The sequence below is a fragment of the Pseudomonas sp. S3_E10 genome (assembly GCF_054667615.1).
This window is the reverse complement of the sequence record NZ_CP162743.1, coordinates 4221495-4336837: the sequence shown is the minus strand read 5'-3', so window position 1 is coordinate 4336837 and position 115343 is coordinate 4221495. Positions and strand designations below refer to the sequence as shown.

Below are 115343 nucleotides of genomic sequence, written 5' to 3'. Positions count from 1 at the left end.
CGGCGGTCATGGGTGTTCTCTCATAAAGCAAAAGAGCAGCCGAAGCTGCTCAAATGTTGGTGCGCTTAATTCTATCGACAACGCTGGAAACCAAACCTCAGCGTTTCTGTGTCAGGGCGCGACGCTCGAATTCGACGATGCGCTGACGGTAGTGTTCGATGGTCTGGGCGGTGAGGACGCTGCGTTGGTCGTCCTTGAGCTCGCCGTTGAGTTCCTGCGACAGCTTGCGGGCAGCGGCCACCATCACGTCGAACGCTTGCTTGGGGTGACGCGGGCCTGGCAAGCCAAGGAAGAAACTCACCGCGGGCGTGCTGAACAGGTCGATATCGTCCAGGTCGAAGGTACCCGGCTTGACCGCGTTGGCCATGGAGAACAGCACTTCACCGTTACCGGCCATGCTTTCATGACGGTGGAAGATGTCCATCTCGCCGAAACGCAGGCCACTTTCGAGGATGTTCTGCAGCAGTGCCGGGCCCTTGAAGCCGGCGGCGTCGCGGCAGATTACGCTGATCACCAATACTTCTTCGGCGGCCGGCTGATCGTTGACCGACTGACGTGGCGCGCTGGAGGTCTTGCCGGTGTTTTCATCCGGGAAATCATTATCGCGGCTGCTGAAGCTCGGGCCTTCGTCCACATCCAGGTTCAGGTCGCCCTGATGCGGCTCGGCGGCGCCGGTATTGCCACGCTTGCCACGTTTGGACGACGGCTCGCGGGCTTCGCGCAACGGCGCGCTCATCGACGGCAAGTCGTGCTCGTCCAGCTGCGGCTCTTTATGCGTATCCAGCACACGGGGCGGCCCCAGCAGCTCGGCGCTGCCGTCGTCGTCGGGCAAGTTGGACAGGTTGCGGTCCAGACGGAATTTGAGCTTGCCCTTGCCACCGCGCATGCGGCGCCAGCCATCAAAAAGAATACCGGCAATGACAATAATGCCGATGACGATCAGCCACTCGCGCAGACCGATTTCCATGTAATCCCGTGCCTCTAATAAAAAATGCTGAAAAATAAGGGGTTTAGCACCGTGCAAACCGCTTTAAAACGTGGCGCCAACTCTATGTTCTGAATGGCGTTTTGCCCACGCACACGAAAAATTGACATTAAACTAGCACGACCAAAGATAACTTTACACCGTCTGTCAAAATGCCTTGAACAAATATGTCCATTTGCCACTTTCGCCAAGCCGGTAAATCGCCCTACGCCGTGCTAAGAAAATTCTCAGTCAGCGTGGGTCAGGACTCCACCATCGCCATCGCCTCTTCGACATCCACCGCGACCAAACGCGAACAGCCCGGCTCGTGCATCGTCACCCCCATCAACTGATCGGCCATTTCCATGGCGATCTTGTTGTGGGTGATATAGATGAACTGCACGGTCTGGGACATCTCTTTGACCAGTCGCGCATAGCGTCCCACGTTCGCGTCATCCAACGGGGCATCCACTTCGTCGAGCATGCAAAACGGCGCCGGGTTCAACTTGAAGATGGCAAATACCAGGGCCAATGCAGTCAGGGCTTTCTCGCCGCCGGACAACAAATGGATGGTGCTGTTCTTCTTGCCCGGAGGCCGCGCCATGATCGTTACCCCTGTATCGAGTAGATCTTCGCCCGTCAGTTCCAAGTAGGCGCTGCCTCCACCGAAAACTTTTGGGAATAACGCCTGTAAACCGCCATTAATCTGATCAAAGGTATCTTTGAAGCGGTTGCGGGTTTCCTTGTCGATCTTGCGGATCACATTTTCCAGGGTGTCCAGCGCTTCGACCAAGTCGGCGTCCTGGGCATCCAGATAACGTTTGCGCTCGGACTGCTGCTGGTACTCGTCAATCGCGGCGAGGTTGATCGCGCCCAGGCGCTGGATACGCGCGGCAATCCGCTCAAGTTCTTCTTCGGCGTCTTTCTCATTGGCCTGGGCGGTCAGCGTGTTGAGCACGCCGTGCAAGTCGTAGCCGTCTTCGAGCAGTTGGTCTTGCAGGGTTTTGCGGCGCACGGTCAGGGCTTGCCATTCCATGCGCTGTTGTTCCAGCTGGCTGCGAATCAATTGGGATTGCTGCTCGGCCTGGGTCCGGCGTTTTTCCGCATCGCGCAGTTCGCGGTCGGCATCTTCCAGGGCGATTTGTGCAGTCTTGAGCTCTTCGTCGACGGTCATGCGCTTGTCGAGCAACTCTTCAAGCTTCAGGCGCAGTTCTTCCAGCGGCGCTTCGCCCTCCTCCAGGTTGAGGCTCAGTTGCTCGCGCTTTTCGGTGAGGCGCTCGGACTGCATCTCCAGGCGCTCAAGGGCCTGGGCGGTGGACGCGTGCTGGGCGCGCAGCGAGCCGAGGCGCACCGCCAGTTGATGCGCGTGGTCCTTGTGCTGGCGCGCTTCCTGGCGCACACGGTCGAGGCGTTCGCGCAGACTGTCGCGCTGGGCCAGCAGCAATTCGCGCTGCTCGGTGTCCAGCGCCATGCTGTCGAGGGCTTCCTGCAAGTGCAGGCGTGCTTCGCCGATCTGTTCGTGCTCCAGGGCGCGCTGCTCACCCATCTCAGCCACTTCTTCGTCGAGGCGGGTGCGGCGCAGGGTCAGTTGCTCGGCCTTGGCCTTGCTGGCCGACAGTTGTGCTTTCAATTCGCCCTGCTGGCGCGCTTCGTCCTGCAACAGGCGGCGCAGGTGTTCGCGGCCGGTCTCTTGCTGGCGCTGGGTGGCGCGCAGGGTTTGCAATTCGGTTTCCAGGCTGTGCAGGGTGGCTTCGCGCTCTTCACGCTCGGCGGTCAGGTTGACGATTTCCTGGCCTCGGGCCAATACGCCGCTCTCTGCCTCGCTGGCGCGACTCACCCGCAGAAAGTGCCGGCCCACCCAATAACCGTCGCGGCTGATCAAGCTTTCGCCGGCGGCCAGTTGACCGCGCCCGGCCAGGGCCTGCTCCAGGGAGTCCACCGGCTTGACCTGGCCCAACCACGGCGACAGGTCAATCGCGGCCTCGACCTTGTCCAGCAGGCTACCCGGCATCCGCGTGCCATCGGCGGCGGGGCTGAGCAAACGCAGATCGCCCTGGGCAAACCCGGCCAGGTCGAAGCCGCCAAAATCATCCACCAGCACCGCTTGCAGGTCAGCGCCCAGCACGGTTTCTACCGCCAGTTCCCAGCCGGCGTCCACCTTCAAACCTTCGGCCAGGCGCGGGCGCTCGGCCAAGTGTTGGTCGCGCAGCCATTCGGCGGTGCCGGTGCCAGGGTCCAGGGCGGCTTGCTGCAAGGCCTCAAGCGACGCCAGCCGGCCATTGAGGCGCTGCAAATCGCCTTGGGCCTGCTGTTGCGCCTGGGTCGCCTGTTGCAGTTGTTGACGCAATTGCTCCAGGCGCTCCACTTGCTGTTCTTCGCTGGCCTCCAGCTCTTCGAGGGTCATTTCGCTTTCGGCCAGTTGCTCGCTCAGCGCCATGATCGCCGCGTCTTCCGGGTCGGCGGCGAGCAATACGCGCTCTTCCTGCAAGCGACGCTGGCGCTCGGCCAGGCGCTCCATGCTGGTTTCCAGTTGCTGGATGCGCGACTGCTGCACCTCGGCCTGGCGACGCGGCTCGGCCGATTGCAGGTTGAAGGCGTCCCACTGCTCCTGCCAGCCGTGCATGGTGGTTTCGGCTTCTTCCAGGGCAGCGGCAGCCTCTTCGGCGGCGGCGCTGGTGACTTCCTGCTCGGGGGTGAGCAGGTCCAGCTCTTCGCCGAGGGTCAGCAGCAAGGTGCGGTCATGGCCCAGGTGAGATTCAGTCTCCAGGCGCGCGCGTTCGGCCTCCTTGAGATCGTCCTGTAACTGGCGCAGACGCTGCTGACCGTGCTGGATGCTCTGCTCCACGCGAGCAATATCGCCGCCCACCGAATAGAAGCGGCCCTGCACCAGATTGAAGCGCTCGGACAGGTCATGGTGGCCATCACGCAGGCGTTCGATGCTGGCGTCGGCATTGCGCTGCTCGGCCACCAGCGCTTCGAAGCTGATTTCCTGGGTGCCGATGATCGCTTCGCGCTGGCCCACTTGATCGTTCAAGGCCTGCCAGCGCAGGGCCGACAGTTGCGCCTTGAGCTGGCGTTCTTCGCCCTTGTATTCCTGGTATTTCTCGGCCGCCTGGGCCTGGCGATGCAGGCGCTCCAACTGGCGCTCCAACTCTTCGCGCAGGTCGGTCAGGCGAGCGAGGTTTTCGTGGGTACGGCGGATGCGGTTTTCGGTCTCGCGGCGGCGCTCCTTGTACTTGGAGATGCCGGCCGCTTCTTCGATAAAGTTACGCAAGTCTTCGGGCTTGGCTTCGATCAGCTTGGAGATCATGCCCTGCTCGATGATCGAGTAGCTGCGTGGCCCAAGCCCCGTGCCGAGGAAGATATCGGTGATGTCGCGTCGCCGGCACTTGGTGCCGTTGAGGAAGTAGCTGTTCTGGCTGTCGCGCGTGACTTTGCGGCGGATGGAGATTTCCGCGTAGGCCGCGTATTCGCCGATCAGAGTGCCGTCGGAGTTGTCGAACACCAGTTCGATACTGGCCTGGCTTACCGGTTTGCGGCTGGTGGAGCCGTTGAAGATGACGTCGGTCATCGACTCGCCGCGCAGGTTTTTCGCCGAGCTCTCGCCCATCACCCAACGTACGGCATCGATGATGTTCGACTTGCCGCAACCATTGGGCCCGACCACCGCCGCCATGTTACTGGGGAAGTTCACCGTGGTCGGGTCGACGAAGGATTTGAACCCCGCCAACTTGATGCACTTGAGCCGCACGCTTAGGCGTCCGCCAACGCTGCGATAACCAAGGAACTGCTGCGCTGGCAGTAGGCCGACAACACCAGGCGGATCTGCGGCAGGTCCCGGGCCAGCACGGCGGCGAGCAGTTGCTCGAACAACGCCAGGTACTCGCTCATGGACGCTTTGCGCTGATCCAGGGCCAGGTAATAAGCGCGGTTCATCGCCGGTTGCAGGTTCTCGACGGTTTCCTGCAGATACGGGTTGTTGGCGAAGGGGTACGCGGCGCGCATCACGTTGAAGCACTCTTCGACAAAGGCGCGGATGTCCTGGCGCTCGAAATTGCTTACCAGGCGCTGCTGGATCTGCACGAACGGCGCCATGTCGGCCTGAGTCTGCCAGCCCAGGGCAACCGCATTGCCGAGCAGGATATACAGCTCACTCATCAGCGTGCACAGGCTCTGCACCTTGTGCGCGGTGAGCTCGGTGACGTGCGCGCCCCGGCGCGGCAGGATCGCGATGAGGTGGCGCCGCTCGAGGATCAGCAAGGCTTCGCGCACGGAACCACGGCTGACATTGAGCGCCAGCGTGACTTTCTGTTCCTGGATCCGTTCCCCAGGCTTGAGATCGCCGCGAATGATGCGTTCGGCGAGGTGGTGAGCGATTTGCTCGGCGAGACTGTCCGGCGCCTTGAACGTCATGTTTTCCCTTCAAAATCTTCTATCGGTACAAGCGCGGCAGTGTAGCGCATTGGCCCGCTGATGGCGCTACGCCCACGGGGGCGAATTTGGCATGAAATAAGCAGACGTGAACCGCCACACACCGCCAAAAACAACGGTTGCAGAAGACTGAACCATAATTGAACAGGTTGTGATCGCAATTTCTTGACCCTTAGGTCAGAAAACCATTGACCGAAAAGTCAGACATGACTAGATTCGGCGCAAAGCGGTTAACAACAATAATGAGTCTGCGAGGCCTTCCGTGATCCAGTTTTTACTCAACCAGGAACTCCGTAGCGAGCACGCCCTGGACCCCAACCTGACCGTGCTCAACTATTTGCGTGAGCATGTGGGCAAGCCCGGCACCAAGGAAGGCTGCGCCAGCGGCGATTGCGGCGCGTGCACCGTGGTGGTCGGCGAGTTGCATACCGACGATCAAGGCGCCGAGCGGATCCGTTATCGCAGCCTCAATTCGTGCCTGACCTTTGTCTCGTCGCTGCACGGCAAGCAGCTGATCAGCGTCGAAGACCTCAAGCACCAGGGCCAACTGCATAGCGTGCAGCAGGCCATGGTCGAGTGCCACGGCTCACAGTGCGGCTTTTGCACACCGGGTTTTGTGATGTCGTTGTTTGCCCTGCAAAAGAACAGCGACACCCCCGACAGCGCCAAGGCCCACGAAGCCCTGGCCGGCAACCTGTGCCGCTGCACCGGTTACCGGCCGATCCTCGCCGCCGCCGAACAAGCTTGCTGCAACAAGCCGCAGGACCAGTTCGACAGCCGCCAGGCCGAGACCATTGCCCGCCTCAAGGCCATCGCCCCCACGCAAACCGGCGAACTCAACAGCGGCGACAAACGCTGCCTGGTGCCGCTCACCGTGGCCGACCTAGCCGATCTCTATGACGCCTACCCGCAAGCGCGCTTGCTGGCCGGCGGTACCGACCTGGCGCTGGAAGTCACGCAGTTTCACCGCGTGCTGCCGGTGATGATCTACGTGGGCAATATCGAAGAGATGAAGCGCATCGAGTCGTTCGACGACCGCCTGGAAATCGGCGCCGCCACACCGCTGTCCGATTGCTACGGCGCGCTGCACCACGAATACCCGGACTTCGGCGATTTGCTGCACCGCTTCGCCTCCCTGCAAATCCGCAACCAGGGCACCCTGGGCGGCAATATCGGCAACGCCTCGCCGATAGGTGACTCGCCGCCGCTGTTGATCGCCCTGGGCGCGCAGATCGTGCTGTGCAAGGGTGAAGCCCGACGTACGCTGGCGCTGGAAGACTACTTTATCGACTACCGCGTCACCGCCCGCCAGGACAGCGAATTTATCGAAAAAATCATCGTGCCCAAGGGCCATGCTCTGTTCCGTGCCTACAAGGTCTCCAAGCGTCTGGACGATGATATTTCAGCGGTGTGCGCAGCCTTCAACCTTAAGCTCGACAACGGCGTGGTCAGCGATGCACGCGTGGCGTTCGGCGGCATGGCGGCCACGCCAAAACGCGCCAAGCACTGCGAAAGCGTACTGATCGGCGCCACCTGGAACGCCGCCACCGTGGAAAAAGCCTGCGCCGCCCTCGCCGAGGATTTCACCCCGCTGTCGGACTTTCGCGCCAGCAAGGAATACCGCCTGCTCAGCGCCCAGAACCTGCTGCGCAAATACTTCATCGAACTGCAAACGCCGCACATCGAGACTCGGGTGACCGCTTATGTCTAACCATCACGCCGTGGAAAAAACCCAGGCCGAACTCGCCCAATTGTTCGCCCAGGACCTGACCACCGGGGTAGGTCGCAGCGTCAAGCATGACAGCGCCGCCAAGCACGTCAGCGGTGAAGCGCAGTACATTGATGACCGCCTGGAATTCCCCAACCAATTGCACCTGTATGCGCGCATGTCCGACCGCGCCCACGCGAAAATCCTCAGTATCGACACCGCGCCGTGCTACGCCTTTGACGGCGTGCGCATCGTCATCACCCACGAAGACGTACCGGGCCTCAAAGACATCGGCCCGCTGCTGCCCGGCGACCCGCTGCTGGCCATCGACACGGTGCAGTTCGTCGGCCAGGTGGTGCTGGCGGTGGCCGCCCGCGACCTGGACACCGCACGCAAGGCCGCGATGGCCGCCGTGATCGAATATGAAGACCTGGCGCCGGTGCTGGATGTGATCGAGGCCTATCGCAACAAGCACTTCGTGCTCGACAGCCACACCCACCAACGCGGTGATTCGGCGGGCGCACTGGCCACCGCGAAACACCGTATCCAGGGCACGCTGCATATCGGCGGCCAGGAACACTTCTACCTGGAAACCCAGATCTCTTCGGTAATGCCTACCGAAGACGGCGGCATGATCGTCTACTGCTCCACGCAAAACCCCACCGAAGTGCAAAAGCTGGTGGCCGAAGTACTCGACGTGTCGATGAACAAGATCGTCGTCGACATGCGCCGCATGGGCGGTGGTTTTGGCGGCAAGGAAACCCAAGCGGCCAGCCCGGCATGCCTGTGCGCGGTGGTCGCGCGCCTGACCGGCCAACCGACCAAAATGCGCCTGCCACGCGTGGAAGACATGCTGATGACCGGCAAGCGCCATCCCTTCTACATCGAATACGACGTGGGTTTTGACGACAACGGGCGCCTGCACGGCATCAACCTGGAGTTGGCGGGCAACTGCGGCTGCTCGCCGGACCTGTCCAACTCGATTGTCGACCGGGCCATGTTCCACGCCGATAATGCGTATTACCTGGGCGACGCCACCGTCAACGGCCACCGCTGCAAGACCAACACCGCGTCCAACACCGCCTACCGTGGCTTCGGTGGCCCGCAAGGCATGGTCGCCATCGAGGAAGTGATGGACGCCATCGCCCGGCATCTGGCGCTGGACCCGCTGGCAGTGCGCAAGGCCAACTACTACGGCAAGACCGAGCGTAACGTCACCCACTACTACCAGACCGTCGAGCACAACATGCTCGAAGAAATGACCGCCGAGCTTGAGGCCAGCAGCCAGTACGCCGAGCGCCGCGAAGCGGTTCGCCTGTACAACGCGCACAGCCCGATCCTCAAGAAAGGCCTGGCGCTGACCCCGGTGAAATTCGGGATCTCGTTCACCGCCAGCTTCCTCAACCAGGCCGGCGCGCTGATCCATATCTACACTGACGGCAGCATCCACCTGAACCACGGCGGCACCGAAATGGGCCAGGGCCTGAATACCAAGGTCGCCCAGGTGGTGGCCGAGGTGTTCCAGGTCGACATCGACCGCGTGCAGATCACCGCCACCAACACCGACAAGGTTCCCAACACCTCGCCGACCGCCGCCTCCAGCGGTGCAGACCTGAACGGCAAGGCCGCGCAGAACGCCGCCGAAACCATCAAGCAGCGCCTGGTGGAATTTGCCGCGCGCAAGTACGACGTGAGCGAAGCCGACGTGCAATTCCATAACGGGCATGTGCGCGTGCGCGAGCAGATCCTGACCTTCGAGACGTTGATCCAGCAGGCGTATTTCGCCCAGGTGTCGCTGTCGAGCACCGGTTTCTACAAGACCCCGAAAATCTTCTACGACCGCAGCCAGTCCCGTGGGCGTCCGTTCTATTACTACGCCTTTGGCGCGGCCTGCTGCGAAGTGATCGTCGACACCCTGACCGGTGAATACAAAATGCTGCGCACCGATATCCTCCACGACGTCGGCGCCTCGTTGAACCCGGCCATCGACATCGGCCAGGTGGAAGGCGGCTTCATCCAGGGCATGGGCTGGCTGACCATGGAAGAGTTGGTGTGGAACGACAAGGGCAAGCTGATGACGAATGGCCCCGCCAGCTACAAGATCCCGGCCGTGGCCGACATGCCGCTGGACCTGCGCGTGAAGCTGGTGGAAAACCGCAAGAACCCGGAAGACACGGTGTTCCATTCCAAGGCTGTGGGCGAACCGCCGTTCATGCTCGGGATTGCGTCGTGGTGCGCGATCAAGGATGCCGTGGCGAGCCTGGCTGACTATCGCCAGCAGCCCCAGATCGATGCGCCGGCGACGCCGGAGCGGGTGTTGTGGGGATGCGAGCAGATGCGGCGGTTGCAGGCGGTTGTGCCTGTAGAGACTGAAACCGAATCGGCTTCGCTTTAGGACCGAGGCGCTGCCCCCGATAGCGGCCTGGCAGACACCACAAGAGGTGACTATGAACAACTGGATCAGCGCCCTCGCCGACCTGCAACACCGTGGCGAACCCTGCGTACTCGTGACCATCATCGAAGAACTCGGCTCCACGCCGCGCAACGCCGGCTCCAAGATGGTGATCAGCGCCACGCAGACCTTCGACACCATCGGCGGCGGGCACCTGGAATACAAAGCCATGCAGCTCGCCCGCGATATGCTCGCGCACGGCCGGCAGACCACCCATCTGGAGCGCTTCAGCCTCGGCGCCAGCCTGGGCCAATGCTGCGGCGGCGCGACCGTGCTGCTGTTCGAACCCATGGGCCGGGTGCAGGCGCAGATCGCGGTGTTTGGCGCCGGCCATGTCGGCCGTGCGCTGGTGCCTTTGCTGGCAAGCCTGCCGTGCCGAGTGCGCTGGATCGACTCACGCGAGCAGGAGTTTCCGGAAAATATTCCTCCGGGCGTACGTAAAATCGTTAGCGACGAGCCGGTGGACGAAATTGCCGACTTGCCCATGGGCAGTTACTGCATCGTCATGACGCACAATCACGCGCTGGACCTGGAACTCACCGCCGCCCTGCTCAAACGCAATGACTTTGCCTACTTCGGCCTGATCGGTTCGAAGACCAAACGTGTGAAGTTCGAACACCGCCTGCGTGATCGCGGCTTCGACGCCGCGCAATTGCAACGCATGCATTGCCCCATGGGCCTCACCGAGGTGAAGGGCAAATTGCCGGTGGAGATTGCCATCTCCATCGCCGGGGAAATCATCGCCACCTACAACGCCCATTTCGGCCAGCACACCGCGAACGCCGAACCCATTGCCAAACTGCTGCCGGCTTCGCGTCGCAGCCAAGCTATCAATTGAGAACAGCATGCCTTTGACTCGCAAAGCCTACCGCGCCGCCATCCTGCACAGCCTCGCCGACCCCGCCGAAGTGGGCATCGAAGCGTCCTACGAATATTTCGAAGACGGCCTGCTGGTAATCGATAACGGCCAGATCAGCGCCATCGGCCACGCCAGCGACCTGCTGCCGACCCTGCCGGCCGATATCGACATCACCCATTACCAGGACGCACTGATCACCCCAGGCCTGATCGACACCCATATCCACCTGCCGCAAACCGGCATGGTCGGCGCCTATGGCGAACAGTTGCTGGATTGGCTCAACACCTACACGTTCCCGTGTGAAAGCCAGTTCGCCGACAAGGCCCATGCCGAAGAAGTGGCGGACATTTTTATCAAGGAACTGCTGCGCAACGGCACCACCACCGCGCTGGTATTCGGCAGCGTGCACCCGCAATCGGTGAATGCTTTTTTTGAAGCGGCCGAGAAGCTCGACCTGCGCATGATCGCCGGCAAGGTGATGATGGACCGCAACGCGCCGGACTACCTCACCGACACCGCCGAATCCGGCTACCAGCAAAGCAAGGCACTGATCGAGCGCTGGCACGGCAAGGGCCGCCTGCACTATGCGGTCACGCCGCGGTTCGCGCCGACCAGCACGCCGGAACAATTGGCATTGGCCGGGCAACTGCTGGGGGAATACCCGGATCTGTACATGCAGACCCACATCAGTGAGAACAAACAGGAAGTCGAATGGGTGAAAGCGTTGTTCCCCGAGCGCAGCGGCTATCTGGATGTGTATGACCACTACAACCTGCTGGGCGAGCGTTCGGTGTTTGCCCACGGCGTACACCTGTGCGATGACGAATGCGCGCGGCTGGCGGAGACCGGCTCGGCGGTGGCGTTCTGCCCGACGTCGAACTTCTTCCTCGGCAGTGGCTTGTTCAACCTGCCGATGGCAGAGAAACACAAATTGAATGTCGGCCTGGGCACGGACGTGGGCGGCGGCACCAGCTTTTCGCTGCTGCAAACTCTCAACGAAGCCTACAAGGTCATGCAGTTGCAGGGCGCGCGCTTGAGCCCGTTCAAATCGCTGTACCTGGCGACGCTGGGCGGCGCGCGGGCGCTGCGCCTGGAAGACAAGATCGGCACCTTGCAGCCGGGCACCGATGCGGATTTTCTGGTGCTGGATTATAACGCCACGCCGCTGCTGAGCTATCGCCTGAAGCAGGCCAACAACATCGCCGAGACGTTGTTTGTACTCATGACGCTGGGGGATGATCGGACGGTGTTGCAGACCTATGCCGCCGGCCAACTCGTGCATCAACGCTAGTTTCAGCCACAACACAAAACAAATGTGGGAGGGGGCTTGCTCCCGATAGCAGGGTGTCAGTCACTGAATGAGGTGACTGATACAGCACTATCGGGAGCAAGCCCTCTCCCACATTTCTGATCGGGTTTACAACTTTATAGAAGAGCGCCCCGGCTTCTTGGTCTGCAACAAATGCGAAAACACCGCATGCAAATCATCCGACGCGCTCTCTTCATCGAGGTTGAGCTTGCTGTCGATGTGATCCATGTGATGCATCATCAGGTTCACCGCCAGCGCCGCGTCGCGGGCTTCGATCGCATCGATCAATTGGGTGTGCTCATCGTAGGAACAGTGCGAGCGGTTGCCGCTTTCGTACTGGGCGATGATCAACGATGTCTGGGACACCAGGCTGCGCTGGAAGCTGATCAGCGGGGCGTTCTTGGCCGCCTCGGCCAGCTTGAGGTGGAACTCGCCGGAGAGGCGGATACCCGCACCACGGTCCCCACGGGAGAAACTGTCGCGTTCGTCATTGACCATCTGGCGCAACTCGGCCAACTGCTCGGCCGTGGCGTGTTGCACCGCCAATTCAGTGATCGCCCGCTCCACCAGCCGCCGCGCGAGGAACACCTGGCGCGCTTCTTCGACACTGGGGCTGGCAACCACCGCACCGCGATTGGGCCGCAGCAGCACCACGCCCTCATGGGCCAGGCGCGACAGGGCGCGGCGAATAATGGTGCGGCTCACGCCGAAGATTTCGCCCAGTGCCTCTTCGCTCAATTTGGTTCCGGGCGCCAGGCGTTGTTCGAGGATGGCCTCGAAGATATGTGCGTAGACGATATCGTCCTGGGTTCCGCTGCGTCCGGCCTTGCCGGCTCGCGGTTGTTTCTTGAGAGGTTGCAACTGTTCGTTCATGGGCACTCGGGTAGGGAGAACGGCGGCGAATTAACGGTAATACGGCAACTTTAGGGTAATACGGCAACAACGGGTCGCTGGCAAGTATCACCTAAAAACGTGGCACATTGTACACAACCCAATGCGCCAACACACTGTACGGCTGTTTGCGGCCTCGGCTGTATTGCAAGGGGCGGTCATGTTTGAGTTTAGGCTTGAATCTGTAATTTCTCCGGTAAAAGGAACACCTCACCATGACCGACGCCGCTCAAGCGCCCTTGCGCCCGCTGGCCGACACGTCCCCCTCGGCCATCGTCGCAGGCTTTATCGCCATGATGACCGGCTACACCAGCTCTCTGGTGCTGATGTTCCAGGCCGGCCAGGCCGCCGGCTTGACCACGGCGCAGATTTCGTCGTGGATCTGGGCGATTTCCATCGGTATGGCGGTGTGCAGCATCGGCCTGTCCCTGCGTTATCGCACGCCCATTACCATCGCCTGGTCCACGCCGGGTGCCGCGCTATTGATCACCAGCCTGGGCGGCGTGACTTATGGCGAAGCCATCGGTGCCTACATCACCTGTGCGGTGCTGGTAACCATCTGCGGGCTGACCGGCAGCTTTGAAAAACTGGTCAAGCGCATTCCGGCGTCGCTGGCGGCGGCCTTGCTCGCCGGCATTCTGTTCAAGATCGGCAGCGAGATTTTCGTCGCCGCGCAACATCGCACCGGCCTGGTGCTGGGAATGTTTTTCACTTACTTGATCATCAAGCGCCTGTCGCCGCGCTATGCGGTGCTGGCCGCGCTGGTGATCGGCACTGCACTGTCGGGTCTGATGGGGTTGCTGGATTTCAGCGGCTTTCACCTGGAAGTGGCAACGCCGGTATGGACCACGCCGCATTTTTCAGTGGCGGCGACCATCAGCATCGGCATTCCGCTGTTCGTGGTGGCGATGACCTCACAGAACATGCCGGGCGTCGCCGTGCTGCGGGCCGATGGCTACAACGTGCCGGCCTCGCCGCTGATCACCGCCACAGGCCTGGCCTCGTTGGTGCTGGCACCGTTCGGCTCCCATGGCATCAACCTGGCGGCCATCAGCGCGGCTATCTGCACCGGGCCCCATGCCCATGAAGACCGTAACAAGCGCTATACGGCAGCCGTGTGGTGCGGTGTGTTCTACGGGATTGCCGGGGTGTTCGGCGCGACGTTGGCGGCACTGTTCGCCGCGTTGCCCAAGGAACTGGTGCTGTCCATTGCGGCCTTGGCGTTGTTTGGCTCGATCATCAATGGCCTGAGCATCGCCATGAACGAGCCGAAGGAACGGGAAGCGGCGCTGATCACCTTTATGGTCACCGCGTCAGGCTTGACGTTGTTTTCCATCGGGTCGGCGTTCTGGGGAATTGTCGCGGGGGTGTTGACACTGCTGATTCTGAACTGGCGCAAGGCATAAAAAAACGGCGACCCTCAGGTCGCCGTTTTTTTCAGTATCACTTGGCCGCGTTGATCGGCTTTTCCGGATACCACACGTCCAGCAGCGGGCTGACTTCAGCCTTGGTCAGCTCGGAACGGGTTTTCAGCCAGGCTTCGACAGCAGCGCGCTGCTCTTCGGATACCGAGCCACGCTTCTGCAGGCAAACCAGACCGTAGTCATCGCCGCCGACGTAGCCCAGGCCATTGGCTTCCATGGCTTCTTTGATGAATGCTTCGAGGAAAGCGTCGATAGCTTCTTCACTCAGGCCTTCGTTGAAGTCCAGGTTCAGTTCGAAACCCAGCTCTTGAAATTCATCAACGCACAGTTTTTTGCGCAGACGCTGGGAACGGTTAGTCGCCATTGGAACAATCCTCTTAAGTAATAACGGGCGGCACTTTAGCAGTTTAAGGCGGCGATTGCCCGACTCTCTGGGACAGGCGGTGCGATGCGGGCAAAAAAACGCCGATTTCCAGCTATGGTTCAGCTACAAGTGCGCCTACCTTGGGGCATAATGCCGACACTTTCATGACCATTGAGGGATTTTCATCCATACCCCTCGCCTTTTTTCACCCTCCTCAGCAGTAGGGTTTTATTCTTTATGATCAAATCGTTGCGTTCCCCCTCGTTGCGTTCAGTTCTGTTTGCCGGTTTTCTTCTGCCACTGGCCTTCTGCGCCAAGGCCGCCCCAGTCAATAACACCCTGCCACCCAACGTTGCGCAGGCCCTTCAGAAGGCCAAGCTGCAAAATACCGCGCTGTCCCTGGTGATGATCCCCCTCAACGGGCCAGGCACCCCCACCGTCTTCAATGCCGACGTCTCGGTGAACCCCGCGTCCACCATGAAGTTGGTCACCACCTACGCGGCCCTGGAAATGCTCGGGCCCAACCATCAGTGGAAAACCGAGTTCTACACCGACGGCACCCTCAGCGGTGGCGTGTTGCAGGGCAACCTGTACCTCAAGGGCGGCGGCGATCCCAAGCTGAACATGGAAAAGCTCTGGCTGCTGATGCGCGACCTGCGCGCCAACGGCGTGCAGCAAGTCACCGGCGACCTGGTGCTGGACCGCGGCTTCTTTATCCAGCCGCAGTTGCCCGAGTTCAACGACGATGGCAATGACGAGAACAAACCGTTCCTGGTCAAGCCCGACGCGTTGCTGGTTAACCTCAAGGCCTTGCGCTTCGTGACCCGCAATGACTCCGGGCGCGTGATCGTGTCGGTCGAGCCGCCGATCGCCAGTATTCGCATCGACAATCAGGTCAAGGTTTCCAACGCCAAGCAATGCACCGGTGACGTGCGCTACAACCCGGTCACCGCCGCCGATGGCAGCGTGACGGTCACCGTCAGCGGCCAGTTGGCCGACGGCTGCAGTTCGCAGACCTACCTGTCACTGTTGGACCACGCCACCTACACCGCCGGCGCCGTGCGTGCGATCTGGAAGGAACTGGGCGGCAGCATCCAGGGCCGTGATATCCAGGCACCGGTCCCCAAGGATGCCAAGGTGCTGGCCCGTGCATTCTCGCCGGACCTGGCGGAAATCATCCGCGACATCAACAAATACAGTAACAACACCATGGCCCAGCAACTGTTCCTGAGCCTCGGCGCGCAGTTTCGCAACGATGCCGATGGTGACGATGCCAAGGCCGCGCAACGCGTGGTGCGCCAGTGGCTGGCGAAGAAAGGCATCACCGCGCCGCACCTGGTGATGGAGAACGGCTCCGGCCTGTCCCGTGCCGAACGGGTCAGCGCCCGCGAGATGGCCGCCATGCTGCAAGCCGCGTGGAAAAGTCCCTATGCCGCGGAATACATCAGCTCGATGCCGATTGCCGGCACTGACGGCACCATGCGCAAACGCCTGAAGACCACCGCCATGCGCGGCGAAGCCCACGTCAAGACCGGCACCTTGAACACCGTGCGCGCCATCGCCGGGTTCAGCCGTGATAACAACGGCAACACCTGGGCAGTGGTAGCGATTCTGAATGATCCGAAGCCATGGGGCGCTTCGTCGGTGTTGGATCAGGTGCTGCTGGACCTGTATCGCCAGCCTAAACTGGCGGCCGCGGCTCCCGTACTCTGACAGACACCGCACACCTGTTGCCCTGCGTCGGCCATCAGACCCGCAAGAGTTCGGTTTCCACCCGGTCCCTGCCCGTCTGCTTGGCCAAGTAAACCGCCGAGTCCGCGCGCAGCAACAAGCCATCGATGCCTTCGTCGACCCGCCAACTGGCCACACCAAAGCTGGCGGTGACGATACCCACCGGGGCCATCGGCTCGTTGCGCAGCGACTGCCACAGATCCATTGCCAGGTTATAGGCCTGCTCACCGTCAGTGTTGGGGCACAGCACCATGAACTCCTCGCCCCCCAAGCGGCAGAACACGTCGGTGCGCCGCAGGCGCTGGCTGATGCGTTTGCATAACTCCTGCAACACGCCATCGCCGACGGCATGCCCATGCTTGTCGTTGATCCGTTTGAAATGATCGATGTCCAGCATGATCACCGACAGCGCCCCGCAAGTCCGGTTGACCCGAACCATCTCGGCCTTCAGACGATCCTGGAAATAACGACGGTTATGAATACCGGTGAGAGAGTCGGTAATGGACAGCGCCCGCAGCTCTTCTTCCACCCGTTTGAGATCGGAAATGTCCGACACATAGCCGTGCCATAACGTACCGCCACCGGGTAACTCTTCGGGGGTAGCCTCGCCACGAATCCAGCGCAGGCCGCGTTGCGGCAGCATCACCCGGTACTCTTCGCGCCAGTGACTCAACTGCAACGCCGACAGCCGTATCGAGTCGCGCACACGTTCCACATCCAGCGGATGGATACGTTCGAAGGCCTTCTTCGCGTCCTGCTGCAACACCCCCGTTTCGATTTCATAAATGTCGCGCATGCCATCACTGGCATAGATAAAGCGCCAGTTCTCCTGGGGTTCCAGGGTGAACTGGAAAATCCCGCCGGGCACGTGGGCGCTGAGTTTCTTCAACAGGCGGTCGCGCGCCGCCAAGGCCTCGTAGGCGCGCTTCTGCTCGGTAACATCCAGGTAGATCGCCAAGTGCCCGATCCACAAACCATGATCATCGAGTAACACCGTGGCGAGCATGTTCACCGTCAACTGGCTGCCATCGCGGCGCACCAAGGTCCATTCGTGGGCTTCATGCAGGTTGTCGGTATTTTCTCCCAGCATCGCCTGGCTGGCGGGAATGCGCTTGCCCAGGGTCACGCTCAGGCTGGCGGAGCGCGTTTCCAGCTCTTGCGGCAGGTGCAGGCTCTCCAGGGTCAACTTGCCCACCACCTGCTCGGCCGTGAACCCGAGCATCTGTTCGGCACCGGCATTGAACGTATTGATGACGCCCCGCAGGTCAGTGGCGATGATCGCGACCTGGGTGGCGGCATTCAGCACACTGCGCAATTGGCCGTGGGCGTCGCGCAATTCCTGCTCGCGCAGGCGCAACTGTACGGTGCGTTGCTCCACCAGTTTCAAGGCGCGCTGGCGCTGGCTGACCAGCACATAGAGCAAGGCGCTGAGCAATAGGCTGAGCAACCCACCCATGGTCAGGATGGCGGTCAGCGAAGAATGGTTGGACTGGTAGAACACCCGGCTCGGGCGCAGGGTGAGCGCGTAAACATGGTCACCCAGGGTAAGACGGCGCGCGCCCACCAGCCCGCTGTCGCCCAACGTAGTGTCGGAGGCATACAGCACGCGGCTTTGCTGGTCGGAGGTATCGATGATCTGCATCACCAGGTTGTCCCGCTCCGGCTTGGGCAAACCGTCGGCCATCAGTTGGCGCATGCTGATGACGGCCATCACATAGCCACGAAACTCAGTCGCGGACTGCTCCGAAGCGACTGGCGCCACCAGCAATACCCCGGTGGCGTAGGCGGGCTCCACGCCCACCAATTGCATAGGTTGGGACACCGCCAACCGGCCGCTCTTTTGTGCGCGCTCAAGGGTTGAGCGCCGCAGGGGCTGGGCCAGCAGGTCAAAGCCCAGGGGCGACCCCAGCTGGCTTTGTGTCTGGATGTAGAGTACCGGCACGTACTCATTGCGCTCCGGCGCCGGGGCCAACTCACCGGCCGAGTTCAATTCACGGATCGTAAAAGGCTCACCGCGCAAGCGCGACGCTTCTTGCTCAAACTGGCTGCGCTGCTCATGAAATACCCGCGGCGCCCAGGCATAGGCACGGGCGCGCAGCAATAAAGGCTGGGCGAAACCATCGAACTCTTCGCGGGACACATCATTGGAGTTAACGAAGAACCTTCGCAGGCTGTTCAGGCGTTGTTCCTGATCATCGAAGCGTTCCTGCAAGCGGGTATACCGCTCGTTGACCAGCAACTGGAAGCGCTGGCGCACCTGTTGCTGATAGAGATCGGAGGCGGCCCAGGCGACGACGAGTGTCAGGGCACACCCTGACAGAAACACCACCAATGCCACCAGCCAAGCCGACGCCTGTTCACTGATAAAGCCTAGGATTTTCGGGCGGACAGCTTGCAACGGCATAGGCAACACTCACAACGCCAGCGTGCGGGGGTGTCACTTTGGCTAGGCCTTAGTTATAGCTACCGACCCAGGGTTTGACCAGCGCAAAAAAGCCGCAAGCGCGGAATAAACCAGGCGTGCGGCTGTTGGCTACGGCGATCAGCGAGCGGTGATTTTCCAGGCCCGGTGGATCTTGGCATTACGCGCAAAATCCGGGTCGATGGTTTTGTCGCTGATTTCCTCGACCGCATAGCGTGCGCTGAGGTTGTCCTCGAGCTGGAACTTGCGGAAGTTGTTCGAGAAGTACAGCACGCCGCCCGGTGCCAGGCGGGCCATGGCCAAGTCGAGCAACTGCACGTGGTCACGCTGCACGTCGAAGATGCCTTCCATGCGCTTGGAGTTGGAGAAGGTCGGCGGGTCGATGAAGATCATGTCGAACTCATCGCGGCTGGCCTCCAGCCACGCCATCACATCACCCTGCTCCAGACGGTTCTTGTCAGAGAAACCGTTGAGCGAGAAGTTGCGACGGGCCCAGTCCAGGTAGGTCTTGGACAGGTCGACGCTGGTGGTGCTGCGCGCGCCGCCCTTGGCCGCGTGCACACTGGCGGTGGCGGTGTAGCAATACAGGTTGAGGAAACGCTTGCCGGCCGCCTCTTTCTGAATGCGCATGCGCATCGGGCGGTGGTCCAGGAACAGGCCGGTGTCCAGGTAATCGGTGAGGTTGACCAGCAACTTCACGCCGCCTTCGCTGACCTCGGTGAACTTGCCCTGGGCGCTCTGGCGCTCGTACTGCTTGGTGCCGCTCTGGCGCTCGCGACGCTTGACCACGACGCGGCTCTTGTCGATGTTCAGTGCCTGGGGGATGGCGGCCAGGGCATCGAACATGCGCGCGGAGGCTTTTTCCGGGTCGATGGACTTGGGCGCGGCGTATTCCTGTACGTGGACCCAATCGTGGTACAGGTCGATGGCCATGGAGTATTCCGGCATATCGGCGTCGTACACACGGTAGCAGTCCACGCCTTCGCGCTTGGCCCACTTGCCCAGCAACTTAAGGTTCTTTTGCAGGCGATTGGCGAACATCTGCCCGCCTTCGCTCAAGCGCGCCTGCTCCACCACCGGGGCCGGGGCCGGCTTGATCGGGTTACCGTTCTTGTTGTACTGACGCTCTTGCGGCTCGACCGGGGCCTGATCGTAAGCGGCCTGCTCACGTTCGGCCTGGCGCTGCTCCGGGGTGCGGCGCTCGCCTGTGACGAACTGGTCCGGGTTGACGTTGATCAGCAGCAATTTGCACGGCAACGCGCCGTTCCAGAACGAGTACTGCTTGTGGCTGCGGATGCCCATGCGCTTGCCCAGGTCCGGCGCGCCGGTGAATACCGCCGCTTCCCAACCCATGCACGCCTGGCGCAGACGCTCGCCAAGGTTCTGGTAGAGGTACAACAGGCTGGCTTCGTCACCCAGGCGTTCGCCGTAGGGTGGGTTGCAGATCACCAGGCCTTTCTGGTTCTGGTCCGGGCGCGGCTCGAAGGTGCCCACTTCGCCCTGATACACCTTGATCCAGTGGCTCAGGCCGGCGCGCTCGATGTTGTTGCGCGCGGGCTGGATCAACCGCGGGTCCGCCTCGTAGCCACGTACCCACAGCGGGGTTTTGTTCATGCCGATGGCCGCGCGTTCAGTGGCCTCTGCGTGCAGTTTCTTCCACAGCGCCGGAACGTGACCCAGCCAGGTCGTAAAGCCCCACAGTTCGCGATTGAGGTTGGGCGCCATGTCGGCGGCAATCATCGCGCCTTCGACCAGGAACGTACCGACGCCGCACATCGGGTCGGTCAGCGCGCCGCCTTCAGCGGCAATACGCGGCCAGCCAGCGCGGATAAGGATCGCGGCCGCCAGGTTTTCCTTCAGCGGCGCCGCGCCTTGCTGCAAGCGATAACCGCGTTGGTGCAGGCTGTGGCCGGAGAGGTCGAGGGACAGGATGGCTTCACCACGGTCCAGGCGCAGGTGGATACGCAGGTCCGGGTTGATCTTGTCGATGGAGGGCCGTTCGCCGGTCGGGGTGCGCAATTTGTCGACGATTGCATCCTTGACCTTCAGCGCGCCGAAGTGGGTGTTGTCGATGCCCGAACCGTGACCGCTGAATTCCACCGCCAGGGTGCCGTCAGACACCATGTGATCGGCCCACTCGATATCCAGCACGCCGTGGTAGAGGTCTTCGGCGTCCTTCATCGGGAAGCGCTTGAGCACCAGCAGCACACGGTTGGCCAGGCGCGACCAGAGGCACAGGCGATAGGCGGTTTCCATGTCGGCCATGCCGCGCACGGCCGAGGTGTGCTCGCGCGCGTCCTCAAGGCCAAGCCCGACGGCTTCCTCGATCAGCAGGCCTTCGAGGCCTTTGGGGCAAGTGAGGAAGAGTTCAAAACGGTCCGACATGGGGCATTCCAGGCTTTTCAGCGATAAGTGAACGGGCGACGCATCGCCGGTTCGATTTTCAATCGAGCACTTTTCTTGAAGAGTGCTCGCGTGGCACGAATGTGCCGTTCCACCCCGTCTGCCGGGCCCTTGAGCCTTTAGTGACGGGGCAGGATGAATTTTTTAAGCAACAAAAAGAAATATTCCGACCCTTCGTCGAATAAAAACCGACTGCAACAGGAGGACATTCTCACTTAAGGACTCAACCCGTCCTCTATGCAGGCTGCATCATAGCTGGCTTTGCCACACAAATGGGGCGAAAAGCCAGCCCAGCTTATGGCTATAGCATCGTTATCGTTACGTGCTTATGACAAAACGATCATTGAATCCATGTGACCTATTGGTTAGAACTCAACACAGGTTGGCGCCGTAACGACGCCGACACTTGGCTCGCCACGCCGGCAGCGAGCCCACCAACGGCAGAAAAACTCTGCCCGGCCTCAGACGAGGCCGAAGGATATCAAGACAGTCAACAAGTGAGGGAAACACCCTATGAGAAGACTTAAGCGTGATCCGTTGGAAAGAGCTTTTTTACGCGGATATCAATATGGCGTTCATGGCAAATCCCGTGAGCTTTGCCCATTTACTCTACCGTCGGTACGCCAAGCCTGGATCAACGGCTGGCGAGAAGGACGCGGCGACAACTGGGACGGTATGACTGGCACTGCGGGAATCCACAGACTCAACGAACTTCACGCCGTCGGCTAATCAGGGCACTTAATTCCGACACACCACCTTTGAATATGTAACGACTTAACCACGCACGTCCTATCCGGGCGGCGGGCTTCGGCCCAGGGGGCTCCTTTATGGAGCCCTTTTTATGGGCTGTGGCTCAGGCTTTTTTGGGCAATGCCGCAATCGCATCCACCGACTGGCGGATCAGTTCAGGGCCCTTATAGATAAAACCGGAGTACAACTGCACCAGGCTGGCGCCCGCGGCGATCTTCTCGGCCGCATGCTTACCTTCGGTAATACCGCCTACCGCGATAATCGGCAAACGACCGGCCAGCTCGGCAGCCAGCACCTTGACGATATGGGTGCTCTTGTCCCGTACCGGCGCGCCCGACAGGCCACCGGCTTCATCGCCATGGGCCAGGCCTTCGACGCCGACCCGGCTCAGGGTAGTGTTGGTTGCAATCACCGCATCCATACCGGCATCCACCAGCGCCTGGGCTACCAGCACGGTTTCTTCATCGCTCATGTCCGGGGCAATCTTGATGGCCAGGGGCACGCGTTTGCCGTGGCGCACGGCCAGGTCTTCCTGGCGCTGGCGCAAGGCTTCGAGCAGTTGCTTGAGCGAGTCGCCAAATTGCAGGCTGCGCAGACCCGGGGTGTTGGGCGAGCTGACGTTGACGGTGACGTAGCTGGCGTGGGCGTAGACCTTGTCTAGGCAGATCAGGTAATCATCCACCGCACGCTCGACCGGGGTGTCAACGTTCTTGCCGATGTTGATGCCCAGGATGCCTTTGTACTTGGCGGCCTGAACCCGCGACAGCAGATGATCAACGCCCAAGTTGTTGAAGCCCATGCGGTTGATGATCGCCTGCGCTTCCGGCAGGCGGAAAATACGCGGCTTGGGGTTACCCGGTTGCGGTCTCGGCGTCACGGTGCCGATCTCGACAAAGCCAAAACCCAATTGCGCGAAGCCGTCGATGGCCGAGCCATTCTTGTCCAGGCCCGCAGCCAGCCCGACCGGATTGGGAAAATCGAGCCCCATCACCGACACCGGCATTTTTGCCGGTGCCTTGCATACCAGGCCATTGAGCCCCAGGCGGCCGCCCGCGCCGATCAGGTCCAGGGACAGATCGTGGGAGGTTTCCGGGGAGAGTTTGAACAACAGCTGGCGGGCCAGGGTATACATGGGCGGGCTAGACTCGGATGGCAGCGAAAGGTGGCGCCGATTATAGCCGGGGTCACACCATGCACGCGAGGCGTGCCGGCCAAACCTTACTAACGCTGCTGCATCAGCGCCTCATAACGCGACCAGATCTTTTCTGCATAGCGCATGCGCAGTGCCTCACGCTCGGGCCCGGTGCCCGCGTTGTAGGCCCCCACCGCCGTCCAGTTGTAGCCAAACCGCTGGATGAATTCGGCCAGAATCGAAGCCGCCACCTCCACCGACAGGCAGGGCTCACGCAATAGCCGCTCCTCGGTAATGCCCGACTGGAGCAGGCGGGGCAAATGGATGCTGTTGATTTGCATCAGGCCGATATCCCGGCTGCCGTTGCGGTTGGCAGGGTTGACCGCCTCTGGCCGATTATCCGACTCCACGGCAGCGATGGCCTGCAGCAATTCCGGCTCGATATCGTAGCGACGGGCCGTTTCCTCCCAGCAAAAGGCCAGCGCCTGCTCACTGCTCATCACCGCCATAAACAGGAAGGCCCTGCGCCAGAACCTACCCATGGCTGACTCGGCCGCAGGTCAAGCACACCTGCCCAGCCGCTCTCATGCGCGTCTCGGTCTCCACTGGGCATGTAAAGCGATACCCTCTGCCATAGATCGTCTTGATAAATGTCTTGTCGGCGCCAAGGTGTTTGCGCAGCGAATAGATACAACGTGTCAGCGACTCCTCGGCAACTTCCCCCTGGGGCCACGCCTGCTCCAACAGATGATCCTTGGTCATCAGCACCCCGCCAGACCCCAACAGCAACCGCAGAACCTGCAACTCCTTGGGCGGCAGTTGAACGTCCGTGGTCCTGCCGGTCAGGCGGCCATCGCCATGCAACGTCCAATGGGCAAAGACCAGTGAAGTCGTCGGCATACGTTCATCCACGACGGCCATAGCTACCTCGGCATCCAACTAATGACATTGAAATCCTTATTTTCCATACGGGCTCCAGCGCCCACGCCACGACTATAGAAACCTGCTTCGCAAGCCACGCTAGGAAAAAAGCCATAGATCCGGCGACTTCAAGAACTGCCCTGTCGGAATTTTCTTCAACCATCTGGCGCCCATTGTTGATAGACCTCGTACAGCTCAACCCCAAGTCGATCCTCCAACTGCACCAGCTCACCCAAGGCAAACAGCTGGCCGTTGACCCGCACCTCAACGCTATGGATGACCGTGGGCGCCAACGGCAACACCTTCCCAGGCGCAAAGGCGGCCAGGCGCCTGCGACTGATCAGTTGTTCCTGCAGAAGAATTTCCAGATGCATGGGTTAACGCCTTATTCACGGAGAGAGATCACTGCCCGGTCGTACAAACGCGCGTTGCACCCGCTCGTACTGCGCCGCAGTCAAGGGCGGAGGCCCCAAGCCTGCAGACATGCCCTGCCCTTCGCTGCTGACCACCCGGGCCTGAACCACAAACAGACGAACCTCGGCAGGATCGCTTCGCGCCACGCCGTACGCCGGCTCGCGCGCGTCACGCCGGAACGCTCCCAGCCACAGGCGCCGGCCCTGGGGCACGCGCACCACCGTGCTCACACTCACACGCCCAACGGCTGTGGGTTTACTACGCCGCCCCACCTCACTGACCTGGCGGCCATCCTGCACATTGAGCAACATCTCGATTTGATTCGCTTCAACAATGCGCGGCAGCACACTGACCTGAGAACCATAGGGCACAGGTTTCCAGTCAGCCGTGTCGTTTCCGGGAGCCGGCAGGTAAAAGGTATGGTTGTCTTCGAACACGGCCGGTACGTTCTCCTGGGTAAGCACCACCGGTAACGTCACCACCCTTGCACGGCGTCGACGTTCAAGCGCGGCGATCTGCTCCATCAACTGCCGGTCTTCCAGCGGCGCCGGAACGTGCGCGTTTGATGCGCTGGTTTGATTGTCCGGGACGAGGTTCAGCTTTTTCATGTCGTCACGGTTCATGTCCACCAGCCACAACGAGACTTCGACGGCTCGCCTGGGCGTGTCCAGTTCCGCCACCAGTTGCTCGATAAACTTCACCTGTGCAGGTTTACCCTTGATCAGCAGGCTGTTGGTATCGGCATAAGCGGTCACCCCAAGGCTCCGGTCAGCCAGCGGCCCCTTGTGCTCACTCGCCAGCAGGGCCTGGATCGTCGACGCCATGCCCGGCACGGTCACCTTCTGGTCGCCCATGGCGTACTCGCGGTCGGCCACAGGGGTATTCAGCACGTGAGCCACGCCAAAGGCCTGGCTACCCACGCGCAGCCCGGCGCGCTGGCGGTCCATCAATTGAGCCAGGCGCAACACCTGGTCGACGTAGTTGGGCGGCCCCGACACATAGAAGGTGCGCCCCTCGCTGACGCGCAAGGGGTAGCGCGTCTCATCGAGCCCCGAACGACGCATGAGGCTGCGAAACCGGTCGATGGAAAGATGCCGCAGCGCCACCACCGAGCTTTTCGCCTCACTGGCGTCATAGACAAAAATCGCTTGCCCATCGCCATACCAGATCAAGCCGTGCTGCAGCGCCAGGGACTCCAGCGTCTGTTGCGATGCGTCGAGCGCCAGCACCCCACTGAAACGTTGACGCGCCACTTCCCGGCTCACAACCACGGGCACGCCCAAGGGCACCGACAAAGCGCTGAAAACAGTGTGCAGGCTCTCGTCCCGCGCTTCATAGGTGGCGCCCCTGGCGAGCATGTTCCCCAGCATCAGCGCGGCAAACAGCAGCCCGCGACAACGCCGCAGGCGAGACATCAATGCAGTGAAATCAGCGTACACCGTGGGGTTCCTGGGGCGGCCTGGGTTTAAGAAGCGGCCATACTGAGAGCCAGCCCGATTTCAATCTTGATGGAAAGTTGACGAGCGATTGCCCCTGCCGGCCCGTGGCATGTGCCTTGCTATGCACTCCGTATCAAAGCGCGCACCAACGGCGGAGCGGGCTGATGGACAAAGGCGTCGTTACCCGCCATGGCGTGCACCGTCATCTGCGGGAACGGCGCTTTTTTTTGAAAGAAAAGGTAGGTGTTGATGAGCGATTCGGTTGGCAACAGCCCGATAAACGACCCGCTGGCATGGGTCAACGGCAGTGATGCCCCGGAAAAGAGCAGCCTCGACCTGGGCTTCATGGCCTTGAGCGATTGCGCGTCCCTGGTGGTGGCCGCGACCCAGGGTTTCGCCCAGCCCTATGGCCTGACCCTGAACCTCAAGCGCCAATCCTCATGGGCCAACCTGCGGGATAAACTGGTCAGCGGCGAACTGCACGCCGCCCACAGCCTGTACGGGTTGATCTATGCCGTGCACCTGGGTATCGGCGGCGTCGCGCCCACCGAGATGGCGGTATTGATGGGGCTCAATCAGAACGGCCAGAGCATCAACCTCTCCCACGGCCTGCAGCAGCAGGGGGTGGTCACTCCTGAGGCACTGGACCGCCACGTGCACCAAAGCCGAACAAAACTGACCTTTGCCCAGACCTTTCCCACAGGCACGCACGCCATGTGGTTGTATTACTGGCTCGCAAGCCAAGGCATTCATCCGTTGCAGGACGTGGACAGCGTCGTGGTCCCGCCCCCGCAAATGGTTGCACACCTGCAGGCCGGGCGTATCGACGGCTTTTGCGCCGGCGAACCCTGGAGCGCCAGCGCAGTCGCGCAAAGCCAGGGCTTTACCCTGGCGACCACCCAGGCGATCTGGCCCGATCATCCGGAAAAAGTGCTCGGCTGCACCCAGGCATTCGTCGACCAATACCCCAATACCGCCCGGGTATTGGTGATGGCCATCCTCGAAGCCAGCCGGTTTATAGAAGAGAGCACCGAAAACCGCCGTTCCACCGCGCAGTTGCTCAGCGGCCGTGACTATCTGGATGCCCCGCTCAATTGCATCGAACCGCGCCTGCTGGGCACTTATGACGACGGCCTGGGCAACCAGTGGCAAGACCCCCACTCGCTGCGCTTTTTTGCTGACGGCGAGGTAAACCTGCCGTACCTCTCCGACGGCATGTGGTTCATGACCCAGTTTCGCCGCTGGGGCCTGCTGCGCGACGACCCCGACTACCTGGGCGTTGCGCGCCAGGTGCAGCAACTGGCGCTGTATCGCCAGGCGGCCGAGGCGTTGGGCATCAGTGCAGCGCAACGCGACATGCGCAGCAGCCAGTTGATCGACGGCAAGGTGTGGGATGGCTCTGACCCGGCCGACTACGCCCGCAGCTTTCGCCTGCATGCGCTGGCCGATCACGCCAGCCGCCAAGCCTTGCGCTGACAGGAGTACTTCCATGCTACGAATCCTGTTGATCAATGACACCCCGCGCAAGGTCGGACGCCTCAGAACCGCACTGATCGAAGCCGGTTTTGAGGTGATCGATGAGTCGGGCCTGACCATCGACCTGCCGGCACGCGTCGAAACGGTGCGCCCGGACGTGATCCTGATCGATACCGAGTCACCGGGCCGCGATGTGATGGAACAGGTGGTGCTGGTCAGCCGCGACCAACCCCGGCCGATCGTGATGTTTACCGATGAACATGACCCGGATGTGATGCGCCAGGCAATCAAGTCTGGCGTCAGCGCCTACATCGTCGAAGGTATCCAGGCCCAGCGCCTGCAGCCGATTCTCGACGTGGCAATGGCCCGCTTCGAAAGCGACCAGGCCCTGCGCGCCCAGCTTCAGGCCCGGGACCAACAGTTGGCCGAGCGCAAACGCATCGAACTGGCCAAGGGCATGTTGATGAAAATGAAAGACTGCAATGAGGAAGAGGCCTACACCCTGATGCGCCGGCAGGCCATGAGCCGCCAGCAGAAACTGATCCAGGTGGCTGAGCAGATTATCGCCATGAGCGAGTTGCTCGGCTGATTTGGCTCATCTCTTGCTAAACAATCAACACAGGTAACCAACGGCGGTTGCCCCTCCACGACAAAGACGTCGCACATCCGGTTTGCCCACGCGAACCCGGTGGCGGCGTTTTTTCGTTTTTGGCCCCCGTCATGGGGGCCGGTGGGGTGGCCTCAGCCGGCGACTCCATCACCAGGCCTTCTTACAAGACTCCCAACCGTTGAGGTGCGTGATGAAATCAAGCTTCTGGAAATCCGGGCACACCCCGACCCTGTTTGCCGCGTTCCTGTATTTCGACCTGAGCTTCATGGTCTGGTATTTGTTGGGCCCGCTGGCGGTGCAGATTGCCGCCGACCTGCACCTGACCACCCAGCAACGCGGCCTGATGGTGGCCACTCCGATCCTGGCGGGTGCGGTGCTGCGCTTTTTAATGGGCATGCTGGCCGACAAGCTGTCGCCCAAGACCGCCGGGATGATGGGTCAGGTCATCGTGATCGTCGCGTTGTTCGGCGCCTGGAAACTGGGGATTCACACTTACGAGCAAGCGTTGCTGCTGGGACTGTTCCTCGGCATGGCCGGCGCTTCCTTCGCGGTGGCATTGCCCCTGGCCTCGCAGTGGTACCCGGCGGAACACCAGGGCAAGGCCATGGGCATTGCCGGTGCCGGTAACTCGGGCACCGTGTTCGCGGCCTTGCTGGCGCCCGTGCTGGCGGCGGCGTTTGGCTGGAGCAATGTATTCGGTTTCGCACTGATTCCGCTGATCCTGACCCTGATCGTGTTCGCCTGGCTGGCGCAAAATGCGCCTGAGCGCCCTAAAGCGAAATCCATGGCTGACTACTTCAAGGCCCTGGGTGACCGCGACAGTTGGTGGTTCATGTTTTTCTACAGCGTAACCTTCGGCGGCTTTATCGGCCTGGCCAGTGCCCTTCCCGGTTACTTCAACGACCAGTACGGCCTGAGCCCGGTGACCGCAGGCTACTACACCGCCGCCTGCGTGTTCGGTGGCAGCCTGATGCGCCCCCTGGGCGGTGCCCTGGCCGACCGCTTCGGCGGGATCCGTACCCTGCTCGGCATGTACAGCGTGGCGGCAATCTGCATTGCGGCGGTGGGTTTCAACCTGCCCAGTTCCTACGCGGCGCTGGCACTTTTCGTCTGCACGATGCTCGGCCTGGGCGCAGGCAACGGCGCGGTATTCCAATTGGTGCCACAGCGTTTCCGGCGTGAAATCGGCGTAATGACCGGCCTGATCGGCATGGCCGGCGGCATCGGCGGCTTCGCCCTCGCCGCCGGGATGGGCGCCATCAAGCAAAGCACCGGCAGCTATCAATTGGCCCTGTGGTTGTTCGCCAGCCTGGGCGTGCTGGCCTGGTTCGGCCTGCATGGCGTCAAGCGTCGCTGGAGAACCACCTGGGGCTCGGCGGCCGTGACTGCTGCGCGCGTCTGATGAGCCTGCAACTGAGCGTCGCCCAGGCCAGCGCCATCGGCCCCCGGGCAGAAAACCAGGACGCGCTGCGGGTGGTCACGCCCGTGGCGGAACTGGCCGCAAGCAAAGGTTACCTGTGCGCCATGGCCGACGGTGTCAGCCAATGCGCCGACGGTGGCCTGGCTGCCCGCTCGACCTTACAGGCCCTGGCCATGGACTACTACGCCACGCCGCAAACCTGGGGCGTGGCACAGGCACTGGAACGCTTGCTGCTGGCGCAAAACCGCTGGCTGCAGGCCAATGGCGGTGGCCAGCCGTTGCTGACCACGCTCAGCGCCCTGGTATTTCGCGGGCAACGTTTCACCCTGGCGCATGTGGGCGATTGTCGGGCGTATCGCTGGCTAGACGGCGAGTTGCAGCGCATCAGCGAAGATCACGTGTGGGAGCAGCCGGGCATGCAGCATGTGCTCAAGCGTGCGCTTGGCCTGGATCAACACCTGGTGCTGGATTTTCTCGACGGCCAATTGCGTGAGGGCGAATGCTTCCTGCTGCTCAGCGATGGCGTTTGGGCCACCCTGGGCGATCACAGCATCCGCGCGATCCTGCGCGAGCAGACTGACCTGGACCTGGCGGTAAACACGCTGGTCAACGCGGCGCACCTGGCCGGTAGCCAGGACAATGCAAGCGCCCTGCTGGTGCGCATCGATACCCTCGGCGAAGCCACGCTGGGCGATGCCCTGGTGCACTTGCAGCAGTGGCCCGTGCCGCCGACCTTGAAACCCGGCCAACACTTCGAGGGCTGGCAGGTAGACGCCCTGCTGGCGCAAAGCCGCCAGTCATTGTTATACCGAGTACGCGATGCCCAGCAGCAACCCTGGCTCCTGAAAACCCTGCCGCTGAACCGCGACAACGACAGCGACGCCGGCCAGGCCCTGCTCGCGGAAGAATGGTTCTTGCGACGCGTGGCCGGTCGGGCGTTTCCCGAAGTTCATGCGGCCAGCGCGCGTCAGCATTTGTATTACGTGATGCGCGAATATCGGGGACAGACCCTCGCCGAACTTTTCCAGCGCCAGGGCCCGTTACCCCTGGCGCAGTGGCAGTGCGTGGCAGAGCGCTTGCTGCGAGCGGTGGGCATGTTGCATCGCCGCCAGATCCTGCACCGCGACATCAAGCCGGAAAACCTGCTGCTGGGAGACGACGGTGAGTTGCGTGTGCTGGATTTTGGGCTGGCATATTGCCCGGGCCTTTCAGAGGATCAAGCCCATGCGCTGCCCGGGACCCCAAGCTTTATCGCACCCGAGGCCTTCAATGGCGAGCGTCCTACGCCTCAGCAGGATTTATACAGTGTTGGCGTCACGCTGTATTACCTGCTGACCGGGCACTACCCCTACGGCGAAATCGAAGCCTTCCAGCGGCCCAGGTTCACTCAGCCGTTCAGCGCCAGCCGCTATCGCCCCGACCTGCCGGACTGGCTACCGCTCAGCCTGGAGCGAGCCGTGGCGGCACAACCTGCACAACGCTACGAAACCGCCGAAGAATGGTTGCTGGTGCTGGAGCAAGCCGATCGACGCGAGCTGAGCATTCGCCCCAGGCCACTGCTGGAGCGCGAACCGTTGAAGGTCTGGCGAACCCTGGCGCTGCTGTCGCTGCTGATCAACCTGATACTGCTGTATTCACTCTTTCATAGCTGAATTCATCTACACGAGGGAACCCTCATGAATGCAAAAGTCTGGCTGGTGGGCGCTGGCCCCGGCGACCCGGAGTTGTTGACCCTCAAGGCGGTACGGGCAATGAACGAAGCCGATGTGGTGTTGATCGATGACCTGGTCAACCCAGTGGTACTGCAGCACTGCACCGGGGCGCGGGTAGTTACTGTGGGTAAACGTGGCGGCTGCCGCTCAACCCCGCAGGACTTTATCCACCGCCTGATACTCCGTTACGCACGCCAGGGCAAGTGTGTGGTGCGGCTTAAGGGCGGCGACCCGTGCATCTTCGGGCGCGGAGGCGAAGAAGCCATGTGGCTGCGCGAGCGCGGCGTCGAAGTGGAGCTGGTCAACGGGATTACCGCCGGGTTGGCGGGCGCGACCAACTGCGCCATTCCACTGACATTGCGTGGTGTCAGCCGCGGCGTGACCCTGGTGACGGCGCACACTCAGGACGACAGCCAACTCAATTGGCGTGCCTTGGCTGAAGGCGGCACAACGCTGGTGATTTATATGGGCGTGGCCAAGCTGGAAGAGATCCGTCAGCAGTTGCTGGAAGGCGGGATGGCCGCGGATATGCCTGTCGCGATGATAGAAAATGCGTCGCTGCCCCAGCAGCGCGAATGCCGCAGCGATCTATCGAGAATGCAGGAAGATGCACACGAATTTGCCTTGAAGAGCCCGGCCATCCTGGTGATAGGCCGTGTCGCCGCCGCCGAACAGGCGGCTTATGTCGCAACTGCGATAAGTGCCTGAGACAAATTTCACGCAAAAAAAACCCGGCCGGAGCCGGGTTTTTTTCTACATCTCAGTGATTACTGAGCGGTAGCTTCAACCGACGCTTCTACGCGACGGTTAACAGCACGACCAGCTTCAGTTGCGTTGTCGGCAACTGGGCGGGATTCGCCGTAACCTACAGCAGTTACACGGCTAGGAGCCACGCCGTCTTTAACCAGGACTTGCTTAACAGCGTCAGCACGACGCTGGGACAGCTTCTGGTTGTAAGCGTCTGGACCTACGGAGTCAGTGTGACCAGCAACTTCTACGTTGGTAGCTGGGTACTGAGCCATGAAGTCGGCCAGGTTTTTCACGTCGCCGTAGCTGTTAGGCTTAACAACGGCCTTGTCGAAGTCGAACTTAACGTCCAGCTCAACACGAACAACCTGAGCAACTGGAGCTTCTGGCTCTGGAGTTGGCTCTGGAGCTGGTGCTGGGGTAGGAGCTGGAGCAGCTGCGCCAGCGTTACCGCCGAAGTTCACGCCCAGGCCGACCAGTGCGGAGTAGTCCCACTTGCCGTTGTCCAGACCGTAGTCAGCTTCAACACCGGCACGAGCGTACAGGTTGTTGGTGAAGTAGTACTTCACACCGGTACCAACGGTAGCGAAAGTGGTCTGGTCGCGACCGCTGTGGCCGTCAGCCAGTACGTTGGTACGGCTCTGGTGACCGAAACCGCCTTCTACGTATGGACGCAGGCTGTCTACGCCAGCTTGACCGAAGTGATATTGGGCAACGAGGCTGCCGGTATCACCTTTGATCTTCTGGTTGCCAGTACCGTCGTTCGAACGGGTGTGGTTGGTCTTGTCGTAGGACAGGTTCAAGGACAGGTCGTCGGTCAGGAAGTAACCGATGCGAGCGCCAGGGTTGAAGCCGTCTTCGATGTGCTTGACGCTATCGTTGTACTGCTTCTTGTAGAACAGCTCGCCTTCAACTGCGCCTTGGCCTTGTGCCAGAACGCCGAAAGAAGTAGCGGCAATAAGAGAACCAATGGCCAAGCCCAAGGTGTTTTTCAGTTTCATCCGTTAAATCCCCATCTGGTGATTGTAAAGCAGTCCCACAAACCGGGGGACAACTCGGCGACAAGTCTAACAGAACTTGCCTACACGTAAGAGATATTTGCCACGCACTAAGTTTCAGTCTCGCCCGCAAATTTCTCACGTAATTTATCTAGAGCACGCTTGTAACGCATTTTTGTAGCACTCAAACCCATGTGCATGATGTCAGCGATTTCCTGGAATTCCAGCTCTGCGACAAAACGTAGCACCAGAATTTCCCGGTCAATCGGGTTCACATACACCAACCAGCGATCAAGTCCGCCCTTCTCCTCGGGTGCCGGCGCCTTTTCTTCAGACGCCTCCTCAAGGGGGTCAAGACTCAACGCGTCCATCAAGCGACGCTTTCGCCGTTCCTTGCGATACTGCGTGATGCACTCGTTGTACGTGATGCTGTATAGCCAGGTCTTGAACTTCGATTTGCCCTCGAAGTTCTTCAGGCCGTACAACACCTTGAGCATCACTTCCTGACAGACATCATCCGCATCTCTATCGTTCCCTAAATACCTTGAACAAACGTTGAACAGAGTGCGTTGATATCTGCGCATCAATTCTTCGTACGCGCGAGTTACGTGAAACAGCTCCGTGTGCGCGCGCGCGACCAACTCCTCATCAGAGAGCTCACGGGGGTCATAGCGCGTGGACAGCGTTTGGGCTTTATTCAAAACAAGTCGTGCCGACAGTCAGGTCAATGTCCGCTACAGCCCGGTCAGCCGGGTTTGCGGCGGCGTACATTAGCAGGGTTTGCCGGATTAGCGGCTATTGACCTGCTGCTCCAGGAGAATCCGATTGGACAGCGACACCAGGTCGCCGTCGTCGGTCAGCACCGTCGTCTTGACTGTACCGATCTCCTCGATTTGCCCTTCGACCTCGCCCACACGTACGTGTTGCCCCACCTGATACAACTCACGCACATAGATTCCAGCCAGGATCTGACCGGCAATTTCCCGACTTCCCAAGCCCATGGCTAGCGCAACAGCCAGACCAACGGTAATCAAAACGATCACGATCACGTGGTTCAGCAGGTCAGTCTTGACTTCCAATTGGCTGATCGCGACCGAAATACTGATGATGATCACCAGCCCTTGGGCGATTCGCCCCAGGCCGGCGGCATAGTCCAGCCCAACGCCTTCGGCGGCGCCGCGCACCAGCCCATTGGCCAGTTGCGCCAGCAGAACGCCTACCAGCAGCACCAGCGCGCCGCCGAAAACCTTCGGCAAATACAGCGCCAGCATGTCGAGCGTAGCTGAAACTCGCTCGAGTCCAAGGGATTGAGCGGCAGAAACCAGGAAAATCAGCAGCACAAACCAATAAACGATCTTGCCGATCAATGTGGAGATCGGCACTTGCAACCCGGCGCGCCCCAGCAGCTTGGTCAGGCCGGTACCCGCCATCAGGCGGTCAAGGCCTAGTTTCGCAAGCAACTTCGATAGCAGGGTGTCGAGCAGCTTGGCCACGACAAAGCCCAGCAATACCAGCACCAACGCACCAAACAGGTTGGGAATGAAGTTCGCCACCTTGGTCCACAATGCGGTCATCGCGGTGACCAGGCTCTGGGTCCAGAGATCAAGTTCCATATTCAATCAGCCTTATCAGCAGTGCGAGCAAGAGGTTTATGACGGGAAACCGGCGATACGTGGGCCGAACCGTTGTTCAGGGCCATCATCAACGCAGGCAGCCAGCGACCGAGCAGACCGAACAGATCACCCGCCCCCACCTGCCGGTTGGCGGTTTTCAACACGCGGCCAAGGCAAGCATCGTCGTCGCGGTTGGACGGCGAGGCATTGAGCATGTCACGCAAAGACTGTTCGAACGGATCGTGCATAAAAGACCTCTCGCAAGTGTTTTAAAAGACGAGGGTAAAATTCGTCGGGTCACATGAGACCCTTCCTACGTTCAGGTCATATTCAGCTCAAACCCAGCGTAATCGTCGAAATAGCCACCATTGTCCCAGGGCGACCGACACCATCAACAGGCAAGCAACCATGAATCCATAAGGACTCGTCGATAACGGTATGCCGCCCACATTGATCCCCAGCAAGCCGGTCAAAAAACTCATCGGCAGGAAAATTCCGGTGATGATCCCGAAGCGGTACATGGTGCGATTCATGCGCACGCTCAAGCGCCGGTCTTCGGCCTCAAGCACAAGCCCCACGCGCTCTCGGGTCAGTTCGAGCTCCTCGAGGTAACGCGTCAGGCTGTTGTTCAATTCGTTCCAGTAGTCGGCATCGTCGTCACAAAACCATGGCAACTTGATGCGTGTGAGCTGGGCAAAAATATCCCGTTGCGGCGCCAGGAAACGCTTGAGCCCGGCCGCGCGCCGACGGATCTGCAAAATGCTGCCGTGCTCCGGCGTATACCGTTCGTCGGTATCGAGTTTTTCTTCCTCGGTATCCACGACTTCCGACAGGTCCGTGACCAGATCCTGCACTTTATTGGTCAGGTACTGCGCCATATAAAGGATGAGTTCAGACGCGGTTTTGGGGCCTTTGCCGTCCGCCAGCTCCACCAGTAGCTCATCGGTGGCGCGCAGCGGGCGCAAGCGCAGGGAGATCACGCGGCTGGCGGCAGCGAAAATGCGCACTGAGACCATGTCTTCCGGCTCGGCCCCTGGGTTGAGGTTAACCCCGCGCAGAAACAACAGCAGTTCGGCCTCCGGCAACGGCAACAAGCGCGGGCGGGTGTTTTCCTCCAGCAAAAGGTCGCAGGCGAACTCGCTCAGCCCACTGGATTTGCGCAGCCAGGTCTGGGTTTGGGGGTGGCTGCGATCCCAGTGCAACCACAGGCTTTCCTGGGGCTGCAGTTGCAGGTCGTCGAGCTCAGTCCGGGCAATCGAACGCGCACCGCCTTTACCGTCCAGCACCAGGGCATGCACCAGCCCCCATTGCGCGTTTTCTTCCTCGAACATCCTCACCCCTGTCGGCTATTGCTGTTTATTCAGGCATTTTCAGCGGTCTTGGCGAGACGATCACACCGTTATTGTCGGCGTAGATGTACTCGCCCGGGCGGAACGTCACACCCGCAAAGGTGACCACCACGTTCAGGTCGCCAATACCGCGCTTGTCGGTCTTCATTGGATGGCTGGCCAGGGCCTGCACACCCAGATCGGTCTGGGCAATGACATCGACATCACGGATGCAACCGTAGATCACCAGGCCTTCCCAGCCATTTTTTGCGGCTTTTTCGGCGATCATGTCGCCCAGCAACGCGCGGCGCAGAGAACCACCACCGTCGACTACCAATACCTTGCCGGCACCCGGCTGGTCAGCTTGTTCCTTGACCAGCGAGTTATCTTCGAAGCACTTGATGGTGACAATTTCACCACCAAAGGAATCACGGCCGCCGAAATTGCTGAACATCGGCTCGACCACCTGCACCAGTTCCGGGTAGGCGTCGCACAGGTCTGGGGTCACGTAATGGTTCATTGAAAAATTCCTTTCTGCCAAAGAAGTGTCTTTCGAAAGAGGCGCCAGCGAGGCCGGCGCGCAACATCCCACCCGCTTCACCGCAACGCAATAGCGGCGAAGCGACTGAATATGACCAGAAGCGTTTAACGCGTCATATCTTAGCCGCAACCTTGCAGGAGCGAAACGCCCATGGCAGAGCCCTGCATCAGACCGGCGCCAAAGCCTCGGCCGGCGCCGCAAATAAAGGTGTGAGCGGGTCTTTCAACCAGCGCTCGACCAACGGCCACACTTCGACCTGGGCGGCTTTACTGACCAGCATCTCCACGTGGCCGAAATCTCCGCTAAAACCCTGCTGGCGCCCCAGGCACAGGTACTGCCGATGCTCGGCGCCGACCTGCTCGAACAGCTTGCGACAAGCCCAGTCCGGGTCCTGTTGGTCGCCCACGGCACTGACTGCCAGCAGCGGCACATCGACGTCCGCCAGGCCCTTCCACCAGTCACGCTCGCGGTCGCCGAACCGCCCGAACAGGCCGTTCCAGCGCATGGCCTCGATCATCACCCCGGCCGGTTCATCCTCGGGGCCCCGTTTGAATCGCGGGCCGGACAGTTGGGCAAGACGCTTGAGAATGAAACGGCCGCCCCACTCCACCGGTGGAATTTTCAACGGCCAGTGGGTACGGCTTACCTGACAGCCGAACAACGCCACCGACGCCACCGCCGGCGCCCCCAGAAACTGCCCACCAAGGGCGGCCGCCAGGGTAATACCGCCAAGGGAGTGGCCGATCCAGTGCGGAATTTGCGCGCTTTGCTCACGCACAAACGCACCGATGGCCGGTAAATCGTAACGCGCGTAATCGGCGATACGATTTTTGACGTAGTCGTGGTTGCGTTTGGACAGGCCATGACCGCGCATTTCCGGGATCCACACATCAAACCCCTGCCGCGCCAGGTAGGCGCCCAGGCCGATGCCCTTAGGCGAGTACCAGAAGCGCCGATTGGAAAAACTGCCATGCAACAAAATAACCGGGGTGCCGCGGGTTTGCGCGACATCGGCCAGGCCCAACCGGGTAACCGCCAGCTCGACGGTGCCGTCGGGGCTGTTACCGGGTTTGAGGCGGTACACGTCTTCACTCAAGTCGCCACGACGTTCAGCGCTGATCAAGGCGACAGGAAACAAATTGCTGCTGCTTTGCATAATGCTCTTGCACAAAAAAGGGCGGCGTCCGCAAGGATTCCCGCCCTGTACAGATAAGAATGCCGGTCACCCTCAACGAGTGACCGGCACTTTTGACGTAGCGACCTTAGGCGGACGCCTGGCCCTCGGCCAGGAAGAACCAGGTTTCCAGCACCGAATCGGGGTTCAGCGAGACGCTTTCGATGCCCTGTTCCATCAGCCACTTGGCCAGGTCAGGGTGATCGGACGGGCCTTGGCCGCAAATACCGATGTACTTGCCGGCCTTGTTACAGGCCTGAATGGCGTTGGCCAGCAGCTTCTTGACCGCGGGGTTACGCTCGTCGAACAAGTGGGCGATGATCCCCGAGTCGCGGTCCAGGCCCAGGGTCAATTGGGTCAGGTCGTTGGAGCCGATGGAGAAGCCGTCGAAGAACTCCAGGAACTCTTCGGCCAGGATGGCGTTGGACGGCAGTTCGCACATCATGATGACGCGCAGGCCGTTTTCGCCACGGGACAGGCCATTTTCAGCCAGCAGGTCCACCACCTGGCTCGCTTCGCCCAGGGTGCGCACGAACGGCACCATGATCTCGACGTTGGTCAGGCCCATCTCATTACGCACGCGCTTCAGTGCGCGACACTCAAGCTCGAAGCAGTCACGGAACGCTTCGCTGATGTAACGCGAGGCGCCACGGAAGCCCAGCATCGGGTTTTCTTCTTCCGGCTCGTAGAGCTTGCCGCCGATCAGGTTGGCGTACTCGTTGGACTTGAAGTCCGACAGGCGCACGATGACCTTTTTCGGGTAGAACGCCGCTGCCAGGGTGCTGATGCCTTCCACCAGCTTCTCGACGTAGAAGCCCACCGGGTCGTTGTAGCCGGCGATGCGCTTGTCGACGCTGTCTTTGATCTCTGGCGGCAGGCCGTCGTAATTGAGCAGTGCCTTGGGGTGCACGCCGATCATGCGGTTGATGATGAATTCCAGGCGGGCCAGGCCCACGCCGGCGTTCGGCAGTTGCGCGAAGTCGAAGGCGCGGTCCGGGTTACCGACGTTCATCATGATCTTGAACGGCAGGTCCGGCATGGCATCAATGGAGTTCTGCTTGATGTCGAAGCCCAGCTCACCTTCGAAGATGAAACCGGTATCGCCTTCGGCGCAGGAAACGGTTACGCCCTGGCCATCCTTGAGCAGTTGGGTTGCATTGCCACACCCGACCACGGCTGGAATCCCCAGCTCACGGGCAATAATCGCCGCGTGGCAGGTACGCCCGCCACGGTTGGTGACGATGGCGCTGGCGCGCTTCATGACCGGTTCCCAGTCCGGGTCGGTCATGTCCGAGACCAGTACGTCGCCTGGCTGGACCTTGTCCATTTCGGACACGTCCTTGATGATCCGCACCTTGCCGGCGCCGATACGCTGGCCGATGGCGCGGCCTTCAACCAGCACGGTGCCGGTCTCTTTGAGCAGGTAGCGTTCCATGACATTGGCCGAGGTACGGCTTTTCACGGTTTCCGGGCGAGCCTGCACGATGTAGAGCTTGCCGTCGTCGCCGTCCTTGGCCCACTCGATGTCCATCGGGCACTTGTAGTGCTTCTCGATGATCATCGCTTGCTTGGCCAATTCGCTGACTTCAGCGTCGGTCAGGCAGAAACGCGCGCGCTCGGCCTTGTCGACTTCAACGGTTTTCACCGAGCGACCGGCCTTGGCCTCGTCGCCGTAGATCATCTTGATGGCCTTGCTGCCCAGGTTGCGGCGCAGGATGGCCGGACGGCCGGCCTCGAGGGTTTGCTTGTGTACGTAGAATTCGTCCGGGTTCACCGCGCCTTGTACGACGGTTTCGCCCAGGCCGTAGGCGCCGGTGATAAACACCACGTCACGGAAACCGGATTCGGTATCGAGGGTGAACATCACGCCGGCGGTGCCGGTTTCCGAACGCACCATGCGCTGCACGCCGGCAGACAGGGCCACCAGCTTGTGGTCGAAGCCCTGGTGTACGCGGTAGGAAATAGCGCGGTCATTGAACAGCGAGGCAAATACTTCCTTGGCTGCGCGGATCACGTTTTCCACGCCGCGGATGTTCAGGAAGGTCTCTTGCTGGCCGGCGAAAGAGGCGTCCGGCAAGTCTTCGGCGGTGGCCGAGGAGCGCACTGCAACGGCCATGTCCGGGTTGCCCGCAGACAATGTGGCGAAGGCGGTGCGAATTTCTTCGTTGAGCTTTTCAGGGAACTCGGCTTCCATGATCCATTGGCGGATCTGGGCGCCGGTCTTGGCCAGGGCGTTGACGTCATCGACGTCCAGGGCATCCAGCGCGGCGTGGATCTGAGCGTTCAGGCCGCTCAGTTCGAGGAAATCGCGGTAAGCCTGGGCCGTGGTGGCGAAACCACCGGGCACCGACACACCTGCGCCTGCAAGATTACTGATCATCTCGCCGAGGGATGCGTTCTTGCCCCCTACGTGCTCTACATCATGGACGCCGAGCTTATCGAGGGAAACTACGTACTCTACCAAGGTGATCTCTCCACTTTCTGTGTTGGAAAAGCTCAGGACGCCGGCTGCTCAGTAGGAGCGTTCGCCAGCGCTTGTGGCCTGGACCTGGAAAATAAGTGAGAATGCGGCCCACTGCGGGACGGCAAAATCGCGCCTATCATATCCAAGATTCGCCATCAGCTTAAGGCCCAGGGCTCAAATGAAACGATCTGCTTTCTTTATTTCCGACGGCACCGGCATCACAGCCGAGACACTGGGTCAAAGCCTGCTCGCGCAGTTCGAAAACATTACCTTCGCCAAATTCACGCGCCCCTACATCGACAGCGTGGATAAAGCGCGGGCCATGGTACAACAAATCAATCTGGCGGCTGAAAAAGACGGCTTTCGGCCGATCATTTTCGACACCATCGTCAACCAGGACATTCGTGAGATTCTCGCAACGTCGAATGGTTTCATGATCGACATTTTCTCGACGTTCCTGGCGCCACTGGAGCAGGAGCTGAGTGAACATTCCTCATACTCTGTCGGAAAGTCCCATTCCATTGGGCATAACTCCAATTATATGGAGCGTATCGAGGCGGTTAACTTCGCGCTCGACAACGACGACGGTGCACGTACCCACTACTACGACAAGGCCGACCTGATCCTGGTCGGCGTGTCGCGCTGCGGCAAAACGCCCACCTGCCTGTACATGGCCATGCAATTCGGTATTCGCGCGGCCAACTACCCGCTCACCGAGGACGACATGGAGCACTTGACGCTCCCGGCCGCCCTGCGCGCGCACTCGCACAAGCTGTTCGGCCTGACCATCGACCCGGACCGCCTCACGGCCATCCGCAACGAGCGCAAGCCCAACAGCCGCTACTCCAGCTACGCCCAGTGCGAGTTCGAAGTGCGCGAAGTAGAAAATTTGTTCCGGCGCGAGAATATTGCGCACATCAATTCCACACATTTTTCGGTGGAAGAGATTTCGGCGAAGATTCTGGTGGAGAAAGGCGTGGAGCGGCGCTTCAAATAACCTGTGGGAGGGGCAGCAGCCCCTCCCAAAGGTGGGTCGGTGTACATTCGGATCTACAGATGAAACCTGCCCCCACCCTGCCCCAACGCCGTCGCCAACGCATCAAACCCTGCCCGCAACAACTGATCATTCCCTGACGTATTGCAGATACTCGCCCGTATAAACTGCGGCACCGCCGTCTGCCCCACGGCGAAGGCCTCGGCGGTGGCGATCAGGTAATTGTGCTGCTTGAGCTCCGCCTCGATTTCCGATGCACGCCACGGCTCCGGTACCTCAATCCAAAAGTGCGGGCTGTTGAGGTGGGTGCGGTACGCCAGGCCGGCCAACAGGTCACGCACCAGGGCTTTGCGCCGACTGATCTCAGTGATCTGCTGGCGCAGCAGGTATTCGGCCGTACCATTCTCGATCCACTGCGTGGCCAACTCCAGGGTCACCGGCGTGGCCATCCAGCAGGTTGAACGTAGCGCGGCCGAAATCCGGCTGACCAGCGCCGGCGGCGCATGCACGTAACCCACCCGCAAGCCCGCGGACACCGCCTTGCTCAGGCTGCTGATCAAAATCGTCCGTTCGGGCGCGAAATGGCTCAGGGGGGCGGCCGGTCTTCCACCAGCACGCCGTGGGCTTCGTCCTCAAGAATCAGCAGATTGTGTTCGCGGCATACCTTGACCAACGCTTCGCGGCGCGCCACCGAAAGCACCGCGGTGGTGGGGTTCTGGATCGTCGGCGTGCAGTACAACGCCGAAATCCGATGGTTACGACACACTTCATCCAGCGCGCTCGGCAACACGCCTTCTTCGTCCATTTCCAGGCCGATCAGGCGTATGCCGAGCATGCGCGCGGCAGTGATCAGCCCTGGGTACGTCAACTGTTCGGTGACCACCGTGTCGCCGGCACGCAACAGCGCCATCATCGAGCAGAGCAGACCATGCTGGCCGCCATTGACGCAGATAACCTGCTCGGGAATCGGATGAAAATCACGCTGCACCAGCCACTGCGCGCCGGCATCGCGATAACGCGGCAGCCCGGCATCGGGGGTGTAGGCGCTGATGTCCTGGAGGAATTTGGCATTAGTCGACAGGGTCTGGAAGCTCTGGGCCAGGAAGGTCGTTTCCTGCCCAGGGATGTGCATGTTGCGACTCATATCAAAATACTGGCGCGGCTCCTCGCTGACGTTGCGAAAGCCTTCATCGCGCTGGCGTTCCATCCCACGCTTGCGTACGAAAGTACCGTCACCGACTCGCGCCACCACCAACCCAAGGCGCTCCAGTTCGCCGTAGGCCCGGCTGATGGTGCCGATGGTCACCCCCAAATTGTCGGAAAGCACCCGATGGGGCGGCAGTTTTCGTCCGGGTTCAATCAAGCCTTCGAGGATGCCCCGCTCCATGACATCAGACAGGCGCTTGTACTTCACGCCCTGCCCGTTGGACAAGCCCTCACGCATAATTGACACCATGTCAATATTTGTTTTGACAGCCATCTTTCGCCCTAATAGTGTGCTTTTACGGGTTCAATCGCCGATTTTTACAACTCATTACAAGCTCAATATAGAGTTCAATTCCGGCTCAGGGAAGCAATAAACGATGCCAATGTCCGCCGTTATCGAAAACACCGCCAAAACCAAAACCCAAAAACAGTGGTTGGCCGGGCTGGTGACCAGTGTGATGTTTCTTATCGTTTGCCTGAGTTGGGGTACTACCTGGCTGGGGATCAAAATCGCCGTGGAGAGCGTGCCACCCCTCACCTCCGCCGGCCTGCGCTTTCTTATCGCGTTTCCGCTGTTCCTGTGTTTTGCCATGGTGCGCCGCGAGCCGATCCTGTTTCCCAGGGAAAGCCGATGGTTCTTCGTATTCGTGACCCTGTCCTACTTCAGCGTGCCCTACTACCTGCTCAACTATGGCGAGATGCATGTCTCGTCCGGCCTCACTGCCCTGCTGTTCAGTTGCATGCCCGTCTTCATCCTGATCTTCTCCGCGTTGTTCCTGCGCGAGCGCATCTACTTTTCCCAGGTGGTCGGTATCGGTATCGGCTTCGGCAGCCTGTACATGATCATCAAGAGCCAGGGCCTGCATTTGGACCACGCCGAGTTCCTAGGGGTACTGGCGATTCTCACTGCCGCGATCATGCATGCCTTGTGCTATGTCATCACCAAGCAAAAAGGCAGCGCGATCAGCGTGATCACCTACAACACCCTGCCCATCGGCATTGCCGGGCTGATGCTGTTCGTGGCCGGCCTGTGGTTTGAAACGCCCACCTTCGAAAACATCACCCTGCGCTCCTGGAGCGCGCTGTTCTACCTTGGGCTGGTGGCCTCGGTGGGCGGGTTCATCGTGTACTTCATGCTGCTCAAGCGCTTGAGCCCGATCATCCTGTCGTTCGTGTTCATCATCTTCCCGGTGTTCGCGGTGATCATCGGCGCCTGGTACGAAGGCGTGTCGATTTCCCGCGACCTGATGCTGTACTCGGCCATCCTGCTGGCCGGCTTCGCAATCACCAAGTTGCCCGTTGAAAAACTCCTGGCCAAGAAAAATTGACCCTCCCACAACTACGCGAGAGAAACATGGAAGTCCTCCGCCCCACCGCCCTGGAACAGATCTACGCCCACGCCAGCCGCAGCTATCCCGAGGAATGCTGTGGCTTCGTCTTCGCCGACGGCAGCGTGTACCTGGGCAGCAATATCCAGAATGAGCTGCACCGCAAGAACCCCGAGATGTACCCACGCAGCGCGGCCAACGGCTACACCTTTTCGGTCGCCGACACCCTGCTGATGAACAAGGCGTTTCGCAGCGACAACCCGGTGGTAGTGATCTATCACTCCCACCCGGACGTGGGCGCCTATTTCAGCGATGAAGACCAGGACAAGGCCCTGTTCATGGGCGAACCGATCTACCCCGTCAGCTACCTGGTGGTCGACGTTCGCCGGGGCCAGGCCCTGGGTTCCAAATTGTTTGCCTGGGATGGCAAACATTTCGCACTTAAACCTTTCAACGACCTGCACACGGAGTTGTCCATGAACGCTGTCTCTTTCCCCGACATTCTGGTTCGCGTGGCCAAGCTGCCGGAATCGACCCTCGTGGGCCCCGGATCGACATTGCGCGAAGTCATTGAAAACCTCTGCACCAACCACCCGCAGTTGCGCCAGCATCTGTTTCACGACAAGAACAACCAGCTCAAGGAACACTTCCTGTTTACCGCGGAGGAAGCGTTGATTGAAGCCGATGAACCCTTGCCGGAAAAAGCCCGGATCGAAGTGTTGCTCGCGACGTCCGGCGGCATCGACGTCGACACCCTGAGCAACGAAGAGGTACAGCGTTATGTGCGCCACATCACCCTGCCGGGCGTCGGCCGCGAAGGCCAACTGAACCTCAAGAAAGCCAAGGTACTGATCATCGGCACCGGCGGCCTGGGCTCGCCCATCAGCCTGTACCTGGCGGCAGCCGGTATCGGCACCCTGGGCCTGGTGGATTTCGACGTGGTGGAAAGCAGCAACCTGCAACGCCAGATCGTCCACGGCAACGGCACGCTGGGCATGCCCAAAGTCGAGTCCGCCAAGCAGCGCCTGCAGGACCTCAACCGCCATATCCAGATCAACGCCCACAACACCGCCCTGAATGCCGACAACGCCCTGGAGCTGGTGGGGGCCTATGACCTGGTGATCGACGGCACCGATAATTTCGACACGCGCTACTTGGTCAACGACGCCTGTGTGCAATTGGGCAAGCCGTTGGTGTATGGCGCCATCTATCGCTTCGACGGCCAGATCAGCGTGCTCAACTATAAAGGCGGGCCGTGCTATCGCTGCCTGTTCCCCCAGGCACCGCCGGCGGAACTGGCCCCCAATTGCAGCGCGGGCGGGGTGATCGGCGTGCTGCCTGGCGTGGTCGGGATGATCCAGGCCACCGAGGCGATCAAATTGCTGATCGGCATTGGCGAGCCTCTGTCCGGGCGCCTGATGCGCTTCGATGCGCTGGCGATGAAGTTCAGCGAGATCCGCTTCAAGCGCCGCGCCGACTGCCCGTGCTGTTCGCAGCTGCGCCACAGCGAATCGGTGGCGCCGGCCGTGTGCGCCGACGCCGTACCCAGCGCGCCGTCACTGGCCCAAGAGCGCTACATCAAACCACGGGTACTCAAGCAACTGCTCGAACACCCTCGCAGCGCCGACGTACTGCTGGATGTGCGTGACGCCAGCGAACTGGAGGTGTGCAAGTTGCCGGGCGTGGTGCATATCCCCCTGGCCGAGCTGGACGGGCAACTCGACCGCCTCAGCCGCGATAACACCCATTATCTGATCTGCTACGCCGGCACCCGCGCCGAGCAAGCCGCCAGCACACTGATTGCCGCCGGCTTCGCCAACACCAAAGTCCTGCAAGGCGGCATGAAACACTGGGTTCGCGACGTCGAACCCGACATGCCGTTGTACTGAGCAGGGGCTGAACGATGCTGCATAACTCAATTCTCGACGCCATCGGCCATACGCCGATCGTGCGCCTGGCGCAGTTTTCCGAAGACCTCGGTATCGAGGTCTACGCCAAACTGGAATCCCTGAACCCCGGCGGCAGCCACAAGGCGCGCATCGCCCTGGGCATGATCCTCGACGCCGAACGCCGCGGCGTGCTGATCCGTGATGCCGGGCAAACCATTATCGAGCCCAGCGGCGGCAATACCGGCATTGGTCTGGTAATGGCCGGCAATGTGCTGGGCTACAAGGTGGTGCTGGTGATTCCCGACAACTACAGCCCCGAAAAACAGAAGCTACTGCGCCTGTACGGGGCCAAGGTGGTGCTGTCGGACAGCCGTCTCGGTAACAACTCCCACGGTGAAAAGTGCATGGAACTGCAGCTGGAAAACCCCAGCTACGTGATGCTCAACCAGCAACGCAACGGCGCCAACCCGCAGACCCACCGCGACACCACCGCACCGGAAATCCTGCGCGCCTTTGGTGACCGTCACGTGGATTACTTCATCAGCGGCATCGGCACCGGCGGCCATATCACCGGCATCGGCGAAACCCTCAAAGCCGCCTGGCCCGGGCTTCGCGTAATGGGCGTGGAACCTGAGGAATGTGACCTGCTGAAAAACCAGCACGCGCCGCATCATATCCAAGGCCTGTCGATTGGCCTGATCCCGAGCATCCTCAACCTCGATGTCATCGACGGCATGCTCAAGGTCTCGCGCCAGGACTGCCTCGACATGATGAAACGCATCATGCGCACCGACGCCATCAGCCTGGGACTGTCCTCCGCCGCCAACATGGTGGCCATCGCCAGGCTCGCCCCCGAACTACCGCCCGAAACGGTGGTGTTGACCATGGTCTACGACAATGCCGACAGCTACCTGCCCAACTTCGAATAACCGGGTTTCCAACCATCCAGACTGCGGGGGTGCCTCCATGGGCGGCTTTATCGACATGCAACAACTGCACGATGAGTTGCTCACCCACCTCATCAGAACCCTCACGCCCATGCAGATGAAACAGCTCGAACCGCATCTGGCGCCGCTGGTGCAAAACGCTGCGCAGGCGGTGGCCGAAGACCTGATCGCCTATGCCTACCGCGACCCGGCGTCCCGTGGGCGCGGTGAACTGATCCTGGAGTCCTATGCTTCGTTCAAAGCCGTTCTGTATTACCGGCTTGCACACTTGGTGTGGAACTTCCCCGACCAGACCAACGGCGTGTTCTCACGCATCGCCCTCAAGCTGAGCAATCAGGGCAAGGTGTTGTCGGGGGCCGAGATTCACCCCGCAGCGCGCATCGGCAGGCGCTTTGTGCTGGACCACGGCTACGGCACGGTGATCGGTGAAACCTGTGAGATCGGCAACGACTGCTACATCCTCTGCGGCGTGACCCTGGGAGCTCGCGGTATCGCCAACAACCCCGACGGCAAGCGCCACCCGCGCCTGGGCAACAATGTCGAAGTCGGCTCCGGGGCTCGCGTGCTGGGCTATGTACTGATCGGCGATAACGTGTTTATCAGCCCTTCGTGCGTGATCACCCAGGACGTGCCCGCCGGAACCAAGGTCAAGGTGGTCAACCAGATCCAACTGCAAAAAAACGATGAATCGGACCACAGCAACTACCTCGGAGCCTTCGCCCTGGATGAGCGCCTGCACGTGGTCGGCGAGATCAATGCCAGCCACAAGGTCACGGTGCTCGACGCCGATTTCCACCCTTTGCCGGGGCTGATGCTCGAACCCACGGTCAAGGAACGCCACCACCTGCAATTTCGCCTGCACCGCGTGGCAACTGGCGACCACCTGCCGCGCCTGCCGCTGAACCTGAAAGTCTGCGGCCCCGAATTTGAAATCACCCTGCTCTCTCCCCCTGGCTTGAGCGCAATGGTGCGTCACCTGTTGCAAGCCAGCCCACTGATCGTCGGAGGTTGAACATGTCCGTGCACACCATGGAAACCCTGGCGCTGTTCGACAGCGCGCCCTACCAGAACGCCTTCAGCGCACGGGTGATTGCCGTCAGCGAACACGGCGTTGCCCTGGAGCACACGCTGTTTTACCCCACCGGTGGCGGCCAGCCGGGCGACACCGGGCATTTGAGCCTGCCCGATGGCACCCAGGTAGCCGTGACAGGCACGGTGCGCGATCCGGTATTGCGTTCGATCATCTGGCACCAGGTGGAACACTGCCCGCAGCAACTGGCCGCCGGCGTGCAGGTAGACGCCGGCCTGGATTGGGAGCGGCGCTACCAACACATGAAAATGCACACCTGCCTGCATCTGTTGTGCTCGATCATTGACGCCCCCGTGACCGGTTGCAGCATCAGCGCCGACAAGGGCCGCCTGGATTTCGATTTACCGGAAATGACCCTCGACAAAGACAGCATCACTCGCGACCTCAATACGCTGATAGAACAGGCCCACCCGGTTAAAACCCTGTCGATGGCCGCCACGGAATACGCCACCCTGCTGCAGATCACCCGCACCCAGGCGGTGGCGCCGCCGGTGATCCAGGGCTCGGTACGGGTGATTGAAATCGCCGGCATCGATATCCAGCCCTGCGGCGGCACCCACGTGCTCAACACCGAGGAAATCGGCCGGGTGTTCTGCGAAAAAATCGAGAAAAAGAGCAAGCACAACCGCAGGGTGATACTGCGATTTGAGTAAACGCGATCATGAATGTGGGAGGGGCACCGCCCCTCCCACAATTTAGTCCTGCACCGTTTTTCAGATCACGAACAGGTCCATGAAGCGGTTGACCGGCGTGGCCTCAAGCTGCGCCTGGTCCTTGCACAAGGCAAAAATTTCGGCACTGCGCTGGCCGGTAAACCGCGTGCACAGGTTGGCCTTGAACTTGTCTTCCAGCAACGAAATGCCCTGCGCACGACGGCGACGATGGCCAATCGGATACTCCACCGCCACCTGCTCGGTAAAGGTGCCATCGACGAAGAACACTTGCACCGCATTGGCGATGGAACGCTTGTCGGCTTCCAGGTACTCACGGCTGTAGCGCGGTTCCTCGACGATTTCCATCTTGTCGCGCAACACGTCGATGATCGGGTGCGCGGCGTGGAACGCATCCTCGTAGTGCTCGGCCACCAGCGTGCCGAACGCCAGGGGCACGGCGGTCATGTATTGCAGGCAGTGGTCGCGGTCGGCGGCATTGGCCAGTGGGCCGACCTTGGAGATGATGCGGATCGCCGACTCGTGGGTGGTGATCACGATACGCTCGATTTCATGCAGGCGATGTTTGACTTGCGGGTGCAAGGTCACCGCCGCTTCGCAAGCCGTTTGCGCGTGGAACTCGGCGGGGAAGCTGATCTTGAACAGCACGTTTTCCATCACGTAGGTGCCATAGGCTTGGGACAGGCTGAACGCACGTTTGTCTTCGGGCTTGAGGGCCAGATCCTTGTTGGTGTGGCTGAACAGCACGTCATAGAACCCCCACTGCGGCGCACTCAATACACCAGGGATGCCCATCTCGCCCCGCAGCGCGATATCCGCCAGGCGTACGCCACGACTCGACGCATCACCCGCCGCCCAGGATTTACGCGAACCGGCGTTCGGCGCATGTCGGTAAGTCCGCAGCGCCTGCCCGTCGACAAACGCGTGGGACAAGGCCGCCAGCAATTGCTCACGATTGGCCCCCATCAGTTTGGCGGTGACGGCGGTGGAGGCGACTTTCACCAACAGCACATGGTCGAGGCCGACGCGGTTGAACGAGTTTTCCAGAGCGATCACGCCCTGGATTTCGTGAGCCATGATCATCGCTTCCAGCACCACGCGCACGGTCAGCGGCGCGTCGCCATTGGCCAGGCGTTTTTGCGACAGGTGATCGGCCACGGCGAGGATGCCGCCGAGGTTGTCGGAAGGGTGGCCCCATTCGGCGGCGAGCCAGGTGTCGTTGTAGTCGAGCCAGCGCACGATGCAGCCGATGTCCCACGCCGCCTTGACCGGGTCCAGCCGAAATGACGTGCCCGGCACGCGTGCGCCGAACGGCACCACGCTGCCTTCGACGAGCGGCCCGAGGTGCTTGGTGCATTCGGGGAAACGCAGGGCCAGCAGGCCACAGCCGAGCGTGTCCATCAGGCAGTTGCGCGCGGTGTCCAGTGCGAGCGGCGAGTCGATTCGGTAACTGAGGACGTAGTCGGCGATGTCCTGCAGGACCTGGTCGTAGTCGGGGCGATTGTTCTGGTCGACGTTGGTGCTCATGGCAGTGCTCCAAAAGTTAGGGTTGTTCCATCCTCAGGGTCAGGGTTGATCGTGTCGCAGGTCTGTATGCCTGCTTATGTCCCTTGTGGGGGGAGGCTTGCTTCCTCCCACAGGGAATTGGTGTTGGGCTTTAGAAAGAGTCGCCGGGGACGCGCACGCAACCTTCCATCAACACCCGCGCACTGCGGCTCATGATGGCTTTTTTCACGACCCATTCGCCGTTCACCTGGGTGGCTTCAGCACCCACGCGCAAGGTGCCGGACGGATGCCCGAAGCGCACGGCGTTACGTTCAATGCCACCGGCCGCGAGGTTGACCAAGGTCCCGGAAATCGCCGCCGCCGTGCCAATTGCCACCGCCGCCGTGCCCATCATCGCGTGGTGCAGCTTGCCCATGGACAGCGCACGCACCAGCAAATCCACATCCCCGGCCTTGATCGCCTTGCCGCTGGAGGCCACGTAATCGGAAGGCTTGGCCACAAACGCGACCTTCGGCGTGTGCTGGCGCTGGGCCGCTTCGTCCAGGTGCTTGATCAAGCCCATGCGCAGCGCGCCGTGGGCACGCACGGTCTCGAACATGGCCAGGGCCTTGGGGTCGCCGTTGATCGCACCTTGCAGCTCGGTGCCGGTATAACCCAAGTCTTGGGCGTTGATGAAAATCGTCGGGATACCGGCGTTGATCAGCGTGGCCTTGAAGGTGCCGATACCAGGTACTTCCAGATCGTCGACCAGGTTGCCGGTGGGGAACATCGAGCCACCGCCGCCCTCTTCTTCCGCCGCCGGGTCCATGAATTCCAGCTGCACTTCGGCAGCCGGAAACGTCACGCCGTCCAGTTCGAAGTCGCCGGTTTCCTGTACCGCGCCGTCGGTGATCGGCACGCGGGCGATGATGGTCTTGCCGATATTGGCCTGCCAGACGCGCACCACGGCCACGCCGTTGTGTGGGATTCGAGCCGGCTCGACCAAACCCGCACTGATCGCGAACGAACCCACCGCCGCCGACAGGTTGCCGCAGTTGCCGCTCCAGTCGACAAAGGGCTTATCGATGGAGACCTGGCCAAACAGGTAGTCCACGTCGTGATCGGCACGGGTGCTCTTGGAAAGAATCACGGTCTTGCTGGTGCTGGACGTGGCGCCGCCCATGCCATCGATTTGCTTGTCGTAGGGATCGGGGCTGCCGATCACTCGCAGCAACAAGGCATCGCGGGCCTTCCCCGGGACCTGCGCCGAAGCGGGCAGGTCCTGGAGGCGGAAAAATACGCCCTTGCTGGTGCCGCCACGCATATAGGTGGCGGGGATCTTGATTTGCGCTACAGGTGCCATATGCATCCTCTTCTCAGGCGGTCGCCGCCGATTCCAGGAAGTCCTGGGCGAAACGTTGCAACACGCCGCCCGCCTCGTAGATCGACACTTCTTCGGCAGTGTCCAGGCGGCAGGTCACCGGCACCTCGACACGTTCGCCGTTCTTGCGGTTGATCACCAGGGTCAACTGCGCACGCGGTGTGCGTTCGCCGACCACGTCATAGGTTTCACTGCCGTCGATGTGCAAGGTGTGGCGGTCGGTGCCCGGCAGAAACTCCAGCGGCAACACGCCCATGCCCACCAGGTTGGTGCGGTGGATACGTTCGAACCCTTCGGCGGCAATCGCTTCCACACCGGCCAGGCGTACGCCCTTGGCGGCCCAGTCGCGGGAGGAGCCTTGGCCGTAGTCGGCACCGGCGATGATGATCAGCGGCTGCTTGCGTTCCATGTAGGTTTCGATGGCTTCCCACATGCGCGTAACCTTGCCTTCGGGCTCGATGCGCGCCAGGGAGCCCTGCTTGACCTTGCCGTTTTCCTGCACCATTTCGTTGAACAGTTTCGGGTTGGCGAAGGTGGCGCGTTGCGCGGTCAGGTGGTCGCCACGGTGGGTCGCGTAAGAGTTGAAGTCGACTTCCGGCAGGCCCATTTTCGCCAGGTATTCGCCGGCGGCGCTGTCGAGCATGATCGCGTTCGAAGGCGACAGGTGGTCGGTGGTGATGTTGTCCGGCAGCACCGCCAGCGGGCGCATGCCCTTGAGCGGGCGCGCACCGGCCAATGCGCCTTCCCAGTACGGCGGGCGGCGGATATAGGTGCTTTGCGGGCGCCAGTCGTACAGCGGCGTGACCTTGGGGCCGGTGTCTTCGTGGATCGCGAACATCGGAATGTACACCGCGCGGAACTGCTCGGGCTTGACCGAGGCCTTGACCACCGCGTCGATTTCTTCGTCGCTCGGCCAGATGTCCTGCAGGCGGATCTCCTTGCCGTCGGCATCCAGGCCAAGCACGTCCTTTTCGATGTCGAACCGGATGGTGCCGGCAATCGCATAGGCCACCACCAGCGGCGGCGACGCCAGGAACGCTTGCTTGGCGTACGGGTGAATCCGCCCGTCGAAGTTGCGGTTGCCCGAAAGCACGGCGGTGGCGTACAGGTCGCGGTCGATGATCTCTTGCTGGATCACCGGGTCCAGCGCGCCGGACATGCCATTGCAAGTGGTGCAGGCGAAGGCCACTACGCCAAAGCCGAGTTTTTCCAGCTCATGGCCCAGGCCGGCTTCTTCCAGGTACATCGCCACGGTTTTCGAGCCGGGCGCCAGGGACGATTTGACCCACGGCTTGCGCGTCAGCCCCAGCCGGTTGGCATTGCGCGCCAGCAGGCCGGCGGCGATCACGTTGCGCGGGTTGCTGGTGTTGGTGCAACTGGTGATGGCGGCGATGATCACCGCGCCGTCCGGCATCTGCCCCGGTACGTCGTCCCACTGGCCGCAAATGCCTTGAGCAGCCAGGTCACGCGTGGCGACGCGGGCGTGGGGGTTGCTCGGGCCGGCCATGTTGCGCACGACGCTGGACAGGTCGAAGCTCAGGCCACGCTCGTATTGCGCCCCCTTGAGGTCATCGGCCCACAGCCCGGTGTGGCGTGCGTACTGCTCGACCAGCGCGACTTGTTCGTCTTCGCGGCCGGTGAGCTTGAGGTAGGCAATGGTTTGCTGGTCGATGTAGAACATCGCCGCCGTGGCACCGTATTCCGGGGCCATGTTGGAGATGGTCGCGCGGTCGCCCAGGGTGAGCGCCGACGCACCTTCACCAAAGAACTCCAGCCACGCGCCGACGACTTTTTGCTTGCGCAGGAACTCGGTCAGCGCCAACACCATATCGGTGGCCGTGATGCCCGGCTGCAGCTTGCCGGTGAGCTCGACGCCCACGCTTTCGGGCAGGCGCATCCACGAGGCGCGGCCGAGCATCACGCTCTCGGCTTCCAGGCCACCGACGCCGATGGCGATCACGCCCAAGGCGTCCACATGCGGGGTGTGGCTGTCGGTGCCGACACAGGTGTCGGGGAAGGCCACGCCGTCGCGCACCTGGATCACCGGGGACATTTTCTCCAGGTTGATCTGGTGCATGATGCCGTTACCCGGCGGGATCACGTCGACGTTCTTGAAGGCTTTTTTGGTCCATTCGATAAAGTGAAAACGGTCTTCGTTGCGGCGGTCCTCGATGGCGCGGTTCTTCTGGAACGCATCCGGATCGAAACCACCGGCCTCGACGGCCAGGGAGTGGTCGACAATCAACTGGGTCGGCACCACCGGGTTGACCTGCGCCGGGTCACCGCCTTGCAGGGCGATGGCGTCGCGCAGGCCGGCGAGGTCGACCAGCGCGGTCTGGCCAAGGATGTCGTGGCACACCACGCGCGCCGGGAACCAGGGAAAGTCGAGGTCGCGTTTGCGTTCGATCAGTTGGCTCAGGGACGCCTCAAGGGTGGCCGGGTCGCAACGGCGCACCAGGTTTTCAGCGAGCACGCGGGAGGTATAGGGCAACGTGGCGTAGGCGCCGGGGGTGATGGCTTCGACTGCCGCGCGGGCGTCGAAGTAATCCAGGCGGCTGCCGGGCAGCGGTTTGCGAAATTCAGTGTTCATCGTCAGGACTCGGTCACGGTGGTTGCAAGAGGGACCCACTGATCCAGATTTGACATGCGATTTAAATGTGGAAGGGGGCAAGTCGAGTCGTCGCACCGCCCTCCCACATTTGATCTCATTCCACTTCAGGATCGCCGGTCTTCAGCGACGTTCGATTGGCACGAACTTGCGCTGTTCGACGCCGGTGTACTCGGCGCTTGGACGGATGATGCGGTTGTTGGCACGCTGCTCAAACACATGCGCGGCCCAGCCGGTCAGGCGCGAGCAGACAAAGATCGGCGTGAACAGCTTGGTCGGGATGCCCATGAAGTGGTACGCCGAGGCATGGTAGAAGTCGGCGTTGGGGAAGAGTTTTTTCTGCTCCCACATGGTTTTGTCGATGGCTTCGGAGACCGGGAACAACACGGTGTCGCCCACTTCGTCGGCGAGTTTTTTCGACCAGCCCTTGATCACTTCATTGCGCGGGTCGTTGTCTTTGTAGATCGCGTGGCCGAAGCCCATGATCTTGTCTTTGCGCGCCAGCATGCCGAGGGTGCCTTCCACCGCTTCTGCGGCAGAGCCGAAACGTTCGATCATCTCCATCGCCGCTTCGTTGGCGCCGCCATGCAGCGGGCCGCGCAGCGAGCCGATGGCAGCGGTGACGCAGGAATACAGGTCCGACAGGGTCGAAGCGCACACTCGTGCGGTGAAGGTCGACGCGTTGAACTCGTGCTCGGCGTAGAGGATCAGCGACACATTCATGACTTTCTCATGCAGCTCGCTCGGCTTCTTGCCGTGCAGCAGGTGCAGGAAGTGGCCGCCGATGCCTGGCTCGTCAGTCACGCAGTCGATGCGCTTGCCGTCATGGCTGAAGCGGTACCAGTAACACATGATCGCCGGAAACGCGGCGAGCAGGCGGTCGGTGACATCCCGTTGCACACTGAAGTCTTTCTCGGGTTCGATATTGCCCAGGAACGAACAACCGGTGCGCATCACGTCCATCGGATGGGCGTCGGCGGGGATGCGTTCCAGCACTTCTTTCAGTGCCTGGGGCAGGTCGCGCAGCTTGCTCAGCTTGTGGCGATAGTCGGTCAGTTGGGCCTGGGTCGGCAGTTCGCCGTACAACAGCAGGTAGGCGACTTCTTCAAACTGCGCGTCGGCGGCCAGTTCGCGTACGTCGTAGCCGCGATAGGTCAGGCCGGCACCGGCTTGGCCCACGGTGGACAGAGCGGTCTGCCCGGCGACCTGGCCACGCAGGCCGGCGCCACTCAATACTTTTGCTTCAGCCATGTTCGTTCTCCAATTTTGTAGTTATGGGAGGCGCGTTCGTTACTTTTTCGCGGCGAACAGCGCGTCGAGCTTCTGCTCGAAGGTGTGGTAGTCGATGCGGTCGTAAAGCTCCATGCGGGTTTGCATGGTGTCGATCACGTTCTGCTGGGTGCCGTCGCGACGGATCGCGGTGTAGACGTTTTCGGCGGCCTTGTTCATGGCGCGAAAGGCCGAGAGCGGGTACAGCACCAGGGAAACATCGGCAGATTTCAACTGTTCGGTGGTGTACAGCGGCGTCGCACCGAATTCGGTGATATTGGCCAGAATTGGCGCTTTCACCCGGGCAGCGAACAGTTTGTACATCTCCAGTTCAGTGATGGCTTCCGGGAAGACCATGTCGGCACCGGCCTCGATACAGGCGGCGGCACGCTCCAGGGCGGATTCCAGGCCTTCGACGGCCAGGGCATCGGTACGCGCCATGATCACAAAGCTGTCATCGGTGCGCGCATCCACGGCGGCCTTGATGCGGTCGACCATCTCCTGCTGGGAGACGATTTCTTTGTTCGGGCGATGCCCGCAGCGTTTGGCGCCGACCTGGTCTTCGATGTGGATGGCGGCCGCGCCGAACTTGATCATCGACTTGACGGTGCGCGCCACGTTGAACGCCGAGGAACCGAACCCGGTGTCCACGTCCACCAGCAGCGGCAGGTCGCATACATCGGTGATACGACGCACGTCGGTGAGCACGTCGTCCAGGCCGGTGATGCCCAGGTCCGGCACGCCCAGGGAGCCGGCAGCCACGCCGCCGCCTGACAGATAAATCGCCTTGAAGCCGGCGCGCTTGGCCAACAGGGCGTGGTTGGCGTTGATCGTGCCGACCACCTGCAACGGATGCTCGCTGGCGACCGCGTCACGGAAACGCTGGCCGGGTGTGCTTTTATTATTCGAACTCATGACTCACCTCTATCAGGGGCGCCGTCCGGAAAGTGACGGGCAATATTGCGTTTGGAAGCGCCGATATGCCGGCGCATCAACAATTCGGCCAATTCACCGTCGCGATCGGCAATCGCGTCCAGAATGCGGTGATGCTCGGCAAAAGCCTGGCGTGGACGATTCGGCGTGGCGGAGAACTGGATGCGGTACATGCGCACCAACTGGTACAGCTCGCCGCAGAGCATTTGAGTGAGGGTGCGGTTGCCCGCGCCTTGAATTATCCGGTAATGAAAGTCGAAGTCGCCTTCCTGCTGGTAGTAACCGACGCCGGCCTGGAATGCCGCATCCCGTTCATGGGTATGCAGCACTTGGCGCAGTTCTTCGATTTCGGCGTCGGTCATGCGCTCGGCGGCCAAGCGGCAGGCCATGCCTTCCAGGGACTCGCGGATCTCATAGAGCTCGACCAGCTCGGCATGGCTCAACGACACAACGCGGGCGCCCACATGGGGCACGCGCACCAGCAGGCGCTGGCCTTCCAGACGATGGATCGCTTCGCGCAGCGGGCCGCGGCTGATGCCGTAGGTGCGCGCCAGTTCCGGCTCGGAGATCTTGCTGCCGGGGGCGATCTCGCCCTTGACGATGGCGGCCTGGATACGCCGGAAGACGTTCTCCGACATTGTCTGGGACTCGTCGGAAGCAGCGACCGGAGATTCCGATTGAACCCACATATTGTCGACACCTTTAAAAGCAATGCCGCAAAAACTAGCCAATCAGCCTGCATTAGTCAAAGAATAAATCCACATTGTCGACAATCGTCTAATAACCCTCAACGTATTCACCGAGAGCATGGCCGCCTGCCAGCGCTGGCGCCAAAAAAGCATCATGTTAGAATGCCCGCCGCTTTTGCCTGACATCATTGGATGAAACGGCGCACGAGGGAGTTTGCGCAGCAATGCCAGTCGCCTTGAATTGAACATCGCACTGCACCGCCTCAGGATCTATGAGACTCAAGCCCTTCCCCCTGTTTTGCCTACTGTGCCTACCGAGCCTTGGCGTTGCCGCCGAGAAGACCGTGTATGGCCTCAACGAATATGCCCAATTGGCTGATATCGACCTGGAGGTCGCCGCCAAGCTGGACACCGGTGCCAAGACCGCGTCCCTCAGCGCCCGCGATATCAAGCGTTTCAAGCGCAACGGCGAATCCTGGGTGCGGTTCTACCTGGCCATCGACGCCGCCCATTCCCACCCCATCGAGCGCCCCCTGGCCCGCGTCAGCAAGATCAAGCGCCGCGCTGGCGACTACGACCCCGATGAAGACAAGAACTACACCGCCCGCCCGGTGATTTCCCTGGATATCTGCATGGGCAGCGCTTTACGCAGCATCGAAGTGAACTTGACTGACCGCAGCGCTTTCCAATACCCGCTGCTGATCGGCTCCGAAGCGTTGAAACGCTTTGATGCGCTGATCGACCCCAGTCTTAAATACGCAGCAGGCAAACCCGCCTGCGCCGCCGACGCTCATACCGCCGAGTAAACCGAATGCGCTCTCTTACCCTGCACCTGAAAATCCTGATCGCCATCCTGGTGGTGCTGGGTATTTCGGTCACCGCCTATCAGATTTTCGTGCTGGGCATTCCCGTCACCGAGGACGCCACCGACGACCTGTGGAACATCGACGCCAAAGTCGAGTTCGTCGCCAGCCCGAAAGACCCGGTGAAAATCCAGATGTTCGTGCCCCCCTTGAGCCGCGACTTCGTCAGCCTTAATGAGAGTTTCATTTCCAATAACTACGGGGTCAGCGTCAACCGCATCGACGGTAACCGCAAGGTCACCTGGTCGGCACGCCGGGCCAAGGGCAACCAGACCCTGTATTACCGCCTGGTGCTGACCAAGCGTTACAGCGGCGAAAAAGCCAAGATCAAAGGCCCGACCTTCCGCGACAGCATCGCCGTGGAAGGCCCGGAAAAAATCGCCGCCGAAGCCCTGCTGGCACCGATCCGCCAGCATTCGGCCGACGTCGAGACCTTCATTACCGAAGCGATCAAGCGCACCAACAACCTCAATGACGACAATGTGAAGTTGTTGCTGGCGGGCGACCCGTCGACGCCGCACAAGGCCAAGATCGTCGAGTTGCTGTTGTCCATCGCCCATGTGCCGGTGGAAAAGGTGCACACCATCCGCCTGGTCGCCGACCAACCGCAAACCCCGGAACTGTGGCTGCGCAGCTTCAATGGCAATGACTGGCTGTATTTCAACCCGGAAACCGGCGAACAGGGCCTGCCCGCCGACCGCCTGCTGTGGTGGACCGGCGATGAAAACCTGATCACCGTCGATGGCGGCAAGAAAGCCATGGTCACCTTCAGCCTCAACAACAGCGAAATGAACGCCATTCGCCTGGCCAAGCTGACCGACGAAAACACCGACGCCAATTTCCTCGAATACTCGCTGTATGGCTTGCCGCTGCAAACCCAGCAGACCTTCATGATCATGGTGATGATCCCGATCGGCGTGCTGGTGATTCTGATCCTGCGTAACCTGATCGGCCTGCAGACCCTGGGCACGTTCACCCCGGTGTTGATCGCCCTGGCGTTCCGCGAAACGCAGTTGGGCTTCGGGATCATGCTGTTTACGGTGATCACCGCGCTGGGGCTGTCGCTCAGGTCGTACCTTGAACATTTGAAGCTGCAGATGCTGCCGAGGCTGTCGGTGGTGCTGACGTTCGTGGTGGTACTGATCGCGGCCATCAGCCTGTTCAGCCATAAGCTGGGCCTGGAACGCGGCCTCTCCGTGGCACTGTTCCCGATGGTGATCCTGACCATGACCATCGAACGCCTGTCGATTACCTGGGAAGAACGCGGCGGTGGCCATGCGATGAAGGTGGCGATTGGTACGCTGTTCGCCGCGTCCCTGGCGCACATCATCATGAGCGTGCCGGAGTTGATCTACTTCGTGTTCACCTTCCCGGCGATCCTGCTGATCCTGGTGGGCTTCATGCTGGCCATGGGGCGTTATCGCGGCTATCGCCTGACCGAACTGGTGCGCTTCAAGGCCTTCCTCAAGGCTGACTCGTAATGTTCGGCTTCTGGAAGACCTGGAAAGCCCTCGAAGCGCGGGGGATTATGGGCATCAACCGGCGTAACGCCGACTACGTGCTCAAGTACAACAAGCGCAGCCTGTACCCGATCGTGGATGACAAAATCATCACCAAGGAACGCGCGATCGCCGCCGGCATCCATGTGCCGCAAATGTACGGGGTGATCTCCACCGAAAAGGAAATCGACAAGCTCGACGAAATTATCGCCGGGCGCAGCGACTTCGTGATCAAGCCGGCCCAGGGTGCCGGCGGGGATGGCATCCTCGTCGTGGCCGACCGCTTTGAAGGGCGCTATCGCACGGTGTCCGGCAAAATCATCAGCCATGAAGAGATCGAACATCAGATCTCCAGCATCCTCACCGGCCTGTACTCCCTGGGCGGCCACCGTGACCGTGCGCTGATCGAATACCGCGTGGTGCCCGACCAGATCTTCAAAAGCATCAGTTACGAAGGCGTACCGGATATCCGCATCATTGTGCTGATGGGCTACCCGGTGATGGCCATGCTGCGCTTGCCGACCCGCCAGTCCGGCGGCAAGGCCAACCTGCACCAGGGCGCGATCGGCGTGGGCGTGGACCTGGCCACCGGCCTGACCCTGCGTGGCACCTGGCTGAATAACATCATTACCAAGCACCCCGACACCACCAACGCGGTGGACGGCGTGCAGTTGCCCAACTGGGACGGTTTCATGAAGCTCGCCGCGGGCTGCTACGAGCTGTGCGGGTTGGGCTATATCGGCGTGGACATGGTGCTGGACCAGGAAAAAGGCCCGCTGATCCTGGAGCTGAATGCACGGCCGGGGCTGAATATCCAGATCGCCAACGACTGTGGGCTGACCCTGCGCACCCATGCGGTGGAGGCCCGATTGGAAGCGCTGAAAGCTGCCGGCGTGACGGAAACGGTGGAAGAACGAGTGAAGTTCGTACAGGAAATGTTTGGGCATATTCCGCCCGTCGAAGGTTGATCCGGCCTTCGAACTGTCTATCCCCGACATCCCCTCTAGGAGCAAATCCTACGGGGGACTACAATCCCCTCCCCCGCGCCTTGGCTGATCCACCCCGCATGTCGACCTGTTCCGTACACCCGCTGCCCTACCGGGCCAACCCCGCCGAGTATTTTGCGGCGATTCGCCATGCGCCCGGCGCGGTGCTACTCGACAGCGGCCGGCCGGTGGCCGAGCGCGGGCGTTATGACCTGCTCAGCGCCTGGCCCGAGGCGACCTTGGCGGTGGAGCCCGACGAAAGCGGCAGCGATTTCCTGCAGCGTTTGCGTAAAAACCTGACTCAGTTGGGTAACGCCAGCCTGCCCCACGGTTACACCTTGCCGTTTGTCGGTGGTTTGATCGGCTACCTGAGCTATGACTTTGGCCGACACCTGGAGCAAATGCCGCACCTGGCGGTGGATGACTTGCACCTGCCGGACGCGCGCTTCGGTTTGTATGCCTGGGCGCTGATCAGTGATCACCAGGTGCAAACCAGTCAACTGGTGTTCCACCCGGCGCTGGCTGACAGCGAGCGGCAACGCTTGATCGCGCTGTTCAGTCAACCGACGGCCGAGACCACGGCGCCGTTCGCGCTGAAGGGGCCAATGAAGTCGGACCTGACCCCTGAGGCTTACCACCAGGCCATCGTGCGCATTCAGGATTACATCCAGGCCGGTGACTGCTACCAGGTCAACTTTGCCCAGCGTTTTCGCGCGCCGTGCATCGGTGATCCATGGGCGGCTTATTGCGCCTTGCGCGCAGCCTGCCCAACGCCTTTTTCCGGTTTCCAGAGCCTGCCGGATGCCGGCGCGGTGCTGAGCTTGTCACCGGAACGCTTCGTCAGGGTCAGCGAGGGCCAGGTTGAAACCCGCCCGATCAAAGGCACGCGGCCACGCGGCGCAACGCCTGAACAAGACGCCGCCCACGCCGCCGAACTGCTGGCCAGCCCCAAGGATCGCGCCGAAAACCTGATGATTGTCGACCTGCTGCGCAACGACCTCGGCCGCACCTGTCGCACCGGCTCGGTGAGCGTGCCGGAGTTGTTCAGCCTGGAAAGCTACCCCAACGTGCATCACCTGGTCAGCAGCGTTATCGGCGAGTTGGCCGACAACAAAGACGCCCTCGACCTGATCGCCGGCAGCTTCCCCGGCGGGTCCATTACCGGTGCGCCGAAGATCCGCGCAATGCAGATCATCGACGAACTGGAGCCGACGCGACGCGGCTTGTATTGCGGCTCCCTGGTGTACCTGGACGTGCGCGGCGAGATGGACAGCTCCATCGCCATCCGCACTTTGCTGGTCAAGGATGGCCAGGTGTGCTGCTGGGGCGGAGGCGGGATCGTGGCGGATTCGCAGTGGGAGGCGGAGTATCAGGAGTCGCTGACCAAGGTACGGGTGCTGTTACAAACCTTGGAAAGTTTGTAACGCACGACCCTCGTGGCTTTGGGCATCAACTGAATGACTTACAGGCTCAACGTCCGATTCGAAGCCTTGATGAACTCCCGCTTCAAATCCTCAAACGTATGCACCGCTGGGAACTGCGGGAACTCGCGAATCACATTCTCCGGCGCGTGGAACAGAATCCCACGGTCGGCTTCGCCCAGCATGGTGGTGTCGTTGTAGGAATCGCCGGCGGCGATCACGCGGTAGTACAGGCTCTTGAACGCCAGCACCGACTGGCGCTTGGGGTCTTTCTGGCGCAGTTGGTAGCTGATCACCCGGTCATTTTCATCGGTGATCAGACGGTGGCAAAGCAAGGTCGGGAAGCCCAGTTGGCGCATCAGCGGCTGGGAGAACTCGTAGAACGTGTCGGACAGGATCACCACCTGGAAGCGCTCGCGCAGCCAATTGACGAACTCGATGGCGCCTTCCAGCGGCTTGAGCGTGGCGATCACGGCCTGTATGTCGGCAAGCTTGAGCCCGTGTTCGTCGAGGATGCGCAGACGTTGCTGCATCAGCACGTCGTAGTCGGGAATGTCGCGGGTGGTGGCCCGCAGGGATTGGATACCGGTTTTTTCGGCGAAGGCGATCCAGATTTCCGGAACCAGCACCCCTTCCAGGTCAAGACAGGCAATTTCCACAAGACACTCCATTGGATTTATTGGTTGAGCGGGCAAAACGACTGCCGAACTCTAGCGATTCAAGCTCGCCGCCGCAACGCAGAGCGGATTTTGTTACCATCGCCCACCTAGAGAGCGCTCAGCGCCACTGACCTGTAGGAACCGTCCTAATGAACCAAGCCTTCGACGTCGTTGAACTCGCCACGACCTATGCCAACAAATCCGCCCAGGACATTCTCAAGCTGGCGTTCAGCCAGTTCGGCGATGACCTGTGGATCTCTTTCAGCGGTGCCGAGGACGTGGTGCTGGTGGACATGGCCTGGAAGCTGAACAAGAACGTCAAGGTGTTCAGCCTCGACACCGGCCGCCTGCATCCGGAGACCTACCGATTTATCGAGCAGGTACGCGAGTTCTACAAAATCGACATCGAACTGATCTCGCCGGACCAGAGCAAGCTGGAGCCGTTCGTCAAGGAAAAGGGCCTGTTCAGCTTCTACAAGGATGGCCATGGCGAATGCTGCGGCGTGCGCAAGATCGAACCGCTGCGCCGCAAATTGTCCGGCGTGAGCGCCTGGGCCACCGGCCAACGCCGCGACCAGAGCCCCGGCACCCGCAGCCAGGTGGCGGTGCTGGAGATCGACACAGCCTTTTCCACCCCGGAACGCACCCTGTACAAGTTCAACCCGTTGGCGCAAATGACCAGCGAAGAGATCTGGGGTTATATCCGCATGCTGGAACTGCCCTACAACAGCCTGCATGAGCGCGGCTTTATCAGCATCGGCTGCGAGCCATGCACCCGGCCGGTGTTGCCCAACCAACATGAGCGCGAAGGCCGCTGGTGGTGGGAAGAGGCCACGCAGAAGGAATGCGGGCTGCACGCGGGGAACATCATCAGCAAGGCGTGAGGGTTGACGCGGTTGGAAAATGTGGGAGGGGGCTTGCCCCGATAGCGGTCTGTCAGTCAGCGTATGTTTGACTGAAACACCGCTATCGGAGGCAAGCCCCCTCCCACATTTGTTTTGTATTTAGGCTTGAAATGTACACACAAATGTAACCATTGGTGCCATTTATGTGTGCAATTCTTATTCAGACGCACCATAACGTAACACCTGCCCCCGACTATCGTCTGTCTCGTTGAACCCCACGCTTACACCTTAAAAATAAATAACTGTTCAATCGGTCAATTTATAAATCTTTAAATTCAGCCAGTTATTTAGATCCCCTATTAAAACGAAATTAGCCAGGGTTTTCATAGATCCAAAACTGGCACGCATGTGGCTTAAGGTGAAAAGTGCTTTGTATACAATAAATACAAAACCTACATACACTTTGCCATCCGCCGCTTTGCTGCAGATGTGCTGGAGCCTGCCGGAATGCGTACTAGCCTCTCGAATGACCTCGCACTGGATCTGCCCTCTTCAGCCTTGAACCCCGAGGCCGCCGGCCCGCTGGTACTCAGCCCACGCCTGCACAACAAGGACCTGGCGCCTACCAAGGTGGAAGGCCGGCGTTGGGGGCGCTATAGCATTTTTGCGCTGTGGACCAATGACGTGCACAACATCGCCAATTATTCGTTCGCCATCGGCCTGTATGCGCTGGGCCTGGGCGGTTGGCAAATCCTGCTGTCCCTGGGGATCGGCGCGGCGCTGGTGTACTTCTTCATGAACCTGTCGGGGTATATGGGCCAGAAGACCGGGGTGCCGTTCCCGGTGATCAGCCGTATCAGTTTCGGTATTCATGGCGCGCAGCTTCCGGCGCTGATCCGTGCGGTGATTGCGATTGCCTGGTTTGGTATCCAGACCTACCTGGCATCGGTGGTTTTCCGCGTGCTGCTGACGGCAATTCATCCAGGCTTTGCCGAGTATGACCACAACGCGATCCTGGGCTTATCCACCCTGGGTTGGGTGTGTTTTGTGGCGATCTGGTTCGTGCAACTGGTGATCCTGGCCTACGGCATGGAGATGGTGCGGCGCTACGAAGGCTTCGCCGGGCCGGTGATCCTGGCAACGATGGCTGCCTTGGCCGGCTGGATGTACTTCCAGGCGGGCGGCAATATTGCCTGGTCGATCCGCGAACCCCTGAGCGGCGGCGAGATGTGGCGCAATATCTTTGCCGGCGGCGCGCTGTGGTTGGCGATCTACGGCACGCTGATCCTCAACTTCTGTGATTTCGCCCGCTCTTCACCGTGCCGCAGAACCATACAGGTCGGTAATTTCTGGGGCCTGCCGGTGAACATCCTGGTGTTCGCCGCCATCACCGTGCTGCTGTGCGGCGGGCAATTTCAGCTCAATGGCCGAGTGATCGAAAGCCCCACCGAAATCATCGCCGCCATCCCCAACACCTTCTTTCTCGTGCTGGGTTGCCTGGCGTTCCTGATTGTCACCGTGGCGGTGAACATCATGGCCAATTTCGTCGCCCCGGCCTTTGTGCTGAGCAACCTGGCGCCCAAGTACCTGAACTTTCGGCGTGCCGGGTTGATCAGCGCTACCGTGGCGGTGTTGATCCTGCCGTGGAACCTCTACAACAGCCCCTTGGTGATTGTGTATTTCCTCTCCGGCCTGGGCGCGCTGCTGGGGCCGCTGTACGGGGTGATCATGGTTGATTACTGGCTGATCCGTAAAAGCCAGGTGGATGTACCGCAGTTGTACAGCGAAGATCCGAAAGGCGTTTATCACTACAGCCGTGGGGTCAATTTACGTGCCGTCGCGGCGTTTATTCCTGCGGCGGTGATCGCCATCCTGCTGGCGCTGTTGCCGGGTTTTGCCAGCGTCTCGCCGTTTTCCTGGCTGTTTGGCGCCAGTATTGCAGGGGTGCTGTACCTGCTGATCGCCAAGCGCGAACCGTTTTACGCCGATGTCAGCGGCGAAAGCATTGCAGTCGATAACGTCAGTCATTAATCAAGGACATTCCATGCGTATCCTCGTGGTCAACGTCAACACCACCGCCTCCATCACCGACACCATCGCCCAGCAAGCGCGGGCCGTGGCGGCGCCGGGCACCGAAATCGTCGGGCTCACCCCGTACTTTGGCGCCGAGTCGGTGGAGGGCAATTTCGAAAGCTACCTGGCGGCCATCGCCGTGATGGACCGGGTCATGGCTTACGACCAGCCATTCGACGCAGTGATCCAGGCCGGCTACGGCGAACATGGCCGCGAAGGCTTGCAGGAATTGTTGAACGTGCCGGTGGTGGATATCACCGAAGCCGCCGCCAGCACCGCCATGTTCCTGGGCCACGCTTATTCGGTGGTGACCACCCTGGACCGCACGGTGCCGCTGATTGAAGACCGCCTGAAGCTCGCCGGCCTGTACCAACGCTGCGCCTCGGTGCGGGCCAGCGGCATGGCTGTGCTGGAATTGGAAGAAAACCCGCTGGCCGCCATGGAAGCCATTGTGCGCCAGGCGGAGCTGGCCATTGGGGAAGACAAGGCCGAAGTGATCTGCCTGGGCTGCGGCGGCATGGCCGGGTTGGACGAACACATTCGCCAGCGCACCGGCGTGCCGGTGGTGGATGGGGTGACGGCGGCGGTGACGATTGCCGAATCGTTGGTGCGGTTGGGGCTGTCGACGTCCAAAATTCGGACTTATGCGACGCCAAGGCCTAAAAAGATCATGGGCTGGCCGGGCACGTTCGGCCGTTGAGATCGAATGTGGGGGCTTGCTCCCGATGCGAGGGTGTCAGCTGGCTGATGGATGACTGACCCACTGCTATCGGGGCACGCCCCCACACACGCTTTGAACTGAGCCTGGCCTTAGAGTGCGCTGAACCTCTGGCCCAAGTTCTGCTCGGCGAACTGCTCGATGATGAAATCCACAAACGCCCGGGTCTTGCCGGGCAGCAATTTATGCTCGGCGTAGTAGATGGAGATATTGCCGTCATCCACATACCAATCGGGCAACACCCGAACCACCGCGCCGCTGTCGAGGAACGGCACGGCCATCGGCATGCTGACCAGGGCGATGCCCAGGCCCTGGGCGCTGGCGCAGCAGGCGGCTTCGGAGTCGCTCATGGTCATGCCGGGCTTGAGCACCAACGGGCTGTGGTCGCGCTCGATGCTGGTCAATTGCCAGGAACGCACACGGCCGGTTTGCGGTGAACGGATGAGGATGCCGGTGCAACGTGCCAAATCCTCAGGCACCGACACCGGCGGGCGCTTCGCCAGGTAATCCGGCGAGGCCACCAGCACCCGGTGCGCCGGGGTCAACTTGCGCGCCACCACACCCTGGGGCAGTTCGAAACCACCGCCGATGGCGGCATCAAAGCCCTGGCCGATCAGGTCGACTTGGCGATTATCGAAATGCCAGTCCGGGCGGATATCCGGAAAACGTTGCATGAACGCGCCAAGCAAAGGCACCACATAGCGATTGCCGAACACCGTGCCCATGCTGACCTTGAGCGTGCCCACCGGCCGCCCCTCGGCGCTGGCCAGGTTGGCCACGGCATTCTGGATGGTGATGAGGCTGGCGCTGACCTCTTCGAGGAACAGCTTGCCGGCCTCGGTCAGCGCGAGACGGCGCGTGCTGCGCTGGAACAACCGCACACCCAGGCGCACTTCCAGCTTGGCCACGCTTTTGCCCACCGCCGCCGGCGTCAGGCTCAGGTGGCGCGCGGCTTCGGCAAAGCTGCCACCTTCGGCGCTGCGTACGAAGCATTCGATACTGCCAAAGCTCTCCATAAGACCATACTCTAAACTTTTGGTTTACACAGACTATAGCAATCACGGTCTACCGGTTGGGGTGGGCGGGGTCGATACTCGGATCCAACAACAAGGCATTGGGCCTTGCACAGCCAGGAGATCGACATGACCACCCCTAACCTCAGCGGCAAAGTCGCCTTGATTCAAGGCGGTTCTCGCGGCATCGGCGCCGCCATCGTCAAACGTCTTGCAGCACAAGGCGCAGCCGTCGCCTTTACTTACGTGAGCTCAGCCGCCAAGGCTGAAGAATTGCAGAACAGCGTGATCAACGAAGGCGGCAAAGCCCTGGCGATTCAGGCCGACAGCGCCGATGCCAGCGCGATTCGCAACGCCGTCAACGCCACCGTCGCCGCTTTTGGGCGCCTGGATATCCTGGTGAACAACGCCGGCGTGCTGGCCATCGCCCCGCTGGAAGATTTCAAACTGGAAGACTTCGACCAGACCCTGGCGATCAACGTACGCAGCGTGTTTATCGCCACCCAGGAAGCGGCCCGGCATATGGGCGAAGGTGGCCGGGTGATCAATATCGGCAGCACCAATGCCGAGCGCATGCCGTTTGGCGGTGGCGGGCCGTATGCCATGAGCAAGGCCGCGCTGGTGGGATTGACCAAGGGCTTGGCGCGGGATCTGGGGCCACGGGGTATTACCATCAATAACGTGCAGCCTGGGCCGGTGGACACCGATATGAACCCGGCGAACACTGAGTTCGCGGCAAGCTTGATGAATTTGATGGCGGTGGGGCGTTATGGCCACGTAGAGGAAATCGCCAGCTTTGTGGCTTACCTCGCAGGCCCGGAAGCCGGCTACATCACTGGCGCCAGCCTGACCATCGATGGCGGGTTCAGCGCATAGGTTTTCTGCAGAAATGCAAAACCCAATGTGGGGCGTACTGCCGATGGTGGTGGTTCAGTCAATAACGATACCAACTGTCACACCGCCATCGGGAGCCTGCCCCCACATTTTGACCGACAGGTTCAGGAGAGGGGCGGCAGGCCGTACGCAGCCAGGTCAAAGTCCGCGAGTTTGCGGATGATCTGGTCGGCATGCTGGTACTTGCTGTCGGCCATGGCTTCATCGGGCACGGCGATGGCGGTCATATGGGCCGCCTTGGCAGCGGTGACGCCAAACGGCGAGTCTTCGAACACCAGGCAATCTTCGGGCGCCACGCCCAGGCGGCGGGCAGCGGTGAGGAAGATATCCGGCGCAGGTTTGGCAGCACCGACTTCCGGGTCGTCAGCGGTCACGATCGTGTCGAACAAGCCAAACCACTCGCGGTGCAGCGTGGTCTTGTGGCCAAACGAATTGCGCGACGAACTGGTGCCCACGGCAATCGGAATATTGTGCGCCTTCAAGTGCCGCACCAGCGCCTCGGCACCGGGCATGCCCAGGGCCTTGGGGAAGCGCTCGCTCATCAGCGGCTCACGGATTTCCAGAAACTGCGCCGGGGTGATCGGTAGATTCAACGCCTTGACCACATAATCCGCCAGGTCCTGTGCCCCGCGCCCAATGATGTGCTGCTTGATCCCCCAGTCATAGGTACGACCATAACGCTCGGCAATGATCTGCGTGACTTCGGTGTAGATGCCTTCAGTATCCAGCAACAACCCGTCCATATCGAAAATCACAGCCTTGATCGGAGCAGCGGTACGCGGTGCATTCATCACAACAGATCCTGGGAGGAAGGACTAAATGGATTCAGCACAATAGCGGCCGCGCTTACCTGCGAGCAACCCTTTAGACTGTGCGCCTCGCCTTTCTGAAGTGCCCGCCATGCTCTACCGTCTCGCCGCCGACAGCCTTGTGCTGTCGAACACTACATCCTCACCTTGATCTACCCGGCCGGGCTGACGCCGCAAATCCAGTGGGTGCTTCAATATCGCGGTGTACACCCGGCTGATCCGACGTTATCGACAGGCTTGAGACAGCTGCGGTGGTGAAGAATCACAGTCCCTCAGCCCCTTCATAGCCGCCGCCATGTCCGAAGCCTTCGAAGTCCCCAGCCCCCACGAAAAACATCTCGAACACACCACCGAACATGCCCACGCCCGCGGGGACAATTTCGCCAGCCGCATTGCCGTGATGACCGCACTGATGGCCACCCTCGGCGCCATGCTCAGCTACCAGGCCGGCTCCACCGAAAGCGAAGCGGCGATGGATAAGAACAACGCCGCCATCTTCAAGACCGAAGCCGCCAACCAGTGGAATTACTACCAGGCCAAATCCAGCCGACAGAACCTGGCGGAACTGGCCATGCATATTCCCGGCGTGGACGCCGCGCATTACAAGGACGAGAGCGAACGCTACAAAAACCAGAAGGAAGACGTGCGCAAACAAGCGGAGAAACTTGAGGCCACGTCTCGGCAATGGGATGAAAAATCCGAACAGGCCCTGCACCAGCATCACCGCTGGGCCCAGGCAATGACCGCGATTCAGATCGCAATTTCGCTGGCGGCGATTACGTTGCTGACAAGAAAGGAGTGGTTGAAACGCTTGGCGTATACGGCGGCAGGGGTAGCCGTGGTGTTAGGAAGTTTGGCGTGGTTGCATCTTTAGCATGAGGCTGGACAGCTGCGTACCCAGCATGACGAGGCCAACCCTTCCCGGGTTTTGACCTCGGCTGCGAGGCCCCTTCAGGCCTGCTCCACCACGACCCGATTACGCCCTTCTTGCTTGGCTTGGTACAACAACCGGTCAGCCCTCTCAAGCACGGCAGAGATCGGTTCACTTGCGGGGTGCCAAAGCGCCACGCCAAGCGAGACGGTGATGTGCCCGACTGTGTCGATATCCGCTGCCGCAATCGAGCATCGTAGTCGCTCGGCGACGTCGGCTGCGGCCTGAAGCGAACTGTTGGGCAATAGCAGTACGAACTCCTCTCCCCCGACCCGGCAGGCCAAGTCGTTGGAGCGTGAATTCTGCTGCATGAGCGCCGCGATGGCCCGCAATGTGTGATCCCCCACAGCATGGCCAAACGTGTCGTTGACGCGCTTGAAGTGATCGATGTCCACGGAAACGACGGCGAACATTTTATCGGCGTCCTGCCAACGCGACAGAATGTCCTGCATCGCTCGACGATTGGCCAAGCCTGTCAATGCATCGGTTTGGGCTTGCTGGTTCAGCTTGCCGATTTTTTCCTGTAGCAGGCTGGCACCCAATAGCAGCGCCCTGCGAATCTGCCAGCTTTCGAAATAGTGCGCCGGGACTGCACTGATCCGCTCGTAGCTGTCAGGCGTATCCAACCGTTTGGCGCAGTCGGCGAGCTTGGACAGCGGCGCTGAGATCCTTGCCCCCAACCACCAGATCAGGAGGATTCCGAACAGCGCAAGGGGCGCTATCCCTTGTGCAACCTTGACCATGGTCTGGCGCAGGAGCGCGTGTATGTTGTCGAGTGGCTGCTGCGAAATCACTCCCCAACCGCTGCTGGCTACCTTGGCGAACCCCGCGAGCATTTCCACGCCATTTTCATCCGCTGCCTGCAACGTACCCGCGTCTTGACTGAGCGCGGCGTCGGCGATCGAACCCTTTGCGACAATGTTGCCGATTTGCTCGGGATCGTTGTGATAAAGCACCCGGCGTGAGCTATCGATCAAGTAAACATGCGCGCCATCCCGGCGCACATTGGTGTCCATCAATGCCTGGAGTGTATTCCTCTGCTCAAGTCGGACACTGCCCCCTATAACGCCCAGATACTGACCTTTCCCATCGAACACGGGCTGGGAGATAAACACCACCAGATTACCCGCGATGGACTCAAACGCATTGCTGATGATCGGCGCGCGAAGGCTGAGCGGTTCCTTGTGTTGCAGGGTACGGCCATTGAGCGCGAGGCTCTCGGGGGCTGACGCGATAATGGTTCCGGTGGCATCGGCGATAAGTACGGAGTTGAAACTGGCATCCTGCCCAAGCAGGCGCTGAGTTTCTTCTGTCAGATAGCGCTTGTCGTCAAACGTTTTGCCAATGGCGGCTGAAGCGTACTTCAACTTATCGAGGTCGGAGCGCAATACCTGCTCGACACTCGTGGCGATCCTATAGGCATAGGCTTTGTTGACCTCCAGCGCGTTCTCAATCAATTCCTGCTTACGAATCTTGAACATCACCCAGAAACTGTTGGCCAGGGTTGCGACCGCAGAGAGCAGGACAAAAATAAGGATCAGAGTGCGAAGGTTGAGCTTGGGCTTCGGTCGGGTGGTCATTTACGCAGTCCGGCTGGGGCGGGAGAGTTACCAAAGATTTCGAACAAGTATGCACTGTCCTGAGAGCCAGCCCGCAGGGGTCCTGCCTGTTTTTTACAAACGCCAGAAACCACAAACCCCCGGCTTTCGCTAGAAAACCGGGGGTTTGTGTTTACTTAATGTGGCGGTGAAGGAGAGATTCGAACTCTCGATACAATTTCTTGTATACACACTTTCCAGGCGTGCTCCTTAAGCCACTCGGACACTTCACCGTATCTCGTCAAACCAGTTCAGTCTGTCGAGGCGCGCTAATGTAGTCGAAAGCCTTGCTGATGGCAAAGGTTTTTTTCAGAATTTTCATGCGCTTAGGCGGGTATGCCGGATTCGCCCCGGTACGGGGTGGTGATTGTGCCAATCTCGGGCAGGTTAAAGAGGGTCTAGGCTGGGTACTACGCCCTGCGGCAGGCCTTTTGCGGGCGGGGTTGAGTGAAAAGCCTGACTGGCCAGTCAGTCACAGCGCTTTACCGGCGCGGGCGTGGTGGGTAACGTCTGCTGCATTCTTCTATAACAAGTCCTACAAGGAACCGCGTCATGAGTGAGTTGATTGCCTACCACCTCGAAGACGGTATCGCGACCCTGACCTTGAGCAACGGCAAGGTGAACGCCATTTCTCCGGCGGTGGTGAGTGCGTTTAATGAGGCGCTGGACCAGGCCGAGAAAGATCGGGCGGTGGTGGTGATCACCGGCACGCCGGGGATTTTGTCGGGTGGTTACGACCTGAAGGTAATGACGGCCGGCCCAAAAGAGGCGATCAGCCTGGTGACGTCGGGCTCGACGTTGGCGCGGCGCCTGCTGTCCCACCCGTTCCCGGTGATTGTGGCGTGCCCTGGGCATGCGGTGGCCAAGGGCGCTTTCCTGTTGCTGTCGGCGGATTATCGGATTGGGGTGGAAGGCCCGTTCAGCATTGGCCTGAATGAAGTGGCGATCGGCATGACCATGCACCACGCCGGGATCGAGTTGGCGCGGGATCGTCTACGCAAGTCGGCGTTCCATCGCTCGGTGATCAATGCCGAGATGTTTGATCCACAAGGCGCGTTGCACGCCGGTTTCCTCGATAAGGTGGTCGCACCGGAAGACTTGCACGCAGCAGCCCTGGAAGCTGCGCGGCAGTTGAAGAAGATCAATATGAACGCCCACAAGCACACCAAGTTGAAAGTGCGTAAGGCGCTGCTGGAAGCCTTGGACGACGCGATCATTCGGGACCAGAGCCACAGCCTGAGCTAAGTGCTTACAGTTGTTGTGCCAGAGCCCGACCTTCGTCGGGCTTTTTCTTACACGCAAATCCGAAACGCCATCCCCTACCTCTATAGGGGCAATTGCTGAATACAGTGCACAACCGTACACTGAGCCACCTTTTGCCCGCATAGGCCGTGTCGATGCTTTTCCTGTTGCGTATGTTGTTGATGGGCCTGCACTTTATCCTCGCCGGCGTGCTAGGCGTGTTGATTGGGCTCTGTCGCCCTTTCAACCCGGACAACAGTCGCCTGTGCGCTCGCCTGTATGCGTTGCCGGCCATGTGGATATTGCGTTTAAACGTGAAGGCCGATGTCGACTCGTTGCGCAACAAGCCTGGCACCTGCGTGGTGATCGCCAATCACCAGTCCAATTACGATCTGTTTGTCTGTGGCAACGTGGTGCCCTACCGTACGGTGTGTATCGCCAAGAAGAGCCTGAAATGGGTACCGCTGTTCGGCCAGTTGTTCTGGCTGGCAGGCAATGTGCTGATCGACCGGGGCAACGCGCACAAGGCGCGCCGCGCGATACTCACCACCACGCACACCTTGCAGCATGAAGACACCTCGATCTGGGTGTTTCCGGAAGGCACGCGCAACCTCGGCAAAGGCCTGCGGCCATTCAAGAAAGGCGCGTTTCATATGGCGATCGCGGCCGGCGTGCCCATCGTGCAGGTGTGTGTCAGCAATTACGTCACCCACATGCGGCTCAATCGCTGGAACAGCGGTGATGTGCTCATACGCTCGCTGACGCCGATTCCTACCGTCGGGCTGACGTCGGATGACGTCCCAGCATTGATGCAGGCTTGCCAGGCGCAGATGGATGAATGTATTGCCGCAATGGACCGCGAACTCAAAGCGCCGCAACAATAGAACTCCCTTCCAGCTAAGCTGCCCAACACCTGTCCCCTTTATAAGAAGTGACCAGCACCATGGGTAGAGTTGTTGCAGCCGCCGTCTACAGCGCCGGTAAGAAAGTCACGGATATCACCCTTGATGAAGGCGCGGCCTGGGCCGCCAAACCCGGGCACTTTGTGTGGATCGGCCTGGAAGAGCCCAATGCCCAGGAGCTGAGCAACCTGCAGCGCCAGTTCAACCTGCATGAACTGGCTATCGAAGACGCCCTGGAAAAACACAGCCGCCCCAAGCTGGAAACCTTCGGCGATGCGCTGTTTATCGTCACCTACTCACCGGTGCGCGAGAACGGCAAGCTGGAGTTTATCGAGACCCATATCTTCGCCGGCACCGGCTATATCATCACCGCGCGCAACGGTCACTCGGCGTCCTACGGCTTTGTGCGCCAGCGCTGTGAGGCGCGGCCGCTATTGTTGGAACATGGGGAAGATTTCGTACTGTATGCGTTGCTGGATTTCGTCACCGAAAATTACCAGCCGGTCAGCGAGGCCATCCACGCCGAGATCGATGAGCTGGAGCACAACGTGTTGTGCAGCTCGCTCAGCGAACGCGACATCCAGAAGATCCACGGCCTGCGCCGCGACGTGCTGCGGCTCAAGCGCTATGTAGCGCCGATGGTGGAGATCAGCCAGGAATTGCAGAAGCTGAGCTTCCCGTTTATCGATAAGAACATGCGCCCGTATTTCCGTGACGTGCAGATCCATGTGACACGGCAAATGGAAGACCTCACCACCCTACGCGATATTGCCAGCCAGACCATCGAGATCGGTGTGTTACTCGAGGCGTCGCGCCAGAGCGTGGTGCAACGCAAGTTTGCCGCGTGGGCGGCGATCCTCGCGTTCCCCACCGCAGTGGCGGGGATTTATGGGATGAACTTCCAGAACATGCCCGAACTGCAATGGCACTACGGCTATTTTGCGGTGCTCGGGCTTATTGCGACAGGTTGCACAGGCTTGTGGGCCAGCTTCAAGCGCTCTGGTTGGCTTTAAGCGCGCGCCTCAGGTTTGTGCGCCACAAAGCGCATCATCCATTCCGCCACCGTGGCGCCGTGGTGGTCACGCTTAAGGCTCGCTACGCCGTTCGTGTAGATCGTTTCACCCAGCGTTGTCTGAAGAATCTCCAACAGCTCGCGGGAATAGTCGTGGATGAACTCCGGGTGCCCTTGGAAGCACAGCACCTGGTCGCCAATGTGATACGCGGCGAACGGGCAGAAATCGCTGGAGGCAATGACCGTGGCATTGTCCGGCAAGGTGGTGACCTGGTCCTGATGGCTGATTAACAGCGTCAGTTCCGGTACCTCCGGGCTCATCCACGGCGCCTTGGTATCGAGTTTGTAATCATGGATGCCCATGCCCCAGCCTTTGCTGGCGCGTTCAGCCTTGCCGCCGAGCAGCAGCGCCAATAGCTGGTGACCGAAACAGATGCCCAGCAATTTGTCGCCACGCTCATAGCGCTGGAGCAGGTAGGTCTTGAGGGTCTGTATCCAGGGGTCGGTACCGAATGAATCGGCCTTGCTGCCGGTCACCAGATAGGCATCGAACACCTCATCGTCCGACGGGTATTCGCCTTGCACCACGTTGTAGACCACAAACTCGGCGGCAATCGGTTGCTTGGCGAACAGGCGCTTGAACATCTGCCCGTAACCTTGGTACTGATCGATCAAGCCTGGACGCAGGATATCGGTTTCCAGGATGCAGACGCGTAGCGACATAAAAAATACCTGACACGGCGATGGGAATATTGAACACCCAGAGCCTGCCTTGAAACACCCCTTCAAGGCAAGCCCCCTCCCACACGCCGATCACCGAAACACTTCATCTCGTGCGGCTTTGTCGAGCAACAACGCCGGCGGCGAAAACCGCTCGCCATACTGCTCAGCCAGATAACGGGCGCGGGCGATGAAGTCGTTCAAGCCGTACTGGTTGATAAACTGCAACGCTCCCCCACTCCACGCCGCAAAACCAATGCCGAAAATCGACCCCACGTTGGCGTCGGCAGTGGACATCAACACGCCCTCCTCCACGCAGCGCACGGTTTCGATGGCCTGGATAAACAGCAAACGGTCGCGCACATCCTGCGCAGAGATCTGTTGATCCGGCTGTTCAAAGCGCTTTTTCAGTTCGGGCCACAAGTACTTCTGCCCGCCACTGGGATATTCATAGAACCCGCCGCCTGCCGCCTTGCCTGAACGCTGGTATTCGTTCACCAGCAGATCGATGACCGCCGTCGCCGGATGCCCAGGTACATTCTTACCTTCAGCCAGCAGGTCTTTGGCCGCCTGCTGTCGGATATGGCTCATCAGGCTGAGGGAGACTTCATCGGAAACGGCCAGCGGCCCCACCGGCATACCCGCTTTGCGCGCTTCGGTTTCAATCATCGGCGCAGCCACACCCTCGCCGAGCATGGCGATGCCTTCGTTGGTGAAGGTGCCGAACACCCGCGAGGTAAAGAAGCCGCGACGGTCGTTGACCACGATCGGGGTTTTCTTGATTTGCAGGACAAAATCGAACCCACGGGCCAGGGTTTCGTCCGAGGTGTTGGCGCCCTTGATGATTTCCACCAAAGGCATTTTGTGTACCGGGCTGAAAAAATGCAGGCCGATGAATTTGCCGGCATCCGGCACCGCCTTGGCCAGGCCGCTGATGGGCAAGGTGGAGGTATTGGAAGCGATCACCGCATCGGCGCCGACCACGTTTCGCGCGGCAGCCGAGACCTTGGCCTTGAGCTCACGGTCTTCGAACACTGCTTCGATGATCAGGTCACAGCCGGCCAGGTCGGCATCCGAGGCCGTAGGATGGATCCGCGCCAAGGTGCTTTCCCGCTGCTCGGCGCTCAATTGCCCACGGCCGACTTTTTTGTCCAGCAACGCCGCCGAATGCGCCTTGCCCTTCTCGGCACCGGCCTGGGTGATGTCCTTGAGCACCACGTCGACCCCCGCGCAGGCGCTGGCATAGGCAATACCCGCGCCCATCATCCCTGCGCCAAGCACGCCGACCTTGCGCGTCACATAGGGGGCAAAGCCCTGGGGCCGCGAGCGGCCGGCCTTGATTTGATTAAGCTGGAACCAGAAGGTGCCGATCATGTTTTTCGCCACTTGCCCCACGACCAGCTCGGTGAAGTAGCGGGTTTCAATCAGGTGCGCGGTGTCGACATCCACCTGGGCACCCTCGACGGCGGCGCAGAGGATTTTCTCCGGAGCCGGGAAACAGCCGTTGGTTTTGCTGCGCAGGATCGACGGCGCAATCGCCAGCATCTGTGCCACCTTGGGGCTCGCTGGAGTGCCGCCGGGGAGCTGATAGGCCTTGTTGTCCCAGGGCTGCCTGGCGTCCGGGTTGGCCAGGATCCAGGCACGGGATTTGGCCAGCAACTCGTCGCGGTTCACCGCCAGCTCATTGATCAAACCGGCTTGCAGCGCCTGCTGCGGCCGAATTTTTTTACCCTCCAGCAAATACGGCAAGGCTTTTTCCAGGCCGAGCATGCGCACCATGCGCACCACGCCACCGCCGCCGGGCAACAGGCCCAGAGTGACTTCCGGCAGACCGAGCTGCACCGATTTATCGTCCAGCGCAACCCGGTAATGACACGCCAGGCAAATCTCCCAACCGCCCCCCAGGGCCGCGCCGTTGATCGCCGCCACCACCGGTTTGCCGAGGGTTTCCAGACGGCGCAGTTGCGCTTTTAACACCCGCACGCCGTCGTAGAAGTCCTTGGCGTGGGCCTTGTCGACCTGGATCAGTTCATTAAGGTCACCGCCGGCGAAGAAGGTCTTCTTCGCCGAGGTGATAATCACCCCAGCGATGTGGTCCTTTTCTGCTTCCAAACGTAGGACGGTGGCCGCCATGGCCTCGCGGTATGCGCCGTTCATGGTGTTGGCGCTCTGGCCGGGCATGTCGAGGATAAGCACCACGATCCGGTCCTGGCCTTTTTCGTAACGAATGGCATCGGTCATCAGAAATTCCTTGGATCAGAGGCGTTCGATAATGGTGGCGATCCCCATGCCACCGCCGACACACAGGGTGGCCAGGCCGTAGCGTTGCCGGCGCACTTCGAGTTCGTCGAGCAAGGTGCCCAGGATCGCGCAACCGGTGGCGCCCAGTGGGTGGCCCATGGCGATGGAACCACCATTGACGTTGACTCGCGCCGCATCAATGCGCATGTCCTTGATGAATTTGAGCACCACCGAGGCAAACGCTTCGTTGACTTCGAACAGGTCGATGTCTTCCACGCGCAAACCGGCCTTGGCCAAGGCTTTGCGGGTAGCCGGCGCGGGGCCGGTCAGCATGATGGTGGGGTCGGTGCTGGTCACCGCGGTAGCGACGATGCGCGCCCGTGGCTGCAGGCCCAGCTCGCGGCCCTTGGCCTCGGAGCCGATCAACATCAGCGCGGCGCCATCGACGATGCCGGAGCTGTTGCCCGGCGTGTGCACATGCCGGATGCGCTCCACATGGCTGTAGACCCGCAACGCGGTGGCATCGAAGCCCATTTGCCCGATCATTTCGAAGCTGGGCTTGAGCTTGCCCAGACCGTCGAGCGTGGAGTCGCCACGGATAAATTCGTCATGGTCGAGCAGCACGATGCCGTTCTGGTCCTGCACCGCAATCAGCGATTTGTTGAAGGAACCGTCGGCGCGCGCCCTGGCCGCTTTCTGCTGGGACTGTAGGGCAAAGGTGTCGACGTCTTCACGGGTAAAGCCTTCGAGGGTGGCGATCAGGTCGGCACCGATGCCCTGGGGCGTGAAGTGGCTGTGCATGTTGGTTTGCGGGTCGAGCACCCAGGCACCGCCATCACTGCCCATGGGCACGCGGGACATGGACTCGACGCCGCCTACCACCACCAGGTCTTCAAAGCCGGAACGCACTTTCATCGCGCCCAGGTTCACCGCTTCCAGGCCCGAGGCGCAGAAGCGGTTGACCTGTACACCGGCGACACTGATGGCCCAGTCCGCCACCAGAGCGGCGGTTTTGGCAATGTCGGCGCCCTGATCCCCCACCGGGGTCACGCAGCCCAGCACAATGTCATCCACTTGCTGGGTGTCGAGGTCGCTGCGTTGCGCCAGTGCGGTGAGCAGGCCTGCCACCAGGTTCACCGGCTTGATGCTGTGCAACGCACCGTCGGCCTTGCCCTTGCCACGGGGTGTGCGTATCGCATCAAAGATCAAAGCTTGGGTCATGACGTCCTCGGAGCATTGCGCAGTAGTGCCCTTACCTTAGGCCCGATTGACACGGTTTCAATGACGGATGCGCTCATTGCTTTTGACCCCCACGCTCGGACGAACGGTAGGGCCCTAAGGTAATTCGCGGGTTAATCGTTTTAGCTGTCTAGCCAAGGCATTGGCGCCAAGATGGCGTTATGCCTCATACGTTTTTAAGCTGATTTCCTGCTTAGCTGATATGAAATGGATCTAAGCGTTGAAGAACGGGGGCTCTAAGGTTCAATCAGTAGGAGGTTGCTGCCGGGTTTTGCTGGAGCAGCTGTAAGAAAAGCGACACGTCAACGCGCCATACTGAAATAAACCGGCACGTATTTGACGCTCAGGAATAACAACAAAAGGCAGTCAGCCATGTTCAAGCACACAAAAGTACGTCAGGCGGGACTTATTCTGTTCGCCACCACCCTGATTCTGATCTTGCCCAACTTGACCAAAGTTATTGGGTGATGCCGCGTGCGCAGCACTGCATGCATCAGGACTACCGATTTTTGGCAGCACCTGCCGGGCCTTCGTGTATAGCGATCCTGTTGCAGGGGCTGCCTTTTTACGCGTGTTTTTGCGCTATCGTGAGCCCCATCGCGACTTAACACGGGGCCTGCGCCTTGAAACCGATCTTTGCATTTATCGCCTTGCTGCTTGCCCTGCCCGCTCATGCGGCGCAATTGACCATTGAGCTGGACCACACCAGCAAAACCTGGCAAACCGCCGACCTGCTCAAGCACCCGGATGCGCAGACGGTGCAGATCGTCGATGACGTTTCCTACAAGCGCAACATGACCTATCGCGCATTGCCATTGGCTGTACTCCTACCAGGCCTTAAGCCTGAAAATCACCTGCAAGCCGTGGCCCTCGACGGCTTCGCCGCTGAACTTACCGCCGCCCCGCTGCTGCAGAACCACGGCGCCCGCGCTTGGCTGGCGGTGGAAGACCCCGCCAAACCATGGCCTGCCCTGGCCGATGGCAAGCCCAGCGCCGGGCCGTTCTACCTGGTGTGGACCGACCCGCAGGCCGGGCATATCAGCCCTGAGCAATGGCCGTTCCAAGTTTCCAGAATCAAGCAACTGCAAACGGTGGCCGAGCGTTTTCCGGCGCTGTTGCCTGACCCGGCACTGGCCGCAAATGACCCGATCAATAGAGGCTTTGCGCTGTTCCAGAAAAACTGCCTGGCCTGCCATCGCCTAAATGGCGCAGGCGATGCACAGGTGGGCCCGGACTTGAATACGCCTTACAGCCCCACCGAATATTTCGGCGCTGATTTCCTCAAGCGCTATATCCGCGACCCCCAAAGTCTGCGGCATTGGCCCCAGGCGAAGATGCCGGCATTCGCCGCCAGCGTGTTGCCTGACAGCGAGTTGGATTTGCTGGTGGGGTATTTGAAGCATATGGCGGGGCGTAAACAACAGCCTTGAGACCGCCCTACATTGATCTGCGGCGCCTTGAGATTATTGCTGCTGCACTGCGATCACCGGCGTGGGCGCCACGAACACCTTGGCATGCATCTGCTCATGCCCGCCGCCACGGCGCATGCCGCGCACCGGGCAGGCGTCAAGATAATCCAAGCCCACCGCGAGCTTGAGGTGCCGCTCCGGCCGTGCCAGTTGGTTGGTCACGTCAAAGCTGTACCAGGCGCCGTCCAACCAGGCTTCGGCCCAAGCGTGGCTGGCCAGGTGCGTGCTGTCTTCGGTGTACAAATACCCTGATACATAGCGTGCCGCGATCCCAAGGCTGCGCGCGCAGGCCAGGAACGCGTGAGTGTGGTCCTGACAAACACCCGCCCCGCCGGCAAAGGCCTGCGCGGCACTGGTGTCGACTTCGGTGGCGCCAGGGGTATAGACCATCACGTGGTTGAGCGCGTGCGTCAGGTCGATCAATGCCGTGCGGTCGCGACGTTGATGACAGTGCTGTTCGGCAAACTCACGCAACGCCTCGTCGGGCTCGGTCAGGCGCGTGCAGCGCAGGAACGGAAGCGGCGATTGGCTCTCGTGTTCGGCCTCGCGCAACTCGTCGATGTCCACTTGGCCACGGGCACCGATGATGATGGTGTCATGCGGCTCATCCAGGGTCAGCACGTGCAGGATATTGCCGAACGGGTCCACTTGGGCGCGCACCGGGCGCGGCAGGTCCAATTGCCAACTGAGTACGTGCTGGCGCTCGCTGTCGTGGGGGGTCACACGCAAGTACTGGATGCTGGCGCGCACTTGGTCTTCGTAGTGGTAGGTAGTTTCGTGGCTGATGGAGAGTCTCATGCCGCCTCCAGGTAGGAACTGTAGATGGCGTCGCCCAACTGGCGAACCAAAGGGATAAAGTCGGTCAGCCAGGCGTGCAGGCCTTCTTCGAGGATTTCATCAATGGCGGTAAAGCGCAGGCGCGCGTCCATCTCGGCGGCCAGGCGTTGCGCCGGTCGCCCGTTGAGGCCTGGCAGGCTGGCGAGGATCTGGTCGATCTCTTCGCTGCAGGCCCTGAGCGAGCGCGGCACGTCTGCGCGCAACAGCAACAGTTGCGCAACGTGTCGGGCGCCTGGGGCGTCGCGATAAATCTCGGTATAGGCCTCGAACGACGACAGCGCGCGCAACAAGGCGCTCCATTGGTAGTAGGCGTGAGCCGTGCCGTCGGTGACGGCTTCGGCGCGGTCGCCGGCCATTTCATAGCGTGCGTCCAGCAAACGCAGGGTGTTGTCGGCGCGCTCGATAAATGTGCCCAGACGAATGAAACGGAACGCGTCGTTGCGCATGATGGTGCCGTAGGTGGCGCCGCGAAACAGATGTGAGCGCTCCTTGACCCACTCGCAGAAACGGCTCATGCCGTAGCGGCCCAGGCCTTGTTGGGCGATATCGCGGATATCCAGCCAGGTGGCGTTGATGTTTTCCCACATGTCGGCGGTAATTCGCCCACGCACCGCATGGGCACTGGCCCGCGCGGCGCCGAGACAACTGTAGATACTGGCCGGGTTGGCCGCGTCCAGAGCGAAGAAGTGCAGCAGGTTTTCGGCATGCAATTCACCGTGGCGCTCGCGGTAATCCTCCAGGGTGCCGGTGATCAATAACGGCATGGCCAGTTCATGCAGGCCATCGCCGCGCCCGTCCTGGGGCATCAGCGACAACGAATAACTGACATCGAGCATGCGCGCGAGGTTTTCGGCGCGCTCAAGGTAGCGCGACATCCAATATAAATCCGAGGCAGTTCTGCTCAACATGGCATCAATCCTCCACCACCCAGGTGTCTTTGGTGCCGCCGCCCTGGGACGAGTTGACCACCAGCGAACCTTCGCGCAGCGCCACACGGGTCAAGCCGCCGGGGACTACACGGGTTTCCTTGCCGGACAACACAAACGGGCGCAGGTCGATGTGCCGTGGGGCGATACCGTTTTCGACAAAGGTCGGGCAGGTGGACAGGCATAGGGTCGGTTGGGCGATATAGGCGTGGGGCTTGGCCTTGATACGCGCACGGAAGGCTTCGATCTCGGCCGCGGTGGACGCGGGCCCCACCAGCATGCCGTAGCCGCCGGAGCCTTGGGTTTCCTTGACCACCAAGTCCGGCAGGTTGGCCAGCACGTGGGACAGTTCATCAGGTTTGCGGCACTGGAAGGTCGGCACGTTCTTCAGGATCGGTTCTTCATCCAGGTAAAAACGGATCATCTCGGTGACGAAGGGATACACCGACTTGTCATCCGCCACCCCGGTGCCGATGGCATTGGCCAGCACCACGTTGCCTGAACGATAGGCGGCGAGCAGGCCGGGTACGCCGAGCATGGAGTGCGGATTGAACGCCAGCGGGTCGAGAAACGCGTCGTCGAGGCGACGGTAGATCACGTCCACCGCCTTGGGGCCGTCGGTGGTGCGCATAAATACGCGGTCATCACGCACGAACAAGTCAGCCCCTTCCACCAGTTCCACACCCATTTCCCGAGCGAGGAACGCATGCTCAAAAAAGGCGCTGTTGAACCGCCCCGGCGTCAGTACCACCACGCTGGGGTTATCCAGGGGGCTGGAGCTTTTCAGGGTATCGAGCAGCAGGTTGGGGTAATGGTCGATGGGCGCGATGCGCTGGGCCGCGAACAGTTCGGGGAACAGGCGCATCATCATCTTGCGGTCTTCGAGCATGTAGCTGACACCGCTGGGTGTACGCAGGTTGTCCTCCAGCACGTAGTAAGTGCCATCGCCATCACGTACGAGATCGACCCCGGAGATGTGGGAATACAGATCACGGTGCAGATCCAGCCCCTGCATCGCCAATTGATATTGCTCGTTGGCCAGCACCTGTTCGGCGGGAATGATGCCGGCCTTGATGATGCGTTGCTCGTGGTACAGGTCGGCCAGAAACATGTTCAGCGCCTTGACCCGCTGGATGCAACCGCGCTCGACCACCCGCCATTCACTGGCCGGAATACTGCGCGGGATGGTGTCGAAGGGGATCAGGCGCTCGGTGCCTTGCTCGTCCCCGTACAGGGTGAAGGTGATCCCGGCGCGGTGAAACAGCAAATCGGCTTCGCGGCGACGCTGGGCCAAGAGTTCTGCCGGGGTGTCGGCCAACCAGCGGGCGAATTCGCGGTAGTGCGGGCGCACCTGCCCCGCCCCATCGTACATCTCATCGTAATAAGTGCGGATCATGCCGTACTCCTTGTCACTCGGACGCAAGAACCATCGCAAGGCCCGTGCCATCGGCATAAACACTTAAAAATCAGTGCGTTGAATTAATCCAGGCACCTTGTCGCACCTTCCTGGTGCACAGAATGCCCGGCGTGTTGTCCTGCGCTTCATCGCAATGCAGGCTTTGACTATCAACAGCATAGCCAGAGTTGATTTCACTGCCCGGCCAAGCCTGCGGATAATCGCGCCATCTGCTGAATAACCTTTGGCGCTCCGCTCTTCCCTTTAGGCCACCCTCGTTGGGTGGCTTTTTTTTAGGGTTCAAAAAGTACGGTAGGCGTCGCGCGGCGTTTCAGGTCATACAAACAAAATCGGCCGACCCTGAGGTCAGCCGATACACGGTGTTGCGCGTGACAACCCACTACATGGGTAACGGGCGAACCGGGTGCTTGACGCCCCACCCTTCTATGATGCCGCCAAGGGGCTCCACCACTGCTTCAAAGTCCTGCTCGAAGTCTCCTATGCCGTCGTAGGTTGCAAACATGACCTTGCTTAGCTCCAGGTACCAGGCGCCATCGTCGCGCGCACTGACCTGGGCGTTCAGCGACTCGCCGCGAAACTCACCCGCCGCCCTGCGCGCCCGTTCCTCATCCGGGAAAATGGCGTAGAACTCGATGGGGTGGAAACGTGAAAAATCGAAGCCGCCTTCTTTCATGCGGCGCAGAACGTGGGTACTGATGTCTTCTTGATAGGCTGTGCTCATGAAACGTCCTCCTCAAACCGATGGATAGACTTTCCGTGCTTCCCGAAGCCCGCACCTACCGGCGCGGGAACGGCCATGACATCACCGCTGGAAAACAAGCATGTAGCTGACAAGACCAGACCTTAGCGATTCATTCGCTGATCTCGCTTGCAGAGTAGCGCGAAGCTATCACCTCCACCAGAGGGGCTTGATGGGCGTAAAGGGAATATTCAGGCTGAGGGAGAAATGTCGAGGATCTGGATACTGTTCTGGTCTTTGAGAATCTTGACCGTCGGCTCGGATTGGCGACCTTCGAGGTCGTTGAGGTCGAGTTCAGCGGCGACGGGCACCAGCTTGTTGCGAATCATGTGCGCAGCGTCTTCGAGGCTGGGCTTTTGTTCGCAGGTGAACTGCTCCACGGACTGCTCGCCGTGATCATCAACGAAGGTAATTTGCCACGTTTGCATCGGTGCCTCCTCGATAAAGCCCGCGTATGGGCTCACAGGTATCTGGACCTTGAGGGCGCGCTAAACGTTCCGCTCAAGGCCTGAGGCACCGGATCAACCGCGCTTATTTTTCAGCGTGGTCTTTCAAGGCTTTCAACGTGTTGAACGGGGCATCCACCACGAATTTGTTCGCCAGCCACGACGGCACGCTGCCGCCTGGCTCGGTGTGGACCTGGTAAGTCACTTCGGTCTGGTTGTCGCCTTTGGGCACCAGCTTCCAGAAACCCTCGACCTGGGCGACACGCACATAACCTTTTTCGTCCGGCTTGTAGGTCGGCACGCCCTCAAGCTTGCGGGTTACGCTGCCATCGGCGTTTTTGATGGTGGTGACATGAATATAGGAATCACGATCGGTCACCGGGAATGGGGCGTTGAACTGCGTGTAGGTCCAGGCCTCGTCGCCTTTTTTATCTACCAGCTTCTGGGATTTGCATTCGTGGATCCAGGAACAGGCACCGGCGACATCTTCTTGCAGCGCAACGATCTTGGCCACGGGCGCCTTGATCACGGTTACACCGCGATAGGCCTTGTATTTGGAACCCGCCACTTCGCTCAGGGACACCTTGATCCCCTCTTCGTCCTTGGCGACCTGCCAGTCTTCAGCTTGTGCAGTGGCAGCACACAACAGCGTAAAACCGCACAGCACCGCCATTCGTTTCAGCGAACCCATTGTTGTATTCCTTATTGTTGACGTTCCGAGAGTAAAGCCCATCAAGCCGCCGTCATCTGCTCCCACCAGCCGATCAACCGGATCGCATCGGCCTGGTCGGTGCCGCACACATCGATATCCGCCTTGAAATCACTGCACACCGCCGGGCGCTCCGGCTGCCCGAACAGTTGGCACAGCTGTTCGACCGACAGGTGCAGGCAGCGTTCGCCCGCGGGCTTGCCATTAGGCATTCCGGGTAACGGCGAACTGATGGAGGGGGCAATGCAGCAGGCGCCACAGCCTTCACGGCAATTCATGACCAGCAGGTCCTCGACGACTCAATAGGGATGGCCGGGCTAGGGTACGCCCTTAAACAGCCGTTTTAAAATGGGCTAACACGGGTTTTTCGCATAAAACAAACATGACCGACCGGTCTGCGACAGATGGTCAATGACTCGCGTCACGCACGGGGGAAAGTTTACTGCTTGAACTCAAACTCCAACGCGGCGCCTTCCACCTCCCGGCGCTCCTCGTTGCGCAATTGCAGCTTCATTTCATTGCTGAGCAAACGGCCGTTGATCTGGAAGGCACTGTTGTCAGTGGGCTTCTCGCCGAACATCGGTGGCAGCAACGGCACGCTCTTGGGCTTGGGCATGGTGCCTAGCGGCTGCAGGTGCCGGACCATGTCCGAAGGCAGGGACAGGTCCAACTGCGCCGGTGGCAGCTGGGTCTGTGCCACTTCCTGGGCTGACTTGGACTTTTTCGCCGACGCCCGCTTTTTAGCGGCTGCGGCTTTTTTCTTCGCCGCAGGTGCTTGCTGGGTTGGCGTGGTTTTTTTTGCGGAGGGCTTCTGTTCGCTGCTGGCAGCAGGCTTGTTTTCAGTCACGGGTGATGCCGCCAGCACGGTGCTGACGTTACACAGGCTTAACAGGCCAATCACCATAGCAGTGCGAAAAATACAGGTCATATCGCCTACAGCATTAACGGCAGAGGGCCATATGCTCGCTTGTTGTGCGCGGCATGACAAGCGCGGTGACTCGCCAGCTATCGGAGTTGCCCTCTTTTTACGGCTCAAAAACCCGCTGCGGTTTCCTGGCATAACTGGCTGGCCAGCATCCCCAGGGTCATCAGCGCGCGCTCTGCCTCGCGGTTCCAGGGTGTGCCGCAGTTAAGCCGAATACAGTGGTTGAACTGCTCGGTATTGCTGAAGATCAACCCCGGCGCAATGCTGATGCCCTGTTGCAGGGCGCGCACATGCAGTTCCTGGGTATTGACCCGGCCCGGCAAACTGACCCACAAAATAAAACCGCCGGTCGGGCGAGTCATCTGGGTGCCCTCCGGGAAATATTGCTGCACCGCCAGTTGAAACGCGCTGAGGTTCTTGCGGTACTCCTGACGAATGTAGCGCAGGTGTCGATCGTAGCCACCGTTCTCCAGGTAGGCCGCGACCCCCATCTGGGTCACGCTGCACGCCGAATGGGTGCTGAACATCTGCAAACGCTGGATTTCCTGCTGGTACTTGCCGGCAATCATCCAGCCGATCCGCACGCCCGGCGACAATGTCTTGGAGAAGCTTGAGCAATAGATCACCCGATCCAGGCGGTCATAGGCTTTGAGGGCTTTGGTGCGGCCCAGCTCGAACATCAGTTCGCCGTAGATATCATCCTCGACGATCTGGATATCGAAATCCGATGCCAGGCGCAGCAGCTGTTTCTGCCGCTCCTCGGGCATGGTGCCACCCAACGGGTTACTCAGGCGCGTGGTCAGTACCAACGCTTTGATCGACCATTGATTGGCCGCCAACTGCAAGGCTTCAAGGCTCATGCCGGTGGACGGATCGCTGGGGATCTCGATGACCTTGAGGCCTAGCAGATCGGCCAGTTGCAGCAAACCATAATAGGTCGGTGATTCCGCTGCGATCAGATCGCCGGGACGGGTCAGCACCCGCAGCGACATCTGCAACGCATCGACACAGCCGTGGGTGATCACGACTTCGGAAGGGTCCACCACTACGCCGGCATCGCGCATGCGGATCGCCACTTGGCGTCGCAGCGGCTCGAAACCGGGGCTGAACATGTAGCTGAATGCCCGCGGGCTCTGGAACCGTGTGACCTTGGCCAGTTGCTGGTGCAACGCGCGGACCGGCAAGTAGTCGACACTCGGCACGGCGGCGCCCAACGGGAATACCCCTTCACGGCGCGACTCGCCCAATACCTGTTGAATGATGCTGCTGCGGGTGACCAACCCGGGGCGTTCGACCCGTGCGATATCCGGTGTCGGCGCAGTGAGCGCCGGCGTCTGATGCACGTAGTAGCCGGACTGCGGTCGCGCGCGGATCAGCCCCTGGTCTTCCAGGTTGGCATAGGCCTGCAATACCGTGGCATGACTCACATTGAGTTGGGAGCTCATCTTGCGCACCGAAGGCACGCGCTCGCCCGGCTGATAGACACCGCGCCGGATATCCTCAGCCAGTTGCTGGGCGATACGTTGATAAAGCAGCAGATTGGTCATGACGCAGCACTCGATTTCACGGGTATTTATTTTTGTGTGAAACATACCGGCACAGTTTAAAAGTGTACGGGGACAGTTGCCACAATAGTCGAGCGCGGGCGGGAGTGACAGTAAAAACTGTAAACGGGATACACGACGTTTCAGGTGTACATCGAACAAAAAGTGGGAGGGACGGTGCGACGATTCGACTTGCTCCCGATAGCGGTGAATCAGTCATAGATGTTCAACTGACCCACCGCTATCGGGAGCAAGCCCCCCTCCCACATTTAACGGGCGGCGCCGAGTTGGCCTTTTTCGTCCGAGAATACTATCTCCACCCGGCGATTTTGCGCCCTGCCCCGTTCGGACGCATTGGCCTCCACCGGATACTGGTCGCCATAGCCTTCGACCTGGATGCGTTTTTCGTCGATCCCCAGGTCCACCAGCACATCGGCCACCGACTGCGCGCGGTCACGCGACAGTCTGAGGTTTTCCTGTTGGCCGCCGGTGTTGTCGGCGTAGCCCTCGATGCGCACCACGCGCTTGGGGTTCAGTTGCAGGAACTGCACAATTTTCAACACGGTGCGGTTGGCCGAGTTTTTCAGCTCCGCTTCGCCCGTGTCGAACAGCACGTCGCCCAGGGTCATCACCAGGCCGCGGTCGGTCTGAGTGGTGGTCAGGCTGGCGATCTGTTCTTCAAGCCATTTGCCCTGCTGTTGCACGCTGATCAGCTTGTTTTCACGCAGGGCCAATTGCAGGCGCTGGCGTTCCAGTTCGAGCTTGGCGGCGCGTTCTTCGTTTAGCGCCTGCTCGGTGTGTTCGCGGGCTATGGCGCTGTAGCGCTGGCTCAGGTAGGCGTAATGCACCACGTCCGTGCCGCTGCCCCAATAGCTGGACAAACGATCGGCGCGCGCCAGGGATTCACCGGCGCGAATCACGTCCTTGGGCGCGATGCGCAGCACATTCGCGTCTTCCTTGACCTTCTGGAAATCATTGCCGGCCTGTTGCAAGGCTTGCTCGCCATTGGGATGGCTGGCACAACCGCCCAGTACCGCACTGCCCAGCAACACGGCACAGCTCATACCACGCATGATCGGGCTCATTGGGCTTCTCCCAGCTGCAATTGCTTGCGCAGGCGCGTGATGCGGGTGTTGAGCACGTTGAGTTGTTCCTGGCTTTTGCGGGTCAGCACTTGGGCTTCGGCAAGGCGTGCGTCCAGCTCGGCCTGTTCGGCCCGCATGCGCGCATCCTTGTAGGACTGGTCGGCCATGTCGGCCTTGGCCTGGGCGAATTTGTCTTCGGCCAGTTTCAGGTCAGGCGATTCATCGGCACTGGCACCGACGGCGTTGGCCTGTTCCAGGGCCTGCTGGGTGAGGCGAATCTGTTCATTCGGCGCAGGATCGGCTGCACATCCCGCCAGGGCTACAACAACGGCGAGGGCCGCGAAAAAAGGTCGAAGAGTCACTAAAAATCCCTACTGTGTTGGGGTGCCGACGGGTTGTTGCAATTGCGCCTTCCAGCGCTCGAGGTTGCGCTGCAGCGCGGCTTCCGTCACACCAGACCCGGGCAATTCTGTCATCTTTTTGGCAAGCTGTCCGCGCAACCACGGATCATTGCAGGCCGAGTTGTGGGAAATTGCCAGGTGCAGGCCGGCCTGATCGACAGGCGTATCGCGGGCAATCAAGTCATTGCTCATGCCCAGCGTCTGGGCCATGGCCATGCCGGAATAGCGCCCGGCGAGTACGTAGTCCACCTCGCCCAGCAGCAGTTTTTGGAAGGCGGGGGTCAAGCTCGGGAATCGTTGCAGGGTAAGGTGCTGGGCCAGGGTTTCGAATCCCTGGCTCAAGCGGGCACGCTCCGAGGCCGCCCCCTTGAAACCCTGCAGGTCGGTAGCGCTGGCATATACCAGTGCCGAATCCGTACGCGTCCAGACCCTATAGTCGGTCTGCACCAGGGCCGGGTGGATGTAGTCGAAGTTGCCCAGTTGCGCGTGGTTCAACGGCGCATCGGCAAAAATATCCATACGCCCGCTGCGTACTTCATCCAGCGCCATCGAACGATTGCCACCGTAGAGCAGGTCGATTTTCACACCCAGGTCTTTCGCTACCTGCTGCAACACATCGGCGGTGGCACCGATCAGGTGGGTGGGGTCCTGGGGATCACGCCAGAGCAAAGGGGGGTGTCCGGGCTGCCGGTGATCACCAGGCGCTCACATTTGCCGGCGGCCAGCGCCAGGCCCGGCAACAGCGACAGGCCCAGCAGTAAGGCCCAGGGGCGCAGTTCCATGGCGGTTTCTCCGAGGTTCACAAAAGACCGGGCAAAAAAAACCCGATCATAAGACCGGGCTCTTTATAAGTGAAGCGGCTGGATTAGACCAGCTTCTCCAACTCCGGTACGGCTTCGAACAAGTCCGCGACCAGGCCGTAATCGGCCACCTGGAAGATCGGTGCTTCTTCGTCCTTGTTGATCGCAACGATCACTTTGGAGTCTTTCATACCGGCCAAGTGCTGGATCGCGCCAGAGATACCGACCGCGATGTACAGCTGTGGCGCGACGATCTTGCCGGTCTGGCCGACCTGCATGTCGTTGGGTACGAAACCTGCGTCGACGGCCGCGCGGGAAGCGCCGACCGCAGCGCCGAGCTTGTCGGCCAGGGCGTACAGGTGCTTGAAGTTGTCACCGTTCTGCATGCCACGCCCGCCCGAAACGACGATCTTGGCAGCGGTCAGCTCAGGGCGATCCGACTTGGCCAGCTCTTCGCCAACAAAGCTGGAAGTACCGGCGTCATGGGCAGCGGCGACGGCCTCAACGGCAGCCGAACCACCTTCGGCGGCAACCGGGTCGAAACCGGTGGCGCGCACGGTGATGACTTTGATGGCAGCGCTCGATTGCACGGTGGCAATGGCGTTACCCGCGTAGATCGGGCGCTTGAAGGTGTCGGCGCTTTCGACCGAGATGATCTCGGAGATCTGGTCAACGTCCAGCTGCGCAGCAACGCGTGGCAGGATGTTTTTGCCGTTGGAAGTAGCGGCGGCCAGGATGTGGCTGTAGCCGGCGCCCAGCTCTGCAACCAGCGGGGCAACGTTTTCCGGCAACTGATGCGCGTAAGCAGCATTGTCAGCGTTCAGGACCTTGCTCACACCGGCGATTTTCGCAGCGGCTTCAGCCACGGCGCCAGCGCCTTGACCTGCTACCAGTACGTGGATGTCGCCACCAATTTTAGCGGCAGCGGCCACGGTGTTCAGGGTGGCCGGGGCCAGCACCTTGTTGTCGTGTTCGGCGATTACGAGGATAGCCATGATCAGATCACCTTCGCTTCGTTTTTCAGTTTCTCGACCAGTTCAGCCACCGACTTGACCTTGATGCCGGCGCTGCGTGCAGCCGGCGCTTCGACTTTGACGGTCTTGTTGGTGGAGGCGGTGGAAACGCCCAAAGCATCCGGAGTCAGCACTTCGAGAGGCTTCTTCTTGGCTTTCATGATGTTTGGCAGGGACGCGTAGCGCGGCTCGTTCAAACGCAGGTCGGTGGTGACGATGGCCGGCAGTTTCAGGGAAACCGTCTGCGCGCCGCCGTCGATTTCGCGGGTCACGGCAACCTTGTCGCCGCTCACTTCCACTTTGGATGCGAAAGTACCCTGGCCGTAACCGGTCAGTGCAGCCAGCATCTGGCCAGTCTGGTTGTTGTCGCTGTCGATGGCTTGTTTGCCCAGGATCACCAGCGAAGGCTGCTCCTTGTCGACAACCGCCTTGAGCAGCTTGGCCACGGCCAGGGAGGTCAGTTCTTCAGCGGATTCGACGAGGATGGCACGGTCGGCACCCAGCGCCAGGGCGGTACGCAGCTGCTCTTGAGCAGTGGCAGGACCGATGGAAACCACGACGATTTCAGTCGCAACGCCTTTCTCTTTCAGGCGTACGGCTTCTTCCACGGCGATTTCACAGAATGGGTTCATCGACATCTTGACGTTAGCAAGATCGACGCCGGAATTGTCCGCCTTGACGCGAACTTTCACGTTGTAATCGACAACGCGTTTGACAGCTACAAGAACCTTCATGGATTCCTCGTTACTCTCCGGTGAAAAGAAAATCGCCTAGGCGAACCTGGCGGTTGATGCTCATCGGCACACAAGGGCACCTCCAAAAACCCAGGCAAATGACCTTGCTCACGGGAAACGATGACCGTTCGTCAGTGGTGACTGAGAGGTCATTCTTTATCGCGGCGTGTAAACTGCGCCCCAGTGGGTAGGCGCGCGTCACCTGTTTCGCTTTTGGACGTGCTCTTGAAACCTGCTGTCTGCCTACGGTAAGCGCAAAACCGACCGTATATTGACCGGAACGCCTATTCTGGTCAATACAGCAAAATAGCCAGTCATAAGCCGCGTTGCTTTGATTTACCTAGCCTGCGGGCAATTCAAACAAACGTTTGTATTGGACGCTGACAGTGGTCTATATATAATGCGCCACCTAGAGAGAAAGGTGGGTCCCGCCGTTGCCGCAGGACCACACCGAACCTCCACCCATTAGAAAAAAAGCCTGTTGAGCCTTGAGTAGGAGATAGCCTGTGGAACGCGAATACATGGAATTCGACGTGGTCATCGTCGGCGCCGGCCCGGCGGGCCTGTCCGCCGCCTGCCGACTGAAGCAGAAGGCCGCCGAAGCCGGTAAGGAAATCAGCGTCTGCGTGGTCGAGAAAGGCTCCGAGGTCGGCGCACACATCCTCTCCGGTGCCGTGTTTGAACCTCGCGCCCTGAACGAACTGTTCCCGGACTGGAAAGCCCTCGGCGCCCCGCTCAATACCCCCGTGGTGCGCGATGACATCTATGTACTGCGCAGCAGCGAGGCCTCCACCAAGGTGCCTGACTTCTTCGTGCCCAAGACCATGCACAACGAAGGCAACTACATCATCTCCCTCGGCAACCTGTGCCGCTGGCTGGCCCAACAGGCCGAAAACCTGGGCGTTGAAGTCTACCCAGGCTTCGCCGCCCAGGAAGCGCTGTTCGACGAAAACGGCGTGGTCCGCGGGATCATCACCGGCGACCTCGGCGTCGACCGTGAAGGCCACCCGAAAGAAGGCGTCTACACCCCAGGCATGGAGCTGCGTGGCAAGTACACGCTGTTCGCCGAAGGTTGCCGTGGCCACATCGGCAAGCAACTGATCAAGCGCTTCAACCTGGACAGCGACGCCGACGCCCAGCACTACGGCATCGGCCTCAAGGAAATCTGGGAAATCGACCCGGCCAAGCACCAACCCGGCCTGGTGGTACACACCGCCGGTTGGCCGCTGGACATCATGAGCAACGAGAACACCGGCGGCTCGTTCCTCTACCACTTGGAAAACAACCAGGTGGTCGTCGGCCTGATCGTCGACCTGTCCTACAGCAACGCCTTCCTGTCGCCGTTCGATGAGTTCCAGCGCCTCAAGCATCACCCGGTGCTGGCCCAGTACCTCGAAGGCGGCAAGCGCATCAGCTATGGCGCCCGCGCCCTGGCCAAAGGCGGCATCAACTCGTTGCCGAAGATGGTCTTCAAGGGCGGCGCCCTGATCGGTTGCGACCTGGGCACCATGAACGTGGCCAAGATCAAGGGCAGCCATACCGCCATGAAGTCCGGCATGCTCGCCGCCGACGCCGTGGCCGAGCGCCTGTTCGCCGAATCCGAAGGCGGCGATGAACTGACCAACTACGTCGACGGTTTCAAAGCCAGCTGGCTCTACGAAGAACTGTTCGCCACCCGCAACTTCGGCCCGGCGATGCACAAGTTCGGCCCAATCCTCGGCGCCGGCTTCAACTGGTTCGACCAGAACATCCTCGGCGGCAAAATGCCGTTTACCCTGCACGACACCAAGCCGGACTACGCCTGCCTGAAGCTGGCCAAAGACAGCACGAAGATCGACTACCCCAAGCCCGACGGCAAGCTGAGCTTCGACAAGCTGAGTTCGGTGTTCATTTCCGGTACCAACCACGAAGAAGAACAGCCGTGCCACTTGAAGTTGAAAGACCCGAGCATCCCGATCGGCACCAACCTGCCGCTCTACGATGAACCGGCACAGCGTTACTGCCCGGCCGGCGTGTATGAAGTGATCACCCAGGAAGACGGCGAGAAGCGCTTCCAGATCAACGCCCAGAACTGCGTGCACTGCAAGACCTGTGACATCAAGGACCCTTCGCAGAACATCACCTGGGTTACACCGGAAGGCGCAGGTGGGCCGACTTACCCGAATATGTAACGCGGCTCCTCACAACGCATTTCGCCACACCTGAAAGCCAACGCCTCAAGCGTTGGCTTTTTTTGTACCCGCTCAAGCGCTCAACCCGTGCCTCATGGTCGGCTGCCCTCGGCGACAGCGGCGGCTTTGCTTTGCCGGGTGTAACTCAGCACACAGTGCGCGACGAGGCCGAAGATCAAGCCCCAGAACGCAGCGGCCAGCCCCAGGTAGCTCATGCCCGAAGCGGTGACCAGAAAGGTAATCAGCGCCGCTTCGCGTTGTTTCTCGTCGGCCATGGCGCCTGTCAACCCGGTGCTGATTGCGCCGAACAGTGCCAGGCCCGCCAGGGAGGCAATCAGCTCTTTGGGCAAGGCAGAAAATACCGAAGCCAGGGTCGCGCCAAAGATGCCCATCAGGATGTAGAACACCCCGCAGGCGATCCCGGCGATGTAGCGCTTGTCGCGGTCTTCATGGGCTTCGCGGCCGGTGCAGATGGCGGCGGTAATCGCTGCCAGATTCAAACCATGGGAGCCGAACGGTGCCATCAGGATCGAGCCGATCGCCGTCACCGAAATGATTGAGCGCGCCGGCGTGTGGTAGCCCGAAGTGCGCAATACCGCCATGCCCGGCACGTACTGACCGGTCAGGGTCACCAGCGCCAGCGGCAAGCCGATATTAATGATGGCGTGCCAGCTCCACTGCGGCGCGATAAACACCGGCTGGGCGACGGCGATAGTCATTGCCCCGCTGTTGAGTTCACCAAACGAGGCAGCGACCGCGCAGCCGATAATCAGCACGGACAGGATGGCGTAACGTGGCGAGAAACGCTTGAACACCAGGTAAGTCGCGATCATCGCCAGCACCAGCGCCGGTTGCAGCTTGATCGAGGTGAACAGCTCGGCACCGAAGCGGAACAGGATGCCGGCGAGCATGGCGGCGGCGATGGCTTTGGGCAGGCGACTCATCAGCTTGTCGAACGCGCCAGACAAACCCACCACGGCAATAATCACTGACGCAACCACGTACGCGCCGATGGCCTGGGGCAGAGTCACCGTGGGCAGCATCGAGACCAGCAACGCCGCTCCCGGCGTCGACCACGCGGTGATTACCGGCACCCGCAGGCGCCAGCTCAAAAACAGGCCGGTAATCCCGCTGCCAATGGAAATTGCCCAGATCCACGATGACACCTCGTCATTGGGCAGGTGCGCTTCCTTAGCCGCCTGAAACACGATGATCAAGGGACCGGCATACGAAATGATCACGGCGATAAAACCCGCAATCACGGCTGACAGGGATAGATCCTTTCTGAGTGTGTCCATGATGTCTCGACTTGGCGCGGCAGCGTCGCGCAGTGACCAGGGGGATGATCGATTCGATTGACTCGATTCGAGGCGAGTGTATTTGATTAAATTGAGTTGATTCAATAAGCAACTCAATTATCACTCGATATTTTTTGCGATCACCAGCGCATCTCCTCAACGACTTGAATACAACCCTTTGATTACTAAATAAAATACTAAAATACACCCTCTACAATAAAAGCAATCAGCCATAAAATTATCGAATCAATCGAATCAATAAAGCGATTAGCTCATCTGATCAGGCATCCAATATCCCTGTGATATGCTCAACGCTTCATCATTTCTACGAAGGGCAGTGATCATTCATGTGGGTTCCCCAGCTAAGCGAGTTCAACCAGCCGGTGTATTTGGCGATTGCCGACGCATTGGCACGCGATATCAGCAACGGCGTGTTGAACAAAGGCGATCGCCTGCCGACCCTGCGGGAGCTGGCCACGGCCCTGGATGTCACGCCGGGCACTATCAGCCGCGCGTACAGCGAAGCGCAGCGCCGGGGCCTGGTGCAGGGGGAAGTGGGCCGCGGTACGTTTGTGCTCACTCAGAACCCACCGGGGCCGGCGGCGAGCAACAGCCCGGCGGCGCTGAATCTGGGGCAGCCGGAACTGCTCGACCTGTCGATCATCAAGCCCGGCAGCGAAACCCTGGAACACTGGCTGCGCGACGCATTGGTGAGCCTGGCCAGGAGCACCGATTTCGCGGGCGCCCTGGACTACGCCCCGGACGGCGGTCACCCGGCGCATCGCGAGGCGGGAGCACAGTGGCTACGGCATTCATTGCCCGAGGCACAGTGGCAGCAGGTGATCATCACCGCCGGCGCGCAGCATGGCTTGATGGTGGCGATGAGCGCCCTGACCAACGCCGGCGACCTGGTGCTCTGCGAGGCACTGTGCTACCCCGGCATCATTTCCCTGGCCCATGGCCTTGAACGCCGCCTGCGTGGCGTGCCGATGGATGACGAAGGCATCATTCCCGAGGCGCTGCGCGAACTGTGCCTGCGGGAAAAACCGGCGATGCTGGTGTGCGTCGCGACCTGCCAGAACCCGACGGCGGCGATCATGTCGCAACAACGTCGGGCGCAAATCGCAGCGTTGGCCGAAGAGTTCGACTTCATCATCCTCGACGACGACATCTACGGCTTTCTTGCCACCGACCCGTCCATCAAACCCCTTTCGGCGTTTGCCCCGGACCGCTCGGTGTACCTCACCAGCCTGTCGAAGTCGGTGATGCCCGCATTGCGTATCGGCTACCTGCACAGCCCGCCAAAATTGCTGTCGCGGCTCAGCTCGATGGTGCGTAGCAGCGTCTGGATGCCATCACCCCTGACCGCGCAACTGGCCAGCAATGTGATCACCGAAGGCATGGACCAAAAACTGATCCGCATCCACCGCAACGAGGCGGCCGGCCGGCAAGCGATTGCCCGCGAGATCTTCGCCAGGTTCGAGCTCAAGACCCAGCCCTACGCCTACCATGTGTGGCTGACATTGCCGGAGCCATGGACCAGCGACGAGTTCACCATGCTGGCTCGGGCCAATGGCGTGCTGGTACTTAGTGGCACGCAGTTCCAGGCCGAACGCTCTGAAATGACACGCTGCGTGCGACTGGTGCTGATGTCGCCCACCAGCCGCAACGAATTGCGCTTTGCCCTGACCAAACTGGCCAGCCTGATCGAAACCGACCCGCGCCGTTACTACTAGGCCGCGCGCTCCTCGCCGGGGTTGCGCTCGAAGTAGCGCTTGTATTCGCGACTGAACTGCGACGTGCTCTGGTACCCCACGCTGTGCGCCGCCTGCGCCACACTCATGCCGTCCACCAGCAGCAACTGCTGGGCCTTGAGCAAGCGCAGGCGCTTCAGATATTGCACCGGCGACAGCAAGGTGCAGCGCTTGAAGTGCTCATGAAAGGTCGAAGCGCTCATATGCGCATACCCGGCCAATGTCTCGATGTTCAGCGGCTCGGCGAAATGCGCGTGCAGGTGGTTCAACGAGGTGGCGATTCGCGAAAATTGCCCCTGTTGCTCCACCAGCGCGCGCAACACATCGGCCTGGGGCCCGCGCAACGCCGTGAACAATAATTCGCGCACTCGCGACGGGCCGATGATCCGGCTTTCCAGCGGATCGTGCAGGCACTGCAGCAGCCGCTCGACGCAACCGCGCATCGCATCATCAAGCACCACGGAGCTCATCGACGCCAGCGTCTGCGCCGTCGGCGGTGGCCCGGCCTGCATGCCCATGGCCATGACCAACTCACCCAGCACCACGCGGTCGATACCCACCGTCACCCCCAACAATGGCGCACCCGGCGCCATGGCGAAGGTCTCGCACTCGAACGGCACCGGCATGGCCTGGATCAGGTAATGCCCGGCGCCATACTCCAGCGTCCGCGGGCCCAGGTACGCGACTTTGCTGCCCTGCGCCACGAACATCAGGCTCGGCTCATAGATCTGCGGCCCGCGCGCCACGTCGCAACTGGCGCGCAATACCTTTACGCCGGGCAGGTGGGTCGGGGAGAAACCGTCGCGGGACGTGAGCCCCTCGATCAAGGAAACCAGCGTGGCATTGGCGTCGAGATGGCGGGTCAACAACATGGCAAAAAACTTCGTGAAAAAGAGATGCGAGCATCATCGCAGGTCTGACGGTACATAAATCCAAACAGAGGGCACTGCCGGACGAATAGGCATGAGACTCGGAGCAATCGCCATGGCCGCCCACAAGGTCGGCACGGAGAATGGCCCACCTCACTTTCCAACGCTTTTGCGAGGTTTTCCATGTACACCGCCATCGGCTATGCCGCCCAATCGGCCACCACGCCCCTCGCCCCCATGTCGTTTGAACGCCGCAGCCCGCGCGCCGATGACGTGGCCATCGAGATCCTCTATTGCGGCGTCTGCCACTCCGACATCCATCAGGCACGCAACGAGTGGGGCATCGCCGTGTACCCGCTGATGCCCGGTCATGAGATCGTCGGCAAAGTTACCGCCGTCGGTGCCAGCGTCACCGCCCATAAAGTCGGCGACCTGGTCGGCGTAGGCTGCATGGTTGATTCATGCCGCCACTGCGACGCCTGCCAAGCGGACCTCGAGCAATATTGCCTCGAAGGCCCGACCATGACCTACGCCACCCCGGACCGCGTGGACGGCAGCAACACCATGGGCGGTTACTCCGACAGCATCGTGGTCAGCGAGCACTTCGTGGTGAAAATCCCGGCCACGCTCGACCTGGCCAGCGCCGCGCCGATCCTGTGCGCGGGCATCACCACTTATTCGCCGCTCAAGCATTACGGCGTCAAGGCTGGCGACAAGGTGGGGATCCTGGGCATGGGCGGCCTGGGCCACATGGGCATCAAGTTCGCCAAGGCCATGGGTGCCGAAGTCACGCTGTTCACCCGCTCGGCGAGCAAGGCCGAAGAAGGTCGCCGCCAGGGCGCCGACCACGTGATCGTGTCCACCGATGCCGAACAGATGAAAGCCGCCGCCGGGCACTTCGACTTCCTACTGGACACCATCCCGGTGCAGCACGACCTGAACCCCTACCTCGATGTGCTGCGCTTTGATGGCGTGCATATTCTGGTCGGTTTGATCGAGCCGGTGGACCCGCCCGTCAACGCCGCCAAACTGGTGCTGGGGCGTAAAGTGCTGGCCGGCTCGCTGATCGGCGGCATTGCCGAAACCCAGGAAGTCCTGGATTTCTGCGCAGAGCATGGCATCACCTGCGACATCGAAATGCTCGACATCCGCCAGATCAACGAGGCCTACGCCCGCATGATCGCCGGTGACGTGAAGTACCGCTTTGTTATCGACATGGCAACCTTGAAAGCCTGATCAAACCTTCGCGCCCAACTGCGCGGAAAGCCGCGCTGCAACCTGTTTGATCACAGGGATCAGCTCGGCCATTTTCTCCAGCGGCATGTAGGGCACGGTACTGGCGATGCTGATGCCGGCGACGATTCGCCGGCTGGCATCGCGCACCGGTGCCGCGACGCAACGGATCGACGGTTCGTTGTCTTCCAGATCGAACGCATAACCGCCCAACACATATTCATGCATGCGCTGCTCGAACTGCGCCCAGGACTGTTCCGGGTGCTGCGGCCATTGCAGGTTTTTCCCACCCGCCGGCAAGCTGGTTTCGTACAAGCGTTGCCACTCCTGTACCGAGTCATCCAGCAACATCGCCTTGCCCACGCCCGTGCGTGCCAACGGCATGCGGTGGCCGACCCGCGAACGCATCTCCGGGCCGTTGCGGCCGGGGTTCTTGTGCAGGTACAGCACGTCGTCGTATTCGCGAATGGCCAGGTGGATGGTATCGCCGGTCAGCGCGGACAACTCATCCAGGTAGGGCACCGCCAGGGTCACCAAGGGCAATTCTTCGCGAGCCTGGAACCCCAGCTCGATCAACTTCGGCCCCAGCAGGTAACCGACTTGCGGCACCACGCGCAGGTAACGCTCCTCCACCAGGCAACTGGCCAGGCGGTGGGTGGTGCTGCGGGTGGTGCCGATGCGCTTGGCGATCTCTTTCAGATCCCGCGCACCGGCCGCCACCGCTTGCACCACGCCCAGGCCACGCAGCAGGGTCTGGGTGCCGGTGGGAACGGCGTCTTTGACGGGGGTGTGGGGGGTTTCCTGCATATCGGGCCTATTGGGAAGTACGAAAACGGCGCCATTATGGCAAATGCTGAATATCAATACAGTGGAGATCCAAATGTGGAGGGGGCTTGCTCCCGATGGCGGTGGGTCAGGGAAAAATGTGCAAGCTGACACTCTGCCATCGGGAGCAAGTCGAATCGTCGCACCGCCCCTCCCACATTTGATCCTCTGTGTTCTACAGACCGGTTTTCAACGTTGTTTCATACGGTCGATGACCACCGCCAGCAACAGGATCGAACCACGGATCACGTACTGATAGAACGTGTCGATGTTCTTCAGGTTCATCGCGTTCTCGATGATCGCCAGGATCAGTACCCCGGCAATCACATGGCGGATCATGCCGACCCCGCCGCTCAACGACACACCGCCCAGCACGCACGCCGAGATCACCGTCAGCTCGAAGCCCTGGCCGATCATCGGCTGGCCCGAGGTCATGCGCGACGCGAGGATCACCCCGGCCAGCGCGCCGATCAGACCGTGCACAGCAAAGATCAGGATCTTGGTGCGATCAACGTTGACCCCCGCCAGCAATGCTGCTTCCGGGTTGCCGCCGATGGCCATGGTGTTGCGCCCGTAGGTCGTGTAGTTGAGCAGCCAACCGAAGAACAGGAAGCACAGGAGGGTGATCAGGATCGGCACCGGCACGCCGAACAACTGGCCGTTGCCGAAGATGAAGAACTGGTCCTGGGACACGCCCACTGCCTTGCCGTCGGCAAAAATGTAAGCCAGGCCGCGCACGATCTGCATGGTCGCCAGGGTGGTGATCAGCGCATTGACCCGCAGCTTGGCAATGACGATGCCGTTGATCAACCCGACGATCAGGCCCATCCCCAGCGCCGCGCCGATGCCGAGCATGACGCTGTCGGTATCGCGCATGACAATGGCCGCGACCACGCCGGCGCAGGCGATCACCGAGCCCACCGACAAGTCGAAATGCCCCGATGCCAGGCAAAACAGCATGGTGCACGCCGCGATGCCCACGGTGGACACCGCCAGGCCCAGCCCGCGCATGTTCAGCGGCGAAAGGAAGTTATCGATCAGCAAGGCGCACAGCACAAAAATGCCCACCGCCGCCAGCAGCATCGCCCAGTTGTCGAGCAGCGCGCGCATATCCAGGGGTTTGCGTGCGGTTGGCAACGCGTTGTTTTGAGTGGTCATGGTCTTCTCTCAGTTCGTCACGCGGCGCGGCAAGGCCAGCTGCAGCAGGTTGGATTCAGTGGCGTGCGCGCGCAGTTGTTCGCCGCGCATGGCGCCTTCGCACAGCACCAGGATGCGGTCGGAAATGCCCATGACTTCCATCAGGTCGCTGGACACCACGATCACCGCGATGCCTTGGGCTGCGAGGTTGTGAATGATCTGGTAGATCTCGGCCTTGGCGCCGATATCGATGCCCCGCGTCGGTTCGTCGAGCAGCAGCACTTTCATCGGCATCGACAGCCAGCGGCCGAGAATGGCCTTCTGCTGGTTGCCGCCGGAGAGGTACATGATTTTCTGCGCGGCGTTCGGGGTCTTGACCTTCATGGCCTTGATTTGATGCTCGGCGTTGCCCTTCTCCCAACCGTCGCGCAGCAGCCAGCCGAAGGTGGAATGGGCGCCCCGCGCGCTGATGTTGATGTTCTCGGCCACGCTCGACAGCGGAATGATGCCTTCCTTTTTACGGTCTTCCGGGCACAGCAATACGCCGGCGGCAATGGCGTCGCGGGGCGAGCGCAACTGCAGTTTTTCGCCGCACAGTTGCAGGCTGCCGGCACTCGCGCGTTCCAGGCCGCTGAGCAGGCGGAACAGCTCGGTGCGCCCTGCCCCCACCAGCCCGAACAGGCCAAGGATCTCGCCTTTGCGCACCGCGAAACTCACCGGCTCACGCAGGCCAGGACCGAGCAAGCCGTCGACCTTGAGCGCTACCTCGCCATGCTCGCGCGGGCGGTAATCGTAGATGTCCTGAATGTCGCGACCGACCATGCAGGTCACCAACTGGTCGTGGGTCAGCGTGCTCATGTCATCGAAGGTGCGCACGTAACGGCCGTCCTTGAACACCGTCACCGCGTTGCAGATGCGGAAGACTTCTTCCATGCGGTGCGACACATACAGCACCACTTTGCCCTCGTCGCGCAGGCGCGTGATGATCGCCATCAAACGGTCGATCTCGCGCGCCGAGAGGCTGCTGGTGGGTTCATCGAAGGCAATCACATGGGCGCCACGGGACAGCGCCTTGGCGATTTCCACCAACTGGCGCTGGCCGAGGGACAAACGCCCGAGCTTCTCGTCCGGGTCGATTTCATCGGCCAGGCCCTTGAGGCAGGCCAGCGCCTGCTTACGCAGCTGGCCGCGGTTGACCACGCCCAAACGCGTCGGCAAATGCCCCAGGAACAGGTTCTCGGCCACGCTCATTTCCGGCACCAGGTGCAACTCCTGGTGGATCACCGCCACGCCGCTGGCGATGCTGTCGGCGGCGCATTTGAAGGCCATGGTCTGCTCGCCGATCTGCACCGTGCCGCTGCTGGGAATGTAGGCACCGCCGAGTATCTTCAGCAGCGTCGATTTGCCGGCGCCGTTCTCGCCCATCAAGGCGTGCACCTGCCCTGGGTGGGCGGTGAAACAGATGCCGTCGAGCGCCTTGACCCCGGGAAAGGTTTTGCCGATACCGTCAAACCGCAGGGCCGCAGCAGTCATTTCCACAGCCCGATTTTGGTCAGTTCTTCCTTGAAGTTCTCGCGGGTGATCAGGGTCACTTCGTCCATGGCGGTGTACTTCGGCGGTTCGGTGCCTTTGGTCACCCAGTCGTACATCATCTCGGCCGTTTTGTAGCCTTCGATGTGCGGGCTTGGCAGCATCGAGCCGAAGAAGCCGCTGTTGGCTTTCTTCAGTTCGCCGATGGCGTCGGTGCCGTTGATACCGATGCCGATCACGTTGGCGGCGGCAAAACCGGCGCTTTCAGTGGCGCGCACGCCACCGAGCACGGTGTTGTCGTTCATGCCGCCGATGATCAGGTTTTTCGCGTCACGGGGCAGTTTGACCAGGGCCGAGTTGGTGGCGTCCATGCTGCCGGGAACGTCGAGGGTTTTCAGCGGGGCGGTGAGGATGTGGTCCTTGAGAATGCCGGCCTCTTCCAGGGATTTGATCGAGCCGTCGGTGCGCTTCTTGCCAGTGTCGAGTTCATTGAAGGTGTTGACCACGGCATAGGTCTCCTTCCAGTCCCACCCGCGTTTTTTCGCTTCGGCGGCCATCGCGGCGCCCTGCTTCTGGCCCACTTCGAAGGCGGCCATGCCCAGGTACGGCACGTCTTCCATGAAATTGCCCTTGGCATCGACGAAGCGGTCATCCACGGCGATCACTTTCATGTCGTTGAGCTTGGCCTTGGCCACGATGGCCGGGCCCAGGGACACGTCCGGCGGGCAGATCACAAAGCCCTTGGCGCCGTTGGCGGCCAGGCTGTCGATGGCCGAGAGGGTTTTTTCGCCATCGGGCACGGCGATTTTGATGAGTTTGAAACCCTTGTCCTGAGCGGCTTTTTCGGCAAAGGCCCATTCGGTCTGGAACCACGGCTCCTCGGCCTGCTTGACCAGGAAACCGATCTTCACTTCTTCAGCCGATACAACGCCGCTGAACGCCATCGCCAGTGCCAGGGCACCGAGTGTCTTCTTGAACCTGTTTTTGCCAAGCATGGAGCACCTCTTCTTGTTATTGAGCGTTTCAAGGACTAGTCGTGGTACATCACAGACCGCCCGCCATCGATCATCAGGCAGGTGGCATTGATAAAAGGCGCTTCATCGGTGGCCAGGAACAACGCCGTCATGGCCACCTCGACCGGTTGGCCGATGCGCTTGGGCGGGTGCAGGTCGAAGGCGCGCTGACGCTCGGCATGGGGGTCGGGGAAACCGTTCCAATAGTCGACGTTGAGCTGGGTTTCGATATAGCCGGGAGCGATGGCGTTGACGCGAATGCCCTTGGGCGCGTACTCGATACCGAGGGCGCGCGTAAGGCCAAGCAGGCCGTGCTTGGCCACCGGGTACGGGAAGCAACCGGGAATGATGTGGCTGGAATGGGTGGAGGCGATGTTGATGATGTTGCCGATGCCCTGCTCGATCATGTGCGGCAGCACCGCGCGGCAGCCGAACCAGGCGCCGTCGAGGTCGATGGCAAAGCAGCGGCGCCAGTCTTCGTCGGTCATTTGCAACGGGTCGCGGAACACGTTGACGCCGGCGCAGTTGACCAGCACATCCACCCTACCGAAGCGCGCAATGGCCGTATCGACCAGCGCCTGCCATTGCTCCTTGGAGGTGATGTCGACCGCTTGCGCGTCAATCTCGGCGCCACGCTCGCGCCAATGGGCGGCGACGCGCTCGACTTTTTCGCCCTGGATATCCGCGATGACCAGGCGCGCCTGCTGGGCCTGGAAACACGCGACGATCGCCTCGCCAATGCCCTGGGCGGCGCCGGTGATGATCACCACCTTGCCTTTGAGCCGCTCGCCGTAAGTGGGCTCGGGCACGGCGGGGAGTGACAACGGTTGTGCCTGCATCGCTTCACCTGTTTTATTTTTGGTAGTGAGTGCTGATGCCGCCGACTATAAACCCAGACTCAGAAACATCTCAATATATAAATTTGCATCCCATATTGTGAGCAAATTAATAAAAAAACCGGCGCTTCAAGGGCCGGTTTTTCCAAGCACCAAAACTCCATCAGCCGAGGGCAAAGTCGCGCAGCGCGTCGCCTTCCATGCGGTAGCGCACCCACTCCTCCTGGGGCTGGGCGCCGATGGATTTGTAGAAGGCAATCGCCGGCTCGTTCCAGTCCAGCACGCTCCACTCGAAACGCGCGCAACCGTTATCAAACGCAATCTTGGCCAGGTGGCGCAGTAACTTCTTGCCCGCTCCGCCGCCGCGTTGCTCGGGGTTGATATAGAGGTCTTCCAGGTACAGGCAATTGCTGCCCAGCCACGTGGAGTAACTGAAAAAGAACACCGCAAAGCCAATCGGCAAGCCATCGCGCAAGCAGATCAGGCCATGGGCGGTGGCGCCTTCGCCGAACAAGCTGCGCTGAATGTCCGCCACGCTGGCGATCACTTCATGCCGAGCCTTTTCGTACTCGGCAAGTTCAGTGATGAACGTCAGGATCTGCGCAGCATCGCTGGGCACCGCAGGGCGAATCTCGATGGTCATGGGCAAGCCTTGGGCAATTTCAAAGCACACATACTAAGGCGCTTTGATGACTGATTGCAGTGCAATTTCGCGGGTTGCCGGGTTACTCCGGCCTGAAGCAATGCAAGCACCACTAACCACAGAACAAACCCGGACGGTGTGCGTGGTAAACAGTGGTGCATCACTCCAATCACCTCCAGGCGGCCCCATGCAGTCCACGTCCCCGGTGAGCACGAAGCTGTTCGCGCTGTTTTGCCTTGCCAGTTTCCTGTTGTCGCTGTCCTACGGCTCGACGTTCCTATTGTCGTTGCTGATTCATGCGCGCGGCGGCAACGAGCACGACGCGGGCAGTGTGATCTCCACGGCGATGCTCAGTACCTTCGTGGCGGTGCTGCTTTGCGGGCATCTGGCGGATGCCTGGGGCGCGGCGCGGGCGATTGCGGGCATGGGTGGGTTGCTGGTGGTGGCGTGCCTGGGTTTTGCGCTGGCGCCGGGTTTTGGCGAGGGCTTGATGCTGTTCGGCTTGTCCCTCGGGCTGGGCTGGGGCGTGTTCTATACCTTGGGGCCGATCATCGTGGCGATGCTGGTGGAGCCGCAACAACGCGCCAGATATTTCGCTCTGCTGTCGGGCAGCATGATGAGCGGCATCGGCTCGGGACCGTTGCTGGGCCGGGCCGCGAATGCCCTGGGCCTGCCGTTGACCAGCGCTTTCTACATTGCCGCCCTGGCCAGCCTGCTCGGGGTGCTGGTGTTCTGGCGATTGGGCACCGCGCTCAAACGCCACACCACGGCGCCGGTGTCGAAAATTTCCTGGGCAGCTTGCCGCCGCGTGCTGTCTTCGCGGGCGGTATTTGCCATCGTCATGGTCGGCCTCGGAGGGTGTGTGTTTGGCGGGTTGTCTTCGTTCCAGACCAGCTATGCGGCGGCCCACGGGCTGGATTACTCGCTGTTCTTCGCAGGCTTCGTGAGTGCGGCGATTGCCAGCCGCCTGTTGATCGCCGGCTACGTGGTCAAGCGCGATGCCTATGTGGCCGCCTGTGCGCTGTCCGGGCTGATGCTGGGGGCTATCCTGCTGTTCACCTTTGGCGTGAGCGGGAATGCCAGTTACCTGTTCGCGGCCGTGACCCTGGGGGTCGGCTATGGCCTGACGTATTCGGTGATCAATGGCCAGGTGGCCAACGAGGCACCCGTTGGCACTACGCCCCAGGCCTTGCTGTTGTTCAGCCTCGCCTACTTCGTCGGTGTGTTCGGTTTCCCATGGCTGGCGGGCTGGATCATCGTTGACTTCGGCTTGCCCGCGCTGATGCTCAGCGTGCTGACGGTGGCTGCCGGCAATTGGTTGATCAGCGTGGCGCGGCTGGCGTGGCGCAGGGCGACAGCAGAGAAAATCTTGCAGCTGGGCTGATACCGTTCGTCGCCACCCAGGCACCAACGCAAAACGAGGACTGACCAATAAAGGGTAAGGACAATAACCCTATGGAGACATCCTCATGAACACGACCAAGTTTGCTGCCCTCGCCCTCACCGGCCTGCTGTCCGCCGCTTCGCTGAGCGCATTTGCCGCCGGCTCGACCACCGGCCCGACCGACCCGACCCCGGACGCCACCACCGATTCGCAAAAGTCCATGGGCACCGGCCTCGACACCAACGGCGGCGCGATCATCGACAACGGCACCGACCCACGCACCCGAGGTGACGACCCGCAACGCCAAGCACCTGCGGGCGTAGGCAACGGCAAGATGGGCCCCGGAATCAATCAGCCCGGCGTCAACAAAGGTGACGATTCCAACGTGCCAGGCACGCCGAAACAACCGGCGCCTTGAGCCTTCGCACGCAACACCGACACCTGATCATTTCCCAGTGAAGAGGTATGCATGAACGTTGATAGAAACCTCGAAAAAGAAGTGCTCACCCGCCTGTTGCACGCCCACCCCCAGGGCCTGGGCAAGGAGCTGCTGGACAACTACCGTGGCGAAAAGGAAGTGGCCGGCGTGTTGGCCGGCCTGCAAGACCGCGGTTTTATCAGGGATGGTCATGTCACCACCGACGACGCCGGCGAATATTCGTTGAACCTGCCCATCAAGCTGACCGCATCGGGCGTGGACGAAGCGCGCAAGCTCGACGGTGAACTCACTCAGTAATCTATTTTGCCTGGCCTGGCCCGGTTACCGAGGGCCAGAAGGAGTATCGCGATGCCTCGTGGAAGCAAAGCCAAATACACCGCCGAACAGAAGCGCAAAGCCGCTCATATCGAAGACAGTTACGAGCACAAGGGCGTGTCCAAGGAAGAAGCCGAAGCCCGTGCCTGGGCTACCGTCAACAAGCAGTCCGGCGGTGGCGAAAAGGCCGGGGGCTCGGGCCAGCGCAAGGCCCCGGCGAAGAAGGCCCAGGACCGAGAGGAATCGGCCAAACGAGCGGCCGCCAGCCGGAAGGGTCATTCGCGTAGTAGCGGTGCTTCGCTGGGGACGCAAACCAAGGAAAGCCTGATGAAGGAAGCGCGGGCCAAGAATATTCCGGGGCGTTCGACGATGCGTAAGGATGAACTGATCGCGGCGCTGAAAAAGGCCGGCTAAACATAGAGCCAAATGTGGGAGGGGGCTTGCCCCTCCCACAGGTTGCCCGTGTTTATTCGGCGAGCAAGGCGTCAACTTCAGCGGTACCGGGAGAGGTAGCCGGCCCCCAGCGCGTCACCGCCAACGCCGCCGCCGCATTCGCTCGGCGTGCCGCTTCAGCGGGTTCCAGACCGTTTGCCAACCCCGCAATAAACACCCCGGCATGCGCATCGCCTGCGCCGTTGCTGTCCACGGCACGCACCTTGAAGCCCTGCACGTGCTCAATGTGCCCCACGCGCCCGACCCAACAGCCATTGGGTCCATCACGCACCACCAGCAGCGTGTTGGCGGGCAGGTGCCGGCTCAACGCGGGCAGCGCTGCGTTGATATCCGACGCACCGGTAAACGCCAGCGCTTCCGGCCCGTTGCTGGTCCAGATGTCGATACGCGGCAACAGCCTGCGCATCAAGGCCGAACCCGGCGCCTTGACCAACGGGCCTGGGTCGAACACCACCACAGTGTTTCGTGGCAATGCCAGCAGCCAGTCAAGCAAGGGTTGGGCCTTGCCCTCAAGCAGCAGGCTGTAGCCGCTGACATAGATATAGTCGTCAGCACGCGGTACCACGTCAGCCAAGTCCTGGGCGCTGAGTTCGCCCTCGGCGCCGAGGTGGGAAATGAAGGTGCGCTCGGTGGTGGCTTCGGTCAGCGACACACACAGGCCGGTATCCTTGTCAGGGCTTGTGGCAAGGGCCATGTCGATACCCTCGGCCTGCATCGCCGCGCGTGCCAGGTCACCAAAGCGCCCGTTGCCATGACGCCCCAGGTAGACCACCGGCAACCCGTTGCGACGGGCAGCGGCCATGACGTTGAAACCACCTCCGGCCTCGAAACTGGCCGATTTGGCGAGTACATCACCGCCGGTCGCGGGCAAGGTATCCAGGGCCATGACCAAGTCGACGATGACCTGGCCGGTGTGCAGCAATCTAGACATTGTGGCTTTCTACCGGCACTGGGCGACGGTCAGCCGCGCCACCCAACACCGCATAAACCCCGCCGGCCAGCAGGAAGGTAACGATCCAGCCCAAGCCGTTATGGCCCAGCCAGGAGTCGGACAATGGGCCGGCAAACCAGATGTTCTCGGCCGTGGTGCCAATGGTGGTGAAACTGAACCCCAGCACGATGGCCACGGCCCAGGCGCCGAAGGCACGCCATTCCACACCGCCGCGATACCAATAGGCGCTGCTTGGGCTCACGTCCAGCAGGTCTTTGGCGCTGTAGTGGTGACGGTGGATCAGGTCGACCACGAAAATTCCGACCCACGCGGTGATCGGCACCGCCAGCAACGAGATGAAGGTAATGAATGGGCCGTAGAAACTGTCGGCGATCAGCATGAAGTAGATCGAACCGGCAAAGATCGCGACAATGTCGACGATCACCGCATGTACGCGCTTGACCTTCAACCCGAGGGTCAAGGTGGTGAGCCCGGCCGAATACACCGACAGGTTATTGGACAGCAACAGCCCGCCGAACGCGGTGATCAGGTACGGCACGGCCATCCAGGTGGGCAGCATGTCGCGAATCGCAATAATCGGGTCGGTGGCCGAGGCCAAGTCGTTGTTACCCACCGACAGCAGGCCGCCGAGGGTGATCAGCAGCACCAGCGGAATGCCCGCACCGAACGCGGCGGACGCCACCAGGCGCGCGGCCTTGACGCTGCGATGCTGGTAGCGCGACATATCGGCGCCGGCGTTGGCCCATCCAATACCGGTGCCGGCGGCCATGGTGCCGATGCCGATGATCATCGCGCTGAGCGGGGCCGGTGTGGCGTTGAACACGGCGCTCCAGTCGATGGTGGCGCAGAGGAAGCCGCCTACCAGGATATTCAACGCACCGAACACATAGGTGGCCCACTTCTGGATCACCAGCAACGTGGCATGGCCCAGGCCGGAAACGGCCAGGGTCAGCAGCACGAAAATACCGATAAAGATCAACGTCAGCAGCGGTGCGCTTTTCGCCTCTACCGCTGAACCGAAGAGGATCGAACACAGCGACAGCAACACGAACGCCGCCGTGGTGGTGTTGACCGTTTCCCAGCCCAGGCGCGACATCAGCGAGACCAGCGTAGGACCGATATTGCCGCGCACGCCGAAAATGGCGCGAGACAAGGTCAGGCTCGGCGCACGGCCACGACGACCGGCAATGGAGATGATGCCCACCACTGCAAAGGAACCGGCGGCGCCGAGGACCGCCACGATGATCGCCTGCCAGATCGCCAGGCCACGAAACGCCACCAGCGTCGCCCCCAGCGGCAAACCCAGGATGCTGATGTTGGCGGCAAACCACACCCAGAACAGTTGCAGCGGATGGCCGTTGCACTCGCTTTCGGGGACCGGTTCGATGCCGCGTGTTTCCAATTGCCCGGCGCTTTGGCCGCAAGAGGTGCTGCTCATGAGGATGCTCCCTGATGCCTGCATTGTTGTGGTTGTGGCAGATGTCTTCCTGACTGAACGAGCCCCGTGTGGCAGAGGGCTTGCCTGCGGTGCTTAGCGCATGTTGAGCAGCGCCTGCACCAGCGGCTGCAGATCCAGGCCGTTGACCCGCTTGACCTGCTCGATCATCGCCTCGGGCCAGCACTGCATGCCCAGGCACGCCCCCAGCATCGCTCCCAGAATCGCCGCGATGGTGTCGGTGTCGCCGCCCAGGCTGGCGGCCAGGCACAGGGCTTCGAACGCGTTCATGTCGCCCACCGCCACTTGCTGAGCCAGGGCGAACGACACCACCACCGACTCCTGGGAGGCGACGGAGGTGCCAATCAGTTCATACACCAGGTCGGCAAACAGGGCTTTGTCGCCACTGCCGACGCTCAAGGTGCGCGCCCAACTGATACGGGTGGAAATACGCCCGCCGGCAACCCAATGGCCGTGGCCTTGCGCCTGTTGGGCGATCTGGGTGCCGATGTTCAAGGCTTCGCCCAAGTCGACGCCATTGATGCCGGCGGACACTACCGCAGCCACCGCCGCCGCGCTGGAGATGCCCAATGTGGTGTTGTGGGTGACCTGGCACGCCTGGATCACCGCCTGGATAAACTTTGCCGGGTCGCTCACATCCACGGCGATGCCCACGGGCGTGATGCGCATGGCGGCGCCATTGGTGGTGCCGTAGCGTCCGGACTCTTGGGGCGTGTGCCCGGCAAGGATCAGGTCGATGGCACGCTTGGTCGACGGCCCGAGCAAATCCTGGGAGCCCTTGGCGCGCATCCGTGCTTCCCAGTCGATCAACCGCTGGGCGAGTACGGTGGGTGCGATCTTGCCCTGGCCCTCGACCAGCAACTCACCGACCAGGATCGCCTGTTCAGTGTCGTCGGTGATGGCGCCCGCGGGCATATTCGGTGCGATGGGTTGGTCGGGGCCAGCCGCTTCCAGGGCAGTGATGGCCCCGAAGCGCTGTTGCACTTGCTCACGGCTCAGGGACTGGGTAGGCATACCCAGGGCATCGCCCAGGGCCAGACCGTAGAAGGCGCCGAGGGCGCGGGTTTGAGGGGTCATTTCGAAGATCCAAACTGCAAGTGCAGGCGAAAATGCACAGGGTCGAGCAAGCTCTCGACGTATTCCATGAAACGCTCACGACGGTCGTAAGTGGTACGCGACGCCTTGAGGAACACGCTACCCGCCGGGCGACCCAGCAGTTCGGCGTCTTCATCGCTCAGTGGCTCGGCGCCGATCCATTGGTCACCGTCGGCGCCGATGTAACCATAGGCCGCCAGGGTGATTGTCAGGGAATCATCGATGAGGCCGACCCTGGGCAGGCTTTCCAGCCCGCCGGACGCCGGCATCAGCGAACGCTCCAGGGATACGGCGGTACCGTCAGTGGTGCGCCGGCGGCGGTCGAGAGCAATGAATTGGTCGTTGCCGAATCGGCTGAGCAGGTCCGGCCGGGTCACCGCTTCCAGACGCAGGATATCGGTGGTCACCAGCGCACCGGTGTCAGCCAGGGCCTGGGCCCAGCCGCTATTTTGATCCAGCACCATGCCGTCGAAGGTGACGATGGAACCTACGCCGCTCTGGGTCGCAATGTAATGACGCCGCTTGAGTTCGGCCAGGGCCTCGCGCAGGGTGCCGCGACTGACCGCAAACTCCTCGGCCAATTGATGTTCCCCAGGCAGCAGGACACCGTCGGCCATCACCCCACCCTCGATACGGCGGATGAGCTCGTCGACGACGCGTTTTTTCTTATCAAATCGCACATGTCTAATCATGTCCAAATTGATAACCGAAAGCGTCAGATTGCAGCAAGCGAATTATTTCAGCGAGGTGAAAATACCGACCTCAGGGCTCCAGGCCAATGCGGAAAAACTCGCCGCCGCTCCATACGCCCAGCCAGTTCTGACCGTTGATTGGGCGGCTTACCGCCAACTCGACCAATTGGTAGAACACGTTGCGATGCACCAGGGCTTCGAGGTTGGTGCGCACACGCAAGTAAGGTGACGGCTCCTGGGTGACGGGGTCTGTGACGACCCGCAGCGGGTGTTCGAGGCCCGCCTCGATCTGCTCGTCGACGTTGCTGGTAAAGCGCAGCACCTGGCTTTCACCCTGCCCTTCGACCTCCAGGGTCACCGCGACGAAGGGCGCGTCATCGACGCGGATGCCGACTTTTTCGACGGGAGTCACCAGGAAGTAATCATCGCCATCGCGGCGGATGATGTTGGAGAACAACTTGACCATCGGTTTACGCCCGATCGGCGTGCCCTGGTAGAACCAGGTGCCGTCGCGGGCGATGCGCATGTCGATGTCGCCGCAGAAATCCGGGTTCCACAGGTGCACCGGCGCCGGTCCCTTGCCTTTGGGCAGTTGGGCGAGCAGATCGTTGGCCTTGGCGGAATCGGTCATGAGGTCTCCCTTTTTTACCTGCCGGGCTTACTGATCACCCATGCCCAGCAGCCCTCGTGCGTACTGCGCCAGTGGGCGGGCGATCAGGTCTTCCGGCTTGTTGTCGTGGAACGTCAGTAAACCGCCACGACTGCGGATACGTGCGGTATCAATTAAATACTGCGTGCTGGTCTCGATCAACATGATCTGGATAACGCCATTGTCCAGGCCGACACGATCCAGGGCCTCTTGGTCCGCCCATTCATCGGCGTTGCCGATACGGTCATCCGCCTTGGCGAAGCGGCAGTACAGCAAGTAGTGCGCACCCGCCGCACGGGCTTCGGCCAGCGCCTGCTCCAAGCCTTCGGGCTGACGGGCGCGGCGCACCATGGGAAAGTACTCAACGAAGCCATTGAAGGCTTCTTCGGCCACTACGTTCGGGCGCGGATAGGCGCTGCCCGGCGGCACGAAAGCGCCTTGGGCTATAAAGACAAAGGAGTCCGGTTGTATGCGAACCGATGCGGTTCGACGGGTATCGCTATGGTCAAGCAAGCCGGCGTCGCTCATCTGATAGCGGGTGCCTTCGGCCATATCGCTGACGGTCATGCAACCACTCAGCGTCAACGACGCCAGCAACAAAACCAGACTACGCATCCTAATCCTCCAGAAGCCGGTGACGGAAAACCGGCGAATGGGCGTGAGATGCAGAAACCGCGCCATCTGCAAACAACGCATAACTCAAGGTGGGAGGGTGCTTGCGAACCCCCTCCCACCTTCAGTTATGTGAAATGGTTGGAATAGGCTCAGCCGCCAATGATTTTCATGATGGTGGCCCCTCCGGAGAACGCCACTTCCTGCTTGTCGCCCAGCGCCTTCATCAGCAAGCCTTGCAGGGCCGGCAGCGCTTGATGACGCGGTTTGTCCAGCAAGTCGCCGACGTAGTGACGGTTGCTCGACGACAAGCAGCCATGCAGCCACCCGGTGGATGACAAGCGCAGCCGCGAACAGGTGCGGCAGAACGGCACGCTTTCGTTGGCGATCACGCCAAAGAAGCCTTTGCCCGGTACTTCGTAGCGTACCGCCGTGGCATCCACGGGCGCGTTGGCTTGCAGGTATTCATGGTGTTCGCCGATCAAGCCAAGCAGCTGCTGCAGGCTGACGAATTGCTGCAGGAACGCATTGGAATCCTTGGCCAGGTGGCCCATGCGCATCAACTCGATAAATCGCAATTCGTAGCCGCGCTCCAGGCAGTAGTCGAGCAGCGGCATGACCTGGTCCAGGTTCTGGCCACGCAACGGCACCATATTGACTTTGATCTTGATTCCGGCCGCGCGAGCCTGGTCCATGCCATCAAGTACGGTGGCGAGGTCGCCGCCCCGGGCGATTCCGCGGAAGGCGTCGGCATCTAGTGTGTCGAGGGAAACGTTGATGCGCTTGATACCCGCATCCACCAATAGCGGAAGTTTGCGTGCCAGCAGTTGGCCATTGGTCGTCAGGCTGATATCACTGAGGCCCATTTGCCCCACGGCCCCCATGAAGGCTTCCAGCTTGGGGCTCACCAGCGGCTCACCGCCCGTGATGCGCAGGCGGTCGATGCCCGCCGCTTCGATCAGGTACGCCACGCCACGGGCCATGGCCTCGGCCGAGAGTTCGTCCTGAGCAGCCACCAGCCGCTTGCCGTTAGGCACGCAGTAGGTACACGCATAATTGCAGGCTGAGGTCAGGCTGATCCGCAAATTGCGAAAACGCCTGCCTTGACGATCAACGATCATGGATCACTCCGGCAGAGGATAATTCGGGCGCACTGAAAGCTGACTTATAAATCAGTTTTTAGCAAGGTCCTTGCCTGAGTATATTCCTGGGGTACTACGCCTGGCAGCAAATCATTACGTGGCAGGCGCGTCGACGGGTGCGGCTTCCACCGGCGCCGGCTCGCTGCTGTGCTTACGCTTGTTGCCCATGCGTACGCCGATGTCCATCAGGAATTGGAAGAATCCTTCCTGATCTTCCAGCACATTGCTCCAGAACGGCGAGTGATACAGCGCCACGGCACCGTGCACCAGGGCCCAGGCGGCGCAGTAGTGGAAATACGGCGGTACGTCTTCAAGCTTGCCTTCGCTGATACGGCCCTTGATCAGCAGGGTCAGACGCTCGAAGTTCGAGGCACGGATCTTGTGCAACTCCTCGACCATCTCCGGCACCTGATGGCCCTTGACAACTTTCTCTTCCAGGCGGTCGAACAGACGATAGCGCTGCGGGTCACGCATGCGGAACTCGAAATAAGCGCGGGACAGGGCTTCCTTATCCCTGTCCACATCGGCCGAATGCAGCAGCTCGTTCAAGTCGCGCTCGTAATCGAGCATCAGCCGCAGGTAGATTTCGGCCTTGGACTTGAAGTGCTTGTAGATGGTGCCTTTGCCGATACCCACGGCATCCGCGATCATCTCGACGGTGACGCTGTCTTCGCCTTGTTCGAGGAACAACTTGAGGGCGGTGTCGAGAATTTCCTGCTCACGGCGGCGAAACTCACGGACCTTACGGGGTTCTTTGTGCATGAGGAAGAGGTCTGCAAAGGTCGGAATAGGAAGGGTTGCGCAGGGCCACGAATACATGGCGATACGATTTACCCAGTGCAAGGGATTATCCCGACTGAACGGTCGTTGGGCAACGCCTATGTGAACCCAACACGCACTTACTTTCAGCACGCCAACGTTTTCATGGGAATCAGTCAGAAATAATACGCAACATCTATCCCCGTACACCCCGCCATGAGAACTCAAGCGAAGTGGACGTATTCCAAATCTGTTTAAAAAACGAGCAGCAAAGACTGGACTGAATCAGAACATGATCAATACTTCAACTGTCGGCGTGACATCTCCCCCAAGTGAAGCGCCGACCTGGGTACCGACGGACTGTGTGCCCTTGTTTTACTCCTAATGGTCTTAACCCGGATTCACCCCCCAGAACCCGGGTTTTTTTTGCCCGCGATTTGGCCTCGTTACCCGCCAACGCGGGCCAATGGGAACAGGCGCTTGAAATTCTCGGTGGTCTGTTCGGCAAACCGCTCGTAAGGCTCACCGCGCAGCATCGCCAGGTAATCCGCCACCTCGCGCACATACTGCGGCAGGTTCGGCTTGCCACGATAAGGGATGGGGGCCAGGTACGGCGAGTCGGTCTCCACCAGCAGCCGATCCGCCGGCACTTGCCGCGCCACGTCACGCAGGGCATCGGCATTGCGAAAGGTGACGATACCCGACAGGGAAATATAGAACCCCAGGTCCAGGGCGGCCTTGGCCATATCCCAGTCTTCGGTAAAGCAATGCAGCACACCGGCCTGGGGCAAGGCGGCTTCGCGCAATAGCGCCAAGGTGTCGGCGCGGGCGCCACGGGTGTGGATGATCACCGGTTTGCCGGTGTGCTGGGCGGCTTGCAGGTGCAACCGGAAGGAAGCCTGCTGCAACTCGGCGGCTTCAGGCTCGTAGTGATAATCCAGGCCGGTTTCGCCGATGGCGACCACACGCGGATGGTTGAGCTCACTCAGCAGCCAATCAAGGGCGGGGGCTTCGCCGGGCTTGAGGTCCAGTGGGTGGATACCCACCGAGCAGTCTACGTCGGCATAACGGTCCGCCAGGGCCTTGACGTCGGCGGCGTTGTCGGCACTGACGCCGATACACAGGAAGTGCCCTACCCCACGCTGGCGAGCGGCTTGCAGCGCTGCATCCAGGGAGCCGTTGTGCTGGG

At 60.8% G+C, this 115343-nt stretch carries 102 protein-coding genes, 1 tRNA gene and 2 pseudogenes (2 of these 105 cut by a window edge); 38 read left to right on the top strand and 67 right to left on the bottom strand.

Annotated features, from left to right (window positions below):
* The 4 genes from ligA to AB4N98_RS19890 all read right to left on the bottom strand — a co-directional run.
* On the bottom strand, window positions 1–10 hold the start of the coding sequence (gene ligA / locus AB4N98_RS19905) for an NAD-dependent DNA ligase LigA (protein WP_460148877.1). The gene continues 2357 nt to the left of window position 1, outside the view; 10 of the gene's 2367 nt are visible here — the first part of the coding sequence; it begins with the start codon at window positions 8–10; the stop codon falls past the left edge of the window.
* A gap of 87 nt (window positions 11–97) precedes the next feature.
* Window positions 98–967 (bottom strand): cell division protein ZipA, encoded by an 870-nt coding sequence (gene zipA / locus AB4N98_RS19900; protein ID WP_460148876.1) that lies wholly within the window; start codon window positions 965–967, stop codon window positions 98–100.
* A 259-nt stretch (window positions 968–1226) separates the two neighbouring features.
* Window positions 1227–4715: a chromosome segregation protein SMC gene (gene smc, locus AB4N98_RS19895; protein WP_460148875.1), complete on the bottom strand. Its 3489-nt coding sequence runs from the start codon at window positions 4713–4715 to the stop codon at window positions 1227–1229.
* Between the two features lie 2 nt (window positions 4716–4717).
* A complete protein-coding gene (locus AB4N98_RS19890; protein ID WP_017527479.1) occupies window positions 4718–5377 on the bottom strand; it encodes a GntR family transcriptional regulator in 660 nt (219 codons plus the stop codon).
* A 280-nt stretch (window positions 5378–5657) separates the two neighbouring features.
* On the opposite strand from AB4N98_RS19890, the gene xdhA reads away from it, so the two are divergent.
* The 4 genes from xdhA to guaD are packed head-to-tail and all read left to right on the top strand — an operon-like array spanning window position 5658 to window position 11705.
* A complete protein-coding gene (gene xdhA, locus AB4N98_RS19885) occupies window positions 5658–7106 on the top strand; it encodes a xanthine dehydrogenase small subunit (RefSeq protein ID WP_065878191.1) in 1449 nt (482 codons plus the stop codon).
* Window positions 7099–9498 (top strand): xanthine dehydrogenase molybdopterin binding subunit, encoded by a 2400-nt coding sequence (gene xdhB / locus AB4N98_RS19880; protein WP_460148874.1) that lies wholly within the window; start codon window positions 7099–7101, stop codon window positions 9496–9498. The genes xdhA and xdhB overlap by 8 nt, the downstream gene beginning before the upstream one ends.
* Before the next feature lie 52 nt (window positions 9499–9550).
* On the top strand, window positions 9551–10393 hold the full coding sequence (gene xdhC / locus AB4N98_RS19875; protein WP_065878193.1) for a xanthine dehydrogenase accessory protein XdhC: 843 nt from the start codon (window positions 9551–9553) through the stop codon (window positions 10391–10393).
* 7 nt (window positions 10394–10400) lie between these two features.
* Window positions 10401–11705, top strand: coding sequence for a guanine deaminase (gene guaD / locus AB4N98_RS19870; protein WP_223494739.1), 1305 nt, complete (start codon window positions 10401–10403; stop codon window positions 11703–11705).
* A 126-nt stretch (window positions 11706–11831) separates the two neighbouring features.
* Here the strand turns inward: guaD and AB4N98_RS19865 are convergent, their stop codons facing one another.
* Window positions 11832–12596, bottom strand: coding sequence for a GntR family transcriptional regulator (locus tag AB4N98_RS19865; protein ID WP_015885332.1), 765 nt, complete (start codon window positions 12594–12596; stop codon window positions 11832–11834).
* A 233-nt stretch (window positions 12597–12829) separates the two neighbouring features.
* Between AB4N98_RS19865 and AB4N98_RS19860 the strand changes: the two genes are divergently transcribed.
* The gene (locus AB4N98_RS19860) at window positions 12830–14020 is read left to right on the top strand and encodes a benzoate/H(+) symporter BenE family transporter (RefSeq protein WP_017527474.1); all 1191 of its coding nucleotides are present in this window, start codon (window positions 12830–12832) and stop codon (window positions 14018–14020) included.
* Between the two features lie 37 nt (window positions 14021–14057).
* On the opposite strand, the gene AB4N98_RS19855 is transcribed toward AB4N98_RS19860, so the two are convergent.
* The gene (locus AB4N98_RS19855) at window positions 14058–14402 is read right to left on the bottom strand and encodes a YggL family protein (RefSeq protein WP_003193255.1); all 345 of its coding nucleotides are present in this window, start codon (window positions 14400–14402) and stop codon (window positions 14058–14060) included.
* A gap of 237 nt (window positions 14403–14639) precedes the next feature.
* On the opposite strand from AB4N98_RS19855, the gene dacB reads away from it, so the two are divergent.
* On the top strand, window positions 14640–16115 hold the full coding sequence (gene dacB, locus AB4N98_RS19850) for a D-alanyl-D-alanine carboxypeptidase/D-alanyl-D-alanine endopeptidase (protein WP_017527473.1): 1476 nt from the start codon (window positions 14640–14642) through the stop codon (window positions 16113–16115).
* 34 nt (window positions 16116–16149) lie between these two features.
* On the opposite strand, the gene AB4N98_RS19845 is transcribed toward dacB, so the two are convergent.
* Both AB4N98_RS19845 and rlmKL read right to left on the bottom strand, forming a co-directional pair.
* Complete coding sequence (locus AB4N98_RS19845; RefSeq protein WP_460148873.1) at window positions 16150–18537, bottom strand: sensor domain-containing diguanylate cyclase; 2388 nt, start codon at window positions 18535–18537, stop codon at window positions 16150–16152.
* A 138-nt stretch (window positions 18538–18675) separates the two neighbouring features.
* Window positions 18676–20940 carry a bifunctional 23S rRNA (guanine(2069)-N(7))-methyltransferase RlmK/23S rRNA (guanine(2445)-N(2))-methyltransferase RlmL gene (gene rlmKL / locus AB4N98_RS19840; RefSeq protein ID WP_017527471.1) on the bottom strand — a complete coding sequence of 755 codons (2265 nt, stop codon included), beginning with the start codon at window positions 20938–20940 and terminating at the stop codon, window positions 18676–18678.
* Between the two features lie 531 nt (window positions 20941–21471).
* On the opposite strand from rlmKL, the gene rmf reads away from it, so the two are divergent.
* Entirely contained in the window at window positions 21472–21687 is a 216-nt protein-coding gene (gene rmf / locus AB4N98_RS19835) for a ribosome modulation factor (protein WP_002553055.1), read from the top strand.
* A 124-nt stretch (window positions 21688–21811) separates the two neighbouring features.
* Here rmf and AB4N98_RS19830 read toward each other — a convergent pair whose 3' ends face one another.
* The 5 genes from AB4N98_RS19830 to sctC all read right to left on the bottom strand — a co-directional run bounded on the left by AB4N98_RS19830 (window position 21812) and on the right by sctC (window position 25614).
* Window positions 21812–22840: a quinone-dependent dihydroorotate dehydrogenase gene (locus AB4N98_RS19830; protein ID WP_017527470.1), complete on the bottom strand. Its 1029-nt coding sequence runs from the start codon at window positions 22838–22840 to the stop codon at window positions 21812–21814.
* Window positions 22841–22929: 89 nt separating this feature from the next.
* Complete coding sequence (locus AB4N98_RS19825; RefSeq protein ID WP_017527469.1) at window positions 22930–23382, bottom strand: transglycosylase SLT domain-containing protein; 453 nt, start codon at window positions 23380–23382, stop codon at window positions 22930–22932.
* Entirely contained in the window at window positions 23375–23761 is a 387-nt protein-coding gene (locus AB4N98_RS19820) for a winged helix-turn-helix domain-containing protein (protein ID WP_065878199.1), read from the bottom strand. The genes AB4N98_RS19825 and AB4N98_RS19820 overlap by 8 nt, the downstream gene beginning before the upstream one ends.
* Before the next feature lie 155 nt (window positions 23762–23916).
* The gene (locus AB4N98_RS19815; protein WP_017527467.1) at window positions 23917–24135 is read right to left on the bottom strand and encodes a FliM/FliN family flagellar motor switch protein; all 219 of its coding nucleotides are present in this window, start codon (window positions 24133–24135) and stop codon (window positions 23917–23919) included.
* 15 nt (window positions 24136–24150) lie between these two features.
* Window positions 24151–25614 (bottom strand): type III secretion system outer membrane ring subunit SctC, encoded by a 1464-nt coding sequence (gene sctC / locus AB4N98_RS19810; RefSeq protein WP_083221658.1) that lies wholly within the window; start codon window positions 25612–25614, stop codon window positions 24151–24153.
* 249 nt (window positions 25615–25863) lie between these two features.
* Here sctC and AB4N98_RS19805 point away from each other — a divergent pair, with 249 nt between their 5' ends.
* The 5 genes from AB4N98_RS19805 to cobA all read left to right on the top strand — a co-directional run bounded on the left by AB4N98_RS19805 (window position 25864) and on the right by cobA (window position 31540).
* Window positions 25864–27090 carry a CmpA/NrtA family ABC transporter substrate-binding protein gene (locus tag AB4N98_RS19805; protein WP_460148872.1) on the top strand — a complete coding sequence of 409 codons (1227 nt, stop codon included), beginning with the start codon at window positions 25864–25866 and terminating at the stop codon, window positions 27088–27090.
* Between the two features lie 13 nt (window positions 27091–27103).
* Window positions 27104–27679: an ANTAR domain-containing response regulator gene (locus tag AB4N98_RS19800; protein WP_017527464.1), complete on the top strand. Its 576-nt coding sequence runs from the start codon at window positions 27104–27106 to the stop codon at window positions 27677–27679.
* A 211-nt stretch (window positions 27680–27890) separates the two neighbouring features.
* The gene (locus AB4N98_RS19795) at window positions 27891–29102 is read left to right on the top strand and encodes a nitrate/nitrite transporter (RefSeq protein ID WP_017527463.1); all 1212 of its coding nucleotides are present in this window, start codon (window positions 27891–27893) and stop codon (window positions 29100–29102) included.
* Complete coding sequence (locus AB4N98_RS19790) at window positions 29102–30772, top strand: bifunctional protein-serine/threonine kinase/phosphatase (protein ID WP_065878204.1); 1671 nt, start codon at window positions 29102–29104, stop codon at window positions 30770–30772. Before AB4N98_RS19795 ends, AB4N98_RS19790 begins: the two co-directional genes overlap by 1 nt.
* A 24-nt stretch (window positions 30773–30796) precedes the next feature.
* On the top strand, window positions 30797–31540 hold the full coding sequence (gene cobA / locus AB4N98_RS19785; RefSeq protein ID WP_065878206.1) for a uroporphyrinogen-III C-methyltransferase: 744 nt from the start codon (window positions 30797–30799) through the stop codon (window positions 31538–31540).
* A gap of 59 nt (window positions 31541–31599) precedes the next feature.
* Here the strand turns inward: cobA and AB4N98_RS19780 are convergent, their stop codons facing one another.
* The 8 genes from AB4N98_RS19780 to ppsA form a co-directional block, all read right to left on the bottom strand.
* Window positions 31600–32580 carry an OmpA family protein gene (locus tag AB4N98_RS19780; RefSeq protein ID WP_017527460.1) on the bottom strand — a complete coding sequence of 327 codons (981 nt, stop codon included), beginning with the start codon at window positions 32578–32580 and terminating at the stop codon, window positions 31600–31602.
* Between the two features lie 107 nt (window positions 32581–32687).
* Window positions 32688–33278 (bottom strand): RNA polymerase sigma factor SigX, encoded by a 591-nt coding sequence (sigX, locus tag AB4N98_RS19775; RefSeq protein ID WP_003175518.1) that lies wholly within the window; start codon window positions 33276–33278, stop codon window positions 32688–32690.
* Between the two features lie 87 nt (window positions 33279–33365).
* Entirely contained in the window at window positions 33366–34190 is an 825-nt protein-coding gene (locus tag AB4N98_RS19770; RefSeq protein WP_017527459.1) for a mechanosensitive ion channel family protein, read from the bottom strand.
* A 2-nt stretch (window positions 34191–34192) separates the two neighbouring features.
* The gene (locus AB4N98_RS19765) at window positions 34193–34438 is read right to left on the bottom strand and encodes a hypothetical protein (RefSeq protein ID WP_017527458.1); all 246 of its coding nucleotides are present in this window, start codon (window positions 34436–34438) and stop codon (window positions 34193–34195) included.
* An 87-nt stretch (window positions 34439–34525) separates the two neighbouring features.
* A complete protein-coding gene (locus AB4N98_RS19760; RefSeq protein ID WP_017527457.1) occupies window positions 34526–35521 on the bottom strand; it encodes a zinc transporter ZntB in 996 nt (331 codons plus the stop codon).
* A 25-nt stretch (window positions 35522–35546) separates the two neighbouring features.
* Window positions 35547–36038 carry a ribonuclease E activity regulator RraA gene (gene rraA / locus AB4N98_RS19755; RefSeq protein WP_068932263.1) on the bottom strand — a complete coding sequence of 164 codons (492 nt, stop codon included), beginning with the start codon at window positions 36036–36038 and terminating at the stop codon, window positions 35547–35549.
* A gap of 187 nt (window positions 36039–36225) precedes the next feature.
* A complete protein-coding gene (locus AB4N98_RS19750; protein WP_065878210.1) occupies window positions 36226–37215 on the bottom strand; it encodes an alpha/beta fold hydrolase in 990 nt (329 codons plus the stop codon).
* A gap of 106 nt (window positions 37216–37321) precedes the next feature.
* Entirely contained in the window at window positions 37322–39697 is a 2376-nt protein-coding gene (ppsA, locus tag AB4N98_RS19745) for a phosphoenolpyruvate synthase (RefSeq protein WP_017527454.1), read from the bottom strand.
* Between the two features lie 178 nt (window positions 39698–39875).
* On the opposite strand from ppsA, the gene ppsR reads away from it, so the two are divergent.
* Entirely contained in the window at window positions 39876–40694 is an 819-nt protein-coding gene (gene ppsR, locus AB4N98_RS19740) for a posphoenolpyruvate synthetase regulatory kinase/phosphorylase PpsR (RefSeq protein WP_003193298.1), read from the top strand.
* Between the two features lie 53 nt (window positions 40695–40747).
* Here the strand turns inward: ppsR and AB4N98_RS19735 are convergent.
* Window positions 40748–42171, bottom strand: a pseudogene (locus tag AB4N98_RS19735) (aminotransferase-like domain-containing protein).
* Between the two features lie 160 nt (window positions 42172–42331).
* Here AB4N98_RS19735 and AB4N98_RS19730 point away from each other — a divergent pair.
* The 5 genes from AB4N98_RS19730 to AB4N98_RS19710 are packed head-to-tail and all read left to right on the top strand — an operon-like array spanning window position 42332 to window position 47804.
* On the top strand, window positions 42332–43225 hold the full coding sequence (locus tag AB4N98_RS19730; protein ID WP_161979888.1) for a DMT family transporter: 894 nt from the start codon (window positions 42332–42334) through the stop codon (window positions 43223–43225).
* A gap of 26 nt (window positions 43226–43251) precedes the next feature.
* Entirely contained in the window at window positions 43252–45114 is a 1863-nt protein-coding gene (gene moeB / locus AB4N98_RS19725) for a molybdopterin-synthase adenylyltransferase MoeB (RefSeq protein WP_017527451.1), read from the top strand.
* A gap of 14 nt (window positions 45115–45128) precedes the next feature.
* Window positions 45129–46043 (top strand): PLP-dependent cysteine synthase family protein, encoded by a 915-nt coding sequence (locus tag AB4N98_RS19720; protein ID WP_065878211.1) that lies wholly within the window; start codon window positions 45129–45131, stop codon window positions 46041–46043.
* Between the two features lie 37 nt (window positions 46044–46080).
* Window positions 46081–47073, top strand: a complete 993-nt coding sequence (locus tag AB4N98_RS19715; RefSeq protein ID WP_017527449.1) for a serine O-acetyltransferase — start codon at window positions 46081–46083, stop codon at window positions 47071–47073.
* Window positions 47074–47075: 2 nt separating this feature from the next.
* Entirely contained in the window at window positions 47076–47804 is a 729-nt protein-coding gene (locus tag AB4N98_RS19710) for an alanyl-tRNA editing protein (RefSeq protein WP_017527448.1), read from the top strand.
* Between the two features lie 60 nt (window positions 47805–47864).
* On the opposite strand, the gene prpD is transcribed toward AB4N98_RS19710, so the two are convergent.
* The 6 genes from prpD to AB4N98_RS19680 form a co-directional block, all read right to left on the bottom strand.
* On the bottom strand, window positions 47865–49349 hold the full coding sequence (prpD, locus tag AB4N98_RS19705; protein ID WP_065878213.1) for a 2-methylcitrate dehydratase: 1485 nt from the start codon (window positions 49347–49349) through the stop codon (window positions 47865–47867).
* 130 nt (window positions 49350–49479) lie between these two features.
* Window positions 49480–50670, bottom strand: coding sequence for a 2-methylaconitate cis-trans isomerase PrpF (gene prpF / locus AB4N98_RS19700; RefSeq protein ID WP_017527446.1), 1191 nt, complete (start codon window positions 50668–50670; stop codon window positions 49480–49482).
* Between the two features lie 13 nt (window positions 50671–50683).
* Window positions 50684–53278: a Fe/S-dependent 2-methylisocitrate dehydratase AcnD gene (gene acnD, locus AB4N98_RS19695; protein ID WP_065878215.1), complete on the bottom strand. Its 2595-nt coding sequence runs from the start codon at window positions 53276–53278 to the stop codon at window positions 50684–50686.
* Between the two features lie 141 nt (window positions 53279–53419).
* The gene (gene prpC, locus AB4N98_RS19690; RefSeq protein ID WP_017527444.1) at window positions 53420–54547 is read right to left on the bottom strand and encodes a bifunctional 2-methylcitrate synthase/citrate synthase; all 1128 of its coding nucleotides are present in this window, start codon (window positions 54545–54547) and stop codon (window positions 53420–53422) included.
* A gap of 39 nt (window positions 54548–54586) precedes the next feature.
* Window positions 54587–55480 (bottom strand): methylisocitrate lyase, encoded by an 894-nt coding sequence (gene prpB / locus AB4N98_RS19685; RefSeq protein WP_065878219.1) that lies wholly within the window; start codon window positions 55478–55480, stop codon window positions 54587–54589.
* On the bottom strand, window positions 55477–56187 hold the full coding sequence (locus AB4N98_RS19680; RefSeq protein WP_017527442.1) for a GntR family transcriptional regulator: 711 nt from the start codon (window positions 56185–56187) through the stop codon (window positions 55477–55479). Before AB4N98_RS19680 ends, prpB begins: the two co-directional genes overlap by 4 nt.
* 272 nt (window positions 56188–56459) lie before the next feature.
* Here AB4N98_RS19680 and rloA point away from each other — a divergent pair, with 272 nt between their 5' ends.
* The 4 genes from rloA (at window position 56460) to pabB (ending at window position 60959) form a co-directional block, all read left to right on the top strand.
* Window positions 56460–56993, top strand: coding sequence for a retropepsin-like aspartic peptidase RloA (gene rloA, locus AB4N98_RS19675; RefSeq protein ID WP_017527441.1), 534 nt, complete (start codon window positions 56460–56462; stop codon window positions 56991–56993).
* Window positions 56994–56998: 5 nt separating this feature from the next.
* Window positions 56999–58531 carry an osmotic stress tolerance membrane protein RloB gene (gene rloB, locus AB4N98_RS19670; protein WP_017527440.1) on the top strand — a complete coding sequence of 511 codons (1533 nt, stop codon included), beginning with the start codon at window positions 56999–57001 and terminating at the stop codon, window positions 58529–58531.
* Window positions 58531–59517 (top strand): alpha-L-glutamate ligase-like protein, encoded by a 987-nt coding sequence (locus AB4N98_RS19665; RefSeq protein WP_017527439.1) that lies wholly within the window; start codon window positions 58531–58533, stop codon window positions 59515–59517. The genes rloB and AB4N98_RS19665 overlap by 1 nt, the downstream gene beginning before the upstream one ends.
* Window positions 59518–59615: 98 nt before the next feature.
* On the top strand, window positions 59616–60959 hold the full coding sequence (gene pabB / locus AB4N98_RS19660) for an aminodeoxychorismate synthase component I (protein WP_017527438.1): 1344 nt from the start codon (window positions 59616–59618) through the stop codon (window positions 60957–60959).
* Between the two features lie 38 nt (window positions 60960–60997).
* On the opposite strand, the gene thrH is transcribed toward pabB, so the two are convergent.
* Complete coding sequence (thrH, locus tag AB4N98_RS19655) at window positions 60998–61615, bottom strand: bifunctional phosphoserine phosphatase/homoserine phosphotransferase ThrH (RefSeq protein WP_017527437.1); 618 nt, start codon at window positions 61613–61615, stop codon at window positions 60998–61000.
* Window positions 61616–61764: 149 nt separating this feature from the next.
* Here thrH and AB4N98_RS19650 point away from each other — a divergent pair, with 149 nt between their 5' ends.
* From AB4N98_RS19650 to AB4N98_RS19640, 3 genes are all read left to right on the top strand, one after another.
* Entirely contained in the window at window positions 61765–62499 is a 735-nt protein-coding gene (locus tag AB4N98_RS19650; RefSeq protein WP_065878221.1) for a phosphoadenylyl-sulfate reductase, read from the top strand.
* A 468-nt stretch (window positions 62500–62967) separates the two neighbouring features.
* Complete coding sequence (locus AB4N98_RS19645) at window positions 62968–64491, top strand: NCS1 family nucleobase:cation symporter-1 (protein WP_460148871.1); 1524 nt, start codon at window positions 62968–62970, stop codon at window positions 64489–64491.
* A 13-nt stretch (window positions 64492–64504) separates the two neighbouring features.
* Window positions 64505–65233 (top strand): aspartate/glutamate racemase family protein, encoded by a 729-nt coding sequence (locus AB4N98_RS19640; RefSeq protein ID WP_065878222.1) that lies wholly within the window; start codon window positions 64505–64507, stop codon window positions 65231–65233.
* 110 nt (window positions 65234–65343) lie between these two features.
* Here the strand turns inward: AB4N98_RS19640 and AB4N98_RS19635 are convergent, their stop codons facing one another.
* Window positions 65344–66267: a LysR family transcriptional regulator gene (locus AB4N98_RS19635; RefSeq protein WP_065878227.1), complete on the bottom strand. Its 924-nt coding sequence runs from the start codon at window positions 66265–66267 to the stop codon at window positions 65344–65346.
* 126 nt (window positions 66268–66393) lie between these two features.
* On the opposite strand from AB4N98_RS19635, the gene AB4N98_RS19630 reads away from it, so the two are divergent.
* Complete coding sequence (locus AB4N98_RS19630; protein ID WP_460148870.1) at window positions 66394–67140, top strand: 3-oxoacyl-ACP reductase family protein; 747 nt, start codon at window positions 66394–66396, stop codon at window positions 67138–67140.
* 122 nt (window positions 67141–67262) lie between these two features.
* Here AB4N98_RS19630 and AB4N98_RS19625 read toward each other — a convergent pair whose 3' ends face one another.
* Window positions 67263–67949, bottom strand: a complete 687-nt coding sequence (locus tag AB4N98_RS19625; protein ID WP_116079297.1) for an HAD-IA family hydrolase — start codon at window positions 67947–67949, stop codon at window positions 67263–67265.
* A 313-nt stretch (window positions 67950–68262) separates the two neighbouring features.
* Between AB4N98_RS19625 and AB4N98_RS19620 the strand changes: the two genes are divergently transcribed.
* Window positions 68263–68841, top strand: coding sequence for a DUF4337 domain-containing protein (locus tag AB4N98_RS19620; RefSeq protein ID WP_017527429.1), 579 nt, complete (start codon window positions 68263–68265; stop codon window positions 68839–68841).
* A gap of 77 nt (window positions 68842–68918) precedes the next feature.
* On the opposite strand, the gene AB4N98_RS19615 is transcribed toward AB4N98_RS19620, so the two are convergent.
* Both AB4N98_RS19615 and AB4N98_RS19610 read right to left on the bottom strand, forming a co-directional pair.
* Window positions 68919–70478, bottom strand: coding sequence for a sensor domain-containing diguanylate cyclase (locus AB4N98_RS19615; RefSeq protein ID WP_017527428.1), 1560 nt, complete (start codon window positions 70476–70478; stop codon window positions 68919–68921).
* Between the two features lie 161 nt (window positions 70479–70639).
* A tRNA-Ser gene (locus AB4N98_RS19610) sits at window positions 70640–70729 on the bottom strand.
* Window positions 70730–71048: 319 nt separating this feature from the next.
* On the opposite strand from AB4N98_RS19610, the gene AB4N98_RS19605 reads away from it, so the two are divergent.
* From AB4N98_RS19605 to AB4N98_RS19595, 3 genes are all read left to right on the top strand, one after another.
* Complete coding sequence (locus tag AB4N98_RS19605) at window positions 71049–71741, top strand: crotonase/enoyl-CoA hydratase family protein (protein ID WP_017527419.1); 693 nt, start codon at window positions 71049–71051, stop codon at window positions 71739–71741.
* Between the two features lie 152 nt (window positions 71742–71893).
* Window positions 71894–72622: a 1-acylglycerol-3-phosphate O-acyltransferase gene (locus AB4N98_RS19600; protein WP_017527418.1), complete on the top strand. Its 729-nt coding sequence runs from the start codon at window positions 71894–71896 to the stop codon at window positions 72620–72622.
* A 59-nt stretch (window positions 72623–72681) separates the two neighbouring features.
* Entirely contained in the window at window positions 72682–73653 is a 972-nt protein-coding gene (locus AB4N98_RS19595) for a magnesium and cobalt transport protein CorA (RefSeq protein ID WP_017527417.1), read from the top strand.
* On the opposite strand, the gene AB4N98_RS19590 is transcribed toward AB4N98_RS19595, so the two are convergent.
* The 3 genes from AB4N98_RS19590 to AB4N98_RS19580 all read right to left on the bottom strand — a co-directional run bounded on the left by AB4N98_RS19590 (window position 73650) and on the right by AB4N98_RS19580 (window position 77834).
* The gene (locus tag AB4N98_RS19590) at window positions 73650–74375 is read right to left on the bottom strand and encodes an amidotransferase (protein ID WP_017527416.1); all 726 of its coding nucleotides are present in this window, start codon (window positions 74373–74375) and stop codon (window positions 73650–73652) included. The genes AB4N98_RS19595 and AB4N98_RS19590 overlap by 4 nt on opposite strands.
* 90 nt (window positions 74376–74465) lie before the next feature.
* Window positions 74466–76613: a 3-hydroxyacyl-CoA dehydrogenase NAD-binding domain-containing protein gene (locus tag AB4N98_RS19585; protein WP_017527415.1), complete on the bottom strand. Its 2148-nt coding sequence runs from the start codon at window positions 76611–76613 to the stop codon at window positions 74466–74468.
* A gap of 15 nt (window positions 76614–76628) precedes the next feature.
* Window positions 76629–77834, bottom strand: a complete 1206-nt coding sequence (locus tag AB4N98_RS19580; RefSeq protein WP_065878258.1) for an acetyl-CoA C-acetyltransferase — start codon at window positions 77832–77834, stop codon at window positions 76629–76631.
* A 641-nt stretch (window positions 77835–78475) separates the two neighbouring features.
* Between AB4N98_RS19580 and AB4N98_RS19575 the strand changes: the two genes are divergently transcribed.
* The gene (locus AB4N98_RS19575) at window positions 78476–79282 is read left to right on the top strand and encodes a c-type cytochrome (protein ID WP_017527412.1); all 807 of its coding nucleotides are present in this window, start codon (window positions 78476–78478) and stop codon (window positions 79280–79282) included.
* Window positions 79283–79315: 33 nt separating this feature from the next.
* On the opposite strand, the gene AB4N98_RS19570 is transcribed toward AB4N98_RS19575, so the two are convergent.
* From AB4N98_RS19570 to AB4N98_RS19505, 14 genes and pseudogenes are all read right to left on the bottom strand, one after another.
* Window positions 79316–80119 carry a transglutaminase family protein gene (locus AB4N98_RS19570; RefSeq protein ID WP_068932223.1) on the bottom strand — a complete coding sequence of 268 codons (804 nt, stop codon included), beginning with the start codon at window positions 80117–80119 and terminating at the stop codon, window positions 79316–79318.
* Window positions 80116–81066 carry an alpha-E domain-containing protein gene (locus AB4N98_RS19565; RefSeq protein WP_017527410.1) on the bottom strand — a complete coding sequence of 317 codons (951 nt, stop codon included), beginning with the start codon at window positions 81064–81066 and terminating at the stop codon, window positions 80116–80118. The genes AB4N98_RS19570 and AB4N98_RS19565 overlap by 4 nt, the downstream gene beginning before the upstream one ends.
* A 4-nt stretch (window positions 81067–81070) precedes the next feature.
* On the bottom strand, window positions 81071–82480 hold the full coding sequence (locus AB4N98_RS19560; RefSeq protein WP_017527409.1) for a circularly permuted type 2 ATP-grasp protein: 1410 nt from the start codon (window positions 82478–82480) through the stop codon (window positions 81071–81073).
* A gap of 400 nt (window positions 82481–82880) precedes the next feature.
* Window positions 82881–83222 carry a ribonuclease E inhibitor RraB gene (locus AB4N98_RS19555; RefSeq protein WP_003175566.1) on the bottom strand — a complete coding sequence of 114 codons (342 nt, stop codon included), beginning with the start codon at window positions 83220–83222 and terminating at the stop codon, window positions 82881–82883.
* Window positions 83223–83431: 209 nt separating this feature from the next.
* Window positions 83432–83668 carry a hypothetical protein gene (locus tag AB4N98_RS19550; RefSeq protein WP_017527408.1) on the bottom strand — a complete coding sequence of 79 codons (237 nt, stop codon included), beginning with the start codon at window positions 83666–83668 and terminating at the stop codon, window positions 83432–83434.
* Between the two features lie 103 nt (window positions 83669–83771).
* A complete protein-coding gene (locus AB4N98_RS19545) occupies window positions 83772–84377 on the bottom strand; it encodes an START domain-containing protein (protein WP_017527407.1) in 606 nt (201 codons plus the stop codon).
* 41 nt (window positions 84378–84418) lie between these two features.
* On the bottom strand, window positions 84419–84673 hold the full coding sequence (locus AB4N98_RS19540) for a YkgJ family cysteine cluster protein (protein WP_017527406.1): 255 nt from the start codon (window positions 84671–84673) through the stop codon (window positions 84419–84421).
* A 161-nt stretch (window positions 84674–84834) separates the two neighbouring features.
* Window positions 84835–85323, bottom strand: a complete 489-nt coding sequence (locus AB4N98_RS19535) for a translation initiation factor 2 (protein ID WP_068932221.1) — start codon at window positions 85321–85323, stop codon at window positions 84835–84837.
* Between the two features lie 104 nt (window positions 85324–85427).
* Complete coding sequence (locus AB4N98_RS19530; RefSeq protein ID WP_017527404.1) at window positions 85428–86867, bottom strand: aminotransferase-like domain-containing protein; 1440 nt, start codon at window positions 86865–86867, stop codon at window positions 85428–85430.
* Window positions 86868–87133: 266 nt separating this feature from the next.
* Window positions 87134–87949: an OmpA family protein gene (locus AB4N98_RS19525; protein ID WP_065878266.1), complete on the bottom strand. Its 816-nt coding sequence runs from the start codon at window positions 87947–87949 to the stop codon at window positions 87134–87136.
* Window positions 87946–88311 carry a DUF4398 domain-containing protein gene (locus AB4N98_RS19520; protein WP_017527402.1) on the bottom strand — a complete coding sequence of 122 codons (366 nt, stop codon included), beginning with the start codon at window positions 88309–88311 and terminating at the stop codon, window positions 87946–87948. The genes AB4N98_RS19525 and AB4N98_RS19520 overlap by 4 nt, the downstream gene beginning before the upstream one ends.
* 9 nt (window positions 88312–88320) lie before the next feature.
* A pseudogene (locus AB4N98_RS19515) lies at window positions 88321–89132 on the bottom strand (substrate-binding periplasmic protein).
* An 83-nt stretch (window positions 89133–89215) separates the two neighbouring features.
* On the bottom strand, window positions 89216–90145 hold the full coding sequence (locus AB4N98_RS19510) for an electron transfer flavoprotein subunit alpha/FixB family protein (RefSeq protein ID WP_017527400.1): 930 nt from the start codon (window positions 90143–90145) through the stop codon (window positions 89216–89218).
* A gap of 2 nt (window positions 90146–90147) precedes the next feature.
* Entirely contained in the window at window positions 90148–90897 is a 750-nt protein-coding gene (locus AB4N98_RS19505; RefSeq protein ID WP_017527399.1) for an electron transfer flavoprotein subunit beta/FixA family protein, read from the bottom strand.
* Window positions 90898–91403: 506 nt separating this feature from the next.
* Here AB4N98_RS19505 and AB4N98_RS19500 point away from each other — a divergent pair.
* Window positions 91404–93068, top strand: a complete 1665-nt coding sequence (locus AB4N98_RS19500) for an electron transfer flavoprotein-ubiquinone oxidoreductase (RefSeq protein ID WP_065878271.1) — start codon at window positions 91404–91406, stop codon at window positions 93066–93068.
* 92 nt (window positions 93069–93160) lie between these two features.
* Here the strand turns inward: AB4N98_RS19500 and AB4N98_RS19495 are convergent, their stop codons facing one another.
* Entirely contained in the window at window positions 93161–94366 is a 1206-nt protein-coding gene (locus AB4N98_RS19495; RefSeq protein WP_017527397.1) for a benzoate/H(+) symporter BenE family transporter, read from the bottom strand.
* Between the two features lie 347 nt (window positions 94367–94713).
* Here AB4N98_RS19495 and AB4N98_RS19490 point away from each other — a divergent pair, with 347 nt between their 5' ends.
* Window positions 94714–96102, top strand: coding sequence for an aminotransferase-like domain-containing protein (locus AB4N98_RS19490; protein WP_065878272.1), 1389 nt, complete (start codon window positions 94714–94716; stop codon window positions 96100–96102).
* Here the strand turns inward: AB4N98_RS19490 and AB4N98_RS19485 are convergent.
* Entirely contained in the window at window positions 96099–96992 is an 894-nt protein-coding gene (locus AB4N98_RS19485; RefSeq protein WP_017527395.1) for an AraC family transcriptional regulator, read from the bottom strand. The two genes, AB4N98_RS19490 and AB4N98_RS19485, sit on opposite strands and share 4 nt — an antisense overlap.
* Before the next feature lie 180 nt (window positions 96993–97172).
* Here AB4N98_RS19485 and AB4N98_RS19480 point away from each other — a divergent pair, with 180 nt between their 5' ends.
* Entirely contained in the window at window positions 97173–98225 is a 1053-nt protein-coding gene (locus AB4N98_RS19480) for an NAD(P)-dependent alcohol dehydrogenase (RefSeq protein ID WP_017527394.1), read from the top strand.
* Here AB4N98_RS19480 and AB4N98_RS19475 read toward each other — a convergent pair whose 3' ends face one another.
* The 6 genes from AB4N98_RS19475 to AB4N98_RS19450 form a co-directional block, all read right to left on the bottom strand.
* On the bottom strand, window positions 98226–99029 hold the full coding sequence (locus AB4N98_RS19475) for an IclR family transcriptional regulator (protein ID WP_065878274.1): 804 nt from the start codon (window positions 99027–99029) through the stop codon (window positions 98226–98228).
* 207 nt (window positions 99030–99236) lie between these two features.
* Window positions 99237–100205 carry an L-arabinose ABC transporter permease AraH gene (araH, locus tag AB4N98_RS19470; protein WP_460148869.1) on the bottom strand — a complete coding sequence of 323 codons (969 nt, stop codon included), beginning with the start codon at window positions 100203–100205 and terminating at the stop codon, window positions 99237–99239.
* 9 nt (window positions 100206–100214) lie between these two features.
* Window positions 100215–101717 (bottom strand): L-arabinose ABC transporter ATP-binding protein AraG, encoded by a 1503-nt coding sequence (araG, locus tag AB4N98_RS19465; protein WP_065876809.1) that lies wholly within the window; start codon window positions 101715–101717, stop codon window positions 100215–100217.
* On the bottom strand, window positions 101714–102709 hold the full coding sequence (locus tag AB4N98_RS19460) for a substrate-binding domain-containing protein (RefSeq protein ID WP_460148868.1): 996 nt from the start codon (window positions 102707–102709) through the stop codon (window positions 101714–101716). The genes araG and AB4N98_RS19460 overlap by 4 nt, the downstream gene beginning before the upstream one ends.
* A 35-nt stretch (window positions 102710–102744) precedes the next feature.
* Window positions 102745–103566, bottom strand: a complete 822-nt coding sequence (locus tag AB4N98_RS19455; RefSeq protein WP_017529503.1) for an SDR family oxidoreductase — start codon at window positions 103564–103566, stop codon at window positions 102745–102747.
* Window positions 103567–103726: 160 nt separating this feature from the next.
* Window positions 103727–104206: a GNAT family N-acetyltransferase gene (locus AB4N98_RS19450; RefSeq protein ID WP_017529502.1), complete on the bottom strand. Its 480-nt coding sequence runs from the start codon at window positions 104204–104206 to the stop codon at window positions 103727–103729.
* 187 nt (window positions 104207–104393) lie between these two features.
* Between AB4N98_RS19450 and AB4N98_RS19445 the strand changes: the two genes are divergently transcribed.
* The 4 genes from AB4N98_RS19445 (at window position 104394) to AB4N98_RS19430 (ending at window position 106758) form a co-directional block, all read left to right on the top strand.
* Window positions 104394–105590, top strand: coding sequence for an MFS transporter (locus AB4N98_RS19445; RefSeq protein WP_017529501.1), 1197 nt, complete (start codon window positions 104394–104396; stop codon window positions 105588–105590).
* Window positions 105591–105675: 85 nt separating this feature from the next.
* Window positions 105676–106008 (top strand): hypothetical protein, encoded by a 333-nt coding sequence (locus AB4N98_RS19440; RefSeq protein ID WP_017529500.1) that lies wholly within the window; start codon window positions 105676–105678, stop codon window positions 106006–106008.
* 51 nt (window positions 106009–106059) lie between these two features.
* Window positions 106060–106326, top strand: coding sequence for a hypothetical protein (locus AB4N98_RS19435; RefSeq protein ID WP_017529499.1), 267 nt, complete (start codon window positions 106060–106062; stop codon window positions 106324–106326).
* A gap of 51 nt (window positions 106327–106377) precedes the next feature.
* Complete coding sequence (locus AB4N98_RS19430; protein ID WP_017529498.1) at window positions 106378–106758, top strand: Rho termination factor N-terminal domain-containing protein; 381 nt, start codon at window positions 106378–106380, stop codon at window positions 106756–106758.
* Between the two features lie 52 nt (window positions 106759–106810).
* Here the strand turns inward: AB4N98_RS19430 and AB4N98_RS19425 are convergent, their stop codons facing one another.
* From AB4N98_RS19425 to AB4N98_RS19385, 9 genes are all read right to left on the bottom strand, one after another.
* Window positions 106811–107728 (bottom strand): PfkB family carbohydrate kinase, encoded by a 918-nt coding sequence (locus AB4N98_RS19425; protein WP_017529497.1) that lies wholly within the window; start codon window positions 107726–107728, stop codon window positions 106811–106813.
* Entirely contained in the window at window positions 107721–109187 is a 1467-nt protein-coding gene (locus tag AB4N98_RS19420; protein WP_017529496.1) for a purine-cytosine permease family protein, read from the bottom strand. Before AB4N98_RS19420 ends, AB4N98_RS19425 begins: the two co-directional genes overlap by 8 nt.
* Window positions 109188–109280: 93 nt before the next feature.
* Window positions 109281–110282, bottom strand: a complete 1002-nt coding sequence (locus AB4N98_RS19415) for an ADP-ribosylglycohydrolase family protein (protein WP_065876814.1) — start codon at window positions 110280–110282, stop codon at window positions 109281–109283.
* Window positions 110279–110992 carry a GntR family transcriptional regulator gene (locus AB4N98_RS19410; protein WP_017529494.1) on the bottom strand — a complete coding sequence of 238 codons (714 nt, stop codon included), beginning with the start codon at window positions 110990–110992 and terminating at the stop codon, window positions 110279–110281. Before AB4N98_RS19410 ends, AB4N98_RS19415 begins: the two co-directional genes overlap by 4 nt.
* Window positions 110993–111062: 70 nt before the next feature.
* Window positions 111063–111623 (bottom strand): DUF1285 domain-containing protein, encoded by a 561-nt coding sequence (locus tag AB4N98_RS19405; protein WP_017529493.1) that lies wholly within the window; start codon window positions 111621–111623, stop codon window positions 111063–111065.
* 27 nt (window positions 111624–111650) lie between these two features.
* Complete coding sequence (locus AB4N98_RS19400; protein ID WP_017529492.1) at window positions 111651–112256, bottom strand: DUF4823 domain-containing protein; 606 nt, start codon at window positions 112254–112256, stop codon at window positions 111651–111653.
* Between the two features lie 149 nt (window positions 112257–112405).
* The gene (locus AB4N98_RS19395) at window positions 112406–113374 is read right to left on the bottom strand and encodes a GTP 3',8-cyclase MoaA (protein WP_065876815.1); all 969 of its coding nucleotides are present in this window, start codon (window positions 113372–113374) and stop codon (window positions 112406–112408) included.
* A gap of 114 nt (window positions 113375–113488) precedes the next feature.
* Window positions 113489–114157, bottom strand: coding sequence for a TetR/AcrR family transcriptional regulator (locus tag AB4N98_RS19390; RefSeq protein WP_065876816.1), 669 nt, complete (start codon window positions 114155–114157; stop codon window positions 113489–113491).
* Window positions 114158–114600: 443 nt separating this feature from the next.
* On the bottom strand, window positions 114601–115343 hold the 3' portion of the coding sequence (locus AB4N98_RS19385) for a TatD family hydrolase (RefSeq protein WP_065876817.1). The gene runs 43 nt beyond the window's last position; the window shows 743 of its 786 coding nt (coding positions 44–786); its start codon lies off the right edge, out of view — the gene reads right to left on this strand; the stop codon is at window positions 114601–114603.

Bases quoted from the DNA above. Each gene is read 5' to 3' on its own strand.
- zipA (WP_460148876.1), bottom strand. From the start codon at position 967: ATGGAAATCGGTCTGCGCGAGTGGCTGATCGTCATCGGCATTATTGTC.
- AB4N98_RS19890 (WP_017527479.1), bottom strand. From the start codon at position 5,377: ATGACGTTCAAGGCGCCGGACAGTCTCGCCGAGCAAATCGCTCACCAC.
- xdhB (WP_460148874.1), top strand. From the start codon at position 7,099: ATGTCTAACCATCACGCCGTGGAAAAAACCCAGGCCGAACTCGCCCAA.
- xdhC (WP_065878193.1), top strand. From the start codon at position 9,551: ATGAACAACTGGATCAGCGCCCTCGCCGACCTGCAACACCGTGGCGAA.
- guaD (WP_223494739.1), top strand. From the start codon at position 10,401: ATGCCTTTGACTCGCAAAGCCTACCGCGCCGCCATCCTGCACAGCCTC.
- AB4N98_RS19865 (WP_015885332.1), bottom strand. From the start codon at position 12,596: ATGAACGAACAGTTGCAACCTCTCAAGAAACAACCGCGAGCCGGCAAG.
- AB4N98_RS19860 (WP_017527474.1), top strand. From the start codon at position 12,830: ATGACCGACGCCGCTCAAGCGCCCTTGCGCCCGCTGGCCGACACGTCC.
- AB4N98_RS19855 (WP_003193255.1), bottom strand. From the start codon at position 14,402: ATGGCGACTAACCGTTCCCAGCGTCTGCGCAAAAAACTGTGCGTTGAT.
- dacB (WP_017527473.1), top strand. From the start codon at position 14,640: ATGATCAAATCGTTGCGTTCCCCCTCGTTGCGTTCAGTTCTGTTTGCC.
- AB4N98_RS19845 (WP_460148873.1), bottom strand. From the start codon at position 18,537: ATGCCGTTGCAAGCTGTCCGCCCGAAAATCCTAGGCTTTATCAGTGAA.
- rlmKL (WP_017527471.1), bottom strand. From the start codon at position 20,940: ATGTCGGACCGTTTTGAACTCTTCCTCACTTGCCCCAAAGGCCTCGAA.
- rmf (WP_002553055.1), top strand. From the start codon at position 21,472: ATGAGAAGACTTAAGCGTGATCCGTTGGAAAGAGCTTTTTTACGCGGA.
- AB4N98_RS19830 (WP_017527470.1), bottom strand. From the start codon at position 22,840: ATGTATACCCTGGCCCGCCAGCTGTTGTTCAAACTCTCCCCGGAAACC.
- AB4N98_RS19825 (WP_017527469.1), bottom strand. From the start codon at position 23,382: ATGGGTAGGTTCTGGCGCAGGGCCTTCCTGTTTATGGCGGTGATGAGC.
- AB4N98_RS19820 (WP_065878199.1), bottom strand. From the start codon at position 23,761: ATGGCCGTCGTGGATGAACGTATGCCGACGACTTCACTGGTCTTTGCC.
- AB4N98_RS19815 (WP_017527467.1), bottom strand. From the start codon at position 24,135: ATGCATCTGGAAATTCTTCTGCAGGAACAACTGATCAGTCGCAGGCGC.
- AB4N98_RS19805 (WP_460148872.1), top strand. From the start codon at position 25,864: ATGAGCGATTCGGTTGGCAACAGCCCGATAAACGACCCGCTGGCATGG.
- AB4N98_RS19800 (WP_017527464.1), top strand. From the start codon at position 27,104: ATGCTACGAATCCTGTTGATCAATGACACCCCGCGCAAGGTCGGACGC.
- AB4N98_RS19795 (WP_017527463.1), top strand. From the start codon at position 27,891: ATGAAATCAAGCTTCTGGAAATCCGGGCACACCCCGACCCTGTTTGCC.
- AB4N98_RS19790 (WP_065878204.1), top strand. From the start codon at position 29,102: ATGAGCCTGCAACTGAGCGTCGCCCAGGCCAGCGCCATCGGCCCCCGG.
- cobA (WP_065878206.1), top strand. From the start codon at position 30,797: ATGAATGCAAAAGTCTGGCTGGTGGGCGCTGGCCCCGGCGACCCGGAG.
- AB4N98_RS19780 (WP_017527460.1), bottom strand. From the start codon at position 32,580: ATGAAACTGAAAAACACCTTGGGCTTGGCCATTGGTTCTCTTATTGCC.
- AB4N98_RS19770 (WP_017527459.1), bottom strand. From the start codon at position 34,190: ATGGAACTTGATCTCTGGACCCAGAGCCTGGTCACCGCGATGACCGCA.
- AB4N98_RS19765 (WP_017527458.1), bottom strand. From the start codon at position 34,438: ATGCACGATCCGTTCGAACAGTCTTTGCGTGACATGCTCAATGCCTCG.
- AB4N98_RS19760 (WP_017527457.1), bottom strand. From the start codon at position 35,521: ATGTTCGAGGAAGAAAACGCGCAATGGGGGCTGGTGCATGCCCTGGTG.
- rraA (WP_068932263.1), bottom strand. From the start codon at position 36,038: ATGAACCATTACGTGACCCCAGACCTGTGCGACGCCTACCCGGAACTG.
- AB4N98_RS19750 (WP_065878210.1), bottom strand. From the start codon at position 37,215: ATGCAAAGCAGCAGCAATTTGTTTCCTGTCGCCTTGATCAGCGCTGAA.
- ppsR (WP_003193298.1), top strand. From the start codon at position 39,876: ATGAAACGATCTGCTTTCTTTATTTCCGACGGCACCGGCATCACAGCC.
- moeB (WP_017527451.1), top strand. From the start codon at position 43,252: ATGGAAGTCCTCCGCCCCACCGCCCTGGAACAGATCTACGCCCACGCC.
- AB4N98_RS19720 (WP_065878211.1), top strand. From the start codon at position 45,129: ATGCTGCATAACTCAATTCTCGACGCCATCGGCCATACGCCGATCGTG.
- AB4N98_RS19715 (WP_017527449.1), top strand. From the start codon at position 46,081: ATGGGCGGCTTTATCGACATGCAACAACTGCACGATGAGTTGCTCACC.
- AB4N98_RS19710 (WP_017527448.1), top strand. From the start codon at position 47,076: ATGTCCGTGCACACCATGGAAACCCTGGCGCTGTTCGACAGCGCGCCC.
- prpD (WP_065878213.1), bottom strand. From the start codon at position 49,349: ATGAGCACCAACGTCGACCAGAACAATCGCCCCGACTACGACCAGGTC.
- prpF (WP_017527446.1), bottom strand. From the start codon at position 50,670: ATGGCACCTGTAGCGCAAATCAAGATCCCCGCCACCTATATGCGTGGC.
- acnD (WP_065878215.1), bottom strand. From the start codon at position 53,278: ATGAACACTGAATTTCGCAAACCGCTGCCCGGCAGCCGCCTGGATTAC.
- prpC (WP_017527444.1), bottom strand. From the start codon at position 54,547: ATGGCTGAAGCAAAAGTATTGAGTGGCGCCGGCCTGCGTGGCCAGGTC.
- prpB (WP_065878219.1), bottom strand. From the start codon at position 55,480: ATGAGTTCGAATAATAAAAGCACACCCGGCCAGCGTTTCCGTGACGCG.
- AB4N98_RS19680 (WP_017527442.1), bottom strand. From the start codon at position 56,187: ATGTGGGTTCAATCGGAATCTCCGGTCGCTGCTTCCGACGAGTCCCAG.
- rloA (WP_017527441.1), top strand. From the start codon at position 56,460: ATGAGACTCAAGCCCTTCCCCCTGTTTTGCCTACTGTGCCTACCGAGC.
- rloB (WP_017527440.1), top strand. From the start codon at position 56,999: ATGCGCTCTCTTACCCTGCACCTGAAAATCCTGATCGCCATCCTGGTG.
- AB4N98_RS19665 (WP_017527439.1), top strand. From the start codon at position 58,531: ATGTTCGGCTTCTGGAAGACCTGGAAAGCCCTCGAAGCGCGGGGGATT.
- pabB (WP_017527438.1), top strand. From the start codon at position 59,616: ATGTCGACCTGTTCCGTACACCCGCTGCCCTACCGGGCCAACCCCGCC.
- AB4N98_RS19650 (WP_065878221.1), top strand. From the start codon at position 61,765: ATGAACCAAGCCTTCGACGTCGTTGAACTCGCCACGACCTATGCCAAC.
- AB4N98_RS19645 (WP_460148871.1), top strand. From the start codon at position 62,968: ATGCGTACTAGCCTCTCGAATGACCTCGCACTGGATCTGCCCTCTTCA.
- AB4N98_RS19640 (WP_065878222.1), top strand. From the start codon at position 64,505: ATGCGTATCCTCGTGGTCAACGTCAACACCACCGCCTCCATCACCGAC.
- AB4N98_RS19635 (WP_065878227.1), bottom strand. From the start codon at position 66,267: ATGGAGAGCTTTGGCAGTATCGAATGCTTCGTACGCAGCGCCGAAGGT.
- AB4N98_RS19630 (WP_460148870.1), top strand. From the start codon at position 66,394: ATGACCACCCCTAACCTCAGCGGCAAAGTCGCCTTGATTCAAGGCGGT.
- AB4N98_RS19625 (WP_116079297.1), bottom strand. From the start codon at position 67,949: ATGAATGCACCGCGTACCGCTGCTCCGATCAAGGCTGTGATTTTCGAT.
- AB4N98_RS19620 (WP_017527429.1), top strand. From the start codon at position 68,263: ATGTCCGAAGCCTTCGAAGTCCCCAGCCCCCACGAAAAACATCTCGAA.
- AB4N98_RS19615 (WP_017527428.1), bottom strand. From the start codon at position 70,478: ATGACCACCCGACCGAAGCCCAAGCTCAACCTTCGCACTCTGATCCTT.
- AB4N98_RS19605 (WP_017527419.1), top strand. From the start codon at position 71,049: ATGAGTGAGTTGATTGCCTACCACCTCGAAGACGGTATCGCGACCCTG.
- AB4N98_RS19600 (WP_017527418.1), top strand. From the start codon at position 71,894: ATGCTTTTCCTGTTGCGTATGTTGTTGATGGGCCTGCACTTTATCCTC.
- AB4N98_RS19595 (WP_017527417.1), top strand. From the start codon at position 72,682: ATGGGTAGAGTTGTTGCAGCCGCCGTCTACAGCGCCGGTAAGAAAGTC.
- AB4N98_RS19590 (WP_017527416.1), bottom strand. From the start codon at position 74,375: ATGTCGCTACGCGTCTGCATCCTGGAAACCGATATCCTGCGTCCAGGC.
- AB4N98_RS19585 (WP_017527415.1), bottom strand. From the start codon at position 76,613: ATGACCGATGCCATTCGTTACGAAAAAGGCCAGGACCGGATCGTGGTG.
- AB4N98_RS19580 (WP_065878258.1), bottom strand. From the start codon at position 77,834: ATGACCCAAGCTTTGATCTTTGATGCGATACGCACACCCCGTGGCAAG.
- AB4N98_RS19570 (WP_068932223.1), bottom strand. From the start codon at position 80,119: ATGAGACTCTCCATCAGCCACGAAACTACCTACCACTACGAAGACCAA.
- AB4N98_RS19565 (WP_017527410.1), bottom strand. From the start codon at position 81,066: ATGTTGAGCAGAACTGCCTCGGATTTATATTGGATGTCGCGCTACCTT.
- AB4N98_RS19560 (WP_017527409.1), bottom strand. From the start codon at position 82,480: ATGATCCGCACTTATTACGATGAGATGTACGATGGGGCGGGGCAGGTG.
- AB4N98_RS19555 (WP_003175566.1), bottom strand. From the start codon at position 83,222: ATGAGCACAGCCTATCAAGAAGACATCAGTACCCACGTTCTGCGCCGC.
- AB4N98_RS19550 (WP_017527408.1), bottom strand. From the start codon at position 83,668: ATGCAAACGTGGCAAATTACCTTCGTTGATGATCACGGCGAGCAGTCC.
- AB4N98_RS19545 (WP_017527407.1), bottom strand. From the start codon at position 84,377: ATGGGTTCGCTGAAACGAATGGCGGTGCTGTGCGGTTTTACGCTGTTG.
- AB4N98_RS19540 (WP_017527406.1), bottom strand. From the start codon at position 84,673: ATGAATTGCCGTGAAGGCTGTGGCGCCTGCTGCATTGCCCCCTCCATC.
- AB4N98_RS19535 (WP_068932221.1), bottom strand. From the start codon at position 85,323: ATGACCTGTATTTTTCGCACTGCTATGGTGATTGGCCTGTTAAGCCTG.
- AB4N98_RS19530 (WP_017527404.1), bottom strand. From the start codon at position 86,867: ATGACCAATCTGCTGCTTTATCAACGTATCGCCCAGCAACTGGCTGAG.
- AB4N98_RS19525 (WP_065878266.1), bottom strand. From the start codon at position 87,949: ATGAGCCCGATCATGCGTGGTATGAGCTGTGCCGTGTTGCTGGGCAGT.
- AB4N98_RS19510 (WP_017527400.1), bottom strand. From the start codon at position 90,145: ATGGCTATCCTCGTAATCGCCGAACACGACAACAAGGTGCTGGCCCCG.
- AB4N98_RS19505 (WP_017527399.1), bottom strand. From the start codon at position 90,897: ATGAAGGTTCTTGTAGCTGTCAAACGCGTTGTCGATTACAACGTGAAA.
- AB4N98_RS19495 (WP_017527397.1), bottom strand. From the start codon at position 94,366: ATGGACACACTCAGAAAGGATCTATCCCTGTCAGCCGTGATTGCGGGT.
- AB4N98_RS19490 (WP_065878272.1), top strand. From the start codon at position 94,714: ATGTGGGTTCCCCAGCTAAGCGAGTTCAACCAGCCGGTGTATTTGGCG.
- AB4N98_RS19485 (WP_017527395.1), bottom strand. From the start codon at position 96,992: ATGTTGTTGACCCGCCATCTCGACGCCAATGCCACGCTGGTTTCCTTG.
- AB4N98_RS19480 (WP_017527394.1), top strand. From the start codon at position 97,173: ATGTACACCGCCATCGGCTATGCCGCCCAATCGGCCACCACGCCCCTC.
- AB4N98_RS19475 (WP_065878274.1), bottom strand. From the start codon at position 99,029: ATGCAGGAAACCCCCCACACCCCCGTCAAAGACGCCGTTCCCACCGGC.
- araH (WP_460148869.1), bottom strand. From the start codon at position 100,205: ATGACCACTCAAAACAACGCGTTGCCAACCGCACGCAAACCCCTGGAT.
- araG (WP_065876809.1), bottom strand. From the start codon at position 101,717: ATGACTGCTGCGGCCCTGCGGTTTGACGGTATCGGCAAAACCTTTCCC.
- AB4N98_RS19460 (WP_460148868.1), bottom strand. From the start codon at position 102,709: ATGCTTGGCAAAAACAGGTTCAAGAAGACACTCGGTGCCCTGGCACTG.
- AB4N98_RS19455 (WP_017529503.1), bottom strand. From the start codon at position 103,566: ATGCAGGCACAACCGTTGTCACTCCCCGCCGTGCCCGAGCCCACTTAC.
- AB4N98_RS19450 (WP_017529502.1), bottom strand. From the start codon at position 104,206: ATGACCATCGAGATTCGCCCTGCGGTGCCCAGCGATGCTGCGCAGATC.
- AB4N98_RS19445 (WP_017529501.1), top strand. From the start codon at position 104,394: ATGCAGTCCACGTCCCCGGTGAGCACGAAGCTGTTCGCGCTGTTTTGC.
- AB4N98_RS19440 (WP_017529500.1), top strand. From the start codon at position 105,676: ATGAACACGACCAAGTTTGCTGCCCTCGCCCTCACCGGCCTGCTGTCC.
- AB4N98_RS19435 (WP_017529499.1), top strand. From the start codon at position 106,060: ATGAACGTTGATAGAAACCTCGAAAAAGAAGTGCTCACCCGCCTGTTG.
- AB4N98_RS19430 (WP_017529498.1), top strand. From the start codon at position 106,378: ATGCCTCGTGGAAGCAAAGCCAAATACACCGCCGAACAGAAGCGCAAA.
- AB4N98_RS19425 (WP_017529497.1), bottom strand. From the start codon at position 107,728: ATGTCTAGATTGCTGCACACCGGCCAGGTCATCGTCGACTTGGTCATG.
- AB4N98_RS19420 (WP_017529496.1), bottom strand. From the start codon at position 109,187: ATGAGCAGCACCTCTTGCGGCCAAAGCGCCGGGCAATTGGAAACACGC.
- AB4N98_RS19415 (WP_065876814.1), bottom strand. From the start codon at position 110,282: ATGACCCCTCAAACCCGCGCCCTCGGCGCCTTCTACGGTCTGGCCCTG.
- AB4N98_RS19410 (WP_017529494.1), bottom strand. From the start codon at position 110,992: ATGATTAGACATGTGCGATTTGATAAGAAAAAACGCGTCGTCGACGAG.
- AB4N98_RS19405 (WP_017529493.1), bottom strand. From the start codon at position 111,623: ATGACCGATTCCGCCAAGGCCAACGATCTGCTCGCCCAACTGCCCAAA.
- AB4N98_RS19400 (WP_017529492.1), bottom strand. From the start codon at position 112,256: ATGCGTAGTCTGGTTTTGTTGCTGGCGTCGTTGACGCTGAGTGGTTGC.
- AB4N98_RS19395 (WP_065876815.1), bottom strand. From the start codon at position 113,374: ATGATCGTTGATCGTCAAGGCAGGCGTTTTCGCAATTTGCGGATCAGC.
- AB4N98_RS19390 (WP_065876816.1), bottom strand. From the start codon at position 114,157: ATGCACAAAGAACCCCGTAAGGTCCGTGAGTTTCGCCGCCGTGAGCAG.